At 59.4% G+C, this 87,994-nt stretch carries 79 protein-coding genes, 1 tRNA gene and 1 pseudogene; 53 read left to right on the top strand and 28 right to left on the bottom strand.

Going from position 1 to position 87,994, the window contains the following annotated elements; translation table 11 throughout:
• From DU506_RS07150 to DU506_RS07185, 8 genes are all read right to left on the bottom strand, one after another.
• Positions 1-802: nuclease/transposase family protein (locus tag DU506_RS07150; RefSeq protein WP_479715037.1), on the bottom strand; the 802-nt coding region annotated here is incomplete at its 3' end.
• Positions 803-941: 139 nt separating this feature from the next.
• Positions 942-2,006, bottom strand: a complete 1,065-nt coding sequence (gene dinB, locus DU506_RS07155) for a DNA polymerase IV (RefSeq protein ID WP_268877310.1) — start codon at positions 2,004-2,006, stop codon at positions 942-944.
• Positions 2,007-2,087: 81 nt separating this feature from the next.
• Positions 2,088-2,912, bottom strand: a complete 825-nt coding sequence (locus tag DU506_RS07160) for an ABC transporter permease (RefSeq protein WP_114486256.1) — start codon at positions 2,910-2,912, stop codon at positions 2,088-2,090.
• Between the two features lie 3 nt (positions 2,913-2,915).
• On the bottom strand, positions 2,916-4,166 hold the full coding sequence (locus tag DU506_RS07165; protein ID WP_114486257.1) for an ABC transporter permease: 1,251 nt from the start codon (positions 4,164-4,166) through the stop codon (positions 2,916-2,918).
• Between the two features lie 94 nt (positions 4,167-4,260).
• Positions 4,261-5,322: an ABC transporter substrate-binding protein gene (locus DU506_RS07170; RefSeq protein WP_220254313.1), complete on the bottom strand. Its 1,062-nt coding sequence runs from the start codon at positions 5,320-5,322 to the stop codon at positions 4,261-4,263.
• 130 nt (positions 5,323-5,452) lie between these two features.
• A complete protein-coding gene (locus DU506_RS07175; RefSeq protein WP_114486258.1) occupies positions 5,453-6,571 on the bottom strand; it encodes an ABC transporter ATP-binding protein in 1,119 nt (372 codons plus the stop codon).
• Between the two features lie 170 nt (positions 6,572-6,741).
• Positions 6,742-8,235, bottom strand: coding sequence for a protein adenylyltransferase SelO (locus DU506_RS07180; protein WP_114486259.1), 1,494 nt, complete (start codon positions 8,233-8,235; stop codon positions 6,742-6,744).
• Positions 8,236-8,337: 102 nt separating this feature from the next.
• Positions 8,338-9,198 (bottom strand): NAD-dependent protein deacetylase, encoded by an 861-nt coding sequence (locus DU506_RS07185; protein ID WP_415843570.1) that lies wholly within the window; start codon positions 9,196-9,198, stop codon positions 8,338-8,340.
• A gap of 184 nt (positions 9,199-9,382) precedes the next feature.
• Between DU506_RS07185 and DU506_RS07190 the strand changes: the two genes are divergently transcribed.
• The 9 genes from DU506_RS07190 (at position 9,383) to DU506_RS07230 (ending at position 18,405) form a co-directional block, all read left to right on the top strand.
• Positions 9,383-10,630 (top strand): E22 family MetX-like putative esterase, encoded by a 1,248-nt coding sequence (locus DU506_RS07190; protein ID WP_235825469.1) that lies wholly within the window; start codon positions 9,383-9,385, stop codon positions 10,628-10,630.
• A gap of 140 nt (positions 10,631-10,770) precedes the next feature.
• Entirely contained in the window at positions 10,771-11,871 is a 1,101-nt protein-coding gene (locus tag DU506_RS07195; RefSeq protein WP_114486260.1) for a pyridoxal phosphate-dependent aminotransferase, read from the top strand.
• Positions 11,872-11,918: 47 nt separating this feature from the next.
• On the top strand, positions 11,919-14,714 hold the full coding sequence (locus DU506_RS07200) for a monovalent cation/H+ antiporter subunit A (protein WP_114486261.1): 2,796 nt from the start codon (positions 11,919-11,921) through the stop codon (positions 14,712-14,714).
• The gene (locus DU506_RS07205) at positions 14,714-15,052 is read left to right on the top strand and encodes a Na+/H+ antiporter subunit C (RefSeq protein WP_114486262.1); all 339 of its coding nucleotides are present in this window, start codon (positions 14,714-14,716) and stop codon (positions 15,050-15,052) included. Before DU506_RS07200 ends, DU506_RS07205 begins: the two co-directional genes overlap by 1 nt.
• Complete coding sequence (locus DU506_RS07210) at positions 15,049-16,572, top strand: monovalent cation/H+ antiporter subunit D (RefSeq protein WP_114486263.1); 1,524 nt, start codon at positions 15,049-15,051, stop codon at positions 16,570-16,572. Before DU506_RS07205 ends, DU506_RS07210 begins: the two co-directional genes overlap by 4 nt.
• A complete protein-coding gene (locus tag DU506_RS07215) occupies positions 16,569-17,075 on the top strand; it encodes a Na+/H+ antiporter subunit E (protein ID WP_114486264.1) in 507 nt (168 codons plus the stop codon). The genes DU506_RS07210 and DU506_RS07215 overlap by 4 nt, the downstream gene beginning before the upstream one ends.
• Positions 17,072-17,341 carry a K+/H+ antiporter subunit F gene (locus tag DU506_RS07220; RefSeq protein ID WP_114486265.1) on the top strand — a complete coding sequence of 90 codons (270 nt, stop codon included), beginning with the start codon at positions 17,072-17,074 and terminating at the stop codon, positions 17,339-17,341. The genes DU506_RS07215 and DU506_RS07220 overlap by 4 nt, the downstream gene beginning before the upstream one ends.
• Positions 17,338-17,682, top strand: a complete 345-nt coding sequence (locus tag DU506_RS07225) for a Na+/H+ antiporter subunit G (protein WP_235825470.1) — start codon at positions 17,338-17,340, stop codon at positions 17,680-17,682. Before DU506_RS07220 ends, DU506_RS07225 begins: the two co-directional genes overlap by 4 nt.
• 249 nt (positions 17,683-17,931) lie before the next feature.
• The gene (locus tag DU506_RS07230) at positions 17,932-18,405 is read left to right on the top strand and encodes a phosphatidylglycerophosphatase A family protein (protein ID WP_328587959.1); all 474 of its coding nucleotides are present in this window, start codon (positions 17,932-17,934) and stop codon (positions 18,403-18,405) included.
• Between the two features lie 40 nt (positions 18,406-18,445).
• Here the strand turns inward: DU506_RS07230 and DU506_RS07235 are convergent, their stop codons facing one another.
• The 9 genes from DU506_RS07235 to dctP (DU506_RS07275) all read right to left on the bottom strand — a co-directional run bounded on the left by DU506_RS07235 (position 18,446) and on the right by dctP (DU506_RS07275) (position 28,474).
• Complete coding sequence (locus DU506_RS07235) at positions 18,446-19,492, bottom strand: histone deacetylase family protein (RefSeq protein ID WP_114486267.1); 1,047 nt, start codon at positions 19,490-19,492, stop codon at positions 18,446-18,448.
• Between the two features lie 25 nt (positions 19,493-19,517).
• On the bottom strand, positions 19,518-20,795 hold the full coding sequence (locus DU506_RS07240; RefSeq protein WP_114486268.1) for a TRAP transporter large permease: 1,278 nt from the start codon (positions 20,793-20,795) through the stop codon (positions 19,518-19,520).
• Entirely contained in the window at positions 20,792-21,337 is a 546-nt protein-coding gene (locus tag DU506_RS07245) for a TRAP transporter small permease (protein ID WP_114486269.1), read from the bottom strand. Before DU506_RS07245 ends, DU506_RS07240 begins: the two co-directional genes overlap by 4 nt.
• A gap of 74 nt (positions 21,338-21,411) precedes the next feature.
• A complete protein-coding gene (gene dctP, locus DU506_RS07250) occupies positions 21,412-22,488 on the bottom strand; it encodes a TRAP transporter substrate-binding protein DctP (RefSeq protein WP_114486270.1) in 1,077 nt (358 codons plus the stop codon).
• Positions 22,489-22,582: 94 nt separating this feature from the next.
• Entirely contained in the window at positions 22,583-23,524 is a 942-nt protein-coding gene (gene lhpI / locus DU506_RS07255; RefSeq protein WP_114486271.1) for a bifunctional Delta(1)-pyrroline-2-carboxylate/Delta(1)-piperideine-2-carboxylate reductase, read from the bottom strand.
• Position 23,525: 1 nt separating this feature from the next.
• The gene (locus DU506_RS07260; protein ID WP_114486272.1) at positions 23,526-23,882 is read right to left on the bottom strand and encodes a RidA family protein; all 357 of its coding nucleotides are present in this window, start codon (positions 23,880-23,882) and stop codon (positions 23,526-23,528) included.
• Between the two features lie 101 nt (positions 23,883-23,983).
• Positions 23,984-24,781: an AraC family transcriptional regulator gene (locus DU506_RS07265; protein WP_114486273.1), complete on the bottom strand. Its 798-nt coding sequence runs from the start codon at positions 24,779-24,781 to the stop codon at positions 23,984-23,986.
• A 179-nt stretch (positions 24,782-24,960) separates the two neighbouring features.
• Entirely contained in the window at positions 24,961-27,150 is a 2,190-nt protein-coding gene (locus tag DU506_RS07270) for a TRAP transporter large permease subunit (RefSeq protein WP_114486274.1), read from the bottom strand.
• Positions 27,151-27,295: 145 nt separating this feature from the next.
• Complete coding sequence (gene dctP, locus DU506_RS07275) at positions 27,296-28,474, bottom strand: TRAP transporter substrate-binding protein DctP (RefSeq protein WP_235825471.1); 1,179 nt, start codon at positions 28,472-28,474, stop codon at positions 27,296-27,298.
• Between the two features lie 966 nt (positions 28,475-29,440).
• Here dctP (DU506_RS07275) and DU506_RS07280 point away from each other — a divergent pair.
• The 9 genes from DU506_RS07280 to DU506_RS07320 all read left to right on the top strand — a co-directional run bounded on the left by DU506_RS07280 (position 29,441) and on the right by DU506_RS07320 (position 44,021).
• Positions 29,441-30,385: an NAD-dependent epimerase/dehydratase family protein gene (locus DU506_RS07280; protein ID WP_114486275.1), complete on the top strand. Its 945-nt coding sequence runs from the start codon at positions 29,441-29,443 to the stop codon at positions 30,383-30,385.
• A gap of 97 nt (positions 30,386-30,482) precedes the next feature.
• The gene (locus DU506_RS07285; protein ID WP_114486276.1) at positions 30,483-33,287 is read left to right on the top strand and encodes a bifunctional glycoside hydrolase/polysaccharide deacetylase family protein; all 2,805 of its coding nucleotides are present in this window, start codon (positions 30,483-30,485) and stop codon (positions 33,285-33,287) included.
• Complete coding sequence (locus DU506_RS07290) at positions 33,277-37,434, top strand: tetratricopeptide repeat protein (protein WP_114486277.1); 4,158 nt, start codon at positions 33,277-33,279, stop codon at positions 37,432-37,434. Before DU506_RS07285 ends, DU506_RS07290 begins: the two co-directional genes overlap by 11 nt.
• Positions 37,435-37,489: 55 nt before the next feature.
• Positions 37,490-38,068, top strand: a complete 579-nt coding sequence (locus DU506_RS07295; protein WP_235825472.1) for a hypothetical protein — start codon at positions 37,490-37,492, stop codon at positions 38,066-38,068.
• Between the two features lie 7 nt (positions 38,069-38,075).
• On the top strand, positions 38,076-39,446 hold the full coding sequence (locus DU506_RS07300) for a PelD GGDEF domain-containing protein (protein WP_114486278.1): 1,371 nt from the start codon (positions 38,076-38,078) through the stop codon (positions 39,444-39,446).
• Positions 39,433-40,416 (top strand): HEAT repeat domain-containing protein, encoded by a 984-nt coding sequence (locus DU506_RS07305; RefSeq protein WP_114486279.1) that lies wholly within the window; start codon positions 39,433-39,435, stop codon positions 40,414-40,416. The genes DU506_RS07300 and DU506_RS07305 overlap by 14 nt, the downstream gene beginning before the upstream one ends.
• Positions 40,413-42,029: a GT4 family glycosyltransferase PelF gene (gene pelF, locus DU506_RS07310; RefSeq protein ID WP_114486280.1), complete on the top strand. Its 1,617-nt coding sequence runs from the start codon at positions 40,413-40,415 to the stop codon at positions 42,027-42,029. The genes DU506_RS07305 and pelF overlap by 4 nt, the downstream gene beginning before the upstream one ends.
• Positions 42,001-43,383 (top strand): exopolysaccharide Pel transporter PelG, encoded by a 1,383-nt coding sequence (gene pelG, locus DU506_RS07315; RefSeq protein WP_114486281.1) that lies wholly within the window; start codon positions 42,001-42,003, stop codon positions 43,381-43,383. The genes pelF and pelG overlap by 29 nt, the downstream gene beginning before the upstream one ends.
• 290 nt (positions 43,384-43,673) lie before the next feature.
• Complete coding sequence (locus DU506_RS07320) at positions 43,674-44,021, top strand: c-type cytochrome (RefSeq protein ID WP_220254317.1); 348 nt, start codon at positions 43,674-43,676, stop codon at positions 44,019-44,021.
• Between the two features lie 132 nt (positions 44,022-44,153).
• Here the strand turns inward: DU506_RS07320 and DU506_RS07325 are convergent, their stop codons facing one another.
• Both DU506_RS07325 and DU506_RS07330 read right to left on the bottom strand, forming a co-directional pair.
• Positions 44,154-44,660 carry a DUF6647 family protein gene (locus DU506_RS07325; protein ID WP_114486282.1) on the bottom strand — a complete coding sequence of 169 codons (507 nt, stop codon included), beginning with the start codon at positions 44,658-44,660 and terminating at the stop codon, positions 44,154-44,156.
• A gap of 282 nt (positions 44,661-44,942) precedes the next feature.
• A tRNA-Leu gene (locus DU506_RS07330) sits at positions 44,943-45,029 on the bottom strand.
• Between the two features lie 112 nt (positions 45,030-45,141).
• Here DU506_RS07330 and queA point away from each other — a divergent pair.
• From queA to secF, 5 genes are all read left to right on the top strand, one after another.
• Positions 45,142-46,176, top strand: coding sequence for a tRNA preQ1(34) S-adenosylmethionine ribosyltransferase-isomerase QueA (queA, locus tag DU506_RS07335; protein ID WP_114486283.1), 1,035 nt, complete (start codon positions 45,142-45,144; stop codon positions 46,174-46,176).
• A 111-nt stretch (positions 46,177-46,287) separates the two neighbouring features.
• Positions 46,288-47,406, top strand: a complete 1,119-nt coding sequence (gene tgt / locus DU506_RS07340) for a tRNA guanosine(34) transglycosylase Tgt (RefSeq protein WP_114486330.1) — start codon at positions 46,288-46,290, stop codon at positions 47,404-47,406.
• A gap of 56 nt (positions 47,407-47,462) precedes the next feature.
• Entirely contained in the window at positions 47,463-47,789 is a 327-nt protein-coding gene (yajC, locus tag DU506_RS07345) for a preprotein translocase subunit YajC (protein ID WP_114486284.1), read from the top strand.
• A 134-nt stretch (positions 47,790-47,923) separates the two neighbouring features.
• Complete coding sequence (gene secD, locus DU506_RS07350; protein WP_114486285.1) at positions 47,924-49,765, top strand: protein translocase subunit SecD; 1,842 nt, start codon at positions 47,924-47,926, stop codon at positions 49,763-49,765.
• A gap of 9 nt (positions 49,766-49,774) precedes the next feature.
• A complete protein-coding gene (gene secF, locus DU506_RS07355; RefSeq protein WP_114486286.1) occupies positions 49,775-50,701 on the top strand; it encodes a protein translocase subunit SecF in 927 nt (308 codons plus the stop codon).
• A 103-nt stretch (positions 50,702-50,804) separates the two neighbouring features.
• Here secF and DU506_RS07360 read toward each other — a convergent pair whose 3' ends face one another.
• Positions 50,805-51,599, bottom strand: a complete 795-nt coding sequence (locus DU506_RS07360) for an inositol monophosphatase family protein (protein ID WP_114486287.1) — start codon at positions 51,597-51,599, stop codon at positions 50,805-50,807.
• Between the two features lie 269 nt (positions 51,600-51,868).
• Here DU506_RS07360 and DU506_RS07365 point away from each other — a divergent pair, with 269 nt between their 5' ends.
• The 15 genes from DU506_RS07365 to DU506_RS07435 all read left to right on the top strand — a co-directional run bounded on the left by DU506_RS07365 (position 51,869) and on the right by DU506_RS07435 (position 66,142).
• Complete coding sequence (locus DU506_RS07365; protein WP_114486288.1) at positions 51,869-52,645, top strand: RNA methyltransferase; 777 nt, start codon at positions 51,869-51,871, stop codon at positions 52,643-52,645.
• A 62-nt stretch (positions 52,646-52,707) separates the two neighbouring features.
• A complete protein-coding gene (gene cysE, locus DU506_RS07370) occupies positions 52,708-53,547 on the top strand; it encodes a serine O-acetyltransferase (RefSeq protein WP_114486289.1) in 840 nt (279 codons plus the stop codon).
• Between the two features lie 80 nt (positions 53,548-53,627).
• Entirely contained in the window at positions 53,628-54,092 is a 465-nt protein-coding gene (iscR, locus tag DU506_RS07375) for a Fe-S cluster assembly transcriptional regulator IscR (protein WP_114486290.1), read from the top strand.
• Between the two features lie 78 nt (positions 54,093-54,170).
• Positions 54,171-55,349 (top strand): aminotransferase class V-fold PLP-dependent enzyme, encoded by a 1,179-nt coding sequence (locus DU506_RS07380; protein WP_114486291.1) that lies wholly within the window; start codon positions 54,171-54,173, stop codon positions 55,347-55,349.
• Positions 55,350-55,438: 89 nt separating this feature from the next.
• Positions 55,439-55,765 (top strand): HesB/IscA family protein, encoded by a 327-nt coding sequence (locus DU506_RS07385; RefSeq protein WP_114486292.1) that lies wholly within the window; start codon positions 55,439-55,441, stop codon positions 55,763-55,765.
• Between the two features lie 174 nt (positions 55,766-55,939).
• Complete coding sequence (gene ndk / locus DU506_RS07390; protein ID WP_114486293.1) at positions 55,940-56,365, top strand: nucleoside-diphosphate kinase; 426 nt, start codon at positions 55,940-55,942, stop codon at positions 56,363-56,365.
• Between the two features lie 78 nt (positions 56,366-56,443).
• Positions 56,444-57,583: a dual-specificity RNA methyltransferase RlmN gene (rlmN, locus tag DU506_RS07395; protein ID WP_114486294.1), complete on the top strand. Its 1,140-nt coding sequence runs from the start codon at positions 56,444-56,446 to the stop codon at positions 57,581-57,583.
• A 100-nt stretch (positions 57,584-57,683) separates the two neighbouring features.
• The gene (gene pilW, locus DU506_RS07400) at positions 57,684-58,421 is read left to right on the top strand and encodes a type IV pilus biogenesis/stability protein PilW (RefSeq protein ID WP_114486295.1); all 738 of its coding nucleotides are present in this window, start codon (positions 57,684-57,686) and stop codon (positions 58,419-58,421) included.
• Positions 58,422-58,475: 54 nt separating this feature from the next.
• Entirely contained in the window at positions 58,476-59,516 is a 1,041-nt protein-coding gene (locus DU506_RS07405; protein ID WP_114486296.1) for a RodZ domain-containing protein, read from the top strand.
• Between the two features lie 8 nt (positions 59,517-59,524).
• Positions 59,525-60,640 carry a flavodoxin-dependent (E)-4-hydroxy-3-methylbut-2-enyl-diphosphate synthase gene (ispG, locus tag DU506_RS07410; RefSeq protein WP_114486297.1) on the top strand — a complete coding sequence of 372 codons (1,116 nt, stop codon included), beginning with the start codon at positions 59,525-59,527 and terminating at the stop codon, positions 60,638-60,640.
• 81 nt (positions 60,641-60,721) lie between these two features.
• On the top strand, positions 60,722-62,026 hold the full coding sequence (gene hisS / locus DU506_RS07415) for a histidine--tRNA ligase (protein WP_268877311.1): 1,305 nt from the start codon (positions 60,722-60,724) through the stop codon (positions 62,024-62,026).
• 80 nt (positions 62,027-62,106) lie between these two features.
• Positions 62,107-62,766 (top strand): YfgM family protein, encoded by a 660-nt coding sequence (locus DU506_RS07420; protein ID WP_114486299.1) that lies wholly within the window; start codon positions 62,107-62,109, stop codon positions 62,764-62,766.
• Complete coding sequence (bamB, locus tag DU506_RS07425; protein ID WP_114486300.1) at positions 62,763-63,932, top strand: outer membrane protein assembly factor BamB; 1,170 nt, start codon at positions 62,763-62,765, stop codon at positions 63,930-63,932. Before DU506_RS07420 ends, bamB begins: the two co-directional genes overlap by 4 nt.
• On the top strand, positions 63,929-65,332 hold the full coding sequence (gene der, locus DU506_RS07430; RefSeq protein ID WP_114486301.1) for a ribosome biogenesis GTPase Der: 1,404 nt from the start codon (positions 63,929-63,931) through the stop codon (positions 65,330-65,332). Before bamB ends, der begins: the two co-directional genes overlap by 4 nt.
• Before the next feature lie 180 nt (positions 65,333-65,512).
• Complete coding sequence (locus tag DU506_RS07435) at positions 65,513-66,142, top strand: hypothetical protein (RefSeq protein WP_114486302.1); 630 nt, start codon at positions 65,513-65,515, stop codon at positions 66,140-66,142.
• Here DU506_RS07435 and DU506_RS07440 read toward each other — a convergent pair.
• The gene (locus DU506_RS07440; RefSeq protein WP_114486303.1) at positions 66,139-67,008 is read right to left on the bottom strand and encodes an ATP-binding protein; all 870 of its coding nucleotides are present in this window, start codon (positions 67,006-67,008) and stop codon (positions 66,139-66,141) included. The genes DU506_RS07435 and DU506_RS07440 overlap by 4 nt on opposite strands.
• 135 nt (positions 67,009-67,143) lie before the next feature.
• Here DU506_RS07440 and DU506_RS07445 point away from each other — a divergent pair, with 135 nt between their 5' ends.
• Together DU506_RS07445 and DU506_RS07450 are read left to right on the top strand one after the other, a co-directional pair.
• Complete coding sequence (locus DU506_RS07445; RefSeq protein ID WP_114486304.1) at positions 67,144-67,944, top strand: M48 family metallopeptidase; 801 nt, start codon at positions 67,144-67,146, stop codon at positions 67,942-67,944.
• A gap of 111 nt (positions 67,945-68,055) precedes the next feature.
• Positions 68,056-68,313 (top strand): hypothetical protein, encoded by a 258-nt coding sequence (locus DU506_RS07450; RefSeq protein ID WP_114486305.1) that lies wholly within the window; start codon positions 68,056-68,058, stop codon positions 68,311-68,313.
• A gap of 22 nt (positions 68,314-68,335) precedes the next feature.
• Here DU506_RS07450 and DU506_RS07455 read toward each other — a convergent pair whose 3' ends face one another.
• Genes DU506_RS07455 through DU506_RS07480 form a run of 6 tightly spaced genes read right to left on the bottom strand, consistent with a single transcriptional unit; the run spans position 68,336 to position 73,768 of the window.
• Complete coding sequence (locus DU506_RS07455) at positions 68,336-69,109, bottom strand: alpha/beta fold hydrolase (RefSeq protein ID WP_114486306.1); 774 nt, start codon at positions 69,107-69,109, stop codon at positions 68,336-68,338.
• A 25-nt stretch (positions 69,110-69,134) separates the two neighbouring features.
• Positions 69,135-69,953: a shikimate dehydrogenase gene (gene aroE, locus DU506_RS07460; RefSeq protein ID WP_114486307.1), complete on the bottom strand. Its 819-nt coding sequence runs from the start codon at positions 69,951-69,953 to the stop codon at positions 69,135-69,137.
• On the bottom strand, positions 69,950-70,903 hold the full coding sequence (gene hemF / locus DU506_RS07465; RefSeq protein ID WP_114486308.1) for an oxygen-dependent coproporphyrinogen oxidase: 954 nt from the start codon (positions 70,901-70,903) through the stop codon (positions 69,950-69,952). Before hemF ends, aroE begins: the two co-directional genes overlap by 4 nt.
• 42 nt (positions 70,904-70,945) lie before the next feature.
• Positions 70,946-71,503 carry an L-threonylcarbamoyladenylate synthase type 1 TsaC gene (gene tsaC / locus DU506_RS07470; protein ID WP_114486309.1) on the bottom strand — a complete coding sequence of 186 codons (558 nt, stop codon included), beginning with the start codon at positions 71,501-71,503 and terminating at the stop codon, positions 70,946-70,948.
• A 41-nt stretch (positions 71,504-71,544) separates the two neighbouring features.
• Positions 71,545-72,702, bottom strand: coding sequence for a DNA-processing protein DprA (gene dprA, locus DU506_RS07475; protein WP_114486310.1), 1,158 nt, complete (start codon positions 72,700-72,702; stop codon positions 71,545-71,547).
• A gap of 46 nt (positions 72,703-72,748) precedes the next feature.
• The gene (locus DU506_RS07480; RefSeq protein ID WP_415843571.1) at positions 72,749-73,768 is read right to left on the bottom strand and encodes a LysM peptidoglycan-binding domain-containing protein; all 1,020 of its coding nucleotides are present in this window, start codon (positions 73,766-73,768) and stop codon (positions 72,749-72,751) included.
• A 212-nt stretch (positions 73,769-73,980) separates the two neighbouring features.
• Here DU506_RS07480 and def point away from each other — a divergent pair, with 212 nt between their 5' ends.
• The 7 genes from def (at position 73,981) to DU506_RS07515 (ending at position 81,552) form a co-directional block, all read left to right on the top strand.
• A complete protein-coding gene (gene def, locus DU506_RS07485) occupies positions 73,981-74,493 on the top strand; it encodes a peptide deformylase (protein WP_114486332.1) in 513 nt (170 codons plus the stop codon).
• Between the two features lie 146 nt (positions 74,494-74,639).
• Positions 74,640-75,623 (top strand): methionyl-tRNA formyltransferase, encoded by a 984-nt coding sequence (gene fmt / locus DU506_RS07490; protein WP_114486311.1) that lies wholly within the window; start codon positions 74,640-74,642, stop codon positions 75,621-75,623.
• Entirely contained in the window at positions 75,620-76,978 is a 1,359-nt protein-coding gene (rsmB, locus tag DU506_RS07495) for a 16S rRNA (cytosine(967)-C(5))-methyltransferase RsmB (RefSeq protein WP_114486312.1), read from the top strand. Before fmt ends, rsmB begins: the two co-directional genes overlap by 4 nt.
• Positions 76,979-77,087: 109 nt before the next feature.
• The gene (locus tag DU506_RS07500) at positions 77,088-77,294 is read left to right on the top strand and encodes a dodecin (protein WP_114486313.1); all 207 of its coding nucleotides are present in this window, start codon (positions 77,088-77,090) and stop codon (positions 77,292-77,294) included.
• A 102-nt stretch (positions 77,295-77,396) separates the two neighbouring features.
• On the top strand, positions 77,397-78,770 hold the full coding sequence (trkA, locus tag DU506_RS07505; protein ID WP_114486314.1) for a Trk system potassium transporter TrkA: 1,374 nt from the start codon (positions 77,397-77,399) through the stop codon (positions 78,768-78,770).
• Between the two features lie 43 nt (positions 78,771-78,813).
• Entirely contained in the window at positions 78,814-80,262 is a 1,449-nt protein-coding gene (locus DU506_RS07510) for a TrkH family potassium uptake protein (RefSeq protein ID WP_114486315.1), read from the top strand.
• A 39-nt stretch (positions 80,263-80,301) separates the two neighbouring features.
• Positions 80,302-81,552 (top strand): TraB/GumN family protein, encoded by a 1,251-nt coding sequence (locus DU506_RS07515; protein ID WP_114486316.1) that lies wholly within the window; start codon positions 80,302-80,304, stop codon positions 81,550-81,552.
• A 48-nt stretch (positions 81,553-81,600) separates the two neighbouring features.
• On the opposite strand, the gene DU506_RS07520 is transcribed toward DU506_RS07515, so the two are convergent.
• Positions 81,601-82,359 carry a tRNA-uridine aminocarboxypropyltransferase gene (locus tag DU506_RS07520; RefSeq protein WP_114486317.1) on the bottom strand — a complete coding sequence of 253 codons (759 nt, stop codon included), beginning with the start codon at positions 82,357-82,359 and terminating at the stop codon, positions 81,601-81,603.
• 189 nt (positions 82,360-82,548) lie between these two features.
• Here DU506_RS07520 and bioB point away from each other — a divergent pair, with 189 nt between their 5' ends.
• The 6 genes and pseudogenes from bioB to DU506_RS07550 form a co-directional block, all read left to right on the top strand.
• Positions 82,549-83,619, top strand: coding sequence for a biotin synthase BioB (bioB, locus tag DU506_RS07525; RefSeq protein WP_114486318.1), 1,071 nt, complete (start codon positions 82,549-82,551; stop codon positions 83,617-83,619).
• Positions 83,603-84,766 carry an 8-amino-7-oxononanoate synthase gene (gene bioF / locus DU506_RS07530; RefSeq protein WP_114486319.1) on the top strand — a complete coding sequence of 388 codons (1,164 nt, stop codon included), beginning with the start codon at positions 83,603-83,605 and terminating at the stop codon, positions 84,764-84,766. Before bioB ends, bioF begins: the two co-directional genes overlap by 17 nt.
• The gene (locus tag DU506_RS07535) at positions 84,763-85,494 is read left to right on the top strand and encodes an alpha/beta fold hydrolase (protein WP_114486320.1); all 732 of its coding nucleotides are present in this window, start codon (positions 84,763-84,765) and stop codon (positions 85,492-85,494) included. Before bioF ends, DU506_RS07535 begins: the two co-directional genes overlap by 4 nt.
• The gene (locus tag DU506_RS07540; RefSeq protein ID WP_114486321.1) at positions 85,491-86,285 is read left to right on the top strand and encodes a methyltransferase domain-containing protein; all 795 of its coding nucleotides are present in this window, start codon (positions 85,491-85,493) and stop codon (positions 86,283-86,285) included. Before DU506_RS07535 ends, DU506_RS07540 begins: the two co-directional genes overlap by 4 nt.
• Positions 86,282-87,067 (top strand): dethiobiotin synthase, encoded by a 786-nt coding sequence (gene bioD, locus DU506_RS07545; RefSeq protein ID WP_114486322.1) that lies wholly within the window; start codon positions 86,282-86,284, stop codon positions 87,065-87,067. The genes DU506_RS07540 and bioD overlap by 4 nt, the downstream gene beginning before the upstream one ends.
• Positions 87,031-87,891, top strand: a pseudogene (locus DU506_RS07550) (aminotransferase class III-fold pyridoxal phosphate-dependent enzyme); the annotation flags it as partial. The gene bioD and the pseudogene DU506_RS07550, both read left to right, overlap by 37 nt.
• Between the last annotated feature and the right edge of the window lie 103 nt (positions 87,892-87,994).

Genomic DNA, 87,994 nt, shown 5'->3' on the forward strand with positions numbered 1-87,994 from the left:
GGCTTCCGTGCCGGGTTTGCTTCCGTGCCTGACGGCGGATGCGTTGCATGAGCCGATACTCCCGGTCTTTATCCGTGCGCGAGAGAAACCCGCGTGCGTGGACAGTGCCTTGAGCATCGACCACGGCCCAGGTCGCCGCCGTGTTAATGCCAACATCCACCGCCAGCACCCGGTCAGGGGCGCCTTTGGCGGGCTTGGGTGGATCGAACTGTTCGGGCAACGAGAGCTGCCATTGTCGACCGTTAGTGGTCAGTAGCGGGGATTTGGCCTTGCCTTTCCCCCGGAACCGGCATGTTCCCTTGAGCCGAACTCCCATCCAGACCCAATCATTGTGCTGTCGCACCTTGATAAAGGCATGGCTGGCATCGGCATTGATCTTGGCGCACTGGCTCCCGTAAAGGCTCGGAAAGGTCTTGGTGCTGGATGTCAGGCGCGGTGGTTTGGCGTGCAGGTGTTTACGATCACCGCTGCGCCACGCCTCAAACCGTGTCACGAAGGAGCGGACTTGACCGACCGCATCCATGATAGCGACACGGCGAAGGTACGATGGAAATTTGTAGTCGCGTTTAGCAAAGTACGTGTAGCGTACCTGTGGTCGTTTTTGGGTGGGATGTATCAGCCGTTCTATTACCTCGACCACCGCGCTCCCTTCGCAGACGCCGACCTGCGGCCAGTGCGTATACGCCACGGTCATGAGATCGCGCACCAATCGCCGATACAGCGCCAGCGTATCCATCAGAGCGGTCTGTTGGTCGGCACTGGTGACGTGTAGCGCCAGGGAGTCGGAACGGATGATCGGCATAAGAAAACTATATATCCAACCAGTTATAAGAACAAGCAAGGCTGACACCTTGCCCTGCCTTAACTGCCGATTCATTCAAAGAATCGAATCGCAGAATGCGGCAGGATTTTGTTCAAAACTGTTATCTTCATAACTGTCATCAAAACAGCGAAAGCTGTGCTTCAGCGCTCACTTCGGCCAGACGGTAGCCCACTCCCAGCAAGCGTACCGGCTTGCCGCCTCTTTGCCAGCCCACCTGTAATAGTGTCTCGAACTGCGCCAGGCTTGATACTGGCGTGGCATGTTCCACCGTGGTCTGGGTGAAGTCGTTGAATTTCACCTTTAGGATCAGTCCGCGTATATCGCGTGGCGGGTCAAGTCGCCCATGACGGGCATCCAGGTCGGCAAGCAACTCAGGCAGGCGTGCTCGGCAGGCGGCCAGATCGGGTAAGTCTTGCGGATAGGTATGCTCGGTGCTTACTGATTTGCGCTCGCGCGAGAGGCGTACCGGGCGTTCGTCACGGCCCCAGCCAAGTTCATGCAAGCGATGCCCGAAGCGGCCGAAATGTTCCACCATCTGAGCCAACGAACGGCGGCGTAAATCAGCGCAGGTAGCGATTCCCAATTCCGCGAGCTTTTCCGCGGTACGTGGCCCCACCCCGTTGATACGTTTGACGGAAAGCGCCTGGACGAAGGCATCCACCTCCTCGGGAGGAATCACGCACAAGCCATCGGGTTTGTGCCAGTCACTGGCCACCTTGGCCAGGAACTTGTTGGGCGCCACCCCAGCCGAGACAGTAATGCCCACTTCGCTTTCGACCCTACTGCGTATCAGCTGAGCGATGCGCGTGGCACTGCCCTGGTAAAGTGTCGTGTCACTGACATCCAGAAACGCCTCATCCAGCGACAGCGGCTCGACAAGTTCGGTAACATCGCGATAGATGGCGAAAACCTGACGCGCCACGGCCTTGTACTTGGCCATATCCCCACGCATGAGGGTCAAGTGCGGGCAGCGCTTGAGCGCCTGGGCGGTGGACATGGCGGAATGGATACCGAACCGGCGCGCTGGATAATTGCAGGTAGCCACAACACCGCGCCGCTCGATACTCCCGCCGATTGCCAGCGGAATATCGCGCAGCGCGGGGTTGTCGCGCATCTCCACAGCCGCGAAGAAACAGTCACAATCGCAATGAATGATCTTGCGCCGGCTAACGTCCTGATTCACTCCCTGACCCTGAAAAGCTGTATATAATAACAGACTACCACGAATCAGGAATAGTGAAAGAGACGTCATGACCAAGCTTGATCAAGGCGCGGCCTTGAGCCTCTCGCTGCGCCGACGCAGAAACTCCATGGTGATCAACAGCAATGTCGAAAGCAGGATCAGAATGGTAGCCATCGCGGCGATGGCCGGGCTGATATTCTCGCGAATCCCGGAAAACATCTGGATAGGCAAGGTACGCTCGGTGGGGCTGGCAATGAACAGCGCCACCACCACTTCATCAAAGGAAGTGGCAAAGGCGAACAACCCGCCTGAGACCATGCCCGGCACGATCTGCGGCAACACCACAGTGAAGAAGACCCGAATCGGGCTAGCACCCAGGCTTGCCCCCGCGCGCATCTGATTGAAATCGAACCCTTGTAAGGTGGCATTCACGGTGATGACCACGAAAGGCACCCCCAGAACAGTATGCGCCAGCACCAGCCCCGTGTAGGAATTGAGCAAGCCCACCTGAGCGAAGAAGAAATACATGCCCACTGCCACGATGACCAGCGGCACCACCATGGGCGAGATCAGGAGCGCGAGGATGAGGCCCTTGCCGGGGAAGTCCGCACGATTGAGGCCTACCGCCGCCAAGGTACCGAACGTCATGGCCAGCAATGTCGCCAGCGGCGCCACGATCAAGCTGTTCTTGAGCGATTCCATCCAAGGGCCGGCACTGAAAATTTCTTCGTACCAGCGCAACGAGAAACCGGGCAGCGGATAAGTGAGAAAGGAGCCGCTGCTGAACGACAGCGGAATGATCACGAAGACCGGTGCAATCAGAAACAACAGGATCAGGCCGCAGGAACCGCGGAATATCCAGAACCAGAGCTTTTCCACCGGTGAGGCATAAGGAGGCAAGGCCATCACTTAACTCCTGATCAGCTGTTTGCGGTTTACCAGACGGTGGTAAACCAGATAGAGCAACAAGGTCAACGCCAGCAGGATGCTACCCAGTGCCGCTGCCATGCCCCAGTTATTGGTGGTATTGGTATAGTAGGCCACGTAATAGCTGACCATCTGGTCCGCCGGGCCACCCACCAGAGCCGGAGTGATGTAGTAACCCAACGCCATGATGAACACCAGAATGGTACCTGCCGCCACCCCGGAAATCGTCTGCGGCGCATAGACCTGCCAGAAGGCGGCAAAAGGATGCGCCCCCAACGATACCGCCGCGCGTTGATAGCTGGGCGAGATACCCTTCATCACGCTGTAAAGTGGCAATATCATGAACGGTAGCAAGATATGCACCATGGCAAAGAAAACCCCGATGCGGTTGAATACCAACTGCAACGGCGTGTCGATTATTCCCGAAGCAATCAAGCTCTGGTTCACCAGGCCATTGGATTGCAACAAGATGATCCAGGCTGCCGTGCGTACTAGAAGCGATGTCCAGAACGGCAACAGCACCAGTATCATCAACATATTGCTGGTCTTGGGCGGTAACGTCGCCAACAGATAGGCCAGCGGAAAGCCCAGCGCCAGGCAGATCAAGGTCACTCCACCGGCAATCACCATGGTGCGCTGAAACACCGATTGATAGATGCGATCCTGAGCATCGATGCGCTGAATCTCACCGTTGGCACCACGCTCCAGGTCCAGCGACGCCAGGACATAACGATCCGTGACCGGCGGTGAGGCTCGCTGAATCTCGCGCCAAGTGGTGGTTTCGCCCCATGCCGGATCAATCTCGACCAGGGTCTGCGTCCAGTTCTCGCTGCTCGCCGGAAGCCCCCGCAAGGTACGCATCAACAAACCGCGATACTGGTTATCTTCATAGTTGAGACGGCGCCCGACCTTGCCTAATCCTCCGCCACGCCGTGAGTCGCGCAACTCAGCGGCGAACGCCGCCAAGGTAGCTTCTTCCGGAAGGCCGCTGCCATCCCATTGCTGCAACCCGGCCACGGTTCTTGGCATGACCGATTCAAGCTCGGTGTTATCCACGCTACGCCACAGCATGCTGCCGATGGGAAGCACAAAGACCACGATCAAAAACAGGGCGAGCGGCGCCACCAGACCGATGGCCTTGAACTTGCGCAGCCGATCGGCACGCTTGAGCTGTTTTTTGAGATTAGCTTCAGGCGGAGCCTCCGGCCTCGCTGCTACCGCATTTGTGCTCATGCCACCCCCAGCGAAGAATATGATGACGCCCCGGCCAAGCCGTGACGTTCAAGAGAAGTGGCAGCGGCCCGAAGACCGCTGCAGGTGCCTTGAATCAGCGTGTCGCCCAGGCGTTGAAGCGTTGTTCCAACTGTTCGCCGTAATCCACCCAGAAGCCTGTGTTGATGGCAAGGGCGCCTTCCAGGTTGTCGGCATGCGTCGGCATGCGGCGTGCCTGCTCTTCATCGAGCTGGTCAATGGCGTCCGGATGCACCGGGCCATAGGGAATTTCGCTGGAATATACCGCCTGATTTTCGGGCTGACTGGCGAATTCGATGAACTGATAGGCCTCATCCACGTTATCGCTGCCCGAGACAATCGCCCAATAATCCAGGTCGTAGAGACTGCCGTCCCAGACGATTTCCAGGTTATTGCCCTCTTCCTGCGCGGCGGCGATGCGGCCGTTATAGGAGGATGTCATCACCACATCACCGGCGACCAGCCACTGAGGCGGTTGAGCACCGGCTTCCCACCACTGGATGTGTTCCTTGAGTTCATCGAGCTTGGCGAAAGCACGGTCAACGCCTTCCTCGGTCATCAAGACGTCATAGACGTCTTCGTTGGGCACTCCATCGGCCATCAGCGCAAATTCCAGGGTGTACTTGGCACCGCGACGCAAGCCACGGGTACCCGGGAAGTCTTCCACGTTCCAGAAATCCTCCCAGGAAGTGGGAGCAGCATCCAGGGCATCGGCATCGTAGGCAAGTACCGTGGACCACACGAAGGTACCCACGCCGCATTCATCAAAGGCTGAATCGATCAATACATCGCCAAGCCCCAAACGCTGCCAGTCGATAGGTTCGAACAACCCTTCGAAACAACCTCGCACCATTTCGGGGGACTCCATTTCCACCAGGTCCCAGCTGACGTTACCGGTCTCGACCATGGCACGAATACGGGACAGCTCCCCGTTATAATCGCCGGGGGTCAGTTCTATGCCGGTCTCCTCGACAAAAGGACCGTAATAGGCGGTATTCATCGCATCGCCGGAGGCGCCACCGAAGGAAATCACGGTCAATGCCTGGGCACTGGCGGATGCTGCCAGCCCCGCTGTCAATAAACCACTAACCGCCACACTACGGGCCAGACGGGTACGCATAAGGTTGTTTTTTTTCATGCCATTCTCCTGGTCGCAAGCGACCTTTCATGGGTATCGAAAGTGCACGTTAAAAGTCGTGCGGTGGACAATAGTTGATCTACAAAACGCTGATAACCGGCGCGCCAGTGGCTGAGCAAGCAACTAGCCATCAGGAAGCGTTCAAGGCTCGAACATCTTCGTTTCGCCAACCGAGTTCCACGATATCGCCCGGTTGCAATTGGCTGGAAAAATCATCCACAGGAACGCGAGCCACGAAATCATCGTTGCCGGCCAGTTCGCAGCGCACCCTCAGGTGATCACCCAGGTAGATGAATTCGTGCACCTTGCCTTGCAAGCGATTGGGAAGTTGGGTCGCGGCACCGTTGAGCTTGACTCTTTCGGGACGAATCGAAAGCCGGGTGGCATCGCCTTGCGCAAGGTTCGGGCCGAGCAGCGCCCCGGTGCTGAAACCTTCACCGAAACTCACCCGGCAATCATGCCCCTGTACCGACTCGACACGACCGGGCAGCGTATTGTTCTCACCGATGAACTGGGCCACAAAAGCGTTGGCAGGGAATTCGTAAAGATTGGTAGGGGTGTCGATCTGCTGGATGACGCCATCGTTGAAGACCGCCACGCGGTCCGACATGGTCAAGGCTTCGCTTTGGTCATGGGTCACGAAGACCACCGTCAGCCCAAGCTGCTGGTGAAGATGCTTTATCTCCAGCTGCATTCGCTCGCGCAACTGCTTGTCCAAGGCGCCTAGAGGCTCATCCATCAAGATCAATTGCGGCTCGAACACCAGCGAACGAGCCAATGCCACCCGTTGCTGCTGGCCGCCTGAAAGTTGTGTCGGGCGCCGCTTGGCGAATTCCCTGAGCTGAATCATGTCGAGAATGTCGGATACCTTACGCTCGATTTCAGCGGCAGGCAGGCGGCGGGTTTTCAGCGGGTAGCGAATATTTTCTTCCACCGTCATATGCGGGAAAAGCGCATAGTTCTGAAACACCATGCCGAAGTTACGCTTATGGGGGGGCACGCTATTGAGGCGTTGAGACTCGAGGAAGATATCGCCGCTGGTAGGCACCTCAAACCCAGCCAGCATCATCAGGCAGGTAGTCTTGCCGGAACCTGAAGGCCCCAGCAAGGTGACGAATTCTCCCTTGTGAATGGAAAGATTGAGATCCTTGACGACCAGGTTTTCGCCATCGTAAGTCTTCTGTACGGCGTCAAAGCGAACCAAGGGTGTCGAGTGGTCGGAACTGGAGAGACTCGTGTTAGTCAGCATCTATTTACCCGCGACGTAGTAGTAACGCAGTGACCTCAGAAAAACTCAGACGATCACGAAGAATTTCTACATTAAAAGCTAAGCGTCGACACATCTGAGGTCAAATAGATTATCCCAACTCCTTTCACTGTCTTTCAACGCAAGGCTGCGGCAGCCCTTTGCAAACAAGATCAAGTGCCGCAGAAAGTGCGTAGCACCTCTTGGCTGGGCGCAGGCGGAACGGCCCAGTCGCGGGCCTGCTGAGTATCTTCGAACGGCCGCGTCACCAAAGCTAACAATGTTTCGAAGAGAGTGAAATCTCCTTGGTCAACGGCAGCGGCGATCACCTCTTCCACCCGGTGGTTGCGTGGAATGATCAAGGGGTTCGCATGGCGCATTCGAGCCAGAGTGGCCGGTGTCGGGGTGGCGTGTTCCTGTCGATGCGCTTGCCAACGTGAAAGCCAGGCTTCAAGCGGTTCGGGGGCTTGGGTCAGCGCCACGAGCGCTTCATGGGCGGCCTGCCTGGCATTGTCGTCTTCGCTGGCCGCCAGCTGATATAACCGATCGAAGCTCAAGGTGAAGTCCATCTGCCCGGCCTGCATGAGCTTCAGAAAGTCATCGCCCAGAGAAAGCGCTTCAGGGTCGTCTTTTTCAAGGCCCAACTTGGCGCTCATGATGACCTGGCGTTGCGCCTGAAAATGCTCGGGGAAGCTCTGGAGAACCTGTGTCGCCCTTTCCACGGCCCGGTCATCGTCGTCATCGATCAGCGGAAGCAGGGTTTCCGCCAAGCGAGCCAGGTTCCATTGGGCAACCGTCGGCTGGTTGCGGTAAGCATAGCGCTTGCCTTCATCGATCGAGCTGAAGACGGTCTCGGCATGATAACGGTCCATGAACGCACAAGGACCGTAATCGATGGTGTCTCCGGCCACGCTCATGTTGTCGGTGTTCATCACCCCATGAATAAAGCCGACGCCCATCCATTGCGCCACCAAGGCGGCTTGGCGTTGCAGAATGGCATCGAACAAGGCCAGATAGCGTTGATCGTTCGGCAACTCGCCAAGCTCGGGATAATGACGTTCGATGCTGTGCTCGGCCAGCTCCTGCAGGCTCTTCTCATCGCCTGCGTAGGCCAGAAACTGGAAAGTGCCGATCCGAATGTGGCTGGAGGCCACCCTTGTCAACACCGCACCGGGTTCACTGGTTCGCCGATGTAGCCGCTCGCCGGTGGTCACTGCCGCCAGCGCTCGGGTAGTGGAAATCCCCAAGGCATGCATGGCTTCGCTGACCAGATATTCACGCAGTACCGGGCCCAGCGGTGCGCGACCATCGCCGCCGCGGGAAAACGGTGTGCGCCCGGCACCTTTGAGCTGAATGTCACGCAGCCGCCCTTCGCCATCACGCACTTCACCCAGCAACAGGGCGCGGCCATCGCCCAGCTGGGGAACGAAGGTACCGAACTGATGCCCGGCATAGGCCATGGCTAAAGGATCAGCGCCAGGAGGCAGTTGATTGCCGCTCACCCACTCGGCCAACTGTTCGGGGTCAGGCGTCTCTTTCATTCCCAGTTGCCGGGCAAGCGGTGCATTGAATGCAATCAAGCGTGGCGCGGGCACCGGGGTAGGATCGCAGGCCGACCAGCAACGTTGTGGCAACTGCCTATAATGATGTTCGAAATCAAGGAACATGAGCGTCTCCTGTTGTCGCATTGACTGTGCATATTCTCGTCAGCCTAACAGACATACCCGAGTGACCAAGTCAGGCTTTCGATACCGCCACCCACGACCCCTCTAGGTGGATTGCAGGCGCTTGACCGTCGCTTCCAGAACCGGCGTCAAGGGGGCACTCAATTTGAGCGATAACAAGGGGTCTGCGCGGGTAATCCCCAGATTGAGCGCGGCCAGGGGAAGATTGCGGGCGTGGGCATGGCGAAAGAAGCGATAACCGGAGAACACCATCAAGGAAGTGCCCACCGCCAGAACCGCATCGGCTCGGTCCAGCGCGGCTTGGGCCTGTTCACGCCTGGGTGCCGGCACCACGTCACCGTAAAACACCACATCGGGTTTGAAGATACCTCCACAGCGTGGGCAATCATGTACCTGAAAGACGCTGAAGTCGGTTTCCAGATCGGCGTCGCCGTCCGGAGCATGACCGGCATCCAGGGCGACAAAGGCCGGGTTCAAATGGGCCATTTCCGCATGCAGGGCATGGCGCATCATGCGGTAATCGCATTGCATGCAGACCACCAGATCCGCTCGCCCATGCAGGTCCACCACCCGCCGCGAGCCGGCGCGCTGATGCAGGCGGTCGACGTTCTGGGTCACCACTTGCTCCACATGACCCAAGGTTTCCAGCTGCGCCAGTGCCCGATGAGCACCCCCCACCCTGGCATCACTCAGCGCCTTGAACCCCACCAAGGCACGTGCCCAATAGCGTTGACGAACGCTGTGGGAACCCATGAAATCAGCGTGCTGTACCGGTGGCGGGCGCTTCCATTGCCCAGCCGCATCGCGATAGTCGGGAATACCGCTATCGGTACTCACGCCCGCACCGGTAATCACCCACAGCCTGGGATGGCGCTGCACAAATTCCACCAAGGCCTCGCTGGCCGCATGCACGTTATCGGTAATAAAAGCGCTAGGCTCTGGCAAGACATGTCCCTCGAAACAATACTTAGAAACAATAAGAGTTCATCTGTATGACAGCCGATCATGGCGCAAGGTGCCAACGCTGGCATTTTAACTGAATGCCCGCGTTGAACCTGAATGCCCAGGCTCGACTATGCTGGGATCACGGGATAACAACCACAACGCTCATCACCTGAAAGGAGCCATTATGGCCTGGTTTTCTGGATCTAGCGGTTTGGCGAATGATGTAAATTTTTCTGCCCAGCGCCCGGCTGCGCCGTTGGTATGGGGAATGCTTGTAGGCGCCGGTCTACTGGCCTCCCAATCCGCCTATGCCTGGGACGGCGTCGTGGAAAAACAGATATTCGAGATGGAGGAATACACAACGCAGGGCGGTGACACTATCGAGGATCTCAAGGTGGGCTGGGAAGCTTACGGCACCCTCAATGAAGCCCGTGACAACGTCATTTTAATTACCCATTTCTTCTCCGGCACCAGCCATGCCGCCGGTCGTTACCAGGAGGATGGCGACAACAACGGCTATTGGGATTCAATCATCGGCCCCGGCAAGCCGCTGGATACCGACCGCTACTACATTATCTCTTCGGATACCCTGGTCAACCTCAATGCCCACGACCCCAATGTCACCACTACCGGGCCGGCCTCGATCAACCCGGCTACCGGCGAGTCCTGGGGGATGGAGTTCCCCATGGTCACCATTCGCGATTTCGTCGAGGTGCAGCGTGAGTTGCTGGAAAGCCAGGATATCGATCAATTGCATGCCGTGATGGGCGCCTCCATGGGGGCCTTGCAGGCCATCGAATGGGCCAGTGCCTACCCTGACAAGGTGGAACGCTTGATTTCAGTGATCGGCGCCGGCGTCACCGATCCTTGGTTGCTGACGAAGCTCGGCACCTGGGCGGCGCCCATTCGCCTGGATGCCAACTGGAACGAAGGCGATTATTACGATGATCACCCCCCGCTGGATGGGTTAAAGGAAGCACTCAAGCTGGTCACCATCGATGCCAATCATCCGGAATGGTTCAACGACACCTTTGATCGCAGCTGGGCGGAACAGAACGCTGACCCTGCACACAATATCAACGCCCGTTATGCCCTCGAGAAGACCCTGGATGAGCTTGCCGCCGCTCGCGCGAAACAATCCGACGCCAATCATCTGCTCTATCTGGTTCAAGCCAACCAGGCGTTCATTGCCGGTCACGGTGATAGCCTGGAACAAGGCCTCGCTGCAATCGATGCACCCACCTTCATGCTGTACAGCGAGAAAGACCTGATATTCACTCCCGAAGGCGTGCGCCGGACGGCGGAACTGATAGAAGCCGACGGCACTCAGGTGGATATTCAACCCTTGAAAGGTAACCGGGGCCATCTGGATGGTGTGGTGAGTATCGACCAGGCAAGCGAGCAGCTGCGTGAATTTCTGGAGCAGGACTGAACGCCGCTAAAAACGCTACAGGATTGGCGTGACGACATCCCCCTCCCTGCTAGCGGCGTTGAAGCCAAGCGGGGAACTGCTTAGGCTGAAGCCTTGGCAAGATTCCCCGCTGCATCATTCATGAGATTCAGGATCGCATTATGCCCCGTTACCCCGCGCATTTGACCGGCTCCGGCCCCAACAATCCGTTTCCCGGCATCAAGGTGCTCGAGCGGCGTCTCGGCCATGAGATTCCCCATCGCCTGGGGTCGAACGAAGGTCTGGACATGCCTCATGCCGCGCTTCGGCGGCATTTCGGCGATGCCATGGTCGAGCATGTGTATTGTTATGGCGATTCGGAAGCCGTGGGCGTGCGCGAGCGGATAAGCCGCCAGCAGACGATCCCGTTCGATGCGCTGCTGGTGGATGCCGGTGCCGACAGCCTGATTGCCCTGACGTTGCGCACCGTCGCCGAACCCGGCACAACAGTGGTCAGTGCTCAAGGAACCTACCCCACCTTCGGATACTTTGCCCAGGGCCAAGGCTGCCGTCTGGTCGAAACGCCTTATCGTGAAGCCCCCGGTGTGCTGGCCCCGGATATCGATGCGCTATTGGAGACCGCCAAGCGCGGACAGGCCCGGTTGGTATATCTGGCCAACCCGGACAACCCCAGTGGCCACTTGCATCGTGACGAGGATATCCGCCGCCTGCGCGCCGACTTGCCCAAGGATTGCTGGCTGCTGTTGGATGAGGCCTACCATGACTTTCGCGATGATGCCGAAAGCCCCTTTGCCTCTGAAGTGATTCCCGGTGTGATCCGCCTGCGCACGCTTTCGAAAGCGCATGGGCTGGCCGGCTTGCGTATCGGCTATGCAATTGCCGAACCGGACACCTTGGCCATGATGATGAAAGTCCGCATCCATTATGCGGTTTCAACCTTGACCCAGGCCGCGGCGGAAGTGGTGCTCGACCATCCCGAGGAGGTAAAGGCGCATATCCAGGCGGTAAAGACACGCCGCGAACGACTGGCTGCGCACTTTCAGGGGTTGGGGGCCGACGTTCTGCCCAGCGCCACCAACTTCATCGGCATTCGCCTACCCAGTGCGGCCCTGGCTGAGCGCATCAACCGTGAATTGCTCGATGCCGGACGCTTGATCGCACGCCCGGTCAATCCAGCCTTGGGGCATATTCTGCGCATCACGGCGGTGGAGGACGCCCTGCAACCGGGGCGCCTGGCGATACTTGAAAACGCCTTGAAATAAAAAATTCGGGGCATCCTGATTAAAGCACCATGAGAGAGACAAGTCCCATGCCGCTTGCACTGATCATCCTGCTGCCCCTCACAGGCGCCTGTCTCCCCGCGCTGATGCGGGGTCAGTCATCTCGCCTGCTGGCGTCGGTCTCGGCCCTCCCCGCCCTTTTCTCCCTGCTGCTGCTACTCAGCTGGCTACCCCACGTCATGAGTGGCGGAGAGGCCGTGGTCCAGCAGCTCGACTGGCTGCCCTCACTGGGCCTCAACGTGGCCTTCCGACTCGACGGCCTGGGACTGCTCTTTGCGCTGCTGATCACCGGCATCGGCTGTCTAGTTCTGTTCTATGCGCGCTACTATTTCGAAGGCAGTAACACCTCGGCGCGTTTCTTCACCCTGATACTGCTGTTCATGGCGGCCATGCTGGGCATCGTGCTCTCCGAGAACCTGCTGTTCCTGCTGGTATTCTGGGAGCTGACCAGCTTGGTCTCTTTCCTGCTGATCGGCTACCACACTCACGACCATGCGGCCCGGCTCGGGGCCCGCATGTCGCTGGTGATCACCAGCGGTGGCGGCCTGGCGCTACTTGGCGGCATCGTGCTGCTGGGCCATGCCGCCGGCAGCTACGAACTCTCGGTAGTGCTCGACGCCGGCGAGCGCATCCGCGCCTACGAGCACTACGGCCTGATGCTCAATCTGATCCTGCTCGGTGCCTTTACCAAGTCCGCCCAGTTCCCCTTCCACCTCTGGCTACCCCACGCCATGACGGCGCCGACGCCGGTCTCCGCCTATTTGCACAGCGCCACCATGGTCAAGGCGGGACTGTTTTTGCTCGCTCGGCTGCACCCGGCGCTGGCCGATACCTCGCTGTGGTTCCACCTGGTCACCCTGACCGGCATGCTGACACTCATGGTGGGCGCCTTCGTGGCCATGTTCATGCACGACATGAAGGGGCTGCTGGCCTACTCCACGGTTTCTCACCTGGGATTGATCATGCTGCTGCTGGGCCTGGGCACCTCCATGGCGCTGGCGGCCGCTCTCTTCCATCTGGTATGCCACGCACTGTTCAAGGCGCCGCTGTTCATGATGGCGGGCTACGTGGATCGTGCTACCGGCACCCGCGACATGCGCCGAGTCAACGGCATGTGGCGTTTCATGCCCGTTCTGATGGTGCTGTCCGGCATCTCCGCCGCCGCCATGGCCGGTCTGCCGCTGATGAGCGGCTATCTGAGCAAGAAGATGCTGTTCACCGAGAGCCTGCTACTCTCCACCCCCGACTGGGCGGTCGTGGTGATTCCCGTCTGGGTGGCTCTGGCCGGACTGTTCTCGGTGGCCTACTCGATCCGCATCTTCCATAACGTCTTCTTCAACGGTCAGCCGATCGACCTTCCGGTATGGCCACCCGCCTCGCCGCGGCTGGCGGCCCTATCGCCCATCGTGCTGCTGGCCCTGGCCACGCTGCTGGTGGGACTGGTGCCGGAACACATCTATTCCGCCCTGATCCAGCCAGCCTTCAGCGCCGCGCGTCAGGCGCTTGTCGATTCCTACGACTTCTCGGCACTGGGCGGCAGCGTGCCAATGCTCATGAGCCTGTTTGCCCTGGCCGGTGGCGTGCTCTTCTACCATTTCCGCGACCCTCTGTTCCGCCTGCACGCGCGGCTGCCCGAGGTCGATGCCAAGGAGATTTTCGATTGGATCATGCGCCGCGCCATCGCTCTCTCCCAGCGCCGCGTCTTCCAGCTCGAGAACGGCTCCCTGCAGCGCTACCTGAGCTTCATCTTGGCTACTGTGGTGGTGGTGGTCGGCATCGAGCTGCTCGCCGTCACCCACTGGGACGGCGGCGTGGTGCTCTCCCCGCTCGACCCCCTGACCATGCTGGCAGCCATCCTGCTGTGCCTGGCGGCGATCGGTGTGGCGGTCTATCACCATCACCGCCTGCCGGCGTTGTTGCTGCTCGGCGTCACCGGGCTCTTTGTCACCGTCACCTTCGCCCGCTTCTCGGCGCCCGACCTGGCCCTGACCCAGCTGATGGTGGAAGTGATGGCGGTGGTGATCATGATGCTGGCACTCTCCTTCCTGCCTCAGACCTCGCCCAAGAGCTCGAGCGGCTTCAGGATGGGCCGTGACCTTATTATCGCCGTGCTGATGGGCCTTGGCGTGGCAGCCTTCAGCTTCGCCATCCTCACCCGTCCCCAGGAGACGATCTCCGGCTTCTTCCTGGCCAACAGCGTCCCCGGCGGCGGGGGCACCAACGTGGTCAACGTCATCCTGGTGGATTTCCGCGGCTTCGATACCCTGGGCGAGATTACCGTGCTGGGCATTGCCGCCGTAGCAGTGTTTGCCTTCACCCACGACCTGCACCTCAAGGAGCGCGTGGTCGAGACCAATCCCACCCACTGGGTGGCCGAGCCGCACCCGATCATGCTCAGTACCGTGGCCCGGCTAGTGCTGCCCATTGCCCTTTTGGTCTCGGCCTATATCTTCCTGCGCGGCCACAACCTGCCCGGCGGCGGCTTCATCGCCGGACTGATCACCGCGACGGCGCTGACCCTGCAGTACATGGCCGGTGGCCTGGTATGGGCCCAGGAACGCATGCTGTCCCCTTTCCGGCCGCTGATCGGCGCCGGCCTGCTGACCGCCACCTTTACCGGCCTGGGCAGCTGGCTGTTCGGCTTTCCCTTCCTCACTTCATCCCACGGTCACCTGCACCTGCCGCTGATCGGTGAATTCGAACTGGCCACCGCCATGCTCTTCGACCTTGGTGTTTATGCCACCGTGGTCGGCGCAACGCTGTTGATTCTGGCCAATCTCGGCAAGCTGATGACGGTGGCCGGCCCCGGCAAGGAGATCGGCTGATGGAACTGCTCTACGCAATCACGCTCGGCGTACTGACCACCTGCGGGGTCTACCTGCTGTTGCGGGCGCGCACCTTCACGGTCATCCTGGGACTCACCCTGCTCTCCCACGCAGTCAACCTCTACCTGTTCGCTTCGGGACGCCTGGTCGCTGGCGCCCCGGCCATTGTCGGTCTGTCGCAGCGCTCGGCGGACCCGCTGCCTCAGGCCCTAGTGCTCACCGCCATCGTCATCGGCTTCGCCATGACCGCCTTCGTGGTGGTGCTGGCGCTCAAGGCCGCCGTGGAGTTACGCAACGACCACGTGGACGGCGAGAACCCTGAGGAAGATCGCGCATGAATCACGCCCTGATCTTGCCCATCCTGCTGCCCCTGCTGACCGGCGCCGGTCAGCTGCTGTTCTATCGGGCGCCTTTCGCCCTGCAACGCCTGCTGGGATTCGCCAGCACCGCCTGGCTGGTGCTGATGGGTATCTGGGCGTTGTCCACGGCTGGCTCGGGCGACTACCTGATCTACCAAGCCGGCGACTGGCCGGCGCCCTTCGGTATCGTGCTAGTCCTCGACCGCCTCGCCGCCATCATGCTGGCGCTGACCGCCATACTGGGGTTCTGCTGCCTGCTCTATGCCAGCAGCGGCACCGACCAGCGTGGTGCACACTTCCATGCGCTCTTCCAGTTCCAACTGGCTGGGCTCAATGGCGCTTTTCTGACCGGTGATCTGTTCAACCTCTTCGTGTTCTTCGAGATCCTGCTGATCGCCTCCTATGCCTTGCTGCTGCACGGTGGCGGCCGCGCCCGCAGCCGTGCCGGCCTCCACTACGTGATTATCAATCTGGTGGGCTCCGCGCTCTTCCTGATCGCCCTGGGCACCCTCTACGGCCTCTCCGGCACCCTCAACATGGCGGACCTGGCCTTGAGGGTGGCAGAGGCTCCGCCGGAAGATGCGCCGCTGCTCGCCGCCGCTAGCCTAATCCTGCTGGTAGTTTTCGGCATCAAGGCCGCCATCCTGCCGCTGCTATTCTGGCTGCCCCGCGCCTACTCGGCCGCCAGCGCGCCGGTGGCCGCGCTCTTTGCCATCATGACCAAGGTGGGCATCTACGCCATCTTGCGCATCTTTCTGCTGGTCTTCGGGCTGGGTGAGACGCCGGTCAGCGAGACCGCCTGGGGCTGGCTATGGCCGCTGGCGCTGTTGACCCTGGCACTGGGCGGCATCGGGGTTCTGGGCTCGGACAGCCTGCGCACCCTGACCGCCTACCTGGTGATCCTCTCGGTGGGTACCCTGCTGGCCACCATTAGCCTCGGCACCGCAGCCAGCCTCGGCGCTGCCCTGTTCTACCTGATTCACAGCACCCTCATGGCCGCGGTCTTCTTCCTTCTAGCCGACCTGCTGGGCCAGCAGCGCGAGACCGGTTACGACCGTTTCTCGGCGACCGGCCCCATCGGTCACCGCTGGATCATGGGCACGCTGTTTTTCGTCGCCGCCATCGCCATGGCTGGCCTGCCGCCTTTCGCTGGCTTCGTCAGCAAGGCGTGGATACTCCAGGCCAGCCTCGAGTCGGCCCAGGGGCTGTGGCTATGGGGGGTGGTGCTGGCCTCGGCGCTGCTGGTGATTATCGCCGCCAGCCGCACCGGCAGCAGCTGGTTCTGGCGCCCCGGCGACATGGCCAAGCCCTACCCGCTTGAGCGCGGTCCCCTGACACTGGTGTCCATCATGGTCGGTCTCAACGGTCTGCTGGCCATCTTCGGCGACCCGGTGATGGGCTATCTCGAGTTGACTGCCGAGCAGCTTCTCGCGCCAGGCGGCTATATCGCCGCCGTGCTGCCGGAGGCCGGCATCTCACTGGAGGAGGTCTCGCCATGAATCCTGCTTACCGACGCTGGCAATACTGGCTGCCGCGCCCACTCTTCTCGCTGTTCCTGGCGCTACTGTGGCTGCTGATGGTCGACGAATTCAGCGCGGCTCACGCCCTGCTGGGGCTGGCCCTGGGCGTGGCCATTCCCTTCGCGACCCACGGCTTCTGGCCAGAGGAAGCGAAGATCAAGCGCCCCCTGCCGCTGCTGCGCTACCTTCTGGTGCTGCTGGTGGACATTCTGCGCTCCAACCTGGTGGTGGCCCTGCGCATACTGCGCCCCGCCCGCCACCTGCGGCCAGGTTTCTTCAGCTACCCGCTCGCCCTGGAGGATGACTTCGCCATCACCATCCTGGCCAGCACCATCTCGCTGACCCCCGGAACCGTTTCGATCCACTACGACGCCGAGGCCAACACCCTGCTGGTCCACGCCCTGCACCTGGAGGACGAAGCCGGGATGGTTGCTGACATTCGTGAACGCTACGAGAAACCACTCGAGGAGATCTTCCGATGATTGCTGCCGTCATACCGGTGGCCATGGCACTTTTCGCCACCGCCGCTCTGCTCAACCTCTACCGACTGACCATCGGTCCCGACATTGTCGACCGGATCCTTGCACTGGACACCCTGATGATCAACAGCATCGCCTTGATCGTACTGTCCGACATCTGGATGGGACTCGGCATGCTGTTCGAACTGGCCTTGCTGATCGCCCTGATGGGCTTCATCAGCACCGTGGCCATGAGCAAGTACCTGCTGCGGGGGGATGTGATCGAATGACCAACATCGACATGCCGTGGTACCTGGAGCTTGTCATTGTCGCCTTCCTGCTGTTCGGTGCCTTGGTGGCGCTGATTGGCTCTTGGGGACTGGCCAAGCTACCCGACTTCTATACCCGACTCCACGGCCCCACCAAGGCCAGCACCCTAGGCGTCGGCTGCACCCTGATCGGCTCGCTGCTCTACTTCAGCCATCAGCAGGATGGCGTCTCCGTCCAGGAAGCCCTGGTGACAATCTTCCTGTTTGCCACTGCCCCGGTCAGTGCCCACATGATGGGCAAGGCCGCCCTCCGACGACGCCTCAAGGGCATACAGGGCACCCGCAACATGCCCGACAGGTAGATATTCGCCGCCTGCGCGCCAACTTGCCCAAGGATCGCTGGCTGCGGCTCTTCGCATCACGGCGGTGGAAGACGCGGGGCGCCTGGCGATACTTGAAAACGCCCTGAAATAAAAAAATCCTTGGTGTATGGTCGCTCCTCTAAGAGGCACAGAGGCGGAAGATTTTCAGATGATCCCTATTGCAGAAGCGTCAAATACAGAAGTGTCAAAGCGCTATGCAGCGGAGGTTAAACGCTGATGGTAGAAAGCATGGTCTTGTTTCTCGCCGCGGGGTTCGGGCTGGGTTGGCTTCCCTGGGCGCCGGGAACCTTTGGTTCGCTGCTCGGCATTCCCCTGGCCTGGTGGCTGCTCGGCCACCCACTGACGAAGCAGGCCACCATCATAGTCCTGCTGCTGATCGTTGGAGTACCGCTCTGCCACTGGGCATCGCAGTGGCTTGGTGGTGGCGATGCCTCGCAGATCGTTGCCGATGAGTTCCTGGCTTTCCCATTAGTCACGCTAGGCCTCGCGGCGGCTCGAACCCCCTGGATGATGGGGGCGGCGTTCGCTTTGTATAGATTATTCGACACCACCAAGCCCCCACCCATCAGCCACCTCGAGGCCATCGGCGGAGGACTGGGAATCGTGTTAGATGATGTTCTGGCCGCCCTCCTTGCCTGGATAGTGCTCGCCGTGGGAATCACACTATGGCGACGGCGCCAGCCATTGCATACGAAGGGATGACGTTGGAAACCCACAATCTTTCATACAAAAGAGGGGAGTATCAAAGCGCAGCGGTGCCTTGCTGAAACCCACGCATGAAGGCCGCCAGGTTGGCGCTCAGATGTTCGGTTGGATAGCCGCCTTCCTGGACCAATACCATCGGCAGGTCCAGGGCGGCCAGACGTTGGCCGATCTGGACAAAATCCTCGGTTTCCAGAACGAAACCGGCCAGAGGGTCATCCTTGTGAGCGTCCAGACCCAGTGCCACCACCACCGCCTCGGGGCGATAGACCGCCAATGCTTCCAGCAGTGTTTCCAGAGTGGCTAGAAACAGCGCTCCGTCGCTGCCCAAGGGTAACGGAAAGTTGAGATTGCTTCCCTCCCCTTCGCCGCTACCGGTTTCTGCCGCCCCACCCCAGAAGAATGGATAGAACTGTGCGGGGTCGGCATGTAAGGAGCCCGTCCATACATCGCTGCGGGCATAGAAGATATCCTGAGTGCCGTTGCCGTGATGCAGATCCACATCGACAATCGCCACGCGCTCGAAACGTTCGCGCAGCACCGTGGCCGCCAGTGCCGAGTTGTTCAAGAAACAAAAGCCGCCAGCGCGATCCGGCCCGGCATGATGTCCCGGCGGTCGGCATAACGCATAAGCGTGTCGGTCACCGCTCAGCACCGATTCCGCCGCTGCCTGGGCACTGGCCGCACTGGCTAGAATACCCCTGAAACTTCCGGCACTGATCGGACAGGCCATGTCATGCAAGTGCCAACCTGCCTGGCCGATAGGGTGGTCGGGGTAATGCCATCCGCCTCCGCAAGGATGCACGTTGGGCATTACCATTTCCGAGGCTTGTGGCAACGCCTGCCAGCGCGCGTGGATGGTTTCCAGGAAAGTGAGATAGCGCGGTGTATGAATACGCTCCAGCCGCCTGCGCAACAGCGGACTATCGGTCTGTGTCGGCGCGGCAAGCGATAACCCAACCTCGGCCAGGCCCTCGGACAACAGTACCGCCCGTTGCGGCCCTTCCGGGGAAGGCGCCGGCTGGCCGCGCAGCAAAAAGGTGGGCGGTGCGTGATATTCCTGGTCGGGATGGTAAAACAGCTTCATCGAATAATGTCCTTGCAGTGAGACGCTACCCTAGCAGCGACGGTATCCAGGTCGACAGGGCCGGAAAAGCCGCCAATAACAAGATAACCCCGATAAAGGCCACATAAAATGGCAGTGACGCGATGATGGCCCGCTCATAGGGCACCTCGGCAATACGTGCCGCCGTCATCAATGTCATGCCTACCGGTGGCGTCACATTGGAGATATTGAGCACCACGATCATCAGGATGGCGAAGTGCAGAGGGTCAAACCCCAGCTGAATCATCGCCGGCACCAGTACCGGTGCCACCACCACCAGCGCCGGGAGCACATCCATCACTGTGCCGATCAGCAGCAGCAATAGGCAGACCATCATCAACTGCAGAAAAGCCGAATCACTGAAGGTGGTGATGAGTCCCGACGCATCCCGAGCGATACCCGAACGCGTCACGAACCAGCCCAAGACCGCCGAGGTCGCCAGCAGGAAGAACACCACACCCGAGAAGCGCACGGTTACCACCAACGAATCCCATATCTTGCGCCAGGTAAGGTTACGGTAAAACACCACGCCGATAATGATGGTGTAGACGGCGGCAAACCCCGAGGCTTCGGTAATGGTGGTAAGGCCCGACAGGATACCGCCCAGAATAATCAACGGTACGATCATCGCGGGCAGCGCCAGCACGAATGACATCATCGCCACCTTGAAGGGCGTCGGTGCCTGCTTGGGATAACCGCGTTTCCAGGCCAGGAAAAAACTCACCCCCAGCAAGGCCCCCGCCATCAATAACCCGGGGATAATCCCGCCGGCGAACAGGTCGATCACCGAAATGTCGCGCAACAGCGTGGCATACACCACCATCACCACGCTGGGCGGAATGATGGGGCCGATTATCGATGAACAGGCGGTGATCGCCGCGGCATACTCAGCGTCGTACCCCTGTTTTTTCATCTCCGGAATCATGATCTTGCCGATGGCGACGGTATCGGTAATCGCCGCACCAGTAAGTCCGGCGAAGAACACCGACACCGAGACATTGACATGGGAAAGCGCCCCGCGAACCCTGCCGAATAACGCATTGTTGAAGTCGATCAACTTATGAGTCAGCCCGCCCTGGTTCATCAGTTCGGCGGTGAAGATGAAATACGGCACGGCGATGAGTAGAAAGCCCGAGACACCGGCAAACATGCGATCGGCAATGATGCCCAGCATGCGCTCCCCGCCCATGGCGAAACCACCCGCCAGACCGGACATGGCCATAACCACGGCGACGGGTGCGCCGATCAATAACAACACCACAAAGGCCACGATTGCCGGCATCATGAGCGTTTCTCCCCTTCATTGGCCTTGATCAGTTCATCGAGTTGCGTCTCGTCATCGATGAAATGCTCCAGCAGATCGAACCCCTGCACCAGATGTAACAGGATGATCACCCCGGAAAGCGGGATCACGATGGCGGTGAACTTGCTAGGAATCTGAATCTGGTCGGATACCATGTAAACCTGTGTAGCGCCCTGAAAGTAGCCCCAGCCATACCACACCAACATCAACGCGAATAACGCAATCACCGCCAGACAGATCCCCGCCGCCGCCGTCAGCAGTACCCGTGGCAAGCTACGCACCAGTAGGGTCATGGCCACATGCTCGCCATAGCGCAACGAGATCGTCATGGAGAGAAAGCCAATCCAGGGCAGGAAAAGCCGTGCCAACGAGTAGGTCCAGCTCAAGGTGCTGCCGGTCGCCAGCTTGTACAGGAAAGCCGTGAAGGAGATGCCCAGCATGATCAGCACGCAGGCCACACACGTCACGATGGCCGCCTGATTGACTGCATCGCTCAGGCGGCGAAGGGGCTGAAGTAAATGCATCAGGTAACCTCACAGGCAACATCGACCGGCCGGAAGGCCCGACCGGTCGATGGGTCGCAGATCGTCATCAACCCTCAGCGGCCGTAGATGGACACATCCGATTCGCTCACTTGCTCACCGACACGCGCCACTTCCTCGAGGAAGGCATCGACCTTGTCGGCTTCGATGCCGAAGTCATTGACGATCCAATCCCGCCATTCCGGACGTGCGATCTCGGCCATGCGCTGACGCTCCTCGGTAGGCATGATGTAGCACTCCTCGAAGCGTTCGCAGGACTCCTGCCAGCTAGCCGTGGCCAGAGCACCCGACATGCCGTGACCGATCGCGACGGCTTCGCGCGCCGAGACAAGAATCGCCTCCTGCTGCTCTTCGGTCAGCCCCTGGAACCAGTCTTCGCTGACCAGCCAGGCGGCGCTGTTGTAAACGTGCCCCGTCAGGGTGGTGTAATCGGTCACTTCATCGAAATTGAAGGTGGTGTTGAGCACCGGGGCGTTGAACTGACCGTCGGCCAGGCCGGTTTCCAAGGCGGTAATTACCTCACCCCATGGCAGCGGTGTCGCCGAAGCGCCCAATGCCTTCATGATCGCCACATGGCCGGGGTTTTCCTCGGTGCGGATGTTCAATCCTTCGAGGTCTTCCACCGTCTCGATCAGTCGCTCGTTGTTAGTGAAGGCCACGAAGCCACCGCCGTCATCGAATGTGCCCAGATAACGCATGCCGGCTTCTTCGATGGTGTCGGACATGAAGTCGGCAAACCATTCGCTATCGAAGAAGGCCCAGGCCTGGCGCCAGTTGTCGAACAGGAAAGGGGCCGTCATCAGCTGGTAATCATCGTAAAACGACGACATGGCACCGGTCGTGATGATTGTCGATTGAAGGGAGCGCCCGGCCTGCACCTCGGAAGCGGTTTCCACCTCAGAGCCAAGCTGGCTATTGCCGAAGATTCTCACCTCCACTTCGCCGTTGGTGCGCATCTCGACCAGATTCTTGAAATGCACCAGGGCCGGGTAGACCTCGTTGTTACTCATGTTCTCGGGCAGGATAGTGGCGATGGCCATTTCCGTGGATTGGGCCTGAACGTGAGTACTGGCGATCGCCAGGGGCAAGGTTGCCATTGCTGCGATGAGTGGTAAGCGTTTTGTCGTCGTCATAACACACCTCATTCTATGTTGAGTCGAACTATGTTGAGTCGAACTTGCGTTATTACCCTTCGGAAAGCAGCCTGGCTCAGGAGATCGCTCCCCTTCAGTGAGCCTCGGGTAGCGCCTCCCATACTTCAATGGCGGCAGCCAGATCCTCCAGCGACGCCCCTACTGACTTGAATAGCGTAATCGAGTCGGCCGAAGATCGACCGGCCTTTTCACCCTTGAGCACTTCGGCCAGTTCCGCTTGAATCTGGTCAAAACGAAACGCGCCCTCCTCGATGGCCTGCAGGATATCGCCCGCCTCCCCCTTGGCACCGGCGTAGGTATCCACGAACACCTCTGCGCGGCGCAAGCATTGCGCATCGGTTTCGCGCATTTGCGGACGAAACGCACCGATCAGATCCAGATGAGTTCCCGGCGTGAGCCATTCTCCTTTGATCAGCGGCTGGGTGGAGAGCGTCACGCAGCTAACGATGTCTGCCTGGGCTACCGCTGTTTCCAGGTTTCCAGCCACGGCAGTATCGAAGCGATCGGCATAAGCCTCAGCAATCGCAGCGGCTTTGTCGGGATTACGCCCCCACACCAGCACGCGCTGGATGGGTCGCACACTGGCGTGGGCTTCAATCACCATGGGCGCCAGCTTACCGGTACCCACGACGAGCAGCGTCGAAGCATCTTCGCGAGCCAGTTCACGCGCCGCCAGGGCCGAGGCTGCCGCCGTTCGGCGACGGGTCAGCTCACTGCCATCGATACAGGCCAACGGTTGGCCGTGGACGCCTTCACTGAGTAAATACAGGCCGGAAATCGCCGGGATGCCGTGATCTGCATTCTGCGGAAAGACGTTGACCACCTTCACGCCGATGTAACCGGCCTTTTCCCAGGCCGGCATCAACAGCATGGTGGCTTCACCATCCGGGCGATGCATGGCGTGATGATGGCGTGGCGGCGACTCGACACCCTGGGCAAAGGTGAGCGCCAGGCGCTCTATCAGGCCTTGCCACTCAAGGCATTCTGCGACTTCATCAGCGGAGACGACTCGCATGTCACGCCTCCGGCAGCGCGGCTATTACCATGATTTCCACTTTCCATTCGGGCTTGGCGAGTTTCGCTTCCACGGCGGCACGCACCGGAGGCTGGCCGGGCGCTACCCAGGCATCCCAGGCTCGGTTCATCTCGGCGAACTCATCCATGCTGGTTACCCAGATCTGGGCGGAAAGCAGCTGATCTTTGGAGGTTCCCGCCTTGGCCAGCAACTCATCGATACGCGCCAGCACCTGCTCGGTCTGGCCATGCATATCGGCACCGGTATCCGTCGGCACCTGGCCTGCCAGATACACAGTTCCGTTGTGGATAGTCGCTTGGCTCATACGGGAATTGCTGTCGTGGTAGCTAATGCTCATTGTCGGTCTCGCAAATAAAAGAAACACAGAAGTGATCTTTAAAGACTAGACCGAGGTAAAGCACTGCGCTTGCCCGAAGCTGCGAAAGATTTGCCCACGAGTCAGATTACGAGGGGCGATTGGCGATCACGGGAAGGGGGAACGTCAAAGTAGCGGCGGTACGCCCGCGAGAAACTGCCTTGGTCGCGAAAGCCTACCAGGGCGGCAACATGCCCAAGACTCAACGAGCGTTGCTGAACAAGGGTACGCGCATGCTCCAGCCGTCGGCGCTGCACATAGGCGAGCGGTGTCATGCCGACCATGTCGCGAAAGCACACATGAAAATGGCCGGGGCTGAGAGCACATAACCCGGCTAACTGTTCAACCCGCACCTCATCAGCCAAATGCTGGTCCAACCAGGCATTCAGCCGTCCCATGTCCAAACGTTGCGTGACACAGCCCGCGCCAGCCGGTTGAGAGCCAGCCAGAGAGCCAGCGGGCGAGTCTTGCAAATACACCTCTAGCGCCCGCAGCAACAGCATAGCAATTTCATTTTGCAACGCCGGATACTGCTCCAGCTGGTAAGCCAAGCTGTGGGCCAATTGATTGAGGCCGGGGGGCACATTAAAAAATCGCGGGGTATCGAACAATCGCTCGATACCCGCGTCTTTATCCAGCGACGTAAACCCTGTCACGGGAATGTCGAGCACCAGGGTGCAATTGTTGCCGTCACCCTGGTATTCATGCGCGCGCGAACAGGGAATCAAACAGCCCCGCCGAGACGTCACATGGCCACCGCCCTGCCCCTCCAGGGCGAGTTCGGTCACGCCGCTGGTGGCAAGAATCAACTGATGGTGGTCATGGCTATGGGCGACATGTTCGTGGTCGAGATTGCAGCTGCGCAGTTCAAGCGGAAGCATGGGTCTTTCCATCCTGGCGGCAGGAACCTTTGACTATACGCCTGCTCGCACCTTCTCAGTGTTTAGCCAACAAACCTTTAATTAACGTCACTAAAAGTCCTTTGAACCAAACGTTATTTATCTCGCTGAACAACCAAAACGCCCGCAAAACGGGCGTTTTTCACAGTGGACAGGATGGATCAGCGATACACGAGATTAGGCAACCACGTGACCAGGCTGGGGAATACTATTACCAGGAACAGCCCCAGTGCCTGAATGCCCAGGAAGGGAAAAGAGGAACGGAAAATCTGCGCCATGGTGATGTGCGGCGGGCATACTCCCTTGATATAGAACAGCGCATAGCCGAACGGCGGGCTGAGAAACGACATCTGCATGTTGACCAGATAAATGACACCGAACCACAGCGACACATTCATCGGTTCCACACCCGACATTCCGAACAGGCCATCGAAGTTCAGCCCCTGGATCAGTGGAACGAAGATAGGCACCGCCAACAGCAGGATACCCACCCAATCGAGGAACATGCCCAGCGCCACCAACAGCACCATCATCAACGCCAGCACCATGTAGGGACTCAGGCCCGCGCCGGAGATCAGTTCCTGAACGAATGTCTGGCCACCCTGCAGGATATAGAAACCCACGAAGATACTCGCCCCAAAGATAATCCACATCACCATGGCCGTGGCCACCAGGGTGGTCATGCAAGCGGCATGCAGGTTAGGCCAGGTGAGACGCCTATGCAGCGCCGCTACCACCAGCGCACCGAAGGTGCCGATACCCGCCGCTTCCACCGGGGTAGCAATCCCGGTAAAGATGATTCCCAGCACCAACATCACCAGAATGATCGGTGCCAGCATGTTACGCAGCAGACGCAGCTTTTCGGTCATGCTCACCCGATCTTCCACCGGCATGGGCGGAGCCAGCTTCGGGTTCAACGTGCCACGCATCCATACATAGAAACCATACATGCCCGCCAGCATCAGACCGGGAATCAGCGAGCCCAGGTAAAGCTCACCCACCGACTGCTGGGCGATGACGCCATAAATGATGGCCAGAATGGAAGGCGGAATCAAAATTCCCAAGGTGCCCCCCGCCATGATCGAACCAATCGCGATTTCCGGGTCGTAATGGCGTTTGAGCATCGCCGGCAACGCGATCAGCCCCATGGTCACCACGGCGGCGCCGATCACCCCGACCATCGCCGCCAGCAGCGTGGAAGCGACGATAGTGGCAATCGCCAGACCCGCCTTGAGACCGCCCATCCATTTGTAGACCACATCAAACAGCTCTTCGATGATGCCGGCCTTTTCCAGCACCGTGGCCATGAAGATGAACAGCGGAATCGCCGATAACTGATAGTTGGTCATCATGGGAAAGATGCGCGACGGCATCAGGTTAAGCATGTTCTGGTCACCCACCAAATACAGGAAGCACACCCCCAGCCCGCCGGTGACGAAGGCCAAAGGCAGCCCAGCCACCAGAACCACCATCAGCGTGCCGAACATCACCAACGTCAGGCCGCCGATACCTACGTTCGAGAGGCTGTTTTCCAGGCTCAGCGCCAAGCTTTCATAGTCAGTCACCGCAATATTGACCATTTCGAACAAGGTCCAGACGGCAATGATCACCCCACTGATTACCAGGACATTGGCAAAGGTCTGGCTGCCCTCATGCAGCTTGCGGTGGTGAAAGAAGGCCTGAATATCTCGGATCAATTGTGCAATACCCTGGAGCAACAGCAACAAGCCCCCGAAGAACAGCATGAATTTCACTGGGTAGTACTGCACGGCCCATTCCGTGAAAGACACTTCATTGGAATAGCTCGACCCAAAGAAATAGGCATCACTGACCGACTGGGAGAAAAACTTCCAACCCGTCGTCAACAAGGCAATCGTGAAGATGAAAAAGAACACCGAGGTCAGCAGATCCAGTGCCGTTTTGTTCAAGGGCTTGGCCCGGCTGTACAGGATGTCCACTCGTACATGCCCACCTTCGCGCAGGGCAAAGGCCCCCGCCAAGAGGTACTGCATGCCGAACATCAATGTCATCGACTCATGCGCCCAATTGGTCGGCGAGTTGAACGCATAGCGCATCAATACTTCATAAGCGAAGACAAAAGGCGCAATCAATGACCAGTAAGCGACGTAACGTCCGAAGAAACCGGAAATACCGTCGATACCGGTAGTGAAGAAATTACCCGGCGCCTTGTAGCCGGTATCGGTTACCAGAACTTCGGGCGTATCGCTTCCGCTGACGGTTTCTCCGCGGCGAAAGCTTCGCTCGACGAAAAACATCACCACCAAAGGAAGAAATATCAGCACCGACCAGTAGAGCCAATGCGGCAAGACGAAATTGATCTCAAGATTCATGGACACTCCTCCGAGAGGCCATCGCCTGTTGGCAATAACCACGGATCAACGAACCGAGGGGATGCTCGATTGGGTCGGGTTAGACACAAACGTTGCCACCCGCAGATGGCAACATTCATGGGTTCCGGCATAAGCTCTCGGCAGGTCAGGCGTTCAGCTGGTAACCCTGGATGTCCTCTTCCGTTATCAGCCCCACCGCCGGGTCCATCATGGTGTCCAGATGGGCTTTGAAAAGCCGCGCGGCATCGGGATCCTTGTTGGCCCACTTGAACCACAGGGGAATAGCCGCTTCGCGGAAGCGAGTGGCATCCTCTTCCGAGAGGTGAATGATCTCCACGCCCTTCTCGCGGTATTTGGGCCATGCTTCAGCGTTGGCTTTCTGAATGGCGGCGTAATGTTCGCGCGAATAAGCCGCCACCAGATCGTGCATCAGATCCTGGGTCTGAGGCGACATCCGCTCGAAGATGCGACGGTTGACGGAAATGTCCATGAGGTCGACGGCCTGGTGCAGGCAAGGCGTCGAAGGCGGCCCCATGATGATGTAGTCGGCCACTTGCCAGAAGCCTAGCTCATAGTTCACCGCCGCCCCGGTATAGTCGGCGGCATCGATGGTGCCCTTTTCCAACGCTGGATAGACTTCGGAGCCCGGCAGCAGCGTGGTACGCGCCCCGATGGCGGCAAACGTCTCGGCCACGATGCCGCCCGGCATGCGGATCTTGATGCCCTTGAAATCATCAAAGCTGCGCAACGGCACCTTGGAGTGAATCAGGTTGAGGTCATGGTGAACGTAGCCCAACAGTTCCTGACCCTGTTTGCGATAAAGGTCCTTGGCAATACCGAAACCACCGTAAGCCCCGAACATAATGTCCCATTGATGCGGCACCGAAAGTCCCATCGGATAAGCGGTCAGGAACACCCCTGCCGGCATCTTGCCGGGCCAGTAGACCGTGAACCAGTTCTGCCCATCCAGCACCCCGTTGCGAACCGCATCGGCAACCTCGAAAGCACCGGCCACAGCCCCGGCCGGGAACGGCTCGATACGTACTTCACCGCCCGTGGCTTCGGCAACACCGGCCGCCCACTTCTCGAATATCCGATACCCCGTGGTGCCTGGCTGCCAGGAAGATTGCATTCGAATCCGAATTCCCTCCTGCGCCTGCACATTGCCAATCCAAGGCGCGGCGACTGCAGCAGCGGAGCCGATAGCCGCGGTCTTGAGGAAATTACGTCGGCTGGGGGTCTTGATTGCGTCGAGAGGGTTTGTGGTGTTGTTGACGGAAATGTCTGAAACGGAAATGTCTGACGGTTTCTTGTCGTTTGGCATGACAGAGACTCCTAATGGAAAAGCACGCCCTCAATACAATAGATAGCAAGTGGCGGCTAAATCTTGTTGTTATCGTCCGTAGACCATCGGGATGTGCGCTTCCCCCTTGGGGTTACCGCACAGTAGAAGTGAATCTCCGTGCTGGGCTGATGGAAATTTCATGAGCACTGGAAAACGCTTCCACAATTAAAGTTAACGAAAAGCCTCAAACTGGCCAATCGAAACATTCAACGCAACCCCTTGCCAGCCAATGGTAAGACCAATTTTTGTTAACAGGTAAATCCGTGCGAATACTGAGAAAACCCTGGCATTACCAATATTCCCAAGGCAAAAATCTACGACTAAAGCGCAACTAAAATGTCTCTGGATTCATAGACCAACCGCAGTAGTTCCTGGGCTTTTGGCATCTTTCTGAGAATTTTTTGGCTTCCATATCACCTGTCCAGCTTCTCATCGCATTCACGGCAGGGCAGCCATACCACCCTCACGAATACCAAGCGCAGAACAGCGTAAACTTTATGTTACGTTCTGCACTGCGTACGCTACACATGGAAATGATTATAAAAATGAACCTGATGGAACGTTCATTGCGTATATCTAGAAATTCAACTCGACTCTATTCCAGTAATTTCCTGTTCATCTAGACAACTTCAGCGATACAAATAAAATTAATATAAATCAGTAACTTAACACCAAGAACACCTCCAAAAACCAGGGATTTTACTTTCAACCATCTTGATCAGGTAATTAGAAACTTAATAAAAAATAACTATTATTAAATAATACTATTTTAATTTAATTAAACATATTTACTGTTTTTAATTAACTAAAAAATTCATATCTGCTGGAGTGATATTTAGTGATGTACTTCAGCAGATACCGAGGTATCGTTAAGGCATCTATCAGGTTAAGTAAAAAACTGTAACAAAAGTTATGCGGCCAACTGAATCACAGGGATGTTTAAATATGAGCAAGGCTAGCAAGCGAGTACTCGTAACAGGTGGCGCTGGTTTCATCGGCTCGCATAGTGTCGAACAATTGCTAGCGAGTGGATATAACGTCTGCGTTCTCGATAACCTATCCACAGGCAAACTCACCAACCTTCCCCACCATGATGGTTTAACTTTCATTAAAGGGGACGTCTGTGATCTTCAGGCTGTAAAAGACGCCATGCAGGGCGCCTCCTACTGTTTGCATCTTGCTGCGCAGGTATCTGTTGTTCGCTCAGTTGAAGATCCATCGAGCTCGGCCCAACAGAATATATTGGGATGCATCAATGTCATGCAGGCTGCACACGAAGCGGGAGTAAATAAGTTAGTTTACGCCTCATCAGCCGCTGTCTATGGCAACCCTCGTCATTTACCGATTGCGGAAACATCGACAGTTTGCCCCCTTTCACCTTACGGCTTAGAAAAATGGGTAGACGAACAGTATGCTGCGTTGTTCCACACCCTATATGGCCTGCCTAGCCTCGGACTGCGTTACTTTAATGTATTCGGTCCGCGACAAGACCCAAAGTCTCCTTATGCCGGTGTTATATCGAAGTTCTTCGACTGCCTGATAAGGAAAACCTCCCCTACCGTTTTTGGCGACGGCAGACAAACGCGTGATTTCATCTTCGTCAAGGACGTCGCTCGAGCCAATATCGCCGCGCTGACCAGCTCTCACCAAGGCGTCTGTAACGTGGCTACCGGAAATCGAGTCGATCTGCTGGCGCTACTGAGCCTGCTGCACGGCGTGACTGGCAACTACCTTCCGGCAGTTCATTTACCAAGTCGTGACGAAGATATCCGTGATTCACAGGGCGATACACAGCGCTCCCGTGCCTGGCTTGACATCCAGCCTCAATGGACACTCAACGAAGGGCTCAAGGCATTGTATACCGCAACCAGTGAAACGCATGCAGCCTAGATTGCAGACTTGATACAAACAACTTCGATAGCTGCCTGACGATAAAAAACATGCCTTATTGCTTGTATAACGCCGTTTGTGACAGTGGGGAAGTGTGATGACCAAGTATATTATCAATTTAGTGCTATGCGTTCTTTTGTGGTCGTCGAGTGCCTCGTTGCTCGCCGCTCCCCAATCTCCGAGCGTGGCCTTTTATTATGGCAACGAAATGCCCGTCGACATGCTTGGTCAGTTCGACTGGGCTGTAGTCGAATCAGCCAACCTGTCACAAACACAGTTTTCCCGTCTGCAACGCCACGGTACCCAAGCCTTCGCCTACGTGAGCCTGGGCGAAGTCGAAGCTTGGCGAAGCCAGGCTGAAGAAGTCCCCCACTCCGTGCTCGTGGCCAGAAACGAGCACTGGAACAGCGCCGTGGCCGACCTGACTCAGCCGGAATGGGCCGACTACATCATCGAGGATCGCATTCGTCCGCTCTGGCAGGCCGGCTATAGGGGCTTATTCCTGGATACCCTCGATAGCTATCGCCTGTTTGCCAAGGAAGAAGCTGCTGCAACTGAACAGCAGGATGCCCTGGTCGGCTTGATCAGGCAGATCCGCCAGACCTTCCCCGGCATCAAGTTGATTCTCAACCGCGGTTTCGAGGTCATGGATCACGTGCACGAGGACGTGGTTGGCGTAGCCGCCGAATCGCTCTATCAGCGCTGGGACCCGAGCACACGGCGTTACGGCGAGGTGCCCGAGGACCATCAGGCCTATCTGCTCGACCAATTTGAGCGCATCCGCGACCGCTATCAGCTGCCGCTCATCGCCATCGATTACGTGCCGCCCAACGAGCGTGACAAGGCGCGGGCCAATGCCCGGCGGATTGCCGAGGCAGGCTTCATCCCCTGGGTCAGCACCCCGGAGCTCAACCAGATGGGCGTGGGCCTGATCGAACCTCTGCCACGCAAGGCATTGATCCTTTATGACAAGTCCCGCACCGAAGATAACGACATGAGTTCCTCCTACGCTCACCGTTATATCGCCATGCCGCTGGAGTACCTCGGCTACGGCGCGGTCTATCAGGATATCAACGAGCCGCTGCCATCCGATCTTCTGCATGGTCGCTATGCAGGCGTGGTCAGCTGGTTCGAGGATGGTCTCGCTCAGGGTGAGCGCTATGAGAAGTGGTTGCTGGGGCAGTTGGAAGCCGGACTGCGTATCGCCATCTTCGGCGAGCCGGGGGTCGAGATGTCCGGTTCGCTGGGGAGGTATCTGGGTATTCGTGACGTTTCACCGGTCGAACCGCAAGGCCTGGTGGTGGTGAATCAGGACGCCATGCTGGGCTTTGAAGGCATGCCTTCCAGCCCTCCCCGCTATCAGGCCGGCTTCAGCCTGTTAAATGACGACTTGCAGGCCCACCTGACCCTGCGTGACGGCAAGGGTAGCGAGTTCGTGCCCATACTGACCGCCCCCTGGGGCGGGGTGGCTGCCTTTCCCTGGATCATACAGCAAGCCATGCCGGAGCAAATGCGCTGGATTCTCGACCCCTTCGCCTTCCTTCAGCAGGCGCTGCAGTTGCCTGTCATGCCAATTGCTGATGCCACTACCGAGAACGGCTCACGCTACTGGATGACTCAGGTCGATGGTGACGCCTTTGTCAGCCGGGGTGACTTCCCGGGCGCCCCGTTCACCGCAGAGATCCTGCTCGAGGAAATTTTTCAGAAGTACCGCGTGCCCACCACGGTCTCCATCATCGAAGGTGAAATCGGCCCCGACGGCATGTATCCCGAGCTTAGCAACCAGCTGGAACCCCTGGCCAGGGCCATCTTTCGCCTGCCCTGGGTAGAAATCGCCACCCACACCCATAGCCATCCCTTCGACTGGCTGAAACTCGAAGAAGGCGATCTCGCCGGCCAAGGGAAAACCAAGGCGGGCTTCAACTACAACCTGCCCATCGAGAATTATCACTTCTCCCTCGAGCGCGAAATCGCCGGCACGACCCGGTATATCAACGAGCGCCTGGCCCCTCCCGGCAAACAGACCACCACCGTTCTCTGGACCGGCGATGCAGTGCCCCCCGAGAAGGCGCTGGCGATCGCCGAGCGTATCGGGCTGAAGAATATCAATGGCGGCAACACCTTCGTCAACAACGACAATCCCACCTTGCTCAACGTCTCGCCGATGCTGCGCCCTCTGGGTGATTACCTGCAGGTTTACGCCCCCCAGATCAATGAGAACGTCTATACCAACGACATGACGGGACCGCTATGGGGTTACCGGCGCGTCATCGAGACCTACAAGCTGACTGACACGCCGCGTCGTCTGAAGCCCATCGACATCTATTACCACTTCTATTCGGCGGCAAGCCCGGCGGCGCTCAATGCACTCGACGATGTGTACCGCTATGTGCTTACCCAACAGACCCTGCCTGTATTTGCCAGCACCTACAGCGAGATCGCCCAGAACTGGTATGACCTCGGCATCGCCCGGCGACTGGATGGCGGCTGGCAGATCCGCGGCGCGACCCAGACACGCACCTTGCGCCTGCCGCGCGCCATGGGCTGGCCCGACATGCAGCGCTCCCAAGGTGTCGTGGGTGTCAGGGAGATTGACCAGGGCCGCTACGTTGCGTTGAGTGGCGATGACCAGGCCACACTGCACCTGTCGCCTCAGGTCCCGCGCACCGCGCATCTTAGGCGTGCCAACGGACGCGTCACTCAGTGGCAGCGCGACCGAAACGGCCATCTGCGCCTGCAACTGGTCGCTTCGCAGGTGCCGCTGGAAGTCGAACTCGGTGGTATCGGTGCCTGTCGCGTGATGGCTCCTCAGGCCCAGCGCAGCCAGACGAACGCCGGAGGGCTCCTGCTGCGCTACCGTGCTAGCGAATCTGGACCCATCGAGGTGAACTGTGAGCAATAAACCAACGCACGATGCCTGGGAAATCTCGCCCAAGCGGCTAATGCCCGCCATGACATTACGCTTTCTTGCGTTGGTCCTGATTCTGGCCCTGGTGCTGCTTTTTCCGGCGAGCCAGCTTCTGACCCTGGGCAATAGCAGCGACGCTACGCCCAGCAGCGTATCGATTTTCTACTCCAGGACGATGCTGCAGGCCAACCCGGACAATCGTGAACTGCGCTTCAGTCTGGCCACGAAACTTGCCCAGGTGGGCGAGATCGAAGAAGCCCGTCAACTGCTCGCCCCGCTGGCCGATGACCCGACCCTCGGCGTTCAGCGGCTCCTGCTGGAACTGGACTGGCAAGGCTACATCGCCCTTACCGAGGACGATGCGCGTCGCTCCCAGTACCACGACGACCTCTCCTTGCGCCTACAGCAGGTCCAGGCGATTCCCGATCTGCCGCTGGATACCATTGCCTCCCTGGCCATGTACTGGCTGGCATTAGGCGAACCGGCCCAGGCCGCAAAGCTATATGAACACTTGGCCACTCAAGACCCCACCAACCGTTACCAGTGGCTATCCCTGGCCGGCCAGTGGTGGCTCAAGGCAGGCTACCCCGAGCGCTCGGCAAAAGCCTGGCATGGCGCTTTCGAGGCCGCAGAGGCTCAACCCCAAGCCAGTCTGTTGCACTGGTTCATCCCCTCCGCTTTGGCTCAGAGCGACAGCCGCCGCGACGCCGCACTAGCAGCATTGAATGCCGCCCAGCAGAGCCAGGGAGCAAGCGCATTGGAGTATGCGCGGCGATTCATTACTCATTACCCGAGCGACCCCGAGTTTCTGAACATTGGCATCAGGATTGCGCTGGCGCAGAACCAGCCCCTGCAGGCGTTGGAATGGTCTCATCGTTATCTTGAAGGCAGGACCGACGATCTGCAGGCATTGGAACGCCATGCCAATATTGCCCTGGCGGCCGGCCAACCCGCCGAAGCGGCTTCATATTTCGAACGCCTCGCCGAACAGGATCCGGACAACCGCTACCACTGGCTATCGCTCGCCGGTGAATGGTGGCTCAAGGCCGGTGATCCCGAGCGCTCGGCGAAGGCCTGGCGTGACGCCTTCGATGCTGTAGAAGCAGAAGCAGAGCCACCGGACCTAGGCCTGATCGGATGGCTCATACCTTCCGCTCACGCCGCCGTCGACACGTCCGCTGCATCACGCCGTCGTAATGCGGCGCTAGCCGCTCTACAGGCAGCGCGCCAGAGCCTGACCCCTGACACCATGACCTACGTCCGAGAATATGTGGAGTATTACCCCCAGGATACGGAGATCCTGGATGTCGCGATCCAGATCGCCCTGGCTCTCGATGAAGCCGAACAGGCAATGACATGGTCCAGTAACTACCTGCGTCTCAACCCACAAGAGAGCCAAGCCCAAGAGCGCCATGTCAACATTGCCTTCGCCTTGGGACTTGTACAAGAGGCGGCGACCATCCTGACCCAGCTGGTTGAAGCCAATCCCGCTAATGTCGATTACCGCCAGCGGCTGGCCCAGGCCCAGCGCTGGGCCGGACAGCCTCAGGCGGCACTGAAAAGCTACGAATATCTGGCGACCCTGAATGGGGATCCTTATTATGACACCCAGGTCATCGATATTGCCCAAAGCCTCAATGACCGCCAAACCACATTGACTGCCCTGGTCCGTATTGGTAACCGCCAGCCTCTCGATGACCGCCAGCGCCGCCTGCTCGTCGACCTGTATTACGATCTGGGCGAACCCGAAAGGGCCATTGCTCAGATTCAAGAATGGATTGACAGCGGCCCGACGACGCGTGACCTCTGGGTACGCATGGCGACATGGCAGGAGCAGACCGGCGAGCTCGAGGCCGCGCTCGCCAGCTGGCAGCGCATCGCGAATCACTTCGGCAATGATGTGCAGGAAACCTATGCCCGCAGCCGCCTGCAAACCAAGCTCTGGCAACTGCCCGAAGCCCTGGCCACGTTGCAGATATTGGAACAACCCCCGGCGAGCAACGACGACACAACCCAAGACTACTGGAACATGCTCGGCGAACTGTCTTGGCACATGTTCGATGTCGAGTCGAGCAGCGACGCCTATCAGCAGCTCTACCGTGCCGGCACTCTAGACGAAGAGTATTATCCGCGCCTGATTCAAAGCATGGCCGAATCCGGCAACATCGAAATGGCCATGCAGGTCGTTCGGGAAGACTGGCAGGCGCGTCGTCAGCCCGACACCGTGATCCAGATGCTGGACGCGGCACAGCGCCAACAGCGCACCGACATGATCCACGAGCTGTTCGAGATGACCCGGCACGATCGTGCCCGCTTCGCCGACTCGGCCGACTACTGGTGGATCTACGCCGAGCAACGGCTCGCCCTCCATGATATCGACGGTGCACGCCAGGCCTACTTGAAGGCGCTGGCCCTGGCACCCGGAAATACCGGCCTGCGCGCCGCCCTCATCTATACGCTAGTGCAGAATCAGCGTGATCTAGAGCTACGTCGCTATCTATCCCAGTGGGGCTCAAGCGCCCCGGGCGATGCCGACTTGCTGGCCGCCTTCGCCGCCGGTTACAGCCAGCTGGGCGACAGCCGACAAGCCTTGCACTGGTACGACCTTGCGCTGCGCGCGGCGCCCGATAATTACCTGCTGATGCTGGATTACGCCGATGCACTCAGCCGGGTACGGCATCACGATTCAGCGCTACGCTTACGTCGCCATGCCCTGCTCGAGCTGCGCCCGAGGCTGCAAGCCGAATTGCAGGACGCCTCTCAGCTGTCGCCCGAACGCAAACGCGAGCAGGCCCGCGTTATCGCCGTGCAGACGTCGCTACAGGGTCCCGACAGCAGCCGCGACTGGCTGCAGGCCGTCATGACCCACGATACGCTCGGCAGTGAAGACAGCGCCTGGTTGTTCGACAGCTACATGGCCCAGCAGCAACCGGCCTATGCCCGCTATTGGCACCTGCGCGCCCAGTGGCAGCGCCAATCCACACCACAATGGCAACAGCTGGCAGTCGCCATGCAGCGTAACGATCACGCCGCCCTGCAGCGTCTACTGAGCTCCCAGGCCGGTGGCAATCTCTCCACCGGAGATCGTATCGAAGCGCTGAACCGGCTCGGCCATCGGGAACAGGCGCTGTCCCTGGCTCTCGACCACAGCGACGAAGAAACGGGGTACCTGAGACGGGCGGCCGAACTGACCAACGAGATGCCCAATCGCGCCGGCGTTCAGCTGGAAACGGCACAGGTCGGCGATATCGACATCATCTCTAGTAGCACCCTTCTGCAGTTCAGCGATGAGCGACTCTCCACGACCCTCGAGCTGGGTCAGCGACGCTTGAGCGACAGCGGCATTTACGCCGAGATCGACGGCCTCCAGGACGAGCGCTTCGCCCGCCTGAGCCTGGCGCGGCGCCAACGACGCGGCCAGACCAGCGTCACGCTGGGCGCCCTCGACACCCAGGCCGAGACCGCCTTCCAACTAAGTGGCCAACAGGAATGGCAATTCACGACCCGCCTGGGCGGCTCGCTGTTCGCCGACTACAACGCCCTGAGCGAGGAAACCGATCTGCTACGTGCGCTGGGCGTCCGCGACCAGCTCGGCGCCACCCTCGACTGGCGCCTCACCGCGCGAGATTCCGCCAGGCTGAGTGGCGCCTATACCGAATTCCATTCTCGGGAGTCGCGCAACAAGCTCGCCGACGGCTATCGCCTGGAGGCCGATCTTACCCACGCCCTGATAAGCGGGGCCACTCGCCAGGTGCTGGTGCGACTGCTGGGCAGCACCGAGCACAATACGCTGGCCAGCCAGCTACCCGCTGATGTCGCCTCGCGCGTCCCGGCAGATACCCGAATGGATGCCCTGGTGCCCGAACGCTATTCCTTCGTCGGTGCGGGGATTTCGCTGTCGCGTGGCGAACCGGGTAGCCCCTACCCGCTTGTCGCCTCACCGCGCTATAGCCTCGACCTGGATGCCGGCTACGTCATGCCCGACAACCAGTTCGGCATGAACGCCAATCTCAGTATCGGCACACGGCTATTCGGTAGCGATGAGCTCAGCCTACATCTGGGGGTGAATCAGAGCGGCGATGCCGCTCGCTCGAACACCTTTAACGCCATGCTCAAGTATCAGTTTTTTCTGGGACGCTAGTGCCTAGCGAACCTGAGGGTGCAACAACGCGTGAAGACACGCAGGGGAGAAAGTGATGACGATGACCAAGCTACAACGACTGTTTCAACCAGGGCGCGCGCAGGTTCAACTAGGGCGCGCGCAGGTGCTGGCCATGTTACTGACGCTGGTGCTGCTGTCCGGCTGTGCCGTCACCGATGTGCATCGCGGCGATGCGCTTCAGGCCCAGGCTCGCTGGATCCAGCTGCCGATAGCCAACTATGCGGAAACGCCTCTGGCAGGCCAGCGGGCGGAATCGATCCTGGCGACGCTGCTGCATAGCCAAGGCATCGCTTCGCTGGGCCGTTACGCACCATCCGAGTCGGGGGGCCTGCTGGATTTCAACGCCGACAGCATCTATCAGGAAGCGCTGGACTCGGCTCGTTCCGAGGGTTACCGCTACGGCGTCACCGGCGCGGTCGAGGAGTGGCAATACAAGGCTGGACTGGATGGTGAACCCGCGGTGGGCATCAGCCTCAGGGTGGTGGATATCGCCTCCGGCGACACCCTGTGGAGTGCCTCGGGCGCACGCACCGGCTGGGGTTACAGCACCGCCAGCGGTACCGCACAGAAATTGATGGCTGACATGATCGGTGACCTGCCGGTTCAGAAGTGAGGCAAGCATGGCCACACAGATAGACGACATTCGTTACCAACCGCCGCCCAGGCGTACTCGCGTACTGGAAAGCGCACTGCTGACCCTGACCCTGCCGGTTATCGGTTGGATGTTTCACCGGCAAGATCCGCTGTTTCTCGACAGCGACTTTACCTGGTTGATCATCGCGCCGCTGCTCGCCGGTATCCGCTATGGCTTCGTGTACGGATTCTCCAGTGCGCTGGTTACCGTCGCGCTGATGATAGTCGTGTCGCAGGGGTGGCTCGCGATACCGGAAACGCCCCTCCCCGTGCCCTATGCGGCCGGTATCATTCTTATTGGCATGATCGCCGGCGAGTTTGCCGACATCTGGCAACGGCGTCTGATGCAGATGGGAATCATGAATACCGCCCAAGCGACCCGGCTCGAGGAGTTCGTACGCCACTACCACCTGCTGCGGGTCTCCCACGATCAATTGGCCGAGCGTCTCGCTGCTACACCGCATACCCTACGCGACTCCTTGTTGCAGCTCGCCGAGCGCTTCCCTCAGCTGGCACCGACGGAGGATTTTCTTAAGCGATATGCGGGGGAGATTCTGGCTTTTTTTGGCGTCCACGGCAAAGTGCAGCAAAGCGCCCTGTACCGCGTGGAAGACGACGGCAGGCTAGGCTCTGACCCTCTGGAAACCTATGGTGGTACTCCAGCGACTCCCGTCTCCCCCGGTCACGCCATGATTCGCGCCTGCCTGCAGCAGCATCACATGATCTGCTTGAAAAGCGAAATGACCCGGGGTGTTAACGAGGATCAGGACATCCTGCTGGCAGTGGTGCCGCTGATCGACGTGAATGACCGGATCTGGGCCATTGTGACCATTACCGAGATGCCTTTCATCGATTACCACCGTGGCCAATTGCACCTCCTATCGGTACTCGGAGCAAGCTTGGGGGATCTTATTCATACCGCTTGCGAGCGTCAGTCAGCCAATGAAAAGACTGCCCGTGAACAATTTATCGCCTTGCTCAAACGCTGGATCAGGCACGCTCAACGCTACAAGGTTCATTCCTTGCTAATCACCTTGAAGCTGTCCGAGCATACTTCCGATGAACTACTCAGGAAAATCCATGCACTGGCATACGATCAGTTACGCGTTCTTGATGCCAGCTGGGTGCAGGCTGATAACACCGGTTCTCAGCGCATACATATTCTGCTGCCCCTTACCAATAAACAGGGCGCCAAGCCTTACTGTCAGCGCTTGGCTACCCTCCTGCAAGAACGCTACAGCACCAATGCCACTGACGGCGACTTTGTCTTCAAGTACCAGTTGATCGACGGCACACTGCCTGCCAGCACGCTATTGCGAGGCCACAGTCAACAGGAAAGTCAGCATGGCTTGGCGTAGTTTGCTGGCACTGGCCTGTCTTGGGCTGGGGTTAGTCTGCGAAACAATGGCGTTGCATAACGCCGTCAACCTATCGGCTGAAGTAGCGCTCATCCTGCATGGGCTGGCTACTTCGTTATTGACACCAGGCATTTATTTCTTGCTGCCCGAACGTTATCGATACCCTAAGCCGGGTGCCCTGGCCTTTATTGGTAGCAGTATTCTATTTCTTCCGGGTCTAGGTGTGCTTGGCATGCTGGTTGCGCTCCTGCCGGGACTTTACCTTGCGCGCATCCGACGCGCCTCTGAGTGGGCCCCGTTGGAAAGACCCGACCTGCCCTTCCGCCCTGTCTTGTCAGCAGCCCCTGAAAGTGCCGTCATGCGGGATGGCCTGGCGGCAGTACTAGCCCACTTCGACGACCCAAGGCAGCGCCAGGACGCCATTACTGCCTGCCGTCACCTGCCTCACCGTCAAGCCATTCCCTTGCTGCAGCAAGGGTTGACCGACGTAAACGATGAAGTTCGTCTGTTGGCCTACGCCATGCTCAATACCACCGAGCGGGAACTTGATAGCCGAATTCAGGAAATGGAAGCCGCTAGTGTTGCCGATTCTCATGGCCATCGCTCCGAGGCGCTGGCCGAGCTGTACTGGGACTACGGCTACCTTGGCCTCGCCCAGGGCAGCACGGTCAAGCATTTACTTGACTGCGCTCTGGAACATATCGATCAGGCCATTGCCTGTCGGCCCACCGCACAGCGCTGGCTGCTGCGAGGCCGTATCTGTCGCAAGCAAGGTCATTATGATGCCGCTCAGGTCGCCTTTGATCATTGTGAGCGACTTGGATTGAGCGATGATGATTTGGCACCGCAACGGGCCGAACTCGCCTTTCTTCGCCGGCGCTTTGCAGAAGTGTCTGTAGAGTTACGACGCTTGAGCAAAGACGCGGCCACACAACCGCCCCTAGGTTCCATCGTGGAGTACTGGCAATGAGCTGGCCTAGATTAGAAAAAAGTGACGTCCCTGCTGATGTCACGCTATTGCTTGAAGGAACCTATCCGATGGTGCGCGGAGGAGTGGCCGGCTGGATCGACCAGTTGATTCGTGGTCTGCCGGAACTGCGCTTTGCAGTGGTGTTTCTGGGTAGCCGTGAAGATAACTATGACGGCATTCTCTATGAGCTTCCCTCCAACATCGTGCATTTGGAATGCCACTATTTGATGCAGGCGAAAGACGACAACAGTGCTCCTGCACAGCATGAAGGTAACCCGGCGGCGTTCAGGGCCAGTGATGCCCTGCATGACTATTTCCGTACCCCACAACAACAAGACGCCAAAGAACCCCTGTGTGCCATGGCCCGGCTATTGGGCAAGAAAAATGGTATATCCCACGAAGATTTCCTTTACAGCCGGCAGGCGTGGCAGCAGATCGTCAATTATTACCGCCGCTATTATTCCGACCCGTCTTTCGTCGATTACTTCTGGTCGGTGCGCAACATGCATTCGCCGATCTTCCTGCTCGCGCGTATCGCCCAGCAACTGCCTCCCAGCCGCTGCCTACACGCCATTTCTACCGGTTATGCCGGCTTTCTGGGGGCGCTGGCGCACCACATTCACGACTGTCCCTTCATCGTTACCGAACACGGCATCTATACCAAGGAGCGCAAGATCGATCTTGTCGAAGCGTCCTGGATCAAGAGCCATGACGATGTGCTAACTCACGGGTTCCGCCACGATACCGGCTACATCCGCAACCTGTGGATACGTTTCTTCAGTGGCCTCGGCCGGCTGGCCTACTCCGCCGCCAATCCGATCACCACACTCTACGACGGCAATCGGGAACGCCAAATCGCTGACGGCGCCCGACCTGAGCGCACCCTGGTCATTCCCAACGGGATCCGTATCGAACGATTTCGTCCTTTGCGCGGGCAAACCGCAGCTAACACGCGCCCCATCGTTGTACTGCTCGGGCGCGTCACGCCAATCAAGGACATCAAAACCTTCATCCGTGCCATGCGTCAATTGTGCATGCAGTTACCCGAAGCCGAAGGCTGGATCGTCGGCCCAGACACGGAAGATCGCCAGTATGCCCAGGAGTGCCGTGACCTGGTGGAGCAATTCAAGCTGACCGACAAGGTAAAATTTTTGGGCTTTCAACGCACCGAGGACATCATGGCGCAGGCTCGCCTGGTCGTGCTCACGTCGATCAGCGAGGCGCAGCCATTGGTGGTTCTCGAAGCCATGGCCGCCGGTTTACCTGTCGTGTGCACCGATGTTGGCTCCTGTTACGAATTGGTGCATGGCGCCCCTCGCACTGCGAGCACCCAGGCCTCTAGTAGCCCAGCAAAAGAGGGCGCGGCGGGCCTTACAGTACCCATTGCCGACCCCAGCGCCATGTCCCATGCCATGTACTCCCTACTGAGTGATGCCAAGGCCTGGCAGACCTCACGCGATGCCGGTATCGAACGCGTGGAAGCGCAATATACGGAGCAGTTGATGCTTGAGCGCTATCGCCGGATGTACCAGGAGACCCAGGCCGAACAGAGCGTTCGCCCAACTATCCCCAAGGAGACAGGCGATGGCCGGCATCGGATTCGAGCTTCGTAAACTCTTACGCAAGGAAAGCTATTTCGGGCTGTTGCATGCCTACGGTTATGCCGGGGTGATCAGCTCGGGGCCTTGGGTGCTGTCGATCCTGGCCGTGATGGCGTTGGGTCTGCTATCGGTGGGCAGCGCCCAGGGCGAGGCACGCCATGTGACCCAGTTCCTGGTTTCGGTAACCTATCTAGTGGCCGGCTCACTCGTCCTGACCGGCCTGGTCCAGCTGCTATTCACCCGCTTCGTGGCGGACCGGCTTTTCGAGCACAGAAATCAGGTCATTCTGCCCAACCTAATCGGCTTGTTGACTGGCATCAACGCAATAGCCGGTGTGCTGGGCCTGGGTATCCTCCTCCTGCTGTTCAATGGCACTTCACTGATCTATCGCATCGAGATGCTGATCGGCTTTGTCCTGCTATGCAATATCTGGTGTATCACGGTCTTCGTGTCAGGCATGAAGTCCTACCGCCAGGTACTGCTGGCATTCTTTCTCGGCTACGGAGCCACCCTGGTGCTGGGCCTGCTACTGCGTCGCTTCGCCCTGGAGGGATTGCTCGGTGGATTCATCCTCGGTCAGGCGCTATTGCTGTATACCCTGCTGTTCATGGTGCTGCGCGACCATCCCGGCGAGCGTATCTTTGCCTTCGACCTGCGGCGCGCCAGCCAGACCCACCGCTCACTGATGCTGAGCGGCCTGTTCTACAACCTCGGCATTTGGGTCGACAAGCTGGTGTTCTGGTACAACCCCAATACCTCTGAGGCCATCATCGGTCCGCTACGTGCCTCACCGATCTACGACCTGCCCATCTTCCTCGCCTACCTGTCGATCCTGCCTGGCATGGCAGTCTTTCTGGTGCGCATGGAAACCGACTTCGCCGAACGCTGTACCGCCTACTACGACGCCGTGCGCGATGGCGGAACGCTCGAGCATATCGACCATTTGCTCGGGCGCATGGTGGATAGCGTTCGTCAGGGCATCTACGACATCTTCAAGATCCAGGGCATCACCGTGGCCTCGCTGATTCTGGTTGGCCCCACACTGATCGCGTGGCTGGGGTTCTCGCCCTACTACGTGCCGCTGTTCAACATCGACATCGTCGCCGTCGGCATCCAGGTGCTATTCATGGCGATCCTCAACGTGCTGTTCTATCTCGACAAACTTAGGCTTGCACTATGGCTTTGTCTGCTTTTTGTCGTCTCTAACCTGGTTCTCACGATAATCAGTCAGTATCTAGGAGCCGCTTTCTACGGCTATGGGTACGCCCTCTCGTTACTGATTTGTTCGTTGACGGGTCTGGTACTCCTTGATCGTGAATTTCAGCAATTGACGTATAAAACTTTTATGCTGCAGAAAGGGTTTTAGACTCTATCCGAATGTCGACAAGCGACGGTCAGACAAGGCAAATATCAGATTTGAATAAGTAATTTTATTTTTACCCATATCTAACGATGTGTTTGGCTGCCTCGCTATACGATAGTGGGCAGCAGCCATGACCATTCTTTTCTCAGCCCTATAAGCCGCCCAAAAATGGGCGGCCTTTTTATTGAAGGGGTCATAGGACTGGTCTAAGTTTCAATAGGTGGTAATGCAATGCGGTTTGGTACTATCAAACAATAACCGCTGACCCTGTTTGGCAAGGTGAGGATAAAGACATGAAAACAGCATTGATTACATTGGCATTAAGTGGAGTTTTCTTGGGTTCTTTCTCGGCATCGGCAGACATGCATGCTGACATGCAACAACTGGCGGAGGAGAAACAGTGCCTGAGCTGCCATGCCAGAAAGGACGATACACCGAGGGCGCCTGGTTTCAGCAGCATCGCGGCAAAATACTCAGGAACTGAGATGAAGAGCTATCTGGTCGAAGTCATACTGACTGGAGGCGAAGCGCATTGGGGATCTGCTGCCATGCCGGAAGCCGGTGAACGCGCTGAAGTGAGCGAGGAAGAGGCCGAGCAACTGGTCGACTGGATCTTGAGCATGCACAAAGGCGACGACTAACCATTCAGTCCGAGAGACCTGTTCCGACAAACAACAGATAAACGCTTTGGCTGAAATTCAAGCGGGCAGGGGCTCACCGATCTCGCCCAGCAGGGTTGGTTGAGCCTTTTTGTGAGACCAAACAGCTAGCCCTTAGCGCTGACACGAGCCAATAATGCGCAGAGTGCGCTCGTCGATACCGAGCGCTTCCAGCGGTTCGGAGATACCTTTTTCCTTTAACCATAGGGCCTGGAGCGTCACCGCTTCTCCCTCAAGTTGGTCGCGACATTGCACCTGCAGGTGGGCATTGTTGGCGAGTTGGACATGGTGAACGACCTCGTGCAGGAGATAGCTGGCGTCAACGAGATTATCGAGGTCACAGTCACTGTCCAAGTAAATGATTGGATTCTCCGGGTCGTAGATACCACGAATCAGCGGTACCTGATGCGAGGCGAAACCCGGATAACAGCGTTGCCGAAGGGTCTCCTGATCTTGGAACTCGACGGGTGGCGGCTCAGGCGCAGCGTAGTCGGTATGCGCAGCCACCCATGCCGTCATGGTTGTTGCGAGACCCACTACCCGACCGGCTCGGACATCCTCCGCCTCCACTGTGCTGAGCGATAGCACGAGCAGGATACACAGCAGTAGGCTACGAAGCATGGCGCACACCCCCAACTTGGCCTAAACAAGAAGAGCCCTCATTATCACCAACGGCCCCACATGCGTACGCCTATCCATTTCAAGCTATACAGGCAACTCTGGAACAACAAACAGAAAGCTTAATCCGCTCCTTGTCAGAATCCGCTCTGAACTTTTCAGAGGCTACAAGTATGCGCTGAAAATCGAGATGAACAAAAAGTGGACAGATTCAGATATTCAGAAAGGGGAAAACAGGAATTTCAGGCACAAAAAAAGACGCATAAGCGTCTGATTTTGAAATATTGGTGCCGGTGGTCGGACTCGAACCGACACACTGTTTCCAGCGGCGGATTTTGAATCCGCTGCGTCTACCAATTCCGCCACACCGGCAACGGTTGCGTATTATACGTAGGCAGCCGGAGAGGTCAATCACAAATGCTGACTTTGGCGAGGTTAATCGCTATCCTATGCCGCCCGATTCATTCCAAGAGTCCCTTTTTTCATGCAGCGTGCCGATTTCGATTACCCGCTTCCCGAGGAGCTGATTGCCCGCTATCCCTCCGAGAGCCGCAGTGACTGTCGCCTTTTATGTGTGGACGGCCCTTCGGGCGAGCTGGCCCATCGGCGCTTTCCCGACCTGTTGGAATTGCTGGCGCCGGGCGACTTGCTGGTGTTCAACGACACCCGCGTGATCCCCGCGCGCCTGCACGGCCACAAGGCCAGTGGCGGCAAGGTGGAAATGTTGCTTGAACGCCCGCTGGATGCGCATCGAGGGCTTGCGCATATCCGTTCGAGCAAGTCGCCCAAGCCGGGGACCGAGCTGATTTTCGAAGGCGATATCCATGCCATCGTGGAGGGCCGCCAAGAAGCGCTGTTCGAGCTGCGCTTTTTGGGCGAGACGCCGTTGATCGACCTGCTGGAGCGCCACGGCCACATGCCGTTGCCGCCTTATATTACCCGCGAGGATGAACTCAGCGACCGTGAGCGTTACCAGACCGTCTATGCAAGGCGCGATGGTGCCGTGGCCGCTCCCACCGCCGGGTTGCATTTCGATCAGCCGCTGCTCGATGCGTTGAAGGAAAAAGGCATCGAAAGCGCTTTCGTCACGTTGCACGTAGGGGCCGGCACCTTCCAGCCGGTGCGCGCCGATGACATTACCCAGCATCACATGCACAGCGAATGGATCGAAGTGAACGAAGACGCCTGCCGCCAGGTGAGAGCTGCTCAGGCAGGTGGCAAGCGCGTGGTCGCCGTGGGCACCACCAGCGTGCGTTGCCTGGAAAGTGCCTGCCTGAAAAGCCTGGATGGGAATATAGCGCCTTATAGTGGCGATACCGATATTTTCATTTATCCGGGTTATGAATGGCGCTGCGTGGATGCTCTGATCACCAACTTTCACCTGCCTGAATCCACCTTATTGATGCTGGTGGCCGCCTTTAGCGGTTACGACAGCATGATGGCCGCTTACCGGGAAGCCGTCGCCAAGCGCTACGCCTTCTTCAGTTATGGTGATGCCATGTTTCTTAGTCGCCGCTGAACGTTTTACAAGCGCTTTTTCCAGATTTTAACGATCCTTTTTTAACGTTTTTCTTTTAACGACCCTTTTAGTCCTAGAGGGCAAGAGACCCCCATGCGAAATGATTGTTTTATGCGCTTCGAGCGTCTGGCCGACGATGGCCGTGCACGTCGCGGCCGCCTGCACTTTCCGCGCGGCACCGTGGAAACCCCGGCATTCATGCCGGTTGGCACTTACGGTACCGTCAAAGGCATGACGCCTGACTCAGTGAAAGAGATTGGCGCGGAGATCATTCTCGGCAACACCTTTCATCTCTGGTTGCGGCCCGGCACCGAGGTCATCGAAGCCCACGGCGACTTGCATGACTTCGCTCAGTGGGACAAACCGATTCTGACCGATTCCGGCGGTTTTCAGGTCTTTTCCCTGGGAGAAACGCGCAAGATCACCGAGCAAGGTGTTCATTTTCGCTCACCGGTGGATGGTGCCAAGGTATTCATGGGGCCGGAAGAGTCGATGTCCGTACAACGCTCCCTGGGGTCGGATGTAGTGATGATCTTCGACGAATGCACGCCCTACCCGGCGACATTCGATGAAGCGGAAAAGTCGATGGAGCTTTCGCTACGCTGGGCCAAGCGCTCATACGATGCGCATGGAAACTCGCCTTCCGCGCTGTTCGGCATCATCCAGGGCGGCATGCATCCTGAGCTGCGTGAGCGCTCGCTGAAAGGCCTTCTCGAGATTGGCTTTGACGGCCTGGCGATTGGCGGGCTTTCCGTGGGCGAGCCCAAGGAAGAAATGATCAAGGTGCTCGACTATTTGCCCGACTGGATGCCCGACGAAATGCCGCGCTACCTGATGGGCGTGGGCAAGCCCGAAGACCTGGTGGAAGGTGTGCGGCGTGGTATCGACATGTTCGATTGCGTCATGCCGACACGCAACGCCCGCAATGGTCACTTGTTCACCGCTGAAGGCACTGTCAAGATTCGCAATGCCAAGCATCGCTTTGATACGCGGCCACTTGAAGAAGGATGCGACTGCCATACCTGCAAGCATTTTTCCCGTGCCTACCTCCATCATCTGGACCGCTGCAACGAAATGCTCGGTTCGATGCTCAATACCGTTCACAATTTGCGCTACTATCAACGCGTCATGGCTGATTTGCGCGCGGCTATCGAAGCGGGTACATTGACGAACTTCGTGGAAGGCTTCTACGCTCGGCGCGGCATGCCTGTGCCCCCCGCCCCGAATTGACCACAGCCACTCACTTTATCGCACTATTTCATTCCCTCAATCAGGAGCTCGTTTCAATGCTGGATTTCTTCATTTCCCCAGCCCTTGCCCAGGATGCCCCCGGCGGCGGCGGCATTGCGCAAATTGTCATGCTGGTCGGTTTCGTGGCGATCTTCTACTTCCTGCTGTGGCGCCCCCAGGCCAAGCGGGCCAAGCAACACAAGCAGCTGATCAGTGGTTTGGCCAAAGGCGATGAAATCGTTATCGGCGGTGGTGTTGTGGGCCGTGTCACCAAGGTGGGCGATGAGTTCATTACGCTGGAAATCGCCGAGGGCACCGAAGTCAACGTGCAGAAAAATGCCGTGGCCGCCGTATTGCCCAAAGGCACCATCAAGTCCATCTAAACACCTCTTCCCCCCTGCCGAACCTAGTGCCAGCCACCCCGGCAGGGGTGGAAATGGTCTGAGATGGTGACCTTCCGTTGCACGTCGCATAAGCGACGTGCAACGTTCCGTCCGTTATTGAAGGCAGGGCTTGCATGCTCAACCGTTACCCCCTGTGGAAGTATCTGCTGATTCTGGTCATTCTGGTGACCGGGCTGATCTATTCGCTTCCCAATCTGTACCCCGAAGACCCTGCGGTACAAATCAGCAGCGACCTCGCGCTGGATGAACGCCGTATCACGCAGATCGAAAATGCATTGACCGATGCCGATATCCAGATCAAGTCTCTCGAAGAGCAGAACGGTCAATGGTTAATCCGCCTGAGACATCCCGACGACCAGCTTGAAGCGCGCGACATACTCAGCGATATACTGGAACAAGATGCCACGGTGGCGCTTAACCTCGCCGAAGCCACGCCGGGCTGGCTCCAGGCACTGTCCGCTTCACCGATGACTCTGGGCCTCGACCTACGTGGCGGCGTGCACTTCTTGCTCGAAGTGGATATGGAAGCCGCTCTCACGCAGCGCCTGGAAGTCAACGCCAGTGCCATGCGTGAAATACTGCGCAGCGAACGTATACGCTACCGCAACACTGAAATCGACGAGCGTCGCCTATCGTTCGACTTTGCCAGCAGCGAAGATCGCGATGCCGCGCGGCGCCTGATCAGCCGGGAATTTCCCGACTTCGATTATGAAAGTCCCGGTGAGGACCGTAGTGCCAGCCTGGTAATGACGTTGACGGAGCAGTCCATCAACGAAATCCAGGATTACGCCATCAACCAGAACTTGACCACTCTGCGTAACCGGGTGAATGAGCTGGGCGTATCCGAACCACTGGTACAGCGTCAAGGACCGGATCGCATCGTGGTGGAGCTTCCCGGTGTGCAGGATACCGTCGCCGCCAAGCGCATCGTCGGCGCTACGGCTAACCTGGAATTCCGCCTGGAAGCCCGCCCGGACACACCCAGCACCGAAACCGAAACCCTCAGTTTTCGCAATGAGCCTTCGCGCACCGCTGAACTGATGCGCGATGTGATCATCACCGGGGACAGCGTCTCCAGCGCCAGTCATAGCTTCGATGAAAATGGCCGCCCCCAGGTCAACATCAACCTGGACGGCACCGGTGGCACCCTGATGAATCGCGCCACTCGCACCAATATCGGGCGCAACATGGCGGTGCTGTTCATCGAGCACAAGACCGAAGACCGGGTGGTCATGGAAGACGGTGAAGAAACCGTGGTGCGTGACCCCTACGTGGAACGTGGCCTGATCAGTCTGGCCACCATCCAAAGTGCGCTGGGCAACAGTTTCCGTATCACCGGGCTGGACTCCCCCACCGAGGCGGGGGAACTGGCGCTATTGCTGCGTTCCGGCTCACTGGCCGCGCCGATCTACTTTGTCCAGGAACGCACCATCGGCCCGAGCCTTGGGCAGGAAAATATCGAACGCGGTTTGATGTCGGTGATCGTCGGCCTGTTGCTGGTGGTCGCGTTCATGCTGATTCGCTACAAGGTATTCGGGATAATCGCCAATGTCGCCCTGGCGCTGAACCTGACGCTGCTGGTGGCGGCCATGTCGATGCTGGGTGCCACACTCACGCTTCCGGGGATTGCGGGTATCGTATTGACCCTGGGCATGGCGGTGGATGCCAATGTATTGATATTTGAACGGATACGCGAAGAACTGCGTAACGGCCTCTCGATACAGCAGGCCATTCATGCCGGTTACGAGCGTGCCTTCACCTCGATTCTGGATGCCAACATCACCACGCTGCTGGTGGCGGTGATTCTATTTTCGATCGGCACCGGGCCGGTCAAGGGCTTCGCGGTAACGCTCTCGCTGGGCATTATCTCGTCGATGTTCACCGCCCTGCTGGTCACCCGCGCCATGGTCAACTTGCTTTACGGCACCAAGCCGGTGAAGAAGCTCTGGATTTAAGAGGTGGTAATGAAACCCATAACGCATCGACAACTCGACTTCATGGGCAAACGCCGCCTGGCGTTTATCGTCTCGGCGATACTGCTCAGCGTCTCGATATTGTCTATTCTCTTTCAGCAACTGAGCCTGGGGCTGGACTTCACCGGCGGCACCTTGGTGGAAGTCCGCTTCGCGGTCGCGCCTTCACTGGATGCCATCCGCCAGCTACTCGAAAACACCGGCTTTCAGGATGTCTCGGTACAAACGTTCGGCGCCTCCACCGAGGTGTTGATTCGTTTGCAGCAAGCCTTCGACCCGGAAGTCGGCAATCAGGTCGTCAACCTGTTGCGTGACGACGGGGCAGCGGTAGAGTTGATTCGGGCCGAGTTTGTCGGCGCCCAGGTCGGCGACCAGCTACGCGACCAGAGCGGGCTGGGCATGCTTGTCGCCCTGGGCGTGGTAATGCTCTATGTGGCGCTGCGTTTCCAGTACAAATTCGCCATCGGCGCGCTGTTGGCGCTGCTACACGATGTGATTATCGTGCTGGGTGTCTTTTCGCTGTTTCGGCTTGATTTCGACCTCACCGTACTGGCCGCCCTATTGGCAGTGATCGGCTATTCATTGAATGACACCATCGTGGTGTATGACCGGATTCGCGAGACCATTCGCAAGTCTCTTCTGAATGACATGCCGGCCATTTTCAATGAAGCGATCAACGCCACCCTGTCACGCACCCTGGCGACATCCGGCACCACCCTGCTGGTACTGCTGGCATTGCTGATACTGGGCGGCGACATGATCTATCACTTCTCCATCGCGCTTATCATCGGTGTAGTGGTAGGCACCTTCTCGTCGATCTATATCTCCGGTGCGCTGCTCCTGCCGCTCAAACTCAAGCGCGAAGACTTGATCCCGGCGAAGAAAGAAGACGAAGACGCCGAGGAAGAACTTCCTTGAATAACGCGCTACCCAAGCGGCGCTGACTCGGTCGCAACGCAAAAAGCCCCCTGCCGGTTACCGACAGGGGGCTTTTTCATTGATCAAAAATGCAAAATTCGGCTCAGAAATGTGGCGTCAGTTGCTTGACCAGTGCCTTGTAGAGACGCGGCCCGGCGGCCATCAACTGGCCTTCGACCGTGACCGAGGGTCGGCCGTCCGGCGTTCCCATCAAGGCCCCGGCTTCCTTGAGCATCAGGCTACCCACATGCATATCCTGCTCTTCCAACCCCAGCACGAAAGCACTATCGACTCGGCCACTGGCCAGTTCACAGATATCCAACAGGCCACTGCCGCTGGCCAGCAGGGTATCCACCTGAGGCCCAAGCTGTTGAGCCAGGGTGAGGTAGGCCGGCAGATGGCGACTACGCAGAAAGAGTTCCGGCAAGCTCATGGCCATTCGCGTGGCTTCGACCGCAGTAGGCTTGCTTACCCGAATACGCTTGTCGTTGTGCTGAGCACCCCGGCCACGGCTGGCAATGTATTCGTCATCGCTGAAAGGACAGACCACGACGCCATGTTCCGGGCGACCCTTGACAAGACAGACTACCGAGATCGCAAACCCCTTCCCCGCTACCGCAAGATTGGAATAGCCATGCATCGGCTCGATTTTCCAGAGAATCTCCTCGCTTTCCCCCTCACCTGGCTTGTGAGGCGTAAAGCGCCCCATGAGGCCGTGCTGGGGATAGCCGCGTTCCAGCTGTTGCACAATGGTGGCTTCCGCCTTGTGGGCGGTCTCTTCCAGCAGGCGGTCGAGGTTGAACTCATCGTGAGCGTTTTCGATGCGTTCACGTACACGCAAGAACTGTTCGGAGGCACTGCGCGCAGCACGCAGTGTGAATTGGACCATCGGATGCATGATCAAGCCTTTTTACGAATATGTTAAAGAACGGGCATTGAATAACGGGTGTTGAAAACAATTAAATAAAGAACAGCAGACAGCGGCAAGGACATTGCGTATCTTGTTGGCGCGCAATCCTAGCAGATCCCCCTCCGGCACGCCACGCAGCCGTGCTAAACTCGACGTTTACTCAGACAAGTTCCGCTTCGGCGCGGCTTATCTATCTTGCCCGTACTTTGCTTGACCGTATTTTCTTGCCCGTATTTTCGACTTTTGAGTTTTTCTTCATGCTTGAGCGCATTCGTATCGTCCTTATCGGCACCAGCCACCCCGGCAATATCGGCGGCGTCGCCCGTGCCATGCACAATATGGGGCTTGCCGATCTTGCCCTGGTCGCACCGCGCTGTGAGGTAATCACCCAGGACAGCATTTCCCGCGCGTCCGGCGCCGACCACCTTCTGCACCGTTCGGCAAGCCACCCCACGTTGGAGGCGGCGGTAAACGATTGCACCCTGGTAGTGGGTGCCAGCGCGCGTTCGCGCACCCTGCCCTGGCCGATGATTTCACCTCGTGAACTGGGCCAACGGCTGCCCGAGGAATGTCGCGCCCCCCAGGCACGGATCGCCCTGGTGTTCGGCCGCGAGGACAGTGGCCTGACCAATGCCGAACTCCAGCGCTGCCATGCCCATGTGCACATCCCGACCAACGCCGATTTCAGCTCGCTCAACCTCGCCGCGGCGGTACAGGTGCTGGCTTATGAATGTCGCATGACCTGGCTTGACCAGCCTGAAAATGCACCGCAGCAGCAAAAAGCGGATGACCCCGCGGCGCAAACGTTGGCGACCCATGCCGAACTGGAGCACTTTTTTGCTCACCTGGAGCGCACCCTGATCGCCATCGAGTTTCATGATCCCGCCCAACCGCGCCAACTGATGGCGCGGTTACGCCGTTTGTACCTGCGCGCCCGGCCGGAACGCATGGAACTCAACATCTTGCGCGGGATACTTTCCGCCACAGAAAAAACCGCCAAGTCAGCCGAGACGCCGCCTTCGGAACACCCTTGAAGCCCACTGCTTACGCCCTCACTATATGAAAGGCACGGCTCCACTCCCTCAAGGAACGCCGCATGTTTCAACTTCTTCGTGAAGACATCAATAGCGTGTTCGACCGCGACCCCGCCGCACGCAATTTCTTTGAAGTGCTGACCAATTACCCCGGCCTGCATGCCTTGCTGCTGCACCGTTTGAACCACTGGTTGTGGGGCAAGAACCTGAAATGGCTGTCGCGCACGCTTTCGACGTTTTCCCGCTGGTTGACCGGTATCGAGATTCACCCTGGCGCCACGATAGGGCGACGCTTTTTCATCGACCACGGCATGGGTGTCGTGATCGGTGAAACCGCTCAAGTGGGTAACGATGTCACGCTGTATCAGGGCGTCACGTTGGGGGGCACCAGTTGGAACAAGGGCAAACGTCATCCCACCCTGGAGGATGGCGTGATCGTCGGCGCCGGCGCCAAGATACTCGGCCCTTTCACTGTAGGAGCCGGGGCCAAGATAGGCTCGAATGCCGTGGTCACTAAGGAGGTGCCCCCCGGCGCCACGGTGGTCGGCATCCCCGGCAAGATCGTCAAGCGCCTGGAGCCGGACGCGGAGCAAGCGCTTGACGTCGACCCGGCACGTCGCGAAGCCATGTGCCAGAAATTCGGCTTTGACGCCTACGGCGTCAGCCAGGACATGCCCGACCCCATGGCCCGCTCGATGCAGGCCATGCTCGACCATATGCATGCCGTCGATGAGCGTATCGAACATATATGCACCACCTTGCGCAAGCTCGATGCCAGCTACCGTGACGGCAGCCTGCCGGAATTGCGCGATGAGGATTTCGCCGAGATACTCGATGAAAAACCCACCGGCAGTTCTGGCGCCGGCCGCTTTCGATCACAGGATGAACAGCACAATGGTTGACCTTAGCACTCAGGCTTTCCCATAATGGCTATTACATTTGCTGATTGTTCGCCGGCCTCGCCGGCACCGAGGTGCTTGTCATGCGCTTGACCACCAAAGGTCGCTACGCGGTAACCGCCATGCTCGACATGGCGATGCACACCGGCCAAGGCCCGACCAGCCTGGCCGATATTTCGCAGCGACAGCAAATATCGTTGCCGTATCTTGAGCAGCTTTTCGCCCGGTTACGCAGGGCTAATCTGGTCAGCAGTGTGCGCGGGCCCGGCGGCGGTTACCTTCTGGCCATGGCGCCTGAGGACATTTCGGTATCGCAAGTGATCGATGCGGTGGATGAAAGTGTCGACGCCACTCGCTGTCAGGGCCTGTCCGACTGTCAGCAAGGTGACACCTGCCTGACGCACTATCTGTGGAGCGAACTCTCGACGCGTATCCGTGATTTTCTGGACGACGTCACCCTGGAGCAACTGATGCACCGCCACGACGTTCAGCAAATCGCCACACGCCAGGATCAGAGAGTCACGGGCACTATCCTGGCGTCTTCCTGACTCTAGCCTCCTCGATAGTGTTTATAAATTAGCCGTTGGCTTGTTCAACTTGCACCCTTCAAGCGTAGACATCCTTAAATGAACGCAACCGCTCCCACCCTACCGATCTATCTGGATTACGCTGCCACCACGCCGGTGGATGCCCGCGTGGCTGAAGTGATGTGCCGCTACCTGACGGTGGATCAACTGTTCGCCAATCCGGCGTCACGTAGCCATATGCTAGGCTGGCAGGCGGAACAGGTGGTCGAACAGGCTCGGCGCCAAGTGGCCGATGTTCTCCACGCCGACCCGCGTGAAATCGTCTGGACCAGCGGCGCCACCGAAGCTGACAATCTGGCGCTGACCGGCTTCATGCGGGCCAATCAGGCGCGCGGACGGCACCTGGTGACGTCCATTATCGAGCACAAGGCCGTAGTGGATACCGCCAAGGCGCTGGAGCGAGAAGGGTTCGAGGTGACCTGGCTAACGCCGCAACGCGACGGGCGGATTCAGCCGGGGCAACTGCGCGAGGCCATGCGCGAGGATACCGTGCTGGTCTCGCTGATGGCGGTAAACAACGAACTGGGCAGCATCAACGACATTGCGGCACTGGCGGCGGTGGCCCATGAGCACGGCGCCGCCTTCCATAGCGACGCCGCTCAGGCGGTTGGCCGTATCGAGCTTGACGTCGAGGCATTGGGCGTCGACTTGATGTCGCTCTCCGGGCACAAGGCTTACGGTCCCAAGGGCGTCGGCGCGCTTTACGTCAAACGTCATCCCGACATTCGCCTGGAAGCCCTGATTCACGGTGGTGGCCATGAGCGCGGCATGCGCTCGGGCACCCTGCCGACTCATCAGATTGCCGGCATGGGCGAAGCCTTTGCCTTGATTCAGAACGAAGGCCTGGAAGATCAAGCCCGGATTTCCGCGTTGCGCGACAGGATGCTGCAAGGGCTGGCGGATCTACCCGGAGTGCATGCCAATACTGCCGTCGACGTGGCGGTACCCAATATCCTCAATTTGGCATTTGCCGATATCGACGGCGAGTCATTGCTGATGGCGTTGCGGGATATTGCCATTTCCACAGGCTCGGCATGCAACTCCGCAAGCGTTGACCCGTCTTATGTACTATTGGGGATCAAGACTCCCCGGGCATTGGCGTTGGCATCGCTGCGTTTCAGCTTTGGCCGCTTCACCACCGAGGCCGAGATCGACCACACCCTGACCGTGCTGCGCCATGCGTTGCAAGGGCTGCGCAGCACGGCAAGTCAGACATAGCGCCATCTATAAAGGGGCTATCTTTACAAAGATTTATCTATAGACGTCAAGCGGTTACCGCTGTCATTTATTTTTGCAGGAGAACCACCATGGCGACTCTCAACATTACGACCGCTGCGGCAAAGCAGATCCAACATGTGCTCGCTGAACGCGGCCAAGGCTTGGGGTTGCGCGTTTCAGTCAAGCCCAGCGGCTGCTCGGGCTATAGTTACGTGCTGGATTTTGCCGATGAAGCCGACCCCGATGACGTCTCTTTCGAGGCTCACGGGGCTCAGGTGTTCGTCACTCCCAATGCGCTGGAAATGCTCGATGGCAGTGAAGTGGATTTTGTCAACGAAGGTTTGAACCGTTTTTTCCGTTTCAACAACCCCAACGTCAAGGATGAATGCGGCTGCGGTGAAAGCTTCACCGTTTAACCAGCGTCACACCGGTATTCAATGTCTTGACGAGGCGCTATAATCGCGCTCACTCGGCAACCTGCCGTCGCAACCCATATCGCGCCGGCGCCCGAATCGCTTGTCTTGCGTGCCGCCCAGGCATTTCCCCGGGCGGCACCTTCTGTTTAAATCCATTCAAGGAGAGCCTTTACCATGGCAACTCAACGCACCCTGTCAATTATCAAGCCCGATGCCGTCGCCAAGAATGCCATTGGCGAAATCTACACACGTTTCGAAAAAGCCGGCCTGAAAATCGTCGCGGCTAAAATGATGCACCTCTCGCGTGAAAAGGCCGAAGGCTTCTACGCCGAACACAAGGAACGTCCTTTCTTCGGTGACCTGGTCGGCTTCATGATCTCCGGCCCAGTCATGGTGCAAACGCTGGAAGGCGAAGACGCCATCGCCAAGAACCGCGACCTGATGGGCGCCACCAACCCCAAAGAAGCCGAGCCTGGCACCATTCGCGCCGACTTCGCTGAATCTATCGATGCCAACGCTGTCCATGGTTCCGATGCACCTGCCAGTGCCGAGCGTGAAATCGCCTATTTCTTCACCAATGACGAAATCTGCCCGCGTTAAGACTGCCCGCGCCAAGGCAGTCTTGCCGGCCACTTTTGCGGGGGTTCATACCCCCGCCTCTTCGAATCGCTGATCACCATGACCACCATTGTTTCCGAAAGTACTCAACCCGAAAGGACCAACCTGCTGGGTCTTTCTCGCGAAGGCATGGAAGCTTTTTTTCTTTCCATCGGCGAGAAGAAGTTTCGCGCCGCCCAGCTCATGAAATGGATTCATCACGAAGGTTGCGATGATTTTTCCGCCATGACCAACCTGTCCAAGGCGCTACGTGAACGCCTGGAAGAAGTGGCTGAAATTCGCGGCCCGGGTGTCGTCTACGAAGGCACCTCCAGCGACGGCACCCGCAAGTGGGTACTCGAAGTCGAAGACGGCAGCTACGTGGAAACCGTATTGATTCCTGCGGAAAACGGCAAGCGTCGCACCCTCTGTGTATCCTCCCAGGTGGGTTGCTCACTGGATTGCAGCTTCTGCTCCACCGGCAAGCAAGGTTTTCAGCGCAACCTGACCGCCGCCGAGATCATCGGCCAGGTTTGGGTCGCCCAGCGCAGTTCCGGCCCGCAGAAGGATACGGCCAATCGCGCCGTGACCAACGTGGTGATGATGGGCATGGGCGAGCCGCTGATGAACTACGACAACGTTCTGCCGGCGATGAAGCTGATGCTTGACGACAACGGATACGGACTTTCCAAACGTCGGGTGACGCTTTCCACCTCCGGCGTCGTGCCCATGATCGACAAACTCGGCGACGACATCGACGTGAGCCTGGCGATTTCCCTGCACGCCGCCACCGACGAGCTGCGCACCGAACTGGTGCCGATCAACCGCAAATACAACATCCGTGCGCTGCTGGATGCTTGCCACCGTTATCTGGCCAAGTGCGGCGATGCTCGCCTGATCACCATCGAGTACACCCTGATCAAGGATATTAACGATCAGCAGGAACATGCCGAACAACTGGCGGCATTGCTCGAGGAGTTGCCCAGCAAGATCAACCTGATTCCGTTCAACCCCTTTCCGCACTCAGGCTATGAAAAGCCTTCGCGCAACCAGACCATGCGTTTTCAGCAATGGCTGTATGATTTGGGTCTTAACGCTACGATTCGTTCTACCCGGGGTGACGATATCGACGCTGCCTGCGGCCAATTAGTGGGGCGGGTCAAGGACCGCACCAAGCGCAATGCACGTTACATTCAGTCCATCCAACTCGATGCCGACTAAATCGGACACCGCCTTGACTTGCGCAAGGCACGGCGCTTTGATGAACAGGCTTTTTACATCGGGCCGACAGTTTGCTGCCAACGCCGTGAGGATTCACATCATGCATCGTCGCTATAACTCCGAGCGCTGCAAGCGGACGCCTTTACTGTTCACACTGCTGAGTGTCTTGTGGTTGAGTGGATGCGCCGCTCAGGCGACGTCCTCTCCAGGCGCCGATGACAGCGCGGTCGAGGCCTATACACAACTCGGCGTGGCCTACCTGGAACGCGATAACCTCTCGCGTGCCTTGAATGCCCTGGATCGAGCCCTGCAGATAGCCCCCGAGCATAGCGAAGCCTTGCAAGCCATTGCCTTGGTATATCAGCGTCAGGGGGAAAGCGCCTTGGCTGATGAATATTTTCAACGAGCGCTGCGCGCCGAGCCGAATTTTACCCGGGCACGCAACAACTATGCCGCCTTCCTGTATGATCAGGCACGCTTCAAGCAAGCCTGCGAGCAACTGGAACAAGCCTCGCAAGACGCTCAATATGCCAATCGCACCCAGCTATTTACCAATCTAGGTCAATGTTACCTGGCGCTGAACGAGACAGAGGCGGCCCGCACCAGCTTGCAGCGTGCCCAACAGATTGACCCGCGTAATCCGCGGGGTTATTTGATGCTAGCCGAACTGGAATATTCTCAGGGTAACTACCAACGTGCCCGGCAACCGCTGGAAACTTTTTTACGCCTTGCCGGCCCTAATCAGATGGCATTATCGATGGCTATCGATATCGCTCACGCCGAGGGCGACCACGCCCAGGCGGCCGACTATCAGCGCCAGCTCGATGCGTTGCGCTGAATCGGCATACGGCTTACGCCCTGACCACCGCTTATTAATGAAGGATGCTCAGCCATGAGCGAGACTCACAACGATGAACTACCTGAGAACAGCGTGAGCCGTGTGACCACCTCTCCCGGCGAGCTATTGCGCCGCGAACGCGATCTTCTGGGCCTGCCGCTGGGCGATGTTGCCGAAGCGCTCAATCTACGCCCCTCCGTCGTGGACGGTCTCGAACACGACAATTACGACGAGATTCCCGTTCCCGCCTACCGGCGCGGCTATTTACGCGCCTACGCCAGGCACCTGGGGATGGACGAACAAGAAGTGCTCGATGCCTACAAGGCCCAGGCCGGAAGTAGCGAGCCGGAACGCAAGGTGACCTCGATCCAGGCATCCCGGCCTCCGTCACGCCTGGGTGCCTGGTTGTTCAAGCTGGTCACCTTGCTGGTGATAGTCGGGCTTGTCGTGGTCACCGCGATGTGGTGGCAAAGCCGTGGCGGCAACGAGCCGCCTGGTTTCGGTAGCAGCTCTTCAGAGTACGAATCAGGGTATGAAGAAGCCAGCTCGCAAACCGACAGTGAGGCACCGGCAGGTTCTTCAGAAGGTCCCCCAGAAAGCCCTTCGGCAACTCAGGACGAAACAGCCCAGGCGATGGCCGATCGCAGCAACGCTATGGCTGAAGAAGAAGCGACCAATATGCTGCAAGGCGCACAGCCAACCTCGCCTGATGCCATGGCAAGCCGTGACTCCGCCGAGGTAGATCCCATCGTGCCTCAGGCAGAGGAGGAGCCGACCCAAGGGGTTGCGTCAACGGCTGAGACTGCGGCTAACGAATCCACCGAAGAGCAAGAAGCCGCGCCTGCCACCAACGCCAACACCTTGGAGCTGAGTTTCAACGAGCAGTCCTGGACAGAGATCTTCGATGCCACGAACCAACGCATCCTGGTTGGCTTGCAGTCACCCGACACTCAAGTCAGTGTGGAAGGTCAACCGCCGTTTCGTCTGACCATAGGCAACGCTACCGGTGTCAAGCTGCGTTATCAGGGCGAACCGGTAGACCTGCCTGCCCGCGCCGGCGACAATAACGTCGCCCGTTTCACCCTGGAAGAGTAATCCGTCCTATGCACGCTCCTTCTCCGATCAAACGCCGTCTCTCACGTCAGATCCATGTGGGCAACGTTGCTGTCGGCGGTGATGCCCCGATTTCCGTGCAGAGCATGACCAACACCAACACCCTGGATGTGGCCGCCACCGTGGCTCAGATTCGGCAGCTGGAAAAGGCCGGTGCCGATATCGTGCGCGTTTCCGTGCCTGACATGGACGCCGCCGAAGCCTTCGGCAAGATCAAGCTTCAAGCAAACGTGCCGCTGGTCGCCGACATTCACTTCGACTACAAGATCGCCCTGCGCGTGGCCGAGCTGGGTGTGGACTGCCTGCGCATCAACCCCGGCAACATCGGCCGCGAAGATCGGGTGCGAGCGGTGGTCAATGCCGCCCGCGACAACGGCATTCCGATCCGGATCGGCGTCAACGCGGGTTCCCTGGAAAAGGACCTGCAGAAGAAATATGGCGAGCCCACGCCGGAAGCGCTGGTCGAATCCGCCATGCGCCATATCGACCATCTCGAGCGGCTCGACTTCCCCGAGTTCAAGGTCAGCGTCAAGGCCTCGGATGTGTTCATGGCGGTCGCCGCCTATCGATTGCTGGCGACACGAATCGAGCAGCCCCTGCACCTGGGGATCACCGAGGCGGGTGGACTGCGTTCTGGCACGGTCAAGTCATCGATCGGCCTGGGCATGCTGTTGATGGACGGCATCGGCGATACCATTCGCGTGTCTCTGGCCGCCGACCCGGTCGAAGAGATCAAGGTCGGTTACGACATGCTCAAGAGCCTCAAGCTGCGTGCCAAGGGCATCAACTTCATTGCCTGCCCCAGCTGCTCACGCCAGAACTTCGACGTCATCAGCACCATGAATGCCCTCGAAGAACGTCTGGAAGACGTCATGACGCCTCTCAACGTCTCGGTGATCGGCTGTGTGGTCAACGGTCCCGGCGAAGCCAAGGAGACCGATATCGGCCTGACCGGCGGCAGCCCCGCCAACCTGGTGTATATCGACGGCAAACCGGCCAGCAAGCTGCGCAACGACAATCTGGTGGATGACCTGGAAGCCTTGATTCGAGACAAAGTGCGCGAAAAACAGTTGAAGCAACAAGATACGATAGCCCGCAGTGATTAGCCTCTCTCGATGGCCCGCTTGCAAGCGGATCACGCCCAGCCGGCCATTGAAGACCCGGTCCTGCTCGTCAAGGAGTTTGCATTGAGCAAGAAAATCCAGGCCATTCGTGGCATGAACGACCTGCTTCCCGACGTCAGCCCGCGCTGGCAGTTTTTCGAGTCTCGGGTGCGCGACCTGATGCAGCGCTACACGTTCGACGAGATTCGCATGCCGATCGTCGAACAGACCGCGCTTTTTGCCCGTTCCATCGGCGAAGTCACCGACATCGTCGAAAAGGAAATGTATACCTTCGAGGACCGCAACGGCGACAGCCTGACGCTGCGTCCGGAAGGCACCGCCAGCTGTGTGCGGGCGGCCCTGGAGCACGGCCTTCTATACAACCAGACCCAGCGGCTGTGGTATCAAGGCCCCATGTTTCGTCACGAGCGCCCGCAAAAGGGCCGCTACCGTCAGTTTCATCAGGTCGGCGTGGAAGCTTACGGCTTCGAAGGCCCGGATATCGATGCCGAAGTCATCCTGCTTTCCGCCCGCCTGTGGCAAGAGCTGGGGCTGACCGAACACGTGACCCTGGAGTTGAATTCGCTGGGTTCTTCCGAAGCCCGAGCGGCCTATCGCGACACCCTGGTGAGCTACTTCGAGGCCCACCGCGAGCTGCTCGATGAGGACTCCCTGCGACGCCTTGCCAGCAACCCGCTGCGAATTCTCGACTCCAAGAATCCCGCCATGGCGGAGATGCTTAACGGCGCGCCTCAGTTGATCGATCACCTGGACGAAGAGTCGCGCGCCCATTTCGAGGGGCTCACCGCGATGCTCGATGCCGCCGGCATCACCTACGTGCTCAACCCACGCCTGGTGCGCGGGCTGGATTATTACTGTCGTACCGTCTTCGAATGGACCACCACCGCCCTTGGCAGCCAGGGCACCGTCTGTGCCGGTGGCCGCTATGACGGCCTGGTCGAACAGCTCGGCGGCAAGCCGACTCCCGCGGTGGGGTTCGCCATGGGCATCGAACGGCTGATTCTATTGCTTGAAACCCTCGACCTGGTGCCGAAGGAGGCGCTTGGCGGCTGTGATGTCTACCTGCTGCCGATGGATGAAAGCACCACGATTCCCGCCCTTACCCTGGCGGAAACGCTGCGTTCGGCAGTGCCCGGCCTGCATTTGCAACTGCACTGTGGCGGCGGCAGCTTCAAGAGCCGCATGAAAAAGGCCGACAAGAGCGGTGCCACCCTGGCGTTGTTGCTAGGTCCCGACGAACTGGCCAACGACACCATAACACTCAAATTCTTGCGTCAGGAACGCGATCAGCAAAGCCTGCCCCAGGCGGCACTTTCCGCGACCTTGGCGGAGCTGTTGAACCTGGCTACCGCGACCCAGCCGACGTGACCAACGCCCGCTGACAACCAACAGAAGTCGCGTAACCCTACGCTCAACGTCCAACGATAAGACAAGACAGGAGACCGCCCGTGGCGGAGCTGAGAACCGAAGAAGAACAGCTGGATGCGATCAAGCGCTGGTGGAAAGAAAACGGCACCTCCCTGATCGTTGGTGTGGCACTCACTGCCGCAGGTATTTTCGGCTGGAACGCCTGGGAGACCCATCAGGAAAATCAGGCTCAAACTGCCTCATTGCGCTACCAGCAGCTGACTAACCTGAGCGCGGCCGACGAGCTCGATGAAGAAGCGCTTAGCGAGGCCCGCCGCCTGGTCAGCGAAATCACCGACAACCACGCGGATACCCTGTATGCCGAGATGGCACTGTTGCTGGACGCCAACATGGCCGCCCAACAAGGGGATCTTGAAACAACCCGGACCGTGCTTGAACAGGTGATCGCCGACTCCTCACGGCCTTACGTGAAAAGTCTGGCCTGGCTGCGTCTGGCTCGGGCGGAATTGGCCGATGGCAACCCGGAGCGCGCCCTCGAGTTACTCGATGAACCTATCAGTGATTCCCTGGCCGCCCAACGCGCCAACGTGCGTGGTGACGCCTACTTCGCCCTGAACCGTGAAGACGATGCGCGCAACGCCTGGAACGAAGCCCTGAACCTGGCTGAAAACCAGGAACAACCCCTTTACGGTGTTCAGTTCAAGCTGGATGACCTCGGCACTCAGGAGACTGCGCTATGACAGCTTTTCGTCTTTCACGCCGTTTCGCCACCCTGACCGCCGGTATGCTGGCCTTGGGGCTTATTGCCGGTTGTGCCAGCAAAGGCGCGCCGGTATATACCCCCGCGGAGCTGAGCAGTTTCGAAGAAACCTCCCAACTGGACACCCAGTGGCGCCACGACATCGGCAGCGGCCTGGGGCGGGCGCGTTATCCCATCGCCCCGGCACGTGAGGGCGACACCCTATTCGCCGCCGACGTTGAAGGCCGGGTGGTAGCGCTGGACGCCGACGACGGTTCACGCCAATGGCAGGTCGACCTGGATGCTCCCGTTTCCAGCGGACTAACGGCTGTCGCTGGCCAGCTGTATCTGGGCACCCGCAATGGTGAAGTGCTGGCACTTTCCCAGCAGGACGGCAGCGTCACCTGGCGCTCGCGCGCCTCCAGCGAAGTACTGGCGGCACCTCAGGCCAACCAGCAGTTGTTGATCGTGCAAAGCGTCGATGGCAACGTCACCGCGCTGGATCGGCAAAGCGGCGCAGAACGCTGGGTATATACGAGTTCACAGCCCGCGCTGACGCTACGCGGCACCGCCACGCCCCAGGTGATCGACCCGGTCACCTTTACCGGCTTGGCCAATGGCCGCCTGGTAACGCTGGACAACCGCAGCGGTCAGCCACTGTGGGACATGCAAATCGCCACGCCCCAGGGCCGCAGCGAAATCGACCGCCTGGTGGATATCACCAGTCAGCCGGTTCTGACCCCGGATGGGCGCTTATACGTCACCAGCTACAACGGGCGCCTGGTCGCAATTGAAGCCACTCGCGGTGAAGTGCTCTGGGAGCGCGAACACTCCAGTCGCCACACCCCGATTCTGGTGGGCGACTTCCTGTTCACAGTCAACGATGCCAGCCATGTGCTGGCGCTCGATGCCGAAAACGGCCGCGAAATCTGGCGTAACGACACACTGGAAGGTCGCTGGCTCACCGCTCCGGCCTTTGCTGACGGGCGCCTGGTATTCGGCGATTTCGAAGGCTACCTGCATTTGCTCGATGCCCGTGAAGGTGAACTGGTGGGGCGTACCCGCATTCACAAGTCAGGCATCAGCGTACGTCCGGTGACCGAAGGTAATATCATTCATGTGCTGACCAATAATGGTCGCCTGGAAACTCTGGAAGTAACACCATGACCCCAGTCATTGCCCTGGTCGGCCGCCCTAATGTGGGCAAGTCGACCCTGTTCAACCGCCTGACCCGCTCACGCGATGCGCTGGTCGCCGACTTCCCGGGGCTGACCCGGGATCGCAAGTACGGTAACGGCATGTTGGGCGGCAAGACCTACACAGTCATCGACACCGGCGGCATCAGCGGCAACGAAGAAGGCATCGACGCCGCCATGGCCGAGCAATCGCTGGCGGCGATCGATGAAGCCGATATCGTGCTGTTCATGGTCGATGCCCGGGCCGGACTCAACGTGGCTGACGAAGCGATTGCCAACCATCTGCGCGTCAACCAGAAAAAGACCTGGGTAGTGGTCAACAAGACCGACGGTCTGGAAGAGCATTCGGCAATGGCCGACTTCTGGAAACTCGGCCTGGGGGACCCCTTCCCGATCGCCGCTGCGCATGGACGCAATGTCTCCAGCTTGATCGACATCGTGCTGGAGCCTTTCCCCGAGCGTGATGAAAGCATTCCCGCCGACACCGGCAGCAAGGGCATTCGCATCGGCGTAATCGGTCGCCCCAACGTGGGCAAGTCGACCCTGGTCAATCGTCTGCTCGGCGAAGAACGGGTGGTGGTCTTCGATGAAGCTGGCACCACCCGCGATGCCATCGAGATTCCCTTCGAACGCCGCGGCAAGCCTTTCGTGCTGATCGATACCGCCGGGGTTCGGCGACGCAAGAATGTCAGCGAAATTGCGGAAAAGTTCTCGATCATCAAGACCCTCGAGGCAATCAAGGAATGCCACGTTGCCGTCATGGTGCTCGATGCCCGCACCGGTCTGGTCGAGCAGGACATGCACCTGCTGGATTACGTCCTTACCTCCGGGCGTGCTCTGGTGCTGGCGGTCAACAAGTGGGATGGCCTGGAAAGCGAAGCCAAGGACAAGATGCGCAGCGAGATCAAGCGTCGTCTGGGCTTTGCCGACTATGCCGAGATGCATTTCATTTCAGCCCTGCACGGCACGGCGGTGGGCGATCTTTATCCGTCCATCGAGCGCGCCTTCGAGGCTGCCAATGCCCATTGGTCGACCAACCGCCTGACCACCTTGCTGCAGGATGCGGTAAGCCAGAACCCGCCCCCCATGGTGCATGGCCGGCGTATCAAGCTGCGCATGGCTCACCAGGGCGGCAGCAATCCGCCGATCATCGTGGTGCACGGCAACCAGACCGGCTCGGTACCCGAGTCGTATCGACGTTACCTGATCAACATCTTTCGCAAGGTGCTCAAGGTCCGCGGTACGCCCATGCGTTTCGAGTTTCGTTCCGGTTCGAACCCCTTCGATCAGATGGCCGGCGCCAGCGACAAGGAAAAGGCCAAGAAGCGCGAACTCAACCGCACCAAGGAGGCGCGCAAGAGCCGTCGCTAACGCTGTAACCCCCCCCTGAAACGCTTTGCAAAGCGCCTGCCGGAATCCGTCCAGTAGGCGTTTTTAGCATTAGCGGCACCTTAACGAATTGACTTGACAGCCCTCTGCATCGGCTCTCAAATAGCCGCGCTTTTCGACGGTCACCCCTTATACCCTTTGCCCTTCTTGGGAGGGATCTCCATGCACTATGTTACTAACTGCGGGGCTATTAACCGCGGGCGCGGCGTTGTCTTGTTGCTGTTGGCAAGCTTGCTGTCGGGCTGCCTTGCGCTTCCCCAAACGGGCTTGTTTGCCTTTCGCCTGGCCGTGACCTCATTGGGCGTCGAAGAGGTCCGTATTGGCCCCTATAGCCTTCAGGCGGGGCTTGATACCAGCGACCTGTCCAGCTTGCTCGTCTCTAGCCTTGGGGCCGGCAGTCTGTCGGTGCAGGCCACATTGGCGATGGGTCTGGGGCTACCCGCCGGCATGCCCGCCGTCGAGATGTCAGGATTTCGCTGGACGCTGGATATGCCGGGCGTCGAACCGGTTCAGGGCCAGTACCAGCAGGACGTAATGCTGACGTCAGGGGACGACGCTAAATTACGCCTGCCCGTCGCCTTCGATATTTTCGCTACCGACACTCAGCGCATGGCGCCGATGCTGGATCTTGCCCGCCAGTTGTCCTCCCAGGGCGAGCTGCCCCCGGGCAGTGAACTGGCCATCACCCCAGGGGACTTGCGTGGTTTGGGCATGACGCTGCCCGCCGGGTTATTCACCCCCACCATCCGCCTCAATGTCGGCGAGGATGGCCGGCTAATTCCTCAGCATTAACTATGTTCCGCCAAGCGCTTGCGGCCTATCCACTGGGCCGCAAACTGCCAGGCGGTACGGCCGCTGCGCCCGCCCCTCAGGGTGGCAAAGCGAATCGCCTCGGCGCGTGCCTCAGGCCCCCAATCCTGGGGCTCACCCAACTGCGATACCCAATGACAACAGGCTTCAAGATAGACATCCTGATCGAAGGGATAAAAGCCCAGCCACAGGCCGAAACGATCCGACAGCGAGATTTTCTCCTCCACCGCATCGCCGTGGTGCAGCTCGTTACCCACCAGGCGTGAGCCCTGATTGTCATCCATGGATTCCGGCAGCAAATGCCGGCGATTCGAGGTGGCGTACAACAGCACATTGGCCGGCGGTCCGGTGAGAGCCCCATCCAACACGCTTTTCAATGCCTTGTAGGCATCGTCATGCCCCTCGAAGGAAAGATCATCGCAGTACACCACAAAGCGGTGAGGTTGATGGCGCAGCTGTTCCACCAGCATCGGCAAGCCGGAAAGATCATGGCGGTCCACCTGAATGATCCGTAACCCCTGTGGAGCAAGAGAGTTGAGCAACGCCCGAATCAACGACGACTTACCACTCCCCCGTGACCCCCACAAAAGCGCATGATTGGCCGGGTAACCTTCGAGAAACGCCCGGGTATTGTCCACCAGTGCCAGCTTCTGACGTTCGATGCCCAGTAGATCATCCAGACTCAGGGCGTCACGCGGCGGCACCGGGAGCAACCGCCCACCCAAGGGATGGCGCTGCCATAAAGCCGCCACATGCGTGTCCCAGTCCATCGTCTCGGGTATCGGTGGCAACCAGTGTTCGGCCTGTTCCAGCACATTCGCCAACCGGCGGCTCAACTCGGCATCCATGGCTATCTCCTCGTGACTATAAAACGATAGTTGACCTTACAACGCTTCCGGGTATCTTGTGGGGAATATCCCGTATCGTCTGGCCTTTCATTGGTACGGATCATGCATTTTACTTTGCTGCAAAGGATTTTCTCCATGCGCTGGTTCCGCCCGCTCGCCATTGGCGCCTTATGCGCTGCTCTTGCCGCCTGCACCACCTCACCCACAGGCCGCTCGCAATTACTTTTGCTCTCCGATCAACAGCTCAATGAAATGGGGCGCGAGGCCTTCATGCAGTACCAGCAGGACCTTCCCACGGCAGGTGGCGCCAGCCAGCGTTACGTGCAGTGCATTGCCGATGCGGTGGTAGCCGAATTGCCTCCCCAGGAGCGTGACCAGGGCTGGGAGATTCGGGTCTTCGAATCCGAACAGCCTAATGCGTTCGCTTTGCCCGGTGGCTATATGGGGGTCAACACCGGGATGCTCGACATTGCCGAGAACCAGGATCAACTGGCCTCGGTCATCGCCCATGAAATCGCCCATGTGTTAGCCAACCATGCCAACGAACGCGCCTCCACTCAGAGCGCTACCCAACTGGGCTTGTCGGTCATTTCCAGTGCTTCCGGCTTGCAAGGCCCCGGCGGCCAGCAATTGATGGGCGTCTTGGGAATGGGCGCGCAATACGGCATCATCCTGCCCTTCTCGCGGCGCCATGAAAGCGAAGCGGATACCATCGGCCTGCACTTGATGGCCCAAGCGGGTTTCGATCCACGTGCCAGCGTTACCCTGTGGCAAAACATGCAGGCCGCTTCCGATGGCTCTCCCCCGGCCTGGTTGTCGACCCACCCCAGCCAGGGCCAACGCATCGATGGTTTGCAGGCAGACATGGATCGCGCCCTGGAAATGTATGATCAGGCGCGTAAAAGCGACCGCACCCCCAACTGCCCACGCCCGTAAATCCGCGCACCTCCCGACACTGAGCCCTTGAGCGGGCTCAGTGCTTTTCAGTGTTCACGAAAGCATCAACGCTTTCGTGAACACTCAAGCATTTTTAAGAGAGGTAACTGTATGATTCGAATTGGTTTATTGCTGCTGATACTGCCGATTTTCATTCTACTTGGGGTATATTTCTGGGAGCTCGGCGACGTGCGTGAGTGTCAGCTGGGAGGTGGTTACTGGGACTATGTAGCGGGCGTTTGTAGCGAAACACCCCAGCCATTTGTGTCCTGGCTGGAGCGTTATCCGTGGCTGGTCAATGGCGGCATGCTGTTGTCAGTGGTGGGTCTCGGCCTGTGCATGGTCGGGTTTTACGTCAAGAAGCGTTAAGTTGGGGCAAAAATAAAGCTTTTCACCGCAGAAAGCTTTTTACTAAAGACATAACGCAAGCTTCGTTTTCACGATGCGGCACATGCCCGCAACCCGCGATTATCTCGGTAACGGCAGGCCCCGTCGTGAGGCCAGCAATGCGCTCGGGGTGCCGGGTTGATCCGTATTCGTCATGCTCGCCATGGATGGCAAGCGTGGGACAGGTCACCCTGGGTAGCGCCGAGTCCAGATTCCAGGTCCGGAAATCTTCCGATAGCCAAGTATCAATCCAGGCACTCAGCACCCATTCGGCCTTTTCAGCGTGATATTTTTGCAGGCGCTCCCGCTGGTTGAGCTCGGAAAAAGCCTGCCTGGCGTCGAGAATCCCTGCGAGCGTGCGGTCTTCGACAAACGCCTGGGCGGCCTCGGTGATCAGCGCATCACACTTATCCGAGTAAAGGCCTGCCGTCACGGCGGCCATTCCGCCTCCCACGCTATGCCCGAACACCACAAAACGATCCAGCGCCAGCTGCTCGCGCAGGGCGGCAAAGGTGCCTTTCGCTTCGTCACTTACAAAGCTCAAGGACAGTTGCCCTGGAAAGGGGTCGGAGCGCCCGAAGCCCAGCCGGTCATAAGCCACCACCTCACGCCCGGTTGCCTGGGATAGCCGGGCCGGAAAGTCTCGCCATAGCGCGACACACCCCAAGGAATCGTGGAACAGCACGATGGGAGGAAGACCGCCTTCGACAGGCTCGGCCGGACGCCAGCTAACCGCATAGACGCGGCCCTGGGGCACGTCGATCCAATGCTCTTTCACACAAGACTCCTCGGGTATCAAAGCTTCAGTAATTCAGCGACTGACGCAGGGTGTCGCGCACCATGCTGGTATCCGGGTGAACGTTACGCCACAGAAAAAACGATTCCGCGGCCTGTTCCACCAGCATTCCCAATCCATCGAGCAGCTTGGCGCCACGCGGCCCGGCCCATTGCAGAAACACCGTCGGCTCTGAGCCGTACATCATGTCGTAGGCCCAGCCGCCCTTGTTGAAAAGTTGCTCCGGCAAGGGCGGCAAGTCGCCTGCAAGGCTGGCGCTGGTGCCGTTGATCACCAGATCGAAAGTGCCTTGAATATCCTCGTAACCACCGCCCTGAACCTTGCCCAGATCGGCGAAGTCATCGGCCAATTGCTGCGCCTTCGTGGCCGTGCGGTTGGCGATGACCACCTCGCTCGGCGCTTTTTGCAGCAGTGGCTCGAGAAGACCGCGCACCGCCCCCCCCGCGCCTAGCACCAGGATTCGTTTGCCAGCCAGTTCCAGCCGGTGGTAGGCCAGATCCCGCACCAGCCCCACGCCGTCGGTCGTATCGCCGTAAGTGCGCCCGTTGCCGCCCAGGATCAGGGTATTGACCGCCCCGGCGCGCTTGGCGCGATGACTCAGGGTATCGCACATTTCAAAGGCGGTTTGCTTAAACGGCAGGGTCACGTTGGCGCCTCGCCCGCCGTCGGCCACAAACTGCCGCCAAGCGTCGACAAAGCCATCCAGCGGTGCCTCAATGGCGGAATACTCAATGGACTGGCCGGTCTGGTGGGCGAATTCCGCATGAATCAACGGTGACTTGGAGTGCTCGACCGGATGGCCGAATACGCAGTAACGGTCCGTCATATTGAAGGCTCCTGGGCTGAATTTTCCCCCTGAGCGGCTTCATCGAGCCAGTCGCGGGGAATGAGGTAGTCTCGGGTAAGCACGGCTTCAGGGCTCTCGGGGTCGGGTTGCCAGTCGTATTCCCACCGAGCCAGTGGCGGCAACGACATCAGAATGGATTCGGTGCGCCCACCGCTTTGCAGTCCGAATAGGGTGCCACGATCCCATACCAGATTGAATTCGACATAACGCCCACGCCGATAAAGCTGAAAATCGCGTTCGCGTTCGCCCCATTGATAATGACGCCGCCGCTCGACAATCGGCAGGTAGGCGTCCAGAAAGCTGTCGCCCACGGCGCGCTGGAAGGCGAAGCAGGTTTCAAAGCCCCAGTCGTTCAAGTCATCGAAGAACAGCCCCCCTACTCCGCGGGTCTCCTCGCGATGCTTGAGAAAGAAGTACTCGTCGCACCAGGCCTTGTAGCGTGGATAAACCTCTTCCCCGAACGGCAGGCAGGCGGCTCGCGATACGCGGTGCCAATGCAGCACATCTTCGAGCACCGGATAGAACGGCGTCAGGTCGAAGCCGCCCCCGAACCACCATACCGGCGGTTCGCCCTCCTTCTCGGCGATAAAAAAGCGCACATTGCCGTGGCTGGTGGGTACATGGGGGTTATGGGGATGCATCACCCAGGAGACGCCCACCGCATGAAAACTGCGCCCGGCCAATTCCGGCCGAGCGGCCGTCGCTGAAGGGGGCAAGGTGGCACCGTACACATGCGAGAAATTGATCCCGCCCTTTTCGAACAGGGCACCGTTCTCGATCACTCGAGAGCGACCGCCTCCGCCGTCTTCGCGCTGCCAGTTGTCTTCCTTGAAATGACCCACACCATCCGCCGCCGCCAGGCCTTCACAGAGACGATCCTGCAAGTCCAGCAGGTAGTGTTTTACATCATCGAGACGCTCATGAGTCACGCTGCCTCCTCGCTTAGAGTCCGTTAGTCAAAATAGCGCCCATCATTCGCGCAACACCTGGCCGCTGACCAGGTCACGAATGCGGCTGGGACGAGAATTCCCGCCCAGCTTGCCATCCAGGACGCCATCCAGTTGATCGCCGAAAATCCCCACGACCTCATCAGAGCTCATCGCCGGTGACTCGCCGGTGCGGTTGGCTGAGGTCGAGACCAGCGGCCCACCAAAGGCGTCGCACAAGGCAGCCATGCCGGGGTGGTCGGTCACACGCAACGCCACCCGGCTATGGGCGCCACGCACCAGACCGTGGCTGCGGCCGTTATCGGGCACCAACCAGGTATTCGGCCCCGGCCAGCTGGCCACCAGGGGTGCATGCAGGGCTAGCGGCAACCCTTCAAGCCAGGATTGAAACTGGTCGATATGGGCCGCCACCAGTATCACGCCCTTGGCCGGGTCTCGCTCTTTGAGGCGCATCAGCCGAGCCAGGGCGGCATCGTTATCCGGGTCACAGCTAAGCCCCCATACCGCTTCGGTGGGGCAAGCGATCACACCGCCACTGCGCAGGGCGCCAACAGCGGTTTCAAGGTCGAAAGCCTGGTTCATCTGTTCTCCTGAGAGTTGGAATCAAGCGCTTTGGCATGGTATCACGCAGGCGGCAGGCGCACCCAGCCACCGGCCTGCTGCGTGACCCAGCCATCCAGTTCGAGCATCAGCAGGCGTTGCTGGCAGTCGCTGACCGACACGTCGGATGCCTGTACCAGCGCATCGTTGGGGGTGGGCGAGGCACTCAGCCAGCGCAGCAGATCGTCCGGCAGCGGCCCTTCCATCCCGGTTGTGGGGTTTTCGGACGGTGCTGATGGCGCAGTGGTCAATAATGGGTCTGTCGTGTCGATAGCCATGAGAGCATCAGAGGGAAGAAAGCTGGAGGCCCAGTGCCCAAGCTCGCCCAGAATGTCCTGGGCGTCACGCACCAGATGGGCGTGGCCTTCACGGATGAGATTGAGACAGCCGCGCGCCTGAACGTTGTGAATCGAGCCCGGCAGCGCAAACAGCTCGCGGTCCTGTTCCAGCGCCAGGCGCGCGCTGACCAGCGAACCGCTTTTTTCCGCCGCTTCCACCACCAACACGCCCAGAGACAGGCCGGTGACGATCCGGTTACGGCGAGGGAAAAACGCCGGCCGGGCCCGGGTACCCGGCGGGTGCTCGGAAAGCAACAGCCCGCCTGGCGTTTCGGTTAGACGTTGATGCAATTCACGATGCCGCGGTGGATATATCACATCCGTACCACACCCCAGCACCGCCACGCTGGCGCCACCGGCATCCAGTGCCGCCTGCTGGGCGATGCCGTCTACGCCCAGCGCCATCCCACTGACGATGCACCAGCCACGCCGGGAAAGCTCCCTGGCGAAAGCCCTAGCGTTGTCCACCCCTTCCTGGGTGGGCCGGCGGGTACCCACCACGACAAGGGTGGGCGAGTTCAGTGCCTGGAGATCACCTTGCACCCACAGCACCGCCGGCGGGTCGGGCAACTGCCTGAGCAATGTCGGCCAATCCGGGTGATCCGGATGCAGCAAATGGCGCCCGGGTGCGCCATCCAGCCAGGCTTGGGTGTATTCGAGGATGTCTCTCAGCGGGCTGCGCGCGGGATGTTCAAGCCATAGCCGAAGTGCCTGGGCGGCTTTCTGGGGCATCCCGGCAAGCCAACCTTGTGGCCATTTGGGTTCGCGGGCGGCAAGTTCGGCAATACGCAGCGGCCCCATACCGGGCAGCGAGGCCACTACCAACCATTCCCTGGCACCCATACGTCCTCCTTGATTTGTTTTTATCCAGCTCACTTCAATGCCACGATCAATCCGGCCGGTGCACGCGGTCGCCCACTTCGAGTGAACGTGAGGCGCGCATCACCAAGGCATAACTCACTTGATCGTAAGGCCGAAATACCAGTACCGCCCCGGCCTCTTCGCCAGGCAATTGCAGCACTTCCTGAGTACGGGGGTCATGCACCCGTTCGCCTTGCTGCTCCACCCGCAGCACATGCCCCGGCTGCAAGCCGTGCAGAGTGCCGCGATTTAGAGTGACGACCTGTAGCCGCCCAATGAAGCGCACCCCGCCCGGCGCGGCGATAATGCTTCCTTCAATGTCATTGAGAGGCGGGCGCGGCTGAAATTCGCTTAGCAGCGTACGGCTTTCCAGCGGCAGGACGATATCGTTGTTGCGAACTTCGCGGCGGGTTTCGAGTAATTCCAGCTGGACGATATCGCCTTCGGTGCGTACATGCCGCGCCTCACCGATGCCTTCGAGTTCCTGGCCCAGAAAGTCACCTTCCGGGGACAGATAGGCCTCCCCCATGCGATAGATACCGAAGCGCCCGCTACCGCTGACACGGCCTCGGGCATAGAGGCGATCCCCGGCACCGCTGATCAAGCGCCGATCGTCGCCCGCCACCACATACGCCAGTTCATCGAGGCTTTCCGGATCATTCACCACCCGGTGGTCATTGAGGAAGGCACGGGTGATATTCAGCGGGATCGGTTCGATGGCTTCGCGTGCGGGGGTCGTGCGCATTTGAGGTGACAGCTTGACGACATTGCGGCCTCGCTCGAGCTTCACGCAAGGGCTGCCGTTGCAGTCATGCAGGGTCAGGTGATCGCCGGGGTAGATACGATGAGGATTGGCAATCTGCGGGTTTTCCCGCCATAACTCAGGCCACTGCCAGGGGCTTTCCAGAAAGCGCCCGGCGATGTCCCACAAGGTATCGCCGGATACCACGGTATAGCGCTCGGGGGCGGAGTGATGCAGGTTATTCCAATCGAGTGCTTGCGCCGCCGCCGAACCGGTTCCCCCCACCACACCGATGGCGGCAATCAGACAAGCCGTCAGCCGACGCAACCTGCGCTGCGCCCGGCACCCGGTGTTGGAATCTTTGCTGTATGTATTCACTCGCACCTGCCTCCAAGGAACATTCTCGGCATGGTATAGTCTCACGCTATCATGATGATAGGTATTGGGTGGTTCCCCGGAACGTCCCCGCTGCCTAGAATATGCCTTACAGACATCAGCACAACGGTGATTCCAACGCCATGGCCAAATTACCCATTCTTGAATTCCCCGATGAGCGCCTGCGCACCAAGGCGATTGCCGTGGAAACCGTGGACGACGACGTACGCCGGCTGGTCGACGATATGCTGGAAACGATGTACGACGCCAACGGCATCGGCCTTGCCGCCACCCAGGTTGACATCCATCGCCGCGTGATCGTGATGGACGTCAGCGACGACCGCTCCAGCCCGCGGGTCTTCATCAATCCGGTTTACACCCCCCTGGGTGAAGAACGCGAGCCGCTGCAGGAAGGCTGCCTGTCGATTCCCGAATACTACGCCGACGTTTCCCGCGCATTGAAAGTGCATGTCACCGCCCTGGATCGTCACGGTGAACCGTTTGAACTCGAAGCCGACGGTCTGCTGGCCCACTGCATTCAACATGAGCATGACCACCTCGAAGGTGTGCTGTTCGTCGACTATCTATCGCCGCTCAAGCGCGACCGGATCATGAAGAAAATGCAGAAACGCCACAAGCAACTGCAGGACGCCTGACCCCCTTCGCTTAACCGTCAGGCTGTCCAATCCAACCAGCGCGACTCGTGTCGGGCCGAGAAAACTGCTTTCAAGCTTGTTTTCTCGGCCTTTGTCGTTAAGTTAGGCTTTATAATCACGCTCACACTCCTCAGGTGCTTGTTTTCATGTCTCGACCGTTGCGCATTGTCTTTGCCGGCACCCCGGATTTCGCCGCCGCCAGTCTTGCTGCCTTGCTGGAAAGCCGCCATCAGGTCATCGCGGTGTACACTCAGCCCGATCGACCCGCCGGGCGTGGGCGTAAGCTGACGCCCAGCCCGGTCAAGCAATTGGCCCTTGAGCATGAATTACCGGTGTACCAGCCCGCCTCGCTCAAGGCCGCCGAGGCCCAGTCACAACTCGCCGACCTGCAACCCGACATCATGGTCGTGGTGGCCTATGGGCTGCTGCTGCCCAAGGCGGTGCTGGAAATTCCCCGGCTGGGGTGCCTCAATGTGCATGCGTCGCTTCTACCCCGCTGGCGTGGGGCCGCGCCCATTCAGCGGGCCATTGAAGCCGGCGACCCGGAGTCAGGTGTCGCCATCATGCAGATGGATGAAGGCCTGGATACCGGCGCGGTGCTGCTCGAAGCGCGTACCCCGATCACCGCGACCACCACCGGTGGCGAACTCCACGACTCCCTGGCCACCCTGGGAGCCACCGCGCTGATAGATGCCCTGGAAGGCGTCGCTGAAGGCAAGATGACCCCCAGTCCCCAGTCTGAGGATGGCGTGACCTACGCGGCCAAGCTTTCCAAGGCCGAAGCCGAGCTGGACTTCACCCAAGGCGCCGCCACCCTGGCCGCCAAGGTGCGTGCCTTCAACCCCTGGCCGGTGGCCTGGTGCGCCTTGGGTGATGAACGCTTGCGCCTGTTGATGGCGCAAGCGGGGGAGCCTGCCCAGGAAGCCACTCCACCAGGAACGCTGCTGACACCCGGCGACGATTGCCTGCGGGTTGCCTGCGGACCGCAGGGCGAGGAAACCCTCGAAATCAGCCGCGCCCAACTGTCCGGTGGCAAAGCCATGGCCGTTCGCGACTTACTCAACGCCCGGCATCCACGTCTGGTACCAGGCTCACGCCTAGGCGCTAGCGACCAAGGAGTTACCCCATGAGCCGTAACAGCTCGCATAATAGCTCACGTCATAACGCTCCTGCGGCGGGCAGCGGCCAGGAAGTCCGCGCCGCCGCCGCTCGCGCCCTGGTGCCGGTGATCACCGATCAAGGCTCGCTTGCCGCCTTGGATGAATTCAGCGTGGTCGCTCGCGACCGTAGCCTGCTCAAGGCCCTGTGTTTCGGTACCTGCCGCAGCCTGCCACGACTCGAAGCGCTTGCCTCCCTGCTTCTCAAGCAACCGCTCAAGCGCCGGGACAGTGATGTCCAGGCGCTGCTATTGCTGGGCATCTATCAGCTGTTGTATCTGCGCATTCCCGCTCACGCCGCCGTGGGAGAAACCGCCGGTGCCGCCCGCCTTTTAGGCAAGAGCTGGGCCACTCGGGTGCTCAACGGCTGCTTGCGCCGGCTGCAACGCGAGTCAGAAGCCCTGCAGGAAGAGGTCGACCAGGATCCCAACGTGGCGCTGGAACATCCTGCCTGGCTGCTCGATGCATTGCGTCATGCTTGGCCGCAACAATGGCGCGAAATAGCCCAGGCCAATAACCAGCCGGGACCGATGACCTTGCGCGTCAATCGCCGCCACCTGGATCGTGAAGCCTATATCGAGATGCTCACCGAAAACGGTTTCTCCGGCACGCTATGCCCTCATGCACCGGACGGCATCACCTTGCACACACCCTGCGACGTCAGCGCTCTGCCCGGCTTTGCCCAGGGGCATGTCAGCGTTCAGGATGAAGCGGCTCAGCTTAGCGCCAACCTGCTCGGCCCGGCCCTGGCGCCGCGCCCCGGCGCACGCGTGCTGGATGCCTGCTGTGCCCCCGGTGGCAAGACGGCGCACCTGCTGGAGCAATTCGACAGCGCCTTGACCGCTATCGACAGCGACAACACCCGCCTGGCCCGCGTGGAAGACACCCTGGAGCGGCTGGGGCTCAAGGCGCAGCTGATCCATGCCGATGCCACCCAGAACGATTGGTGGGACGCCACGCCGTTTGACGCCATCCTGCTGGATGCGCCCTGCTCGGGTACCGGGGTGATTCGTCGCCATCCGGATATCAAGCGCTTGCGGCGCAAGGAAGACATCCGTTCTCTGGCCAAGCTACAGGCCGAGCTTCTGGATAGCCTCTGGCCGATGCTCCGCCCAGGTGGCACACTGCTGTATGCCACTTGTTCGGTATTGCCGCAGGAGAACTGCGATCAGATCAATGCTTTTCTTGAGCGCACCCCTGATGCGGCGGTCACCACACCCGAGGATGTCGCCTGGGGCCAGGCAAGCGGCAGCGGTCGCCAATTGTTTCCCGTAGAGGGCAGCCACGATGGCTTCTTCTATGCCAGACTAGAAAAGCGCCCTGCGTGATAAACGACTTGAACGCCCAAGAATGAGCTTTATGACAGCACCACTTCGAGGGTAGGTTCAAGCGTTTGTCTCACTAGCGCTTATTTCACTAGCAAAACAGGGAGAGCTCATGAGTCATCATACCTACAAGCATGTAGAGCTTACCGGCACCTCGGAAGTCAGCTCGGATGAGGCGGTAAAAAATGCCTTGGCCAAGGCCTCGCAATCACTCAAGCACATGCGCTGGTTTGAAGTGACCGACACCCGAGGCCATATCGAAGACGGTCAGGTGGCCCACTGGCAAGTCACCCTCAAGGTCGGTTTTACGCTGGAATAAGCGTCACCTACCTGCTTTTCATCGGCGGCTGGTTTACACTGGCCGCCGATTTATTGCGCCGCACAATTCGCGTCGGTGCTTAGCGACGGATAGGGTGACACGATGAAAATCATCATTCTCGGCGCCGGCCAAGTCGGCGGTACCTTGGCGGAGCACCTGGCCCGCGAAGAAAATGACATTACCGTGGTGGATACCGACGGTGCCCGACTGCGCGAGCTGCACACCAAGCTGGATATCCGCACGGTCACCGGGGCCGGTTCCTACCCCATGGTATTGCGTCAGGCCGGCTGCGCCGATGCCGACATGCTGATCGCCGTCACCAACTCCGACGAAGTCAACATGATCGCCTGCCAGGTGGCCCACACCCTGTTTCGCACCCCCACCAAGATCGCCCGGGTACGCGCCACCGCCTACCTCACCCGCAAGGGTCTATTCGCGCATGAAGCGGTGCCGATCGACGTTTTGATCAGCCCGGAGCAAGTGGTCACCGACCATGTACGCCGCCTGATCGAGCACCCCGGTGCTCTCCAGGTGCTGGAGTTTGCCGGAGGGCTGGTCCAGCTGGTCGCGGTCAAGGCGTTTTACGGCGGGCCGCTGGTAGGACAGGACCTAGCTTTTCTGCGCCGTCACATGCCCAACGTGGACACCCGGGTGGCCGCCATCTATCGGCGTAACCGGCCGATCATTCCACGCGGAAACACCGTGATCGAGTCTGATGACGAAGTATTCTTTCTCGCCGCCCGGCGCGATATTCGCGCGGTAATGAGCGAGCTGCGCCGCGTCGAGCGTGACTTTCGCCGCGTGGTGATCGCTGGCGGTGGCAATATCGGCGAGCGCCTGGCCGAACACCTCGAACACAGCCACCAGGTCAAGATCATCGAACACAGCCTGGAGCGCTGCACGCAGCTTTCCGAACGCCTTGACCGCACCGTGGTGCTCCACGGCAGCGCCACCAGCAAGCGCCTGCTCGAAGAAGAGAATATCGAAGACTGTGACATCTTCTGCGCCCTGACCAACGACGACGAAGTCAACATCATGTCGTCGCTGCTGGCCAAGCGCCTGGGGGCCAAGAAAGTCCTTACCCTGATCAATAACGCCGCCTACGTGGACCTGGTTCAGGGTGGCGAAATCGATATCGCCATCTCACCACAACAGGCCACCATCGGCAGCTTGCTCACCCACGTGCGCCGCGGTGATATCGTCAACGTTCACTCCCTGCGCCGGGGCGCGGCGGAAGCCATCGAAGCCATTGCCCACGGCGACAAGCAGTCCTCAAAAGTGGTCGGCCGGGCCATCGGCGAGATCGACCTGCCGGAAAGCACTACCATCGGCGCCATCGTGCGTGGCAAGGAAGTGCTGATCGCCCATGACGACGTGGTCGTGGAATCCGGCGACCATGTCATCCTGTTCGTCATCGATAAACGCCGAATTCGTGACGTGGAGCGGCTTTTCCAAGTCGGATTGAGCTTCTTCTGATGAGTAACGTTGCTTCGAGACAGCCGACCGGAAGGCCTACGCCATGAGCCTAAGAGTCATTCTGCGCATTCTTGGGTTGCTGCTGATGCTGTTCAGCCTGACCTTGCTGCCCCCGATTCTGATTTCATTATGGTTTCGTGACGGCGTCTGGGATGCCTTCGCAATCGGTGTGGTGATCACCGTGACCACCGGGCTGGTACTATTTCTGCCCAACCGCAACGAGCACAAGGAACTACGCATCCGTGATGGTTTCTTGATTGCATCCATGTTCTGGACGGTACTGGCCCTGTTCGGCTCCTTGCCACTGATGCTGTTCGGCGAAGGTTCGCTGACGATCACCGATGCAGTCTTCGAATCCTTCTCCGGCCTGACCACCACCGGCGCCACGGTGATTACCGGTATCGATTTTCTACCCGAATCGATTCTCTATTACCGCCAGCAGCTACAGTGGCTGGGCGGAATGGGGATCGTAGTGCTGGCGGTGGCGATTCTGCCTACCCTGGGGGTCGGCGGCATGGCCCTGTACCGCACGGAAATCCCCGGCCCGCTGAAAGATTCCAAGCTCACCCCGCGCATCACCGAAACCGCCAAGGCGCTCTGGTATATCTACGCCACCCTGACCATCACTTGCATGCTGGCCTACATGGCCGCCGGCATGAGCTGGTTCGATGCTCTGGGCCACAGCTTTTCCACCGTGGCGATCGGGGGGTTTTCTACTTACGATGCGAGTATCGGTTACTTCGATAGCGCCACTATCGAGCTGATCTGCGTGGGGTTCATGCTGATTTCCGCCTTCAGCTTCAGTCTGCACTTCATCGCCTGGCGCGAAAAACGCCTGACGCATTATTTCCAGGACCCCGAAGCGCGTTTTCTGATGTTGTTTCTGCTCGGGCTGACCGTCATCACGGTCGTTTCGCTATGGCTGACCAACACCTACGATACCGTGCGCGGCCTGCGCCACGGGTTATTCCAGGTAGTCTCCGTGGCGACCACCGCGGGCTTCGGAGTAGCCGACTTTTCCGCCTGGCCGGGGGCTTTACCCTTTCTGCTGTTCATGGCGGCGTTCGTCGGCGGCTGTTCCGGCTCCACCGGCGGCGGCATGAAAGTCATCCGCATTCTGCTGATCGTCAAGCAGGGCATGCGCGAAGTGATGCGTCTGATCCACCCCAACGCCGTGATTGCGGTAAAAATAGGCAAGGTCAGCGTACCCGATGGTATCGCCCAGGCTGTTTGGGGCTTTTTCTCGGTGTATGTATTGCTGTTTTTCTTGATGCTGGTTGGGGTGATGGCGACCGGTGTGGACCAGGTGACCGCCTGGTCGACCGTGGGGTCCGCCCTCAACAACCTCGGCCCCGCCCTGGGCGATGCCTCCAGTCATTACGGCAATCTGCCGGCACTGGCCAAATGGATTCTGGTCGTTGCCATGCTGCTGGGTCGCCTGGAAATTTTTACCGTATTGGTGCTGTTTACTCCCGCCTTCTGGCGGCGCTGAACGGGCCGGTATTCCCCGTATTGAATTGAGAGCTTGTTAATGACTGACGAATCCCAAACGCCGGCTTTCGATGCCCAGGACGCCACCACCCAGGCGCCGACTATCAGCGGTCCCCTTCAGGTGGTCACGGTAGGCAACACCCGCTACACCCTGTTGGGTACGGCCCACGTCTCGGCCCAGAGCGCCGACGACGTTCGCGGTTTGATTCAAGGCGGCGCCTTCGATGCCGTGGCCATCGAGCTGTGCGATGCCCGGCATCATAGCCTGGAAAATCCCGACGCCCTGGGTGAGCAGGACCTGTTTCAGATCTTTCGTGAAGGCAAGGCCGGTATGGTCGCGGCCAGCCTGGCGCTGGGCGCCTTTCAGCAGCGCATCGCCGACCAGTCCGGCATTCAACCCGGCGCGGAAATGCGGGCGGCGGTGGAAGAGGCTCGCCGCCATGAACTGCCGCTGCTGCTGATCGACCGGGACGTGGGCATTACGCTCAAGCGCATTTACAGCAACGTGCCTTGGTGGCAGCGTTTTTCACTGTTTTCCGGCTTGCTGGGCAGCGTGCTTTCGCGCCAGGAAATCTCCAGTGCCGACATCGAGAAGCTCAAGGAAGGCGACATGCTCGAAGCCACCTTCAACGAGTTTGCCGAACAGTCCGAAGCGCTCTATATTCCCTTGATCAGCGAGCGCGACCGTTACATGGCGCTGCGCCTGGCCGAGGAAGCACCGCCCGGGCGTTATCGCAATGTTCTGGTGGTACTCGGTGCCGGTCACCTGAAAGGCACCCAGGAACACCTTTCCACGCCCTTGCCGGAGTCGCCCACTCAGGAACGTGAAGCGCTTGAAGCCACCCCGCCACCGTCAAAACTCTGGAAAGCCCTGCCCTGGCTGATCACCGCCCTGGTACTCACCGGCTTTCTCATCGGCTTTTCACGCGACACCAACCTGGGCTGGCAACTGGTCATCGAATGGTTCCTGATCAATGGTGTGCTCTCGGCAGCAGCGACGTTAGTCGCCTTGGCGCATCCGTTCACGGTCATTGCGACCTTCTTTGCTGCGCCGCTAACCTCACTCAACCCCACCGTGGGTGCCGGGTTCGTCGCGGCCGGGGTCGAGCTCTACATGCGCAAGCCCAAGGTGCGCGATTTCTCGTCGCTGCGCCATGATGTCACCGCCCTCAAGGGGTGGTGGACCAACCGTGTCTCGCGCACTCTGCTGGTGTTCCTGCTGGCAACGCTGGGGTCTGCCGCCGGCACCTGGATCGCAGGCTTCCGCATTGCCGGCGCCCTGTTCGGGTAGCGCTCCCTTGGGCGCTTGCCTGAAAAGCCTGAGCCTTGCCTGAAAAGACTAAGCCTGACGCTCAAGCAGGCGCCGCATCGCCGGGGAAAGCTCATGGAGCTTGTGATAGCCCCGGCTGGCCGCGTAGCTTGCATTGAACACCTCGAAATAATCATCCAGCACTTCCGCTGCGTTCACATCGCCACTTTGTCGCAAGAGTTCTATGGCCACTTCCGCCGTACACAGGTGCGCACTGGAAGCCGGCTTGCGTAGCCGATAGCGGGTTTCCCGCTGAGTACAAAGCGGTAATACCGGCAGGTTTTCCAGATAAGGGCTTTTGCGAAACATTCGCCTCGCCTGGCGCCAAGTGCCGTCCAGGATGACGAATACCGGAATTTTAGCCTGGACCTTGGCCTCCCGTACCGCCTCGATATTAACCACCCGATCGGCATAATCCGGCTGATCGTCCGGGAAAATCACAAAAGGCGCATAACGCTTATCGGCCAGCAATGCCAGAAGCCCTTCATCCGGCGTGGTGCGATACCAAGTGAATACCTGGGTCTCGGGCAGCACATCACCAATCAAGCGTCCGGTATTGGTGGGTTTGTTATGTTCCAGGGAATGGGTCAGCAGCCATACCTGGGCAACGCTTTGCGCCTCCACCCGATAAGGACACAGGCAGTTCAAGACCGGCAAGTTGCACCCTGTGCAACGCTTGACAAAGCTGCCCCGCGCCTTGAACTCGCGGCTTGGCGGTTTCGGATACCCGGTGGCGGGGTCGCGTTCGCGTTCGCTTGACATTGCTGACGAGATTTCTGAATCCGGCATCCTGGCTCCAGCCATAAGGAAAGGCCGCCGAGTATAAAGCAGACGCCCGAGCGTGACGAACAGACCATGACGGCCAGGTTTGAGAGAAATCAGCCACATCGCGTAAACCAAAAACAAAAATCAGGTTGACTAGAAAAGCCGTCAGGTTTTAAGGTGCCGTCAACTATCAAGAAATAAAAGGTTTACCAGATGCCGGTCATTGCAACCCAACCCCGCCACGACTGGACGCTGGACGAGATCGATGCGCTCTTCGCCTTGCCGTTCAACGACCTGCTGTTCCAAGCTCAGCAGGTGCATCGTGCGCATTTCGATCCTAATGCGGTTCAGATCTCGACGCTGCTCTCGATCAAGACCGGTGCTTGCCCGGAAGACTGCAAATACTGCCCCCAGTCCGGCCATTACAACACCCAGCTGGACAAGGAAAAGCTGCTGGAAATCGAGAAAGTCGTGGAGCAGGCTCAGGCGGCGATCGATGCCGGAGCCAGCCGTTTCTGCATGGGCGCGGCCTGGAGAAGTCCGCGGGAAAAAGACCTGGACGTGGTGCTGGAAATGGTCAGCCGGGTCAAGGCGCTGGGGCTTGAAACCTGCATGACGCTGGGCATGGTGGATACCGCCCAGGCCAAGCGCCTCTCCGAAGCGGGGCTGGATTACTACAACCATAACCTGGACACCTCCCCGGATTATTACGCTGAGATCATCACAACCCGCAGCTTTGCCGACCGCCTGGATACCTTGGCCAATGTGCGCGAAGCCGGCATGAAGGTCTGCTCCGGCGGCATTCTAGGCATGGGTGAAGCTCCCCGTGACCGTAGCGCCTTGCTGCAACAGCTGGCCAAACTGGAACCGCATCCAGAATCGGTGCCCATCAACATGCTGGTCAAGGTACCCGGTACACCGCTGGAAGACGTCGAGGATCTTGACCCCATCGAATTCATCCGCGCCATTGCCGTGGCGCGCATTCTCATGCCGCAAAGCCACGTACGCCTTTCCGCCGGACGCGAGCAGATGAGCGAATCCACTCAGGCACTGGCGTTCATGGCCGGTGCCAATTCGATTTTCTACGGCGACAAGCTGCTCACCACCGGCAATCCTCAGGTCGATCGCGACAAGGCATTGTTCGCCAAGCTTGGCCTACACCCGGAGCGTCGCGATACCTGCCAAAGTGACGACCTTCACCAGGCGCAGCTCGCCCAGACCATCGCCCAGCAGGAAACCCAGCAACGCGCGGCGGCCCTGGCGGTGGATGTCAGTGGCGCCTGACGTCGACTCCCCTTGGCGGCATTGGCTCGATCAGCAGGCGCTCAACCGGCGTGAGCAGGGCCTATGGCGTCAACGCCGGGTGATGGGCAAGGGCTACCTGGATTTTGCCGGTAACGATTACCTCGGCCTGGCCCTTGATTCCCGAGTGATCGCCACCCAGGCCGAAGGCGCAAGGCGCTGGGGAGCCGGCGCAGGGGCGTCGCATCTGGTCAGCGGACATCTCGCCGTGCACGAGGAGCTCGAGCAGCGCCTCGCCGCCCTGGTGGGGCGCCCACGGGCACTGCTGTTTTCCACCGGCTACATGGCCAACCTGGGCGTGCTCCAGGCACTCTGCGATTCGCATACCGCGGTGTTTCAAGATCGCCTCAATCACGCCTCGCTGCTCGATGGCGCACGCCTGGCCGGGGCTCGTTCACGGCGCTTTCATCATCGCGATCTGGATGATCTTCACCTGCTGCTGGCTCGCAGCCGGGAAGAACGCAAGCTGGTGGTAAGCGACGGGGTATTCAGCATGGATGGCGATAGCGCCGACATTGCCGGGCTTGCCGCCACCGCGGCTTCGCATCAGGCCTGGCTGATGATCGACGACGCCCATGGCCTAGGCGTATTAGGTAGCGACGGCGATGGTTGCGTGGGCCGGGCCTACGATTGCGACCAGGTACCCATTCTGGTGGGCACGCTGGGCAAGGCGCTTGGCACGGCCGGGGCTTTCGTCGCCGGCAGCCAGGCGCTGATCGAACACCTGATTCAGTACGCCCGTGGGTACGTGTATACCACCGCGCAACCCCCGGCCATTGCCGCCGCCACCCTGGAAGCCTTGACGATACTTGAGCAGGAGCCCGAGCGCCGTACTCGCCTGCACGCCAACATTGCCTATTTTCGCCAAGCCGCCGCGCAAGCCGACTTGCCTCTCGCGGCGTCATCGACGCCCATCCAACCGCTGATGTTGCACGACACTGAACGGGCCATGCGCTGGGCCGAGCAGTTGAACTCGCACCATATAGCGGTAGGTGCCATCCGCGAGCCCACCGTGCCCAAGGGGCAGGCTCGCCTGCGGATCACCTTGAAAGCCACCCATCAGCGCCATGAGATCGACCGCTTGGTAAGTGCGCTGATCGAGTGCCAAGCTCGCGAAAGCGGCTCATGATCCACCTGACGCTGCTTTCCGGCTGGGGTGTGAACGCCCGGGTGTGGCAGCCGCTGGCGCCTCATTGGCCCGCCGACTGCCAGGTAAATACCGTGGAGTGGCCGGGCTACGCAGAGCACGATTCCGCTCCCCAAGCGCACGACCTAGCGGCGCTGGCCGAAGCCATGCGCGATACCTTATCCCCCGAGAGCATCTGGGTCGGGTGGTCGTTGGGCGGCTTGCTGGCGGCCTGTTTATTGAGCCATCTCCCTCCACCCAAGGCGTTGATACTCTTGGGAACAGGACCGAAATTCTGCCAGCTGGGCGGGGTAAGCAACACCGAACTGGGTGCCTTCCAGAAAGCGTTCGAGCGCGCCCCTGAAGCTACTTGGCGGCATTTTCTACGCTGGCAAACCCAAGGCGAGCCCAAACCAGGCGACGCCCACCGCCGTTTGCGGGACTTGCTCGGCAGTCGCCCCAGTGCCGATATCGCCACGCTGCGTGCCGGACTTGGCCACTTGGCCACCCTGGATGCCACCCGGATACTCGAACAGCCGCCGTGCCCGGTGCAGCATGTCTACGGCGGGCGGGACCATCTGGTGAGCCCCGAACAGCGCAAGCACGGCCTCTTGCTCGAAGGGGTCGGACATTGCCCCATGGTCTCCCAGCCCGTTCGGCTCGCCTTCACCTTGGCTCGCCTGGCCAAAGCATCAATGCTTAATTCATCCGTCCCGGAAGCGCATTCATGAGTGCCGCCACCCCCTTGCCGTTTTCCGCCTGCACTTGGCACCAGCAAGTGGCTCACGCCTTTTCCCGCGCCGCGCCGCATTACGATACCCGGGCCATGGCACAGCTTGAAATGGGAGAAAGACTCTGGCGACAGCTGCCTGCTTCGGCATTGCGGGTGCTGGACCTGGGTTGCGGCCCCGGCCTCTGGAGCGCACGGCTAGCACAGCATTACGGCGCACACAGCCGGGTTACCGGCATGGATATCGCCCCCGGCATGCTGCAAGTTGCCCGGCAACGCTACGGCAACCAGGTGGAGTGGCAACAGGGGGATGCCGCCGAGCTGCCCTTGGCCGGTAACGCCATCGATCTGGTATTTTCCAACCTGGCCATTCAGTGGTGTCCGTCACTCCTCCCGGTAATGCAGGAAATACAGCGGGTATTGCGCCCCGGCAGCCTCGCGCTGATCAATACCCTGCTGCCCGGCACTCTCCAGGAAGTCGCCGACGCCTGGCAACGTCCGCAAGCCTTGCTGCAGTTTCATTCCCGGCAGGACTACCTGAATGCCGCCCGAGAGGCAGGACTTGCCCTGGGGCACCACCAGACGCAGGCCGAACGGTTTTTCTACCCGGACATGGTCGCAGTGATGGCCTCGATCAAAGGGGTCGGGGCACAGGTCGCCCGACCCGGCCAGCGGCTGACCCGCCAAGCGCTGAACCAAGCCACTCAACGCTATGAACTGAAGCGCGAGCCCCAAGGCCTTCCGGTCAGTTACCAACGTTTGACCCTGAGACTGGAGAAGCCGCGTTCATGAGCCGATATTTTGTCACCGGCACCGATACCGATGTCGGCAAGACCCTGGTCACCGCCGCCCTTTTGGTCCGCGCCCGTGCCCAGGGGCTGAGTACCCTGGGGCTGAAACCCATCGCGTCCGGCAGCCATTCAACCCCTGAAGGGCTTCGCAACAGCGATGCGCTGAGCCTTCAATCCCAAAGCTACCCGCCACTTGACTACGCTCGGATCAACCCCTTCGCCTTCGCCCCGGCCATTGCCCCGCATCTGGCCGCACAGCAGGCGGGAACCGAACTGAGCGTGACCGGGATACTCCAGGCGCTTGAGCCGGCGCTGGCAAGCCCGCCTGATGTCACCCTGATAGAGGGCGCCGGCGGCTGGCGGGTACCACTCAACGATCGAGAAGACCTGAGCGAGCTGCCCCGGGCGCTTGAGCTTCCGGTGATTCTGGTCGTGGGATTGAAACTGGGGTGTCTCAATCATGCGCGCTTGACCGCCGAGGCCATCCGCGCCGACGGCCTGACGCTGGCCGGTTGGGTGGGTACGGTCATCGATCCGGCGTTTGCCGCGGATAACGCTCTGTTCGACGCCAACATGGCGACGCTTTCACGGACGCTGGGTGCGTCTGCAACGACAGTCTGCCTGGGCGTGATTCCACATCTTGGCGAGTCAACCGAGGTGCTGCGCATCGCCAAGGCCGCTGCCTATCTCAACCTTCCCCGGCAGGCCGCCGCCCTTTCCACCACTTCCCTTGCCACGGAGTCGCCATGCAGTCGCCTATCTGGCATCCCTACGCTCATCTGAAAACCCAGACACCGGCGCCCAAGGTCAGCGGTGGCCAAGGCGCCTGCTTCACCCTGGAAACCGACGAACAGCTATTGGATGCCACCTGTTCCTGGTGGTGCATGATCCACGGCTATGGCCATCCACGTCTGATCCAGGCCATTCGCGACCAGGCCGGAGAACTCTGCCATGTGATGCTCGGTGGGCTTAGCCATGAGCCTGCCGACCGCCTGGCCCGGGAACTGGTACGCATCACCCCGGCCGGGCTGAACCATGTGTTCTATTCCGACAGCGGCTCGGTGGGCATGGAAGTGGCCATGAAAATGGCCGTGCAATATCACCGTCTTCAGGGCAAGCCGCACAAGCACCGCATGCTCGCGCTGATGAAGGCCTATCACGGTGACACCGCAGGCTGCATGGCGGTATGCGACCCGGAAGAAGGCATGCACGGGCTGTTTTCCGGCTACCTGCCCCAGCATCATTTTGCCCCGGCGCCCACCGCCGCCTTCGAAGCCGACAAGGCGGATGTAGACCACGACCTGCAAGCGCTGCGTGCCGTGCTCGAACGGCATCATCATGAGATAGCGGCCCTGTTGATGGAGCCACTGCTACAGGCGGCCGGCGGCCTGAACATGACCTCGCCGCACTATGTGAAAGGCGCCAGGCAGCTATGTGACGAATTCGATGTGCTGTTGATCTTCGATGAAGTCGCCACCGGGTTCGGACGTACCGGCAAGATGTTCGCCGCCGACCATGCCAAGGTGACACCGGACATCATGGTGCTTTCCAAGGGCCTGACCGGCGGCTACCTGGGGCATGCGGCCACCCTAGCAGTCTGTCGGATTAAGGGGCGCGAATCGCAGAAGCAGCGTCCCTTCGTTGGTTTTTCCGCAGGGTAAGCAACCCTGCGGTTGGAAAGGCGCTTTCGCCTTCTACAGCCTTGTCTTG

Origin of the sequence: Vreelandella rituensis (assembly GCF_003336665.1) — a bacterium.
Classification (GTDB): Bacteria; Pseudomonadota; Gammaproteobacteria; order Pseudomonadales; family Halomonadaceae; genus Vreelandella; species Vreelandella rituensis.

Bases quoted from the DNA above. Each gene is read 5' to 3' on its own strand.
- DU506_RS07160 (WP_114486256.1), bottom strand. From the start codon at position 2,912: ATGGCCTTGCCTCCTTATGCCTCACCGGTGGAAAAGCTCTGGTTCTGG.
- DU506_RS07165 (WP_114486257.1), bottom strand. From the start codon at position 4,166: ATGAGCACAAATGCGGTAGCAGCGAGGCCGGAGGCTCCGCCTGAAGCT.
- DU506_RS07170 (WP_220254313.1), bottom strand. From the start codon at position 5,322: ATGAAAAAAAACAACCTTATGCGTACCCGTCTGGCCCGTAGTGTGGCG.
- DU506_RS07175 (WP_114486258.1), bottom strand. From the start codon at position 6,571: ATGCTGACTAACACGAGTCTCTCCAGTTCCGACCACTCGACACCCTTG.
- DU506_RS07180 (WP_114486259.1), bottom strand. From the start codon at position 8,235: ATGTTCCTTGATTTCGAACATCATTATAGGCAGTTGCCACAACGTTGC.
- DU506_RS07190 (WP_235825469.1), top strand. From the start codon at position 9,383: ATGGCCTGGTTTTCTGGATCTAGCGGTTTGGCGAATGATGTAAATTTT.
- DU506_RS07195 (WP_114486260.1), top strand. From the start codon at position 10,771: ATGCCCCGTTACCCCGCGCATTTGACCGGCTCCGGCCCCAACAATCCG.
- DU506_RS07200 (WP_114486261.1), top strand. From the start codon at position 11,919: ATGCCGCTTGCACTGATCATCCTGCTGCCCCTCACAGGCGCCTGTCTC.
- DU506_RS07205 (WP_114486262.1), top strand. From the start codon at position 14,714: ATGGAACTGCTCTACGCAATCACGCTCGGCGTACTGACCACCTGCGGG.
- DU506_RS07210 (WP_114486263.1), top strand. From the start codon at position 15,049: ATGAATCACGCCCTGATCTTGCCCATCCTGCTGCCCCTGCTGACCGGC.
- DU506_RS07215 (WP_114486264.1), top strand. From the start codon at position 16,569: ATGAATCCTGCTTACCGACGCTGGCAATACTGGCTGCCGCGCCCACTC.
- DU506_RS07220 (WP_114486265.1), top strand. From the start codon at position 17,072: ATGATTGCTGCCGTCATACCGGTGGCCATGGCACTTTTCGCCACCGCC.
- DU506_RS07225 (WP_235825470.1), top strand. From the start codon at position 17,338: ATGACCAACATCGACATGCCGTGGTACCTGGAGCTTGTCATTGTCGCC.
- DU506_RS07230 (WP_328587959.1), top strand. From the start codon at position 17,932: ATGGTCTTGTTTCTCGCCGCGGGGTTCGGGCTGGGTTGGCTTCCCTGG.
- DU506_RS07235 (WP_114486267.1), bottom strand. From the start codon at position 19,492: ATGAAGCTGTTTTACCATCCCGACCAGGAATATCACGCACCGCCCACC.
- DU506_RS07240 (WP_114486268.1), bottom strand. From the start codon at position 20,795: ATGATGCCGGCAATCGTGGCCTTTGTGGTGTTGTTATTGATCGGCGCA.
- DU506_RS07245 (WP_114486269.1), bottom strand. From the start codon at position 21,337: ATGCATTTACTTCAGCCCCTTCGCCGCCTGAGCGATGCAGTCAATCAG.
- dctP (WP_114486270.1), bottom strand. From the start codon at position 22,488: ATGACGACGACAAAACGCTTACCACTCATCGCAGCAATGGCAACCTTG.
- lhpI (WP_114486271.1), bottom strand. From the start codon at position 23,524: ATGCGAGTCGTCTCCGCTGATGAAGTCGCAGAATGCCTTGAGTGGCAA.
- DU506_RS07260 (WP_114486272.1), bottom strand. From the start codon at position 23,882: ATGAGCATTAGCTACCACGACAGCAATTCCCGTATGAGCCAAGCGACT.
- DU506_RS07265 (WP_114486273.1), bottom strand. From the start codon at position 24,781: ATGCTTCCGCTTGAACTGCGCAGCTGCAATCTCGACCACGAACATGTC.
- DU506_RS07270 (WP_114486274.1), bottom strand. From the start codon at position 27,150: ATGAATCTTGAGATCAATTTCGTCTTGCCGCATTGGCTCTACTGGTCG.
- dctP (WP_235825471.1), bottom strand. From the start codon at position 28,474: ATGCCAAACGACAAGAAACCGTCAGACATTTCCGTTTCAGACATTTCC.
- DU506_RS07280 (WP_114486275.1), top strand. From the start codon at position 29,441: ATGAGCAAGGCTAGCAAGCGAGTACTCGTAACAGGTGGCGCTGGTTTC.
- DU506_RS07285 (WP_114486276.1), top strand. From the start codon at position 30,483: ATGACCAAGTATATTATCAATTTAGTGCTATGCGTTCTTTTGTGGTCG.
- DU506_RS07295 (WP_235825472.1), top strand. From the start codon at position 37,490: ATGACGATGACCAAGCTACAACGACTGTTTCAACCAGGGCGCGCGCAG.
- DU506_RS07300 (WP_114486278.1), top strand. From the start codon at position 38,076: ATGGCCACACAGATAGACGACATTCGTTACCAACCGCCGCCCAGGCGT.
- DU506_RS07305 (WP_114486279.1), top strand. From the start codon at position 39,433: ATGGCTTGGCGTAGTTTGCTGGCACTGGCCTGTCTTGGGCTGGGGTTA.
- pelF (WP_114486280.1), top strand. From the start codon at position 40,413: ATGAGCTGGCCTAGATTAGAAAAAAGTGACGTCCCTGCTGATGTCACG.
- pelG (WP_114486281.1), top strand. From the start codon at position 42,001: ATGGCCGGCATCGGATTCGAGCTTCGTAAACTCTTACGCAAGGAAAGC.
- DU506_RS07320 (WP_220254317.1), top strand. From the start codon at position 43,674: ATGAAAACAGCATTGATTACATTGGCATTAAGTGGAGTTTTCTTGGGT.
- DU506_RS07325 (WP_114486282.1), bottom strand. From the start codon at position 44,660: ATGCTTCGTAGCCTACTGCTGTGTATCCTGCTCGTGCTATCGCTCAGC.
- queA (WP_114486283.1), top strand. From the start codon at position 45,142: ATGCAGCGTGCCGATTTCGATTACCCGCTTCCCGAGGAGCTGATTGCC.
- tgt (WP_114486330.1), top strand. From the start codon at position 46,288: ATGCGCTTCGAGCGTCTGGCCGACGATGGCCGTGCACGTCGCGGCCGC.
- yajC (WP_114486284.1), top strand. From the start codon at position 47,463: ATGCTGGATTTCTTCATTTCCCCAGCCCTTGCCCAGGATGCCCCCGGC.
- secD (WP_114486285.1), top strand. From the start codon at position 47,924: ATGCTCAACCGTTACCCCCTGTGGAAGTATCTGCTGATTCTGGTCATT.
- secF (WP_114486286.1), top strand. From the start codon at position 49,775: ATGAAACCCATAACGCATCGACAACTCGACTTCATGGGCAAACGCCGC.
- DU506_RS07360 (WP_114486287.1), bottom strand. From the start codon at position 51,599: ATGCATCCGATGGTCCAATTCACACTGCGTGCTGCGCGCAGTGCCTCC.
- DU506_RS07365 (WP_114486288.1), top strand. From the start codon at position 51,869: ATGCTTGAGCGCATTCGTATCGTCCTTATCGGCACCAGCCACCCCGGC.
- cysE (WP_114486289.1), top strand. From the start codon at position 52,708: ATGTTTCAACTTCTTCGTGAAGACATCAATAGCGTGTTCGACCGCGAC.
- iscR (WP_114486290.1), top strand. From the start codon at position 53,628: ATGCGCTTGACCACCAAAGGTCGCTACGCGGTAACCGCCATGCTCGAC.
- DU506_RS07380 (WP_114486291.1), top strand. From the start codon at position 54,171: ATGAACGCAACCGCTCCCACCCTACCGATCTATCTGGATTACGCTGCC.
- DU506_RS07385 (WP_114486292.1), top strand. From the start codon at position 55,439: ATGGCGACTCTCAACATTACGACCGCTGCGGCAAAGCAGATCCAACAT.
- ndk (WP_114486293.1), top strand. From the start codon at position 55,940: ATGGCAACTCAACGCACCCTGTCAATTATCAAGCCCGATGCCGTCGCC.
- rlmN (WP_114486294.1), top strand. From the start codon at position 56,444: ATGACCACCATTGTTTCCGAAAGTACTCAACCCGAAAGGACCAACCTG.
- pilW (WP_114486295.1), top strand. From the start codon at position 57,684: ATGCATCGTCGCTATAACTCCGAGCGCTGCAAGCGGACGCCTTTACTG.
- DU506_RS07405 (WP_114486296.1), top strand. From the start codon at position 58,476: ATGAGCGAGACTCACAACGATGAACTACCTGAGAACAGCGTGAGCCGT.
- ispG (WP_114486297.1), top strand. From the start codon at position 59,525: ATGCACGCTCCTTCTCCGATCAAACGCCGTCTCTCACGTCAGATCCAT.
- bamB (WP_114486300.1), top strand. From the start codon at position 62,763: ATGACAGCTTTTCGTCTTTCACGCCGTTTCGCCACCCTGACCGCCGGT.
- der (WP_114486301.1), top strand. From the start codon at position 63,929: ATGACCCCAGTCATTGCCCTGGTCGGCCGCCCTAATGTGGGCAAGTCG.
- DU506_RS07435 (WP_114486302.1), top strand. From the start codon at position 65,513: ATGCACTATGTTACTAACTGCGGGGCTATTAACCGCGGGCGCGGCGTT.
- DU506_RS07440 (WP_114486303.1), bottom strand. From the start codon at position 67,008: ATGGATGCCGAGTTGAGCCGCCGGTTGGCGAATGTGCTGGAACAGGCC.
- DU506_RS07445 (WP_114486304.1), top strand. From the start codon at position 67,144: ATGCGCTGGTTCCGCCCGCTCGCCATTGGCGCCTTATGCGCTGCTCTT.
- DU506_RS07450 (WP_114486305.1), top strand. From the start codon at position 68,056: ATGATTCGAATTGGTTTATTGCTGCTGATACTGCCGATTTTCATTCTA.
- aroE (WP_114486307.1), bottom strand. From the start codon at position 69,953: ATGACGGACCGTTACTGCGTATTCGGCCATCCGGTCGAGCACTCCAAG.
- tsaC (WP_114486309.1), bottom strand. From the start codon at position 71,503: ATGAACCAGGCTTTCGACCTTGAAACCGCTGTTGGCGCCCTGCGCAGT.
- dprA (WP_114486310.1), bottom strand. From the start codon at position 72,702: ATGGGTGCCAGGGAATGGTTGGTAGTGGCCTCGCTGCCCGGTATGGGG.
- def (WP_114486332.1), top strand. From the start codon at position 73,981: ATGGCCAAATTACCCATTCTTGAATTCCCCGATGAGCGCCTGCGCACC.
- fmt (WP_114486311.1), top strand. From the start codon at position 74,640: ATGTCTCGACCGTTGCGCATTGTCTTTGCCGGCACCCCGGATTTCGCC.
- rsmB (WP_114486312.1), top strand. From the start codon at position 75,620: ATGAGCCGTAACAGCTCGCATAATAGCTCACGTCATAACGCTCCTGCG.
- DU506_RS07500 (WP_114486313.1), top strand. From the start codon at position 77,088: ATGAGTCATCATACCTACAAGCATGTAGAGCTTACCGGCACCTCGGAA.
- trkA (WP_114486314.1), top strand. From the start codon at position 77,397: ATGAAAATCATCATTCTCGGCGCCGGCCAAGTCGGCGGTACCTTGGCG.
- DU506_RS07510 (WP_114486315.1), top strand. From the start codon at position 78,814: ATGAGCCTAAGAGTCATTCTGCGCATTCTTGGGTTGCTGCTGATGCTG.
- DU506_RS07515 (WP_114486316.1), top strand. From the start codon at position 80,302: ATGACTGACGAATCCCAAACGCCGGCTTTCGATGCCCAGGACGCCACC.
- DU506_RS07520 (WP_114486317.1), bottom strand. From the start codon at position 82,359: ATGCCGGATTCAGAAATCTCGTCAGCAATGTCAAGCGAACGCGAACGC.
- bioB (WP_114486318.1), top strand. From the start codon at position 82,549: ATGCCGGTCATTGCAACCCAACCCCGCCACGACTGGACGCTGGACGAG.
- bioF (WP_114486319.1), top strand. From the start codon at position 83,603: ATGTCAGTGGCGCCTGACGTCGACTCCCCTTGGCGGCATTGGCTCGAT.
- DU506_RS07535 (WP_114486320.1), top strand. From the start codon at position 84,763: ATGATCCACCTGACGCTGCTTTCCGGCTGGGGTGTGAACGCCCGGGTG.
- DU506_RS07540 (WP_114486321.1), top strand. From the start codon at position 85,491: ATGAGTGCCGCCACCCCCTTGCCGTTTTCCGCCTGCACTTGGCACCAG.
- bioD (WP_114486322.1), top strand. From the start codon at position 86,282: ATGAGCCGATATTTTGTCACCGGCACCGATACCGATGTCGGCAAGACC.